A 115,343-nucleotide genomic window follows, 5' to 3' on the forward strand; every position below is an offset into this window, starting at 1 on the left:
CTCGTCCATACCGGACTTCTTCGTCGCCGCGATGATCGCCTTCACATTCGCGGTCTGCTCATCGTTCAGCTCGATGCGCGACTGCTCGCCCTGCACACCGTGCGGGATCAGCTTCGCCTTGTCCACACCCGGCTTGTCGGCCTGCACGGTCACGGCGACCGGCTTGACCGCCTCAACCGGAGCAGCGTCGGCGGCGGCGGGGCCGGCGACGACGCCACCGGCGAACGCCAGACCAGCAACACCCAGAACGCTCTTACGCATGATCGTGTTCATCACAAAAGCTCCTTCGGGGGTCAACGCCACCAGCCCAAACGGGGGGACGGGCACGGTGGCGCAAGCACCACCAGGGCGCTCAGAAAGACTTCGGGGGATCCGGCACGCGCGGGGCGGGGGATGCCCTGGTACCGGGATGCCCGGCAGACCCGCGAGACGTGTCCTTCGCGGTGCCGGACCGTGTGTAACGACCACCAGGCCACCATCATTCCGGGGCCCGGGGCCCTCAAACCCTCACCGGCGTGTGCTGGGCAAGGGCTGCCGCGATCGTTCGGGGGGATGCAACGACCACCGGGCCGCCGTCATTCCGGGGCCACGATCCTCAACCGGCGGGTGCCGGCGGGACCGGTCCTGCGATCGTCAGGGAGATGCAACGACCGGCCGCCCGCGATCATTCCGCCAGGCCCGGGGTCTCACGCCGGCCATACCAGCGAGCCCTTGCTCGATCGTCCGCGAGATATAACGCCCCCGACCCGGGCCCGATTCCACCACCCGGATGCCACCGATCACACCCACGAACCCGACAAACACCCCAGGCGGCACGGCGGCTCATACGGCCGGCCCTCGGTCGCCGGGAAGATCGACTCCATGTCGCCGATATGGGGCCATCCCGACCCAGTTGACACCGCCACATCGGCGAAACAGCGCAGCGCCTCACGCACCCCGACAACCCCATGCGGAGGAATGTCCGGATAGCCCGACCGCCCGGGGTTCCGCGACGGGGTGAACCCGGTTCGCGCCGCTCAGCCCGCCGGCACGGAGCAGCCGGGCGAACCTGGACCACCACAACGTGGCCCCGCCGCACCGACACGGGCGGACCGGGACCACGACGCGGGTGTGGCCCGCCGTGACCGGCGCAGGGATCAAGCCTGACCGCCCGGAGCCGGTCACGGCGGGCCACACCCCAACCGCAACCACCCACGCACCGCAAGTGAACCCCGGCCCAGGAACCAAGCCCAACCGCCCCGAAGCCGGGCACGGAGGGCCCACCCCCAACCACCCACGACACCACAAGCGAACCCCGGCCAGACAGCCCGAAGCCGGTCACTCCGGGCCGCACCCACCGCAACCAACCAGGCCCCCAGGCGAACCCGGAACACGGACCCAAGCCGTCCGGAAAATTCTTCCCGGACCCCGTCGATTTCGCCGTGACCCGATCGTCGTCATCCTGTACGGCACGGGGCCGCACGACGAGACACCGAGGAGTCGGACATGAAGTACATGCTGCTGATCCACGCCGGAGCAACCGACGGCGCCGACCAGTGCACGGTCGAGGACTGGATGATGTACGACAAGGCGCTCAACGAGGCGGGCGTCGTCGTCTCGGGGCACTCGCTGAAGGACCTGACCACCGCCACCACCGTTCGGGTCGGCCCGAACGGCGAACGGACCGTCACCGACGGGCCGTACGCGGAGACCCGCGAGGTGCTCGGCGGCTACTACGTGATCGACGTACCGAACCTCGACGTCGCCCTGGACTGGGCCGCGCGCTGCCCCGGGGCGCGTGGCGGCGGGTCGGTGGTCGTCCGGCCGGTCGCCGAGTTCGACCAGTGACCGCGGCGGACGAGCGGAACACCGGCGTCGGGGCGTCCGTCGAGTTGATGTTCCGGGAGGAACGCGGCCGCCTGCTCGCCTCCCTCGTCCGCCGGTTCGGCGACCTCGACCTGGCCGAGGAGGTCACCTCCGAGGCCATCGAGGCGGCTCTGGTGCACTGGCCGGCCGACGGCGTACCGGCCAGGCCCGGGGCCTGGTTGCTGACCACCGCCCGGCGCCGGGCGGTGGACCGGCTGCGGCGCGACCGGGCGTACGCGGCGCGGCTGGCGATCCTGCAGGTGGAGGCGGAACGGGCCGACCCGGCCCCGCCGGCGGACGCGGACACGGACCTGCCCGACGAACGGCTGGAACTCTTCTTCACCTGCGCCCACCCGGCGTTGCCCGCGGAGGACCGGACGGCGCTGACCCTGCGGTGCCTCGCCGGCCTGACCACTCCCGAGGTCGCGCGGGCCTTCCTGGTGCCGGCGGCGACGATGGCCCAGCGGATCGTCCGGGCGAAACGGAAGATCCGGGAGGCCCGGATCCCGTTCCGGGTGCCCGGCCCGGACGAGCTGCCCGACCGCCTGCCCGGCGTGCTCCAGGTGCTCTACTCGATCTTCACCGAGGGCTACGCGGCCAGCTCGGGGGCCCGCTTGCAGCGCCTCGACCTCGCCGAGGAGGCGATCCGGCTGGCCCGGATCCTGCGCCGGCTGCTGCCCGCCGAGCGGGAGGTGGCCGGGCTGCTCGGGCTGATGCTGCTGGTGCACGCCCGGCGCGGCGCCCGCACCGGCCCGGACGGCGGGCTGGTGCTCCTCGCCGACCAGGACCGCGGCCGGTGGGACCGGCAGATGATCGACGAGGGGCGTGACCTGGTGCCGGTGGCGCTGACCGGCGGCCCGCCCGGCCCCTACGGGGTGCAGGCCGCGATCGCCGCGCTGCACGACGAGGCGGCCGACCTGGCGGGCACCGACTGGCCGCAGATCGTGGCGCTCTACGACGTGCTGTTCGCCGTCGCGCCGTCCCCGATCGTCGCGCTGAACCGGGCCGTGGCGGTCGCCATGCGGGACGGGCCGGCGGCCGGCCTGGCGCTGCTCGACGAGCTGGCCGACGAGCCGCGGCTGCGCGGGCACCACCCCTACCCGGCCGCCCGCGGCGACCTGCTGCGCCAGCTCGGCCGGTACGCCGAGGCGGCGGCCGCCTACCGGGCGGCGCTCGACCTGGCCGGCACCGAACCCGAGCGCGCCCACCTGCGGCGCAACCTGCGCGAGGTGGAGCACGCCCACGGGCGCCGGGAGACCGGTGCCGCCGACCGCTGAGGTCGGCTGCCGGCGTGCCGCGCGGACGTGGACTCCGCGACCCGACCACGCCGACGGCGGCTGGCTCATGGCGCACCGGACGCACGCGTACGCGCACCCCGGCGGTCGGGGGCGTTACCCTGACACCATGTCGGCCACTCCCACCACCGCACCCCGCGCGGCCCACCTGGCCCGTCCGGGGCGTCCCGCCGTGGTGGCGCGCACCCTGGCCGAGCTCACCGGCCCCACCCGGGGCGAGGTCGAGCTGCCGGTGCGGCTGATGTGGTGCCCCGACCGCCGGTTCGACCTCGGCGACCCGGACCAGCTGCTCTGGATGTACGAGAACGTGCTGCGCGAGACGACCCGGACGGAGGACCTCCGCCGGCTGATCAACGGCCGGACGCTGCGCCGGGTGTGGCGGCTGCTCAACCTGCCACGCGGTGTCCGCGCCGCCTGGGAGGACCGGCACCGGGGCCTGCGGGCGGCGTGAGCGGCGCCCACCCCCACGAGTTCTACCGCGAGGTGGCCCGGGTGGCCCTGTCGGCCGCCGGGCGGTACCGCTTCGTGCTCGGCGGCGGGGTGGCCTGGGCCGCGCACGGCCTGGTCACCCGCCCCACCGAGGACGTCGACCTCTTCGCCGACGTGGAGGGCGCGGCCGCGGCCGCCGCGACCGGGGTACGCGACGCGCTGCGGCGGGCCGGTTTCCAGGTCGACGACGCCGACCCGGACAGCGACCTGGCCGAGCTGTTCGACGGCTTCGACCGGGACCTGCGGGACTTCGTGGTCAGCCGGGGCGACCGGCAGCTCCGGCTGAGCCTGGCCCGGCTCGACCGGCACCGCAGCCCGGTGGTGATGGACCTGGGCCCCGTGATGGACCTGCGCGACCTGGTGGCCAGCAAGACCGCCGCCCTGGTCAACCGCCGGGAGGTACGCGACTACATCGACGTCGCCGCGGCCCGGGCGCACTACCCGGTGACCGAGCTGCTGGCCCTGGCCCACCAGTTCGACCCGGCGCTGGACCCGGAGGACGTCCGCGCCGCCGGCCGCTACCTGGACCGGCTGCCGGACCGCCGGTTCGCCCGCTACGGGCTCGACCCGGCCGAGGTGGCCCGGGTCCGCGAGCGGCTCGCCGACTGGCCGCGCTGACCGCCCGCCGTGCGACCCGCGCCGCACGGCGGGCGGTGCTCACTTCGTCGGCCGGCCGCCGGTCACGCCGAGCACCTCGCCGGTGACGTAGCTCGACTCCTGGCTGGCGAAGAAGACGTACGCCGGCGCCAGCTCGGCCGGCTGCCCCGGGCGCCCCTCGGGAGTGTCCTGGCCGAACTGCTTCACCTTCTCCTCCGGCATGGTGGCCGGGATGAGCGGGGTCCAGATCGGGCCGGGGGCCACCGCGTTCACCCGGATGCCCCGCTCGGCCAGCTCCTGGGCGAGCGCCTTGGTGAAGTTCACGATGCCGGCCTTGGTGGTGGCGTAGTCCAGCAGCTGCGGCGACGGGTCGAACGCCTGGATCGACGAGGTGTTGATGATCGCCGACCCCTCGGACAGGTGCGGCAGGGCCGCCTTGCACAGCCAGAACATCGCGTACAGGTTGGTCTTGAGCACCCGGTCGAACTGCTCGCTGCTGATCCCGGCGATCCCCTTCTCCTGCGCCATCTGGAAGGCGGCGTTGTTCACCAGGATGTCGAGGCCACCGAGGTCGCGTACGGCCCGGTCGACCAGCTCCTGGCAGTGCCGCTCGTCGGTGATGTCGCCGCGCACCGCGACGGCCGTCCGGCCGGCCTCCTCCACCCACCGCACGGTCTCCCGGGCGTCGGCGTCCTCGGACAGGTAGGAGATGAGCACGTCGGCGCCCTCCCGGGCGAACGCGATCGCCACCGCCCGGCCGATCCCGGAGTCACCGCCGGTGATCAGCGCCCGCTTGCCGGCGAGCTTGCCGCTGCCCCGGTACGACTCCTCGCCGTGGTCCGGCTCCGGCGTCATCCGCCCCGTCGAGCCCGGCGGCGCCTGCTGCTGCCCCGGCTGGCCGGACTGCTGGCCGTACTGGGTGGTCGGGTCCTGCTGGGTGTACTGGTCCTCACTCACCGACGTCTCCTCGCGCACCTGTCGATCGGTCCCCGACAGCCCTACCCCGGCTCGGCGGACGGAAACGGCGGCGCGGTACGCGGTGTGACGGCTGGGGCCTCACGGGCCGCTGTGGCAGGTGGGACAGCCGGCCGTTATGGTGCGCTCGGCGCCCACGAGGCGTCTCCACCCCCATGGAAGGGCATCGCATGACCTCTCCCTCCGGCCCGTCCCGCCGCACGGTGCTCGCCGCGGCGGCCGCGGCGGCCTCCGCCCCGCTGATCGCCGCCGGCCCCGCCCGGGCGGCCGGTGCGGCCCGGCCGCGCAGCTGGGACCTCACCCTGCTCGGCACGTCGGACACCCACGGGAACGTCTACAACTGGGACTACTACAAGGACGCCGAGTACGACGACAGCCGGCACAACGACATCGGCGTCGCGAAGCTGGCGACGCTGATCAACCAGATCCGCGCCGAGCGGCGCGGCAAGGCCACGCTGGTGCTCGACGCCGGCGACACCATCCAGGGCACTCCCCTGGCCACCTTCTACGCCAAGCAGGAGCCGATCACCAGCACCGGTGAGAAGCACCCGATGGCCCGGGCGATGAACATCATCGACTACGACGCCGTCACCCTGGGCAACCACGAGTTCAACTACGGCCTGCCGCTGCTCGACCTGTGGATCCGCCAGCTCGGCTTCCCGGCGCTGGCCGCCAACGCCATCAACGTCGCCACCGGCAAGCCGGCCTTCCTGCCGTACGTCATCAAGAAGGTCTCCCTCGGCTTCGCCGCACCCACCCTGCGGGTCGGCATCCTCGGCCTGACCAACCCCGGCGTGGCCATCTGGGACAAGGGCAACGTCGAGGGCCGGCTGCGCTTCGACGACATGATCGCCACCGCCGCCAAGTGGGTCCCGGTCATGCGGGCCCGCGGCGCGGACATCGTGCTGATCTCCGCGCACGGCGGCGACAGCGGCACCTCCAGCTACGGCCCGGAGCTGCCGATCGAGAACCCGACAGCGCTGATCGCGGAGCAGGTGCCCGGCATCGACGCGATCCTCTTCGGCCACGCGCACGCCGAGGTCGCCGAACGGTTCGTGACCAACGCGCGGACCGGCGAGCAGGTGCTGCTCTCCGAGCCGTCGAAGTGGGGCCAGCGGCTGACCAGGATGGACTTCGAGCTGACCCGCGAGCGCGGCCGGTGGAAGATCACCAAGAAGGCCGCGGCGCTGCTCAACACCAACACGGTGGTCGAGGACCCGAAGGTCCTCGCGGCCGTGCGGGCCCAGCACCAGAAGACCGTGGCGTACGTCAACCAGGTGGTCGCCCGCTCGACCGTGGAGCTGTCGGCCGCGGAGTCCCGGTACAAGGACACCCCGATCCTGGACTTCATCAACCACGTGCAGACCGAGGTGGTCACCGGCGCGCTGGCCGGCACCTCGTACGCGAGCCTGCCGGTGCTGTCGATCGCCGCGCCGTTCAGCCGCACCGCCGTCTTCCCGGCCGGGGACGTGAAGATCCGCGACGTCGCGGGGCTCTACGTCTACGACAACACCCTCGAGGCCGTGGTGCTCAGCGGCGCCGAGGTGCGCGCCTACCTGGAGTACTCGGCGAAGTACTTCCGCACGCTCGCCCCGGGCGCGCCGGTGGAGCCGGAGACGATCAGTGACCCGGCCGTTCCGGACTACAACTACGACGTCATCTCCGGCCTGGACTACGACATCGACATCTCCCGGCCGGTCGGCCAGCGGATCACCCGGCTGGTGCTGCCCAACACCGACACGCCGGTGGCCGACAACGCGCAGTTCGTGGTGGCGGTGAACAACTACCGGCGCAGCGGTGGCGGCAACTTCCCCGGCATCGTCAAGACGCAGGTCTACAACGCGCAGCAGGAGATCCGCCAGCTGCTCATCGACTGGGCGCAGGCCCGCGGCACGATCGACCCGGCCGACTTCTTCCAGCCGAACTGGCGGCTGGTGCGCGAGGGCGTTCCGGTCTTCTGACCCGTACCACCCGGCGGGCCGTGGGCGGTGACGCCCGCGGCCCGCCGGCGCGTCTCAGCCGTGCCGCAGGTCCCAGCGTTCCGCATCGTCGAGCGGCTCCGGACGGTCCCGGCGCGGGTCGGTCTCGGTCAGCTCGACCCGCTCCTCGGGACGCACCGCGGGCGGCAGCTCGCCGAAGCGGACGTGCCGCAGGAACGCGTACTCCTCGTCGGTGAACGACACATCGGTGCGGTCCTCGGTCATGCGCTCCTCCCCTCGACGCCGCCATTCTCCGTGCTGGCCACTGTCCTGGCCAGCACGCCGGCGGCGTCACGTCGCGTAAGGCATCCTAGGATCCTGGATTACAAGGTGGACGGTCGATGGGTGCCACGGCGTCGGTGCGGCGAGGTGGTCAGCCGGGCAGCTTGGCACCCGGGCGCCGGGGCGCCGGCAGCCGGTCCAGCAGCGCCAACGCCGCCCGGACCGGCGCCCGGGACAGCGTCTCGTCGAAGCTCGCCCGCCCCTGGCAGAACCGCACGAACATCCGCCATCCCGGCGGGCTGGCCAGCAGCGCGTGGAAGACCTCCGGCCGGCGGGAGAAGACGTCCAGCAGCCGGTGTCCGGCCCGCATCGACGGCACCAGCCGCTCGGTGACCGCGCGCTCGTAGCCGGCCAGGTCGCCGGCCGCGACCGCCGCGCCGGCCAGCTCGCCGGAGCGCAGCGCGTAGCTGATCCCCTCCCGGCTCCACGGTTCCAGCAGCCCGGCGGCGTCCCCGACCACCAGCACCCGGCCCCGCCGCAGCGGCGAATCCTCGGCCCGGCAGCGGGTCAGGTGCCCGGAGTCGTGCGCCGGTGGCACGTCCGTCAAACCCAACCGGTCGACGAACCGGCGCAGGTACTCCCGGGTCCGCTCCCCCTCGCCGCGGGCCGCGATCACCCCGACGGTGAGCCGGTCGCCCTTCGGGAACACCCAGGCGTACGACCCGGCGAGCGGGCCCCAGTCCAGCAGCACCCGGCCCCGCCAGCGGTCCTGCTCCGCGGGCGGCACCGGCAGCTCCACCTCCAGCCCCAGGTCGACCTGCCGGTAGTCCACCCCCACGTGCCGGGCGGTCACCCCCGACGAGCCGTCCGCGCCGATGACCGTCCGGGCGTGCACGGTGTCGCCGTCGGCCAGCCGCAGGCGTACGCCGTCGGGGTCCTGCTCCACGGCGCGGACGGCGACCCGCTCGCGCACCTCGGCCCCGGCGTCGACGGCGGCGGCCCGCAACCGGTCGTCGAACTCCTCCCGGCGGACCATGGTCACCAGCGGCCCGCCGTGCCGGCGGGTGAACCCGCGCCGCCCGTCCCGGGTGAAGGTGACCCGGTCGACCCGGTCGTGCGCCGGCACCTCGATCCGCTCCGTCACCGCCGCGAGCGAGGTGCCGATCAGCCCACCCCCGCAGGTCTTGTACCGCGGGTGCGCGGCGCGTTCCACGACGACGGTGCGGAGGCCGGCGCGGGCGGCGACGTACGCGGCGGAGAGCCCGGCCGGCCCACCGCCCACCACGGCGAGGTCCCAGACGATCACGGATGCAGCCTAGGGCACCCCGGGATCGGTGCCGGCGGGGCCGCGCGAGGCGTCCCGCCGGCACGCGCCGCGACCTCCCGGCGGGGGCCGCGCACCGCCCGATCGGGTGGGCATCTTCGGTCACGCAGGGGGTAACCGCGCAGCGCAGACCGCCCGCGCGGAGGCGGGAGAACGAAGGAGGAGCCATGCGGCAGGTACAGCTGTCGGAGGTCGAGGAACGGGTGTACGAGGCGGTGACCGCGCTCGAGGCGCGCGGGCAGGTGCCCTACCCGGACATGATCGCCGAGGAGTGCGGCCTGACCGAGGAGCAGTTGACCGGACCCCTGCACATGCTCACCGAGAAGAACCTGCTGCACCGGGAGGATTCGCCCATGGCCGGGCTGGACTTCGGCCCCCGGTTCTGCGCCCGCCAGATGGCGTGACGCGACGGCGGCCGGCGCCGGACGACCGGCGGCGCTGGCAGGCCCTCGGGGTCGGGCTGGTCGCCGCCTTCATGACGCTGCTCGACGTGAGCATCGTCAACGTCGCCGTGCCGTCGATGGACCGCGCGCTGCGGGCCTCCCCCAGCGACCTGCAGTGGATCCTCTCCGGCTACGCGCTGACCTTCGGGCTCGCCCTGGTGCCCGCCGGGCGCTTCGGCGACGCCCGCGGCCGGCGCAACGCCTTCGTCGCCGGCATCACCCTGTTCACCCTGACCAGCGCGCTGGCCGGGCTGGCCACCTCCCCCGAGTGGCTGGTCGCCGCGCGACTGCTCCAGGGAGCCGCCGCCGGCGTGGTCAACCCGCAGGTCACCGGCCTGATCCAGGAACTCTTCCAGGGGCCGGAACGGGCCCGCCCGTTCGGCCTGCTCGGCGCCACCATCGGCATCTCCACCGCGATCGGCCCGCTGCTCGGCGGTCTGCTGATCGCCCTCGGCGGCGAGGACCACGGCTGGCGGTGGGTCTTCTTCGTCAACGTGCCGGTCGGCGTCGTCGCGGTGATCCTCGGCTGGCGGCTGCTGCCCAGCCGCCCGCGGAGCCCCGCCGACAACCGGCGCCTCGACCCGGTGGGCGTGCTGCTGCTCGGGGTCGGCGTGCTCCTGGTGCTGCTGCCGCTGGTCCAGCAACAGCAGTGGCGCGGGCCGGAGAAGTGGCTGCTCGTCCCCGCCGGGCTGGTCGCGCTGGTCGCCTTCGGACTCTGGGAGTGGCGGTACGCCCGCAACCAGCAGCCGCTGTTCGACCTGCGGCTGTTCACCGTCCGGTCGTACACCCTGGGCTCGCTGATCGCGTTTGTCTACTTCGGCGGGTTCACCGCCATCTTCTTCATCTTCACGCTCTACCTGCAGAACGGGCTCGGCTACAGCGCCCTCGTCGCCGGCCTGGCGATCACCCCGTTCGCGCTGGGCTCGGCCGCCACCTCCGCGCTCGGCGGGCGGATCGTCAACCGGTACGGACGCCCGCTGGTCGCCAGCGGCCTGGTCACCGTCGTCGTCGGCCTGGTCGGCGTCGTGGCGATCCTGGAGCTGGACCCGGGGCACACCGCCGTACCCTGGCTGACCGCCGGCCCGCTGCTGGTCGCCGGGCTCGGCAGCGGGCTGGTGATCGCGCCCAACCAGACCCTCACCCTCTCCGAGGTACCGGTGCCGCAGGCGGGCAGCGGCGCGGGCATGCTCCAGACCGGCCAGCGCATCGGGGCCGCGGCCGGGATCGCCGCCGTCGGCTCGGTCTTCTTCGCGTCGTTGACGGCGAGCGATGGGGACTGGTCGGTGGCCTTCCGCCACTCGCTGCTGCTGGCGGCCGCGATCATCGCGCTGGCTCTGATCTCCGCGGTCGCCGACATCAGTCGCAGTCGACGGTGATCGGCTTCGCTCGCTTCGCGTGGACTCGCCTTGCCGGGGCTCGGCCTTGTGTGCTGGGCCGGCCTGGGTTGCGGTGGCCCGTCGGGTGCGTCGTGTCGCGGTGGTCGCGTCGGTGGCTGGTGCGTGGGGGTGCTCGCGTCGCGGCCTGCGGGGTGGGGGTGGGGGTGGGGGGTGTGACCCGCCGTGCCCGGCTCCGGGCGGTCAGGCTTGATCCCTGCGCCGGTCACGGCGGGCCACACCCCGGACCTGGTTGAGCCGCCGACGCGTGGTCGCGGTCAACCTGCCGGTGGGTGTCTCGTCTTGTCCGCGTTGCCGTGCGCGGCTCGTCGGGTTCGGATCTTGGACAGGTGCCGTTCGTGGCTGACGGTAACTGTCCAAGATCCCAGTGCGCCGTGCGCCGTGCGCCGTGCGCGGTGACGGGTCGTCGCGCGGCTGAGATCGGCGGCCTCGGCTTGACTGGGGGACAGGACGCCGCAGGGCCGGCACCCGGTCGGTGGGTGTCGGCCCTGTGGTGGTGGATGTGCTGCTGGCCGGCACCCGTCGGGTGCCGGCCAGCAGTCCCCCTAGCGAGGAAAGTCAGTCGGTGTTGGTTGGGTCAGTTGTTCCAGTGCTCGGTGACGAGGTCGGCGGCCTGCTGTTCCCACTGGGCGTAGTGGTCGGGGTAGGCCGACACCTGCACCGTCTGCGCGGCCACGGTCAGGGGCATGTCCTGCCAGCCGTCGACCTGCTTGAGGCCCTTGAGGAACGCCATGGTGGAGTACTCGGGGTCGGTGATCTGCTCGACCGTGCCCCAACCCGAGGACGGGCGCTGCTGGAACAGGCCCTGCGAGTCGTGGTCGTTGCGCTCACCCAGGTGGCCCAGGTTCTCCAGCTTCGACTCCTGCAGCGCGGTGGCGATGGCCACCACGGCGGCCCGCTCGTCCATGCCGGACTTCTTCGTCGCCGCGATGATCGCCTTCACGTTCGCGGTCTGCTCGTCGTTCAGCTCGATGCGCGACTGCTCGCCCTGCACACCATGCGGGATCAGCTTCGCCTTGTCCACACCCGGCTTGTCGGCCTGCACGGTCACGGCCACCGGCTTGACCGCCTCAACCGGAGCAGCGTGGGCGGTGGCGGGGCCGGCGACGACGCCACCGGCGAACGCCAGACCAGCGATACCCAGAACGCTCTTACGCATGATCGTGTTCATCACAAAGGCTCCTTCGGGGGTCAACGCCACCAAGCCCAAAAGGGGGAACGGGCACAGGGGCGCAAGCACCACCAGGGCGCTCAAAAGACTTGGGGGAAAGATCCGGCACGCTCTCGCGGGCGGGGGATGCCCTGGTACCGGGATGCCCGGCCAGACCCGCGAGACGGTGTCCTTCGCGGTGCCGGACTGTGTGTAACGACCACCGGGCCACCATCATTCCGGGGCCCTCAACCCTCACCGGCGGGTGCCAGTGGGGACCGGTGCGGCGATCGTTCGGGGGGATGTAACGACCGCAGGGCCGCCGTCATTCCGGGGCCATGACCCTCAACCGGCGGGCGCCAGGCAAGGACTGCCGCGGTCGTCAGGGGGATGTAACGACCGGCTGCCCGTCATCATTCCGCCAGGCCCGGGGTCTCACGCCGGCCGTGCCAGCGCCGGTGCCCCTTGCTCGATCGTCTGCAAGATATAACGCCCCCGACCCGGGCCCGATTCCGCCACCCGGATGCCACCGATCACACCTACGAACCCGACAAACACCCCACACCGGCACGGCGGCTCATGTGCCAGTCGGCAGTCGCCGGGATGATCGACTCCATGTCGCCGATATGGGGCCATCCCGACCCAGTTGACACCGCCACATCGGCGAAACGGCGCACGCCCTCCGGGTCGATACCGCCGCATCGGCGAAACGGTGCGGGCCCTCGGGGCGGACACCGCCACGTCGGCGAGACAGCGCAGCCCTTCGCGCACCCCGACACCCCCGTGCGCGGAATGTCTGGATGACCCGACCCACTGCCCGGCTCCACGAAGGGGTGAGCCCTCGGTGCGCGCTCGCCGATCAGCCCGCCCGGCACCGAGCCGCCCTCGGGCCCCCATGGCGGGGCGGACCCCAGAGAACGAGCGCCGGGACGTCTGGCCCTGCCAGGCGCGGCAACCAAGCGCATCCGCTGATACCTCTACGGCATATTGATGACACAGAGGCATCACCCTCACCGGACACCATGCCCACCCCAGACGACAACGTCCGCCCCGGCCAACCGCCGGCCGGCCATGGTGACGCACCCGACACAGGGCGAGCGAACGAGGTGGGCACGGCGATCGCCAACGCACCGTGACTACGTCACCGGCAGCCCCAGGACCAGGCGCGCGGACCCGGACCGCGACCAGACCCGGACCGCGACCAGGGCGGGCGCGCCGTAACCTCGCGAACGGACCCGGACCGCGGCACCGGTGGCCCCGTGACGAAGCGAATCTGGACCAGCAAACCGAGCAACCCCGCCGCGACCTCCCGCGCGGACCGGGACCACGACGCGGGTGTGGCCCGCCGTGACCGGCGCAGGGATCAAGCCTGACCGCCCGGAGCCGGTCACGGCGGGCCACACCCCCACCGCAACCACCCACCTCGCCAGGAACGCGTAGACAACGCGGAACGGCCGCACCGGAGAGCCAGAAGCCGGGCGCACCGGACGGCGGCGGACCTCGAGGTCCCAGGCCCTAGGGTGGTGACCGTGGCGACCCTTCTGCTTCTGCGACACGGCCGGACGACCGCGAACGCGGACGGTGGGCTGGCCGGCCGCCAGCCGGTCGAGCTGGACGACACCGGCCGGGCCCAGGCGACAGCGGTCGGTGAGCGGCTCCGGGCGGTGCCGCTGGCGGCGGTGGTGACCAGTCCGTTGATCCGCTGCCGGCAGACCCTCGAATTGGCGTTGCCGGAGGCGACCCCGGTCGTCGAGGAGGGCCTGATCGAGTGCGGTTACGGCAGCTGGGAGGGGCAGCCGTTGAAGAAGCTGGCCAAGGAGCCGCTCTGGCCGGTGGTGCAGCAGCATCCCAGCGCGGCGGTCTTCCCGGAGGGGGAGGCGATGGCGGCGATGGCGGCCCGCGCGGTGGCGGCGGTGCGTTCCTGGGACGCCCGGGTCACCGCCGAGCACGGCGCGGAGGCGGTCTGGCTGGCGTGCAGCCACGGCGACGTGATCAAGGCGATCGTGGCCGACGCGCTGGGCGTACACCTCGATCTGTTTCAGCGGATCGTGGCGGACCCGGCGTCGGTGACCGCGATCCGCTACACGCCGGTGCGCCCGTTCCTGCTGCGGCTCAACGACACCGGCGGTGACCTGGCCGGGCTGGTGCCGCCGCCGCGCAAGCGGCGCCGGCGGGCGGCCCGGGCGGCCGACTCGGACGCCGCGGTCGGCGGGGGCGCGGGGGCGTCGCGGTGAGCGCGGCGGGCGCGGTCCGGCCCGGGTCGGCCCGGCGGTACGGCGGGGTCGCCGGGGCGGGGGCGATTCGGGGTGTCGGTGGGGTGCGCGTTGCCGTTGCGGGCCGGATAGGGTCGTGGGTATGACCCACCAGGTGCACGCCTTCGAGCCGCCGGAGCGGTTCGTCGCCGGGACCGTCGGGCCGCCGGGGGATCGCACGTTCTTCCTCCAGGCGCGCGGCGGTGGCCGGCTGGTCAGCGTCGCGCTGGAGAAGGTCCAGGTGTCGTTGCTGGCCGAGAAGCTGGAGGAGCTGCTCTCCGAGGCGCAGCGCCGGTTCGGCGTCGAGCTGCCCGAGCCGGCCACCAGCGTCGGCGACAACGACCCGCTGGACACGCCGGTCGACGAGGAGTTCCGGGTCGGCACCCTCGGGCTGGCCTTCGACGTGGACACCGCCACCGTGGTGATCGAGGCGATCGCGGCCGGTGAGGCGGAGGCCGAGGTCGAGCTGGGCGAGCCCGACGACGACGAGGACGCCGACGACGACGAGCCCGACGACGACCTCGACCGGCTCCGGGTGCGGTTGACCCCGGAGGCGACGCGGCAGTTCATCGAACGGGCCCGGCGGGTGGTCAACGCCGGCCGGCCGCCCTGCCCGCTCTGCGGTCAGCCGCTGGACCCCGCGGGCCACCTCTGCCCGCGGCACAACGGTTACCACCGGTGACGTCGTCCGGGCTGCAACCCCGCCAGGACGGCGACGCCGCGCTCCGGCTGCTCCGTGACGGCGCGCTCGACCTCGAGGGCCGGCTGGTGGACGCCTCGAACACCACCCTGCGGGGGATCCTCACCCTGGACGGGGTGACCGCCCGCTGCGTCTACAAGCCGGTGCGGGGCGAGCGCCCGCTCTGGGACTTCCCGGACGGTACGCTGGCCGGTCGGGAGGTGGCCGCGTACCTGGTCTCCCGGGCCAGCGGCTGGGACCTGGTGCCGCCGACGGTGCTGCGCGAGGGCCCGTTCGGGCCGGGCTCGTGCCAGCTCTGGATCGACGAGCCGGCCGACGCGCAGCCGCTGGTCGGGTTCGTGCCGGCCGACGCGCTGCCGCCGCGCTGGTTCCCGATCGCCGCCGCCCGCGACGACGACGGCACCCCGTACGCGCTGGCGCACGCGGACGACCCGCGGCTGGCCCGGCTCGCGGTGCTCGACGCCGTGATCAACAACGCCGACCGCAAGGGCGGCCACGTGCTGGTCGGCCCGGACGACCGGATCTACGGCGTGGACCACGGGGTGAGCTTCCACGTCGAGGAGAAGCTGCGCACGGTGCTCTGGGGCTGGGCCGGCCGGCAGTTGCCGGCGGACGCGGTGGAGATGCTCGACGGGCTCGCCGGGCAGGTCGCCGGGGCGCTCGGCGCCGAACTGGCCGACCACCTGACGATCACCGAGATCGCCGAACTGGCCGCCCGGATCGACCGGCTGCGCGACACCGGCCGGTTCCCGCAGCCGCCCGAGGACTGGCCGGCGGTGCCCTGGCCGCCCATGTGAGCCGCTGTCGTGATGATCACCCCGGTGCTCGTCCTGCCCTGTCGTACCGCTGGTTAGGCTGGCAATCATGGAGTCTTGGGCGGGACATGAGGTGCCGCGGCTGCCCGGCAGGGGCGGGCCGCTGGCGTTGTTCGACTCGGCACGGCAGGGGGTCCACCCGAGCACGCCGGACGGCACAGCGACCATGTACGTCTGCGGCATCACCCCGTACGACGCCACCCACCTCGGTCACGCCGCCACCATGATCACGTTCGACCTGGTCCAGCGCGTCTGGCGGGACGCCGGGCTGAACGTGAAGTACGTGCAGAACGTCACCGACATCGACGACCCGCTGCTGGAGCGCGCGGCCCGCGACGGGGAGGACTGGAAAGTCCTCGCGATGCGGGAGACCGCCCTGTTCCGGGAGGACATGGAGGCGCTGCGGATGATCCCGCCGGCGCACTACGTGGGCGCGATCGAGTCGATCCCGGACATCGCCGAGAAGGTGCTGGTGCTGCTCAAGGACGGCGCCGCGTACCGGCTGGAGGACGGCACCGGCGACGTCTACTTCGACATCACCGCGGCGCCCCGGTTCGGCTACGAGTCCAACCTGTCCCGCGAGCAGATGTTGGAGATCTTCCCGGAGCGCGGCGGCGACCCGGAGCGGGCCGGCAAGCGCGACCCGCTCGACCCGCTGCTGTGGCGGGGCGCCCGTGAGGGGGAGCCGTCCTGGCCGGGCGGCGAGCTGGGCCCGGGCCGTCCGGGCTGGCACATCGAGTGCGCGGTCATCGCGCTGGGCCTGCTCGGCGACCGGATCGACGTGCAGGGCGGCGGCAACGACCTGCTCTTCCCGCACCACGAGTGTTCCGCCGCGCACGCCGAGCGGCTCACCGGCGAGGCGCCGTTCGCGACGCACTACACGCACGCCGGCATGATCGGCCTGGACGGCGAGAAGATGTCGAAGTCCCGGGGCAACCTGGTCTTCGTCTCCCGGCTGCGGGCCGACCAGGTGGATCCGATGGCGGTGCGGCTGGCGCTGCTGTCCGGGCACTACCGGGCCGACCGGTCCTGGACCGAGGACCTGCTCACCACCGCCCAGGAGCGGCTGGCCCGCTGGCGGCGGGCCGCCGCCGCGCCGGCCGGGCCGTCCGGGGCTGAGCTGCTGGCCGGCGTACGCGCCCGGCTCGCCGACGACCTGGACACTCCGGGGGCGCTGGCGCTCGCCGACGCCTGGGCCGAGCAGGCCCTCGCCGGCACCGCCGACGACCCGACCGCCCCCGCCCTCTTCGCCGACACCCTCGACGCCCTCCTCGGCATCCGCCTCTAACGACCCCCACCCCCACCCGGCCCCACCCGCTTGATCATGAAGTTGTTGCCGCGACACGCCGAGGCGGCAGGCGACTACTTCATGATCGCCGGACTGGAGCCGGGGAGGGGGAGTCAGGCGAGGGTGAGGCCGGGGTCGGGGTCCGGTTCGGGGGCCGGGGCGGGGATCCGGTACTCCTCGGTGAGCGTGGTGACCGGGCCGGGCCAGGTGGCCTGGGCGACCTCGATCGGCTTGCGGGCGCCGTCGTAGGCGACGTGCAGCAGGTGCAGCACCGGGGTGTCCGGGCGGATTTGCAGGATCTCCGCCTCCTCCCGGCTGGGCTGGCGGGCGCTGATCGTGTCGGTGGCCGAGACGTACCGCCGCCCGATGGCCTCCTCGGCCTCCTGGTAGAGCGGCCGGCCGTACGCCTCGCTGCGTTCCAGCGAGGTGCCGGCGGCGTCGGCGGGCAGGAACCAGGAGGCGCCGACCTCGACCGGGGAGTCCTCGGTGCGGACCAGGTGCCGGCGGCAGACCAGCTCGGTGCCGTCGGGCACGCCGAACGCGTCGGCCACCTCCGGCGGGGCCGGGGCGCGGCCGACCGAGACGAGCTGCTGCTTGTACCGGGCGGCGAGGTCGGTGTGGTAGCCGCGGAAGCCGCCGTACCGCCCCCGGGAGAGCCGGTTGAGCCGCCGCCGGGTGCCCCGGACGTACGTGCCGGAGCCGGGCTTGGTGATCAGGATGCCCTCGACCCGCAGCTGGTCGACGGCGCGTTGGACGGTCTGCTTCGCCACCCCGAACATCTCGGCGATGGCCGGGATGGACGGCAGCCGCTCGCCCGGCCCCCAGTCGCCGCGCCGCACCTGCGCCTTGAGCTGCGCGGCGATCTGCCGGTGCGGGAACTCGGCAGCGCCCGGATTGATCTGCATGCCCGCCTCCTCGATCACAGCTAGGTTCCTAGGATGGCCTAGCGGGTGTGACCGCGCCACCCCCGACACGCCGGAGCACCGCGCTTCGGCCCGGAAACCGCACCCGAGGCAGGCACCGCGGCGGTGAACCGTGGAACGTCGGGCGAGAAAACGACCGGACCCCGGAACGGCTGTCCGGGGCCCGGTTCGCGAAACGGGGGAGAGGGCTACCAGGAGCCGGCGGTCGGGCCGGCCGAGCCGCCGCGGCGGCGCAGGTACTTCTCGAACTCCTGGGCGATCTCGTCACCGGTCAGCGGGGTGATGCCGGCGTCGCCGACGCGCTCCTCCAACTCGCGCACGTACTCGCCCAGCTCGGCGTCCTGCTCGGCGGCGCTGCGCACCCGCTGCTCCCACTCGGCGGCCTCCTCGGCCAGGTCGGCCATCGGCACCGGCAGGTCGAGCACCTCCTCGACCCGGTGCAGCAGCGCGAGGGTGGCCTTCGGGCAGGGCGGGTTGTTGGCGTAGTGCGGCACGTGCACCCAGAACGAGACCGCGTCGACCTCGGCGCGGGTGCAGGCGTCGTGCAGCACCCCGACGATGCCGGTCGGCCCGTCGTAGCGGGTGGGGGTGAGCTGGTAGCGCTCGGCGGCCCGGGAGTCCGAGGCGCTGCCGCTGATCGGCAGCGGCCGGGTGTACGGCACGTCGGCCAGCAGCGCGCCGAGCAGCACCACCCGCTCGACCTCCAGGCTGTGGCAGATCTCCAGCACCTGCTCGCAGAAGGTGCGCCAGCGCATGCTCGGCTCGATGCCGCGGATCAGCACCACGTCGCGTTCGGTGCCCTCCGGGCTGGCCACCATGAACCGGGTGGTGGGCCACTGCACCCGGCGGGTCTCGCCGTCGGCCATCGTGATGGTGGGCCGGCTGACCTGGAAGTCGTAGAAGTCCTCCGGGTCCAGCTCGGTGACCTGCCGGGCGTTCCACACCTGCTCCAGGTGTTCAACTGCGGCGGTGGACGCGTCCGCGGCGTCGTTCCAGCCCTCGAACGCGGCGATGGCCACCGGGGACCGCAGCACCGGCAGTCCGTCGAACTCGGTCACGCCGTCACCTCTCCCTGCTGGTCGCGGACGGTGCCGGGGCCGCGCCCGGTGTCCCGCCGGCCGGGCGCGGGGGCGCTGCTGTAGTCCTTCACGTCCGCCAGCCTACGTCCAGGGGCGGGGCGCGGCCCGGTGGCCGCGCCGGTCGGCAGGCGTGAAGCAACCGGCATAAGCCTACAGACCGGACAGGGTGATCCGGCTGACAGTATCTGGGACGGGGGTATGGGCCGCGACGCGGTCGGGGCCGGCACACTAACCTGAACGGCGTGCGGACTTCGTTGCTCGACGTACTGGCAGAGCGGATCCTGATCGCCGACGGCGCGATGGGGACGATGCTACAGGCGGCCGACCTGACCCTTGACGACTTCGAGGGCCACGAGGGCTGCAACGAGGTCCTCAACGTGACCAGGCCGGACGTGGTCCGCGGCGTGCACGAGGCCTACCTCGCCGCCGGGGCCGACTGCGTCGAGACCAACACCTTCGGCGCCAACCTGGCCAACCTCGGCGAGTACGACATCGCCCACCGGATCCGGGAGTTCTCCGAGGCCGGCGCGCGGATCGCCCGCGAGGCGGCCGACGCGTTCGCCACGCCGGAGCGGCCCCGCTTCGTGCTCGGCTCGATCGGTCCCGGCACCAAGCTGCCCACCCTGGGGCACGCCGACTACGCCACCCTGCGCGACGCGTACCGGGAGAACGCCGCCGGCCTGATCGCCGGCGGCGCGGACGCCCTGATCATCGAGACCTGTCAGGACCTGCTCCAGGTCAAGGCGGCGGTGGTCGGCGCGAAGCGGGCGATGGCCGAGCTCGGGTCGACCGTGCCGATCATCTGCCACGTCACCGTCGAGACCACCGGCACCATGCTGCTGGGCAGCGAGATCGGCGCGGCGCTGACCGCGATCGAGCCGCTCGGGGTGGACCTGATCGGGCTGAACTGCGCCACCGGCCCGGCCGAGATGAGCGAGCACCTGCGCTACCTCTCCCAGCACGCCGGGCTGAGGCTGTCGGTGATGCCGAACGCCGGCCTGCCGCAGCTGACCGCCGACGGGGCGGTCTACCCGCTCACCCCGGTCGAGCTGGCCGACGCGCTGGAGCGGTTCGTCGCCGACTACGGCGTGTCGCTGATCGGCGGCTGCTGCGGCACCACGCCGGAGCACATCCGGGTGGTCGCCGAGCGGTTGCACGGCGCCCGGCCCGGGGCCCGCGAGCCCCGGCACGACGCCGGCGTCTCGTCGATCTACCACCACGTGCCCTTCGCCCAGGACGCCAGCGTGCTGATGGTGGGGGAGCGGACCAACGCCAACGGCTCCAAGGCGTTCCGCGAGGCGATGCTGGCCGCCGACTGGCAGGCCTGTGTGGAGATCGCCCGCAGCCAGGCCCGGGACGGCTCGCACCTGCTGGACCTCTGCGTCGACTACGTCGGCCGGGACGGCACGACGGACATGCGCGAACTGGCCGGCCGGTTCGCCACCGCGTCCACCCTGCCGATCATGCTGGACTCCACCGAGCCGGCCGTGATCGAGGCGGGCCTGGAGATGCTCGGTGGCCGGTGCGTGGTCAACTCGGTGAACTTCGAGGACGGCGACGGCCCCGGGTCCCGCTACGCCCGGGTCATGCCGGTGGTCGCCGAGCACGGCGCCGCGGTGGTCGCGCTGCTCATCGACGAGGAGGGCCAGGCCCGCACCCGGGAGTGGAAGGTACGCGTCGCCGAGCGGCTGATCGAGGACCTGACCGGCCGCTGGGGCCTGCGCCGCTCCGACATCCTCATCGACGCGCTGACCTTCCCGATCGCCACCGGCCAGGAGGAGACCCGGCGGGACGGCATCGAGACCATCGAGGCGATCCGGGAGATCGCCACCCGCTGGCCGGGGGTCAACTTCACCCTGGGCATCTCCAACGTCTCGTTCGGGCTCAACCCGGCCGCCCGGCAGGTGCTCAACTCGGTCTTCCTGCACGAGTGCGTGCAGGCCGGGCTGACCTCGGCGATCGTGCACGCCAGCAAGATCCTGCCGATGTCGAAGATCCCCGACGAGCAGCGCGAGGTCGCCCTCGACCTGGTCTACGACCGCCGGCGCGAGGGCTACGACCCGGTGCAGCGGTTCATCGAGATCTTCGAGGGCGTGGACGCCGCCTCGGCGCGCGCCGGCCGGGCCGAGGAACTGGCCGCGCTGCCGCTGGAGGAGCGGCTCAAGCGGCGGATCATCGACGGCGAGCGCAACGGCCTGGAGGCCGACCTGGACGCCGCCATGGCCGGCGGCCGGACCCCGCTGTCGATCATCAACGACATCCTGCTGGACGGGATGAAGGTGGTCGGCGAGCTGTTCGGCTCCGGGCAGATGCAGCTGCCGTTCGTGCTCCAGTCCGCCGAGGTGATGAAGACCGCGGTGGCGTACCTGGAACCGCACATGGAGAAGGCCGACGACGGCGGCAAGGGCCGCATCGTGCTCGCCACCGTGAAGGGCGACGTGCACGACATCGGCAAGAACCTGGTGGACATCATCCTGTCCAACAACGGCTACGAGGTGGTGAACATCGGCATCAAGCAGCCGATCACCGCGATCCTCGACGCCGCCGAGGAGCACCGGGCCGACGCCATCGGCATGTCCGGGCTGCTGGTCAAGAGCACGGTCATCATGAAGGAGAACCTCGCCGAGATGGCCTCGCGCGGGGTCGCGGAGCGCTGGCCGGTGCTGCTCGGTGGGGCGGCGCTGACCCGGGCGTACGTCGAGGACGACCTGCGGTCGATGTTCCCCGGGCAGGTGCACTACGCGCGGGACGCGTTCGAGGGTCTGTCCCTGATGGACCGGGTGATGGCCGCCAAGCGCGGCGGCGCGCCGGTGATCGACGCGGAGCGGGAGGCGGCGCTGGCGGCCCGGCGGGCGCGCCGGGAGCGGCAGCGGGCCATCGTCAACGAGTCGCTGCCGGAGCTGGACGACGCGTCGGTCCGCTCCGACGTGGCCACCGACGTCGAGGTGCCCACCCCGCCGTTCTTCGGCACCCGGGTGGTCAAGGGCGTGCCGCTGGCCGACTACGCGGCGCTGCTCGACGAGCGGGCCACCTTCCTCGGGCAGTGGGGCCTGCGCGGCGCCCGGGGCGGCAAGGGACCCTCCTACGAGGAGCTGGTGGAGACCGAGGGCCGGCCGCGGCTGCGCTACTGGCTGGACCGGCTGATCGCCGACAAGGTGCTGGAGGCGGCCGTGGTCTACGGCTACTTCCCCGCCTACGCCGAGGGCAACGACCTGGTGGTGCTGGACGAGAACGGGCACGCCGAGCGGGCCCGGTTCTCCTTCCCCCGGCAGCGGCAGGAGCGGCGGCTGTGCCTGGCCGACTTCTTCCGGCCCCGCGGCGACCAGCTGGACGTGGTGGCCCTGCAACTGGTCACCGTCGGCCAACCGGTCAGCGAATACGCGGCGAAGCTGTTCGCCCGTAACGAGTACCGCGACTACCTGGAGGTGCACGGGCTGTCGGTGCAGCTCACCGAGGCCCTGGCCGAGTACTGGCACAAGCGGGTCCGTGCCGAGCTGACGCTGCCGGGTGGCCGTACGGTCGCCGACGACGACCCGGCCGACCTGGCCGGCCTGCTGCGCACCGACTACCGCGGCTGCCGGTACGCGTTCGGCTACCCCGCCTGCCCGGACCTGGAGGACCGGGCGAAGGTGGTGGAGCTGCTCGGCGCCGAGCGGATCGGGGTGCAGCTGTCGGAGGAGTTCCAGCTCATCCCGGAGCAGGCCACCGACGCGATCGTGGTGCACCACCCGGAGGCCAGCTACTTCAACGCCAAGTGACGACCGCGGGCGTTTTGACCTGCGGCGAGAACTCGTCACGGCCCTGATGGGCTCCCCCACGGGGGTGTGGACACCCCGAGACTGGATCTTGAGTCCAGAGGAAGGGGTGTCCCCCCGTTGGGGCGCCCATCGAAGTACCCGCAAGAGTTTCGGCGCGACGCGGTTGACCTGGTGCGCTCGTCCCGGCGGCCGATCATCGGGGTCGCGCGCGTGTCAACCAGGACCGTGAACGCTTGTGGTCAGGGCACTAGATCCTGCGGCGCCGTACCCGCCACACCACCACACCGATCAGGACCGCCGCGACGGCGAGGAACAGGGCCGCCTCGATGAGCTGGAACGTCCAGAACCGGTCGGCCGGGTGGTAGACGTTGAACTGCTGGATGCCCCGCGCGTGCAGGAACTGGTTGAGGTTGGTGCCGGCCCGGTTGGCGGCGGCCTCCAGCTCGTAGTACTCGGTCCAGCTCAGCCTGCGCCCGGTGGCGTCTGCGTAGCCGTGTTCGATCATCCAGGAAGCGTTGCTGGGCACGGGCCCGTGCCCAGCCTGGTCCTTCGAGCCGCCGACGGGGATCGGCTCCATGGTGGTGAGCGGCGTGGCGTACGCGGGACGGGCCAACAGCGCCACCGGCATCCGGACGGCGAGGAACGCCCCGAACGCGACGCCGAACGCGGGCAGGCTGCGCCGCAGGATCGCCCCGGCGGCGGTGGCGACGCCGAACGCGAACAGCGCGTACGCCACCGGAACAAGTCCCTCCAGGTCGAAGGCGTCGTACTGGAACCGCCCTTCCCACGCGTCGAAGGGCTGACGGAACCAGGTGACCACCGCGGTGAACATCCCGGTGAGCGCGACGGTGACGCCGGCCAGTGCCGCGAGCTTGGCCGCCAGCCAGCGCATCCGCGGCACGGCCTGCGTCCAGGCGAGCTGCCAGGTGCCGTCCTCCAGTTCGCGCGCGAGCAGTGGCGCACCGAGGAACGCACCGATGACGACGGGGACCAGATAGAAGCCCGCCAGGAGGTTCTCGACGTACCCGTACTCCTCGTCGAGCCGACGGAAGGAGGCCGCGCAGGCCTCGTTGCTGCCGGCCTCTCCCGCGCACCGGGCGGGACCGCCGGGGAACAGGTCGTGGGCCTGCGTCCCGAGCACGAGCAGGGCGATGCCGAACGTGCCGACAAGCAGACCCAGGACACAGACCTCGGTCCGGTGCTGGCGCCAGATCAACCACGTCATGCCGCCACCCCCGAGGTGACCGCGGCGCTCGGCTCGGACGGCCGGCGCAGGTACGCCAGCACCAGGTCCTCCAGCGCGACCGGCCGCGCCTGCCACCCGGGCGCGGCCGGGATCGCGCCGTCGCGTACCAGCAGGGTCGTGTGCCGGTCGCTGTGGACGGCCTCCACGACGGCGCCGGCCCGGTCGAGGTCGGTGGCCGTGCGCGGGCCGACGAGCAGCCGGTGCTCGGCGAGGAGGGTGTCGATGTCACCGGTGAGCGTGACCCGGCCGTGGTTGAGCACGACCAGGTGGTCGCAGACGCGCTCGAGCTCGTGCACGACGTGGGAGGAGAACAGGACGGTCACCCCGCCTTCGGCCACGGCGCCCATGAGGACCTGCAGGAACTCGTGCCGGGCCAGCGGGTCGAGGCTGGCCACCGGCTCGTCGAGGACAAGCAGGTCCGGCCGCTTCGCCAGGGCCAGAGCCAACGCGACCTGGGCCTGCTGCCCGCCGGAGAGCGTACCGGCCCTGCGGTCGAGCGGGATGCCCAGCTTCGCCAGCCGGCGCTCGGCCAGCCCCTGGTCGAACCGCAGGTTGCAGGCCCGGCCGAAGCGGAGCATCTCGGCGACGGTGAAGCGCTTGTACAGCGGGTGGTCCTGGGCCAGGAACCCGACCCGGGACAGAGTTTGCGGGGTGCTGGCGGTGACGTCGTGGCCGAGGACCTCCACCGTGCCGGTGCTCGGTGCCAGCAACCCGACGACCAGGCGCAGCAGCGTGGTCTTGCCCGCGCCGTTCGGCCCGACCAGGGCGATCACGCCGCCCGCCGGCAGGGCCAGGGTGCAGTCGCGCAGCGCCCAGCCCTTCCGGTACCGCTTGCCCACACCGTCGGTGCGCAGCGCGAACTCGGTCCCTGTCACGCCACGTCCTCATTCCTCGTCTGGTGGTGGACGGAAGTAAAAAGCGCGTTGACCGCCTGCTCGTCGAGGCCGGCCGCGTAGGCGCGGCGCAGCCAGGTCGCCAGGCCGCGGCGCAGCGACGTGTACGTCGATGCCGGCATCACGGCCGACTGCTGTTCATTGACGAACGTGCCCTGGCCGGGACGGCCGGTGACCAGGTTCTCCTGCTCCATCTGCCGGTACGCCTTGGCGACGGTGTTCGGGTTGATCGCCAGGTCCTCGACCACCTCGCGGATGAGCGGGAGGCGGTCCCCGGGTTGGAGAAAGCCCAGCAGCACCGCCTGGCGGACCTGCTGGACGAGTTGCAGGTACGGCGGCACGCCGGAGTGGGTGTCGAGCCGGAAGACGAACACGGTAGCCCCTTACTGCTTTCCTAGTAGCATAGTAAAGCAGTAAGTTGGGCGGTCAAGAGGGTCGACGGGCCCGCACGACCTCGGCACCACATCCGGGCGCACGCCTGCCCCGACCGCCGGCGGGTACCCGCGCGCTCGGGGCGCCGGCGGCCGGCCGGGCCGCGCGGCCACGAGCCCGCGCGGCGTAGGGGAGCGCACGCCGGCCGCGTCGGCGAGCTGCCGGCGGTCGCGGGGTTGCGGCTACTGCGCCTCCGGCGGGGCGCTCCGGCTCGAACTGCGAACGAATCGCCGGTAAAGGCGTGGCATCGGACCTGTGTCGTCGTGCGGGCGGAGGCAGTTGACGGTTGGACCGCCGCCAGCGGATGATCCATCGATGTGTCGCTCGGGTTAGCCGGCCGGGACGCTGGTCCTCATGGACAACATGACCGCCGTCATGCGGTGGCTTCAGGAGAGCGGATTTTGATGAAGTTCCTTCTCACGTCCTCGGGCATCGGTAACCCGAGCATCTCCGACGCGCTCGTCGACCTGCTCGGCAAGCCGATCGCCGAGTCCACGGCCCTGTTCATCCCCACCGGTGTCTACCCCTTTCCCGGCGGCGGTGCGAGGGCATGGAAGGCGATTCACGGCCAGGCTTCGATCCCGCTGTGCCAGCTGGGTTGGAAATCCCTGGGGCTGTTGGAGCTCACCGCGCTGCCGACCATCCGAGAAGAGAACTGGGTCCCGGCGGTCCGGGAGGCCGATGCCCTCCTCGTCTGGGGCGGCGACGTGCTGTACCTGACCTACTGGCTGCGCCGGTCGGGCCTGGCTGACCTCCTGCCGTCGCTGAGTGACACGGTTTATGTGGGCGTCAGCGCCGGGAGCATCGCGGTCACCCCGTACAACTGCGACGCCGAATTCGACCTTGGATTCGTCCCTGACGGCAGCGACATGGCGCAGGGCGCCGACCGGGCGCTGGGGCTGGTGGATTTCACGCTGTACCCCCACCTCAACCATCCGGACATGGAGGACGCCAAGCTGTCCGACATCCAGAAGTGGGCGTCCGGAATCCCGGTCCCGACCTACGCCATCGACGACAACACCGCCATCAAGGTGGTCGATGGCACCGTTGACGTCATCTCCGAAGGCGACTGGAGACTGATCAACCCGTGACCGAGATGTCCCTTCAGCCGAGCCAGCCCTACACAGGGCAGGTCCACAACTCGCGAACACAGCAATCGGCCGAAGAGACGTGGGCCCGATAAAGGCGAGCCCTTCCTTCCTGTCGACGGTGAGGACTTACTTCCCGCGCCACCACACCGCCAGCATTCCCACGAGCCCTACGAGGACGACACATCCCAGCCCGGCGCAGAGCAAGAGCGCCGCGCCGGCAAATGCTCCACTGTCCACGGCCGGACTCTAGCTTGCGGGCAGGGTCGTGCCCGATCCGTGCCCGATGCAGCGGTCAACAGGGGTACGACTCGATGCGGCACAGTCCCGTCAACCACGTGTCCGCCAACTGAGGTGCGACCGGTCAGCGGCCCGGAGGCGGCAGGTTGGCCACCGACGAGACGTGCTGTCCGGCGGAGGCCTGGATGAAGCGTGGGCCAGCTGGTCGGGTCACGCCGGTCTGACGGTGGCGAGGAACGCCCGCACCCGCTCCATGAGCAGCGCGGACGCCTCCGGGTCGTACCCGGCGAGCGAGGAGTCGGCGAAGAGGTGCTGGTCGCCGGGGTAGACGAACAGCTCGGCGTTCGCCGTGGAGCCGGCGAGTTCGCGTGCGGCCGGCAGGTCCTCGTCGAAGAACTCGTCGTCCTCCTTGCCGTGGATCTGCACCGGCACGCCCTCGGGCCACGTCTCGCCGAACTCCGCGACCGGGAGGCAGGAGTCGATGAGGAGTGCCCCGCGGGCGCCGGGCCGGGTCTGCGCGAGCCGCTGGGCGATCGTCACGCCGAAGGAGAATCCGGCGTAGACGAGCCCGGCACCGAGTTCGTCGGCTGCCGCGATGCCGCGCTCCCGGAGCGTGTCGAATCCCACCTCTCGCGCGAATCCGAACCCTTCCTCGATGCTGCCGAACGTGCGGCCGTCGAACAGGTCCGGTGTGTGCACGGTGTGCCCGTCCTGTCGGAGGCTGTCGGCGAAGCTCCGGACCCCGTCGGTCAGGCCCTGGATGTGGTGGTACAGCAGCACGTCGGCCATGGCGTCGCACTCCTCGCGAACGATCGAACTTTTTGGAACGTTCCGCGATGCTAGTCTGTTACGCCATGGCGGACAACCCCCCGGACTACGAGCTTGCCGATCGGATGGCGCTGACCAGACCGGACCAGGTGAAGGCCATCGGCCACCCGCTCCGCACGGTGATCCTGCAGCTCCTCCACGAGCGGGCCGCGACCGTCACCGAGCTCGCGGCCGCGGTCGAGCGCCCCAAGAGCACCGTCGCGCACCACGTGGACGTGCTCGCCCGGAGCGGCCTGCTCCAGGTGGTGCGCACGCGGAAGGTGCGGGCGATCGAGGAGCGCTTCTACGGGCGCACCGCGCGCATGTTCTACGTGGCAGCCGAGCCATCGCCCGCCGGTGGGCAGATGCCGGGCGACTTCAACGACTTCGAGGTGGCTGCACGCGAGTCCGCGAACGCGTTCGAGCAGGGCAAGCTCTGGGGCTTCATCCGGCATGCGCGCATCTCGGAGGACCAGGCCGCCCAGTTCTGGGACCAGATGGCGGAACTGGTCGATGCGTTCGACCGGATGCCGAGGTCCGGCGAGACCATGTACGGGTTCGCGATCGGCATCTACCCCACCGACCACCCGACCCTGCCGGCGGCGGAGTGACCACCGACTCGACGTTGACAGTGCGTGATCGCGCGGATCGCGGCAATTGGGCGGTTGCCTCGGTGCGCGCTGCGGAAAGTCAGTCGCTCGCCGCGGAATCCCAGGGAAAGATCTTGGCATGACCATCCACCAGGACGAGGTCCGGGTCGACGAGGGCGTTGTCAGGTCGCTGCTGGATGAGCAGTGCCCACAGTGGGCCGGGCTGCCGCTGTCGCCAGCGGGTGCCGGCACCGACAACGTCATGTACCGGCTGGGCAGTGACCTGCTCGTGCGGCTCCCGCGAACCGCTGACAAGGCGCGGTCCCTGCGCAAGGAGCAGGAATGGCTGCCCCGGCTGGCGCCGCTGGTGGCATGCTCGGTCCCGGAGCCGGTGCATGCCGGCATGCCCGCCGCCGGCTATCCGCTCCCTTGGTCGATCTACCGGTGGATCGACGGCGACGAGGCCGGGCCGGACACCGTCCAGGACTGGTCGGCCTTCGGCGCTGATCTGGCGGCCGTCGTGCGGGACCTGCACGGTATCGACCTCATGGGGGCGACCCGCACGGGCGACCTGAGTTGGTACCGCGGCGGACATCTGCGGGCCTGCGACGAGTGGATCAGCAGGTGTCTCCGGGACTGCCGAGCCACCGTCGGCGGGGACATCGACGTCGGGACGCTGGAACGGTTGTGGCGCGAAGCGCTCGCCCTGCCCGAACCCTCCGGACCCCAGGTGTGGCTGCACGGCGATCTCAAGCCCACCAACCTCCTGGTGCGGGACGGCAGGTTGCACGCGGTCATCGACTTCGGCGGCCTGTCGATCGGCTTGCCCGACGCCGAGCACTCCACGGTGTGGGACCTACCGTCCGAAGCGCGACACACGTACTGGGACGCCCTGGGCCTCGACGAGCTGACCTGGACGCGCGCCCGCGCCTGGGCCATCGCGGTGGGCGCCAGCGGCATCTCGTACTACTGGCACACCTACCCCGCTTTCGTCGCCGAGTGTCGAAGCCGTCTCCAGGCGATCCTCGCCGACGCAGCCACCCGCTGAGCACGGCCGGACGTACCCGCCCTTCCACCGGCCAGGTGGGGCCGGGGCCGGCCGTACGATGACGGTGTGAATCAAGCCGTTTCGCCCTGCCACTGCATCCTCTGTCACGAGTACGGCGACACGGACGACGGACACCCCATGGAGCTGACGACGATCGGACACGTCCAGCAGCACGGCTGGAGCGTGGTGACGATCCCCGACGATGACAAGGGGCCCGGCTGGCGTACACGATCGGGCTGTGGCACACCGGTTTCACTGGGACCGGGACAGCGAAGACCACCTGCACCAACGGCAGCCTCAGCTCTGGAAGCGGCCTGCGGATCACCCGACCGGCGTCTGGACGCAGGATCTCTGAATCGTCGAGTCGGATGTGCCAGGCACGTCCGAGACGCCCAGCGCAACGATCTCCTGGTGGTGTCAGGCGTGCTCGGCAAGCCATCGCTCGATCACGACGAAGTCCGGGTCGGACAGTCCGGCCCGCGGGTCGACGCGTGCAGGAGTGCCGGTCCGGGATGGTGAGCCGCCCACCGTGCGTCGGGTTGAGCCTGGACAGGAGCGGATTGGACATGTCCTCCGGTGCGGCGGTCGCGGCAACCCTGACTGCACCCCCTTCGGGGTCCTTCGGCGAATCCCCGCCAAACGGAATGAGTGGTCCGTCGACGTCGAGGAAGAGCAAGGGACGCTCGGCACCAGCGGTCACCGTCGCACGATAGCGATCCCTCTCTGCGAGCGTCACCCATCGAGTGAAGCCGGCCTGGCGCCATCACGTGGACCCGCCGGTGGGGTCAGCTCTGTGGCCGTCGTGCCCAGAACAGTGCGTGACCGCTGTCCCCCTCCGGGACGAAGTCCTCGGCGGTGACCTCCAGTCCCGCCCGATGCAGCCAGGAACGGTAGGTCGAGGCGCCAGCTTGGCTCCACCACATGGCGGCCGGACCACCGAGCCAGTTGTCCTCGGTGCCGGTCCAGGCGCTGGTGCCGACGGTGGTCAGCAGCCAGCCCCCGGGCCGTAGCCAGGTGGCGATCCGCCCGATGAGCCGCGGTTGGTCGGTCAGGGGCATGTGGATCAGGGTGTAGAGGCAGACCACGGCGTCGAACGAGGCCGGCGGCAGGTCCAGTCGGGTGGCGTCAGCGCGGCGGAAGGTGCCGGTCGGCACCAGGCGGCGGGCCCGCTCGATCTGCACGTCGCTGATGTCGATGCCGGTGACGCGGTGGCCGGCGCTGGCGAGGGAACGGGCGACCGGCACGCCACAGCCGCATCCGAGGTCGAGGACCGTCGCCGAGGCCGATAGCCGTCCGTGCAGGTCGTCGAGCCAGGGACCGTACTGGCCGTCGGCGGCATCGTCCGCCCGGTAGTGGTAGGAGAGTTCGTCGTATCCGCGTCGGACCAGGTCACGCGGGTCACTGCCGCCCATCCTGGCGAGGCTACGAGTCTCGGGGCCGCTTGCCGATCCGTTTCTGGCGAGCGGAGCAGCCGCACCAGCACCGCGGATCAGGTCAGGCGTCTCGCGTGGACCCGAGCGTGCCGGCCGTGCAACCGAATCCACCTCGGCACGCATCCAGGCGTTGAAGGCCGCACGGATGGGAGTGATCGGTGGACGTTTCGAGTACGGGCTGCGGGCTCGGCGGTGGGGCCGGTTCGGACCGCGCGACGGGCGGGTCGACCCGATGACCCGGCGCATCGAGCACGACGGCGTGATGGTCGTCGCCTGGCGCGTCCTGCTCGGCCTCGCCGCCGCCGGCGTCGTCGGCATCGTCGTCGCCGCCGGGTGGGCCCTGACCTGGCTGGTCAGCCGGGCCGGCGGCGGGTGACAGGTCGGGTGCCGGCCGAGCGGAGGTACGGCCGGCCGCGGCGACGGCGGGGCGGTGCGCCGCGGCGGCCGCCCCTACGATGGCGCGGTGCTGCTCACCGACTGGCTGCCCGACGTCTGGGCGCGGACCCGGGCGGTACGCGTCCTCGACGGCGGTCTGGACGGCGGGCCGCTGGCCGACCGCGCCGTGCTGGCCGAGACGCGCGACCCCGTCCGGCTGGCCCGGATGCGGCAACTCACCACGGTCGGCCGGTTCACCGGGCGACGTCTGCCGCTGCCTGAACGGCCCCACCCTGGCCCTGTACGGCGTCGACGACGAGTTGCTCGGCAGCGCCACCCTGCATGGGCACGGCAGCGTCTCGTGGCAGCGGTCCAGGTTCGCCGACGACCTCGAGGTCGCCGAGCCGCGGGCGTTGACGCTCTTCCTGGCCGAGTGCGGGTTGAGCGGTCTGCTCGTCGACCTGCTCGGTCCGCTCGTGACCACCCTCGGGTTCGACGAGGCGCCGGACGGGCCGCAGTTCCGCCCGGTCGGGGCGCCGGGGGTGCTGGTCGGGCGGGAGGTGCCCCTGGTGCTTCGGGACTTCCTGGTCGGCGTCGCCGGCGACACCGCCGCCCGGCTTCCCCAGGACCGGGTACGCCGACTCGCCGAGCGGCTGGCCGCGGCGGAACCGGATCCGGTGGCCCGGGCGGGTGCGCTGCTGGCGTGGCTGGGCCGGCTGCCGTACCCGACGGAGGCGCTGTGGGGTGAGGGCGTTCTGGTGCGGCGGCTGCTCGCGGCGCTGCCGGTCGCCGACATCGTGGCGGCGACGGCGTCGGGCGGCCCGGTGGTGGTGCTCGGGGCGCTGAACTGGGCGGCCCACCAGCCGGACGATCGCGTGTTGGCCGCCGTGATCGCGCCGGCGCTGCTCGGCTGATCCACTGCGGAATCCGCGGCGCCGCTGGTGGACCGGCCGCCCGCCGTGGTCGACACGCCGGGACCGGTTCGACCGTCGCCGCGCGGGACTCCCGGCGGCCGGGCAGGCTGTGGGGCGTGACGGTTCGTACGGTGGTCATGACCTCGGGTGGTGGTCACATGATCCAGTTTCCTGGCAGGGTTGAGTGATGGCCGCTCAGCTCCGCGCTCGTCTGACCGACTGGACCGTGATCGTGCCGCTGCTGGCGGTGCTGTTGCTGACCCTGACCTGGGGACGCGAGTTGTCGGGCCCGCTCGTGGTGGTGGTGGCCGCCTTCCTGGCCGGCGCGGTGCTGGCCGCCGTGCACCACGCCGAGGTGGTCGCGCACCGGGTGGGGGAGCCGTTCGGCTCGCTGGTGCTCGCGGTGGCGGTCACCGTCATCGAGGTCGCCCTGATCGTCACGCTGATGATCAGCGGCGGGGAGAAGACCCAGTCGCTGGCCCGGGACACCGTCTTCGCCGCCGTGATGATCACCTGTAACGGGATCCTCGGCCTGTCGCTGCTGATCGGCGCGCTGCGCCGGCGGGTGGCGGTGTTCAACTCCGAGGGCACCGGCGGGGCACTGGCCACCGTGGCCACCCTCGCCACGCTCAGCCTGGTGGTGCCGACCTTCACCACGAGCCGCCCCGGCCCGCAGTTCAGCCCGGCTCAGCTGGCCTTCGCCGCGGTGGCCTCGCTGGCGCTGTACGGGCTGTTCGTCCTGGTGCAGACCGGCCGGCACCGGGACTACTTCCTGCCGGTCACCAGCGAGGGCGCGGTGATCGAGAGCGACGGGCACGCCGCACCGCCGTCGACCCGCAAAGCGCTGATCAGCCTCGCCCTGCTGCTCGTCTCGCTGGTAGCGGTGGTCGGCGACGCCAAGTCGGTCTCCCCGACGATCGAGGCCGCCACCGCCAAGGCCAACCTGCCGCACTCGTTCGTCGGCGTGCTCATCGCGCTGCTGGTGCTGCTGCCCGAGACCCTGGCAGCGGTCCGCGCGGCGCGCCGGGACCGGGTGCAGATCAGCCTGAACCTGGCCCTCGGCTCGGCGATGGCCAGCATCGGGCTGACCATCCCGGCAATAGCGCTGGCCATGATCTGGCTGGAGGGCCCGCTGGTGCTCGGCCTCGGCGGCACCCAGATGACCCTGCTCGCCCTCACCGTGGTCAGCGGGGTGCTGACCGTGGTGCCGGGGCGCGCCACCCTGTTGCAGGGCGGCGTCCACCTGGTGCTGCTCGCCGCCTTCGTCTTCCTCGCCGCCAGCCCCTGACCCGGCGCCACCGCACGCGCGGCACCGCGCACGCGCCCCGGCGCCACCGCACACGCCCCGGCGCTGCCGCACGCGCCCAGCACCGCCGCACGCGCCCAGCGCGCCGCGGTGCTGCCGCAGGCGCCCGGTGCCTCACCCGCCGTCGAGGCGGTCGGCCCGGGCGTGCAGGTAGCGCTGCTGGGCCAGGTTGGTCGACCGGGCGGCGGCCGCCCGGTAGGCGTCCCGGGCGGCGGTCCGGTCGCCGAGCAGTTCCAGCAGGTGCGCGCGGACGGCCGGCAGGCGCGCGTCGCCGTCCAGCCGGCCGTCGGCGGCCAGCGCGTCGACCAGGGCGAGTCCGGCCGCGGCGCCCCGGCTCATGGCCACCGCCACCGCGTGGTTGAGCGCCACCACCGGACTGTCGGAGACCTGCCGCAGCACCTCGTACAGCGCGGTGATCTGGGCCCAGTCGGTCGCCTCGGCGCTCGGCGCCTCGTCGTGCACGGCGGCGATCGCCGCCTGCACCTGGTAGGGGCCGACCCGGCCGCGGGGGAGCGCGGCGGTGACCAGGGCGATGCCCTCGGCGATCTGGCCGGCCTTCCACCGGCTGCGGTCCTGCTCGGCCATCGGCACCAGTTCGCCGTGCGGGCCGGTGCGCGCCGGCGCCCGCGCGTCGGTGAGCAGCATCAGCGCGAGCAGCCCGGTGACCTCCGGGTCGTCCGGCAGCAGCCGGTGCAGCAGGCGGGTCAGCCGGATCGCCTCGGCGGCCAGGTCGGCGCGGAGCAGGGCCGGGCCGGCGGTGCTGGCGTACCCCTCGTTGAAGATCAGGTAAAGCACGTGCAGGACGGCGGCGAGGCGCGCGGCACGCTCGGGCCCGACCGGCATCGCGAAGGGCAGTCCACTGTCGCGGATGCGCTGCTTGCCGCGGGTGATCCGGCGGGTCATCGTGGCCTCCGGCACCAGGAACGCCCGGGCCACCTCGGCGGTGCTCAACCCGCCGACGGCGCGCAGCGTGAGCGCGATCTGGGAGGCCGGCGACAGCGCCGGATGGCAGCACAGGAACAGCAGGGTGAGGGTGTCGTCGGTGTCGGCCGGCGGCCGGTCGGCGGCCGGAGCCAGCCGTTGCTCGGGCAGCACCCGGCGGGCCACCGCGTCCTCCCGCCGCTGCCGGGCCTGCTCGCTGCGCAGCAGGTCGGTCAGCCGGCGGGACGCCACGGTGATCAGCCAGGCCCGCGGGTTGTCGGGTACGCCGTCGCGCGGCCAGCCGGTGGCCGCCGCGATCAGCGCCTCCTGGGTGGCGTCCTCGGCGGTGTCGAAGTGGCCGTACCGGCGGACGAGCGCCCCGAGGACCTGCGGCGCCAGCCGGCGCAGCAGGTCCTCGACACGTTCCCCGGGCATCGCCGGCTCAGCCGTCCAGGTCGGCGATGCCCTCGGCGACCGGCCGCACGTCCACGTACTCGCCGGGGGCGTCCGGGTTGACGAAGGTGGCGGCGATCTCGGTGGCCCGGTCGAAGCTGTCGCACTCCACGATGGTGTAGCCGGCCAGCACCTCCTGCGTCTCCGGGTAGGGCCCGTCGGTGACCACCGGCAGCCCGCCGCTGAGCTGCACCCGGCGGGCGTGCACCGGGGCGACCAGCCCGCGCGCGTCCACCAGCTCACCGGACTCGGCCAGCGCCTGGTGGATCTTCTCCATGTGGGCGTGCATGGCGGCGACCTCCTCGGCGGACATGGCCCGCTTGTCGGCCGCGGGCCGGCCGGCCAGCACGTCGTAGTCGCGCTGGGAGCCGTACAGCAGGATCATGTACTTCATCGCGAATCCTCCTCGTCGGCGCCGGTGCGGCGCCCTCACCGGAGACGTCGGCGCCGCCCGCCGGTTCCGGACACCGAGGGGTGGAGCCTACGTCCGCGGCACGGGTGCCGGGGTCGACTACCGTCGACGCATGACGATGTGGATGCTGCTCGGCGGTGTCGCGGTGGTGATCCTCGGGGCGTTCGCCTGGGTGGGCTGGCGGGACCGCCGGCGGCTCAGCGGGCCCGACGACACGCGCGCCGACCGGGACGCGCGCGCCAGCCAGCACGCGCACGAGGTGCGGCGACACGCCTCCCCGGGGCAGGAGTGGTCGGCGCGCAACGAGACGCAGGGATTCTGAACGCTCCGCGTGGGTGAACCGCCGTGGCCGTGGCGCCGTAGATCACGGCGAGGGCATGACGGACGTGCCGTCGGGGTACTGCACGGGCATCGCCGACGCCGGGAGGGCACTGTGACGGCACGTTCGCACCGGCCACCGCGCGGGCCGCTGGCCGGCTTCCTGGTGGCGTTGGTGGCGACCGCCGGCTGTTTCGTCGGCGGCGTCTCCGAACCGGACGGTGGCGAGCCCGCGCCGCAGCGTCCCGGGGCATCCGCCTCGCCCGGGGCGGGGCAGACCCGGGCGGACGGCACCACCAGCGTCGAGGAGTTCCAGCAGGACGTCCGCGACGCGCAGAGCATCGCCGAGCGGTACTGGGCCGAGCAGTTCCGGGCTTCGGGTGAGCGGTTCCGGCCGGTGCGGCGGATCATCCCGTACCAGCGCGGCGGCGAGGTGACCTGCGGCGGGCAGGAGATTCCCCGCAACAACGCCGTCTACTGCTCGGCCGGCGACTTCATCGCCTACGACGTGCGCTGGTCGGTGGGGGCGTTCCGGCAGGTCGGCGACGCGTTCGTGTTCTACCTGCTGGGCCACGAGTACGCGCACGCCATCCAGGTCCGGCTCGGCATCCGCTACAGCTTCACCATCCAGCAGGAGTTGCAGGCCGACTGCATGGCCGGGGCGTACCTGGGGGACTCGGTGCGCGGCGGGGTGCTGACCCTCGACGAGGGCGACCTGGACGAGTTCCGCGAAGGGCTGCTCGCGGTCGGCGACGACCCCGACCAGCCGTGGTTCGCGGAGGGCTCGCACGGCACCGCCGAACAGCGCACCGAGTCCTTCTTCCGCGGCTACGAGCGGTCCCTGGCGGCCTGCGACCTGGGCTGAGCCGGTTCAGCCCTCGCCCCACCACTGGCTCACCAGCACCGACGCGCCGCCGCCGTTGTCGCCCAGGTTCGGGTCGTTGAAGGAGAAGATCACCCGAGGGTTCAGGCCGGCGCTGTAGTAGAGCAGGCAGCCGCTGTCCGTACCGACCGGGAACCACCGGCCGGGGCCGTAGGAGAGGCCGTTCTTCAGCACCAGCACGGACCCCTCGGTGACCTTGGCGATCAGCGCGTACCGGGGCGCGTCCGGCGCGGGCCACCCGGTGCCACCCGCCGGCCACTCGCCGGCGATCGACTTCTGGGTGCCCCAGTGGTCGATGCGGATCCGGCCCTGCGCGGACACCCGGAGGACGTCCCGGTCCAGGATGCCCACCGGGGTCGGCCACACGGTCTGCCGGTTGCCCGGCGCGGACCACGGCTGGTCGTCGGCGTGCTGGGGCGGGGCCAGGTCGTAGCAGCGGTCCAGCGGCAGGCTGGCCGCCGCGGCCGGGGCCGCCGGCCAGAGCGCGGCGGTGGCCGCGAGGACGACCACCGTGCACCGGGACAGCAGGGATCGGACGCGCATCGGCGACCTCCTCGGGCGACGGGCCACCGTGACGGCGGCCGGCTGCGCCCAGTCTGCGACCGGCCCGCAAGCCCGCCGCCCGCGCGGCAGCCGGAGCCCGCCCGCAAGTCCGCCGCCCGCGCGGCAGCCGGAGCCCGGCCCGCCCCGGCCACGGCCTGCCGCCCACGCCACCGCGGCACGCCCGTCGTGCCCGGCCCCGACCGCGCCCTGCCCGCGCTCGCCGGTGCCGGCCGTCGGGTAGGTCACCCGGACGGCACCTCGGGCCGGCAGTCGCGCGGGAAGTTGAGAGGATCGCCGGGTGACCGCTGATCCGCTGCCCAACCGCCATCCCGCCGCCGTGCTCTTCGACATGGACGGCACCCTGGTCGACAGCGAGAAGCTGTGGGACGTCGCGCTCAACGAACTGGCGGCCGAGTACGGCGGCACCCTCTCCGACGCGGCCCGCAAGGCGATGGTCGGCACCAGCATGGCCGCCTCGATGCGGCTGCTGCACGACGACCTGGGCCAGCCGGAACGCGACCCGCTGGTCAGCGCGGCGTGGATCGACGCCCGGATCCTGGAGCTGTTCCGCACCGGGCTGCGCTGGCGCCCCGGCGCGCTGGCCCTGTTGCGGGCGGTCAGGGCGGCGGGCATCCCCACCGCCCTGGTCACCTCCAGCGTCCGGCCGCTGGTCGAGGTGGCACTGGACACCCTGGGCCGGGACAGCTTCGACGCGGTGGTCTGCGGCGACGAGGTGGACGCCACCAAGCCGCACCCGGAGCCGTACCTGACCGCCGCCCGGCTGCTCGACGTGCCGATCGCCCGCTGCGTGGCGATCGAGGACTCGCCGACCGGAGTGGCCAGCGCGCTCGCCGCCGGGGCGGCGGTGCTCGCCGTACCCGCCGAGGTGCCGATCGCCGCGACGGCCGGCGTACACCAGCTGGAGAGCCTGACCGGCGCGGACCTGGAGCTGCTGGCCGCCCTGCTGGGCGAGGCGCCGGCCCGATGACGCGCGGAGGGGCCCGCCGGTCGGCGGGCCCCTCCGTCTGCGACGGCGACCTCAGTCGTGGGCGATGGCGCCCAGCACGTTGATCCGGGCGGCCCGGACCGCCGGCAGCACCGCGGCGATCACGCCGACGATCGCGGCCAGGCCGAGCATGACCCCCATCTGGTCCCAGGGCAGCACCAGGTCGGTGATCCCCTCGTCCTTCAGCGCCTCGACCACCGCGGCGCCGAGCCCGCTGCCGACCGCCACGCCGAGCAGCGCGCCGAACACCGAGATCACCACTGCCTCGACGGTGATCATGCGCATGGTCTGCGCCCGGCGCAGCCCGATCGCCCGCAGCAGGCCCAGCTCCCGGGTGCGCTCCAGCACCGACAGCGCCAGCGTGTTGATGATGCCGAGTACGGCGATCACGATGGCCAGCGCCAGCAGGATCTGGATCATCGTGAGCAGCCCGTCCAGCTGGCCGGCCTGCTGCTCGATGAACGCGTCCCGGTCGGCCACCGACACCTCGGGGGAGTCGGCCAGCAGCGCCTCGACCTGCGGCTGCACCGAGGCCACCGAGGTGCCGGGGGCCAGTTGGATGTAGCCCTGGATCGGCTGCGGGATGCTGAAGTCGCGGGCCGCCGCCGGCGGCAGCACCACCGGGTTGGTCAGCTGCGAGCTGGCGTAGATGCCGCTCACCGTGTAGGTGCGCGCCTCGCCGCGGGCCAGCTGCACCGGCACCTGGGAGCCGACGGAGAGCCCGCGCGACTTCGCGGTGTCCGAGCTGACCAGCATCTGGTCCGGCGCGAGCCGGTCGATGTCACCGGCGGTCGGGGTGGCCCCGAAGATCTGCCGCAGCGAGGCCACCTCGCTGCTGGCCGCCACCCAGGTCCGCTCGCCGCCGACCAGCGCCATGTCGCCGTACTCGCCGTCGACCATGCGTACGCCGGGGATCGCCGCGGCCTTCTCCAGCACCGCCGGGTCGAAGCTCGGCGGCCGCGGGCCGCTCTGCACCCCGGCGATCACCAGTTCGGCCTTGATGGTGTCCTGGGCCAGGCCGCTGATGCTGCTCTTGGCCGAGTCCAGGATCACCGTCACGCCGGTGACCAGCGCGATGCCGACCATCAGCGCGGCGGCGGTGATCGCGGTACGCCGCGGGTTGCGGCCGGAGTTGAGCCGGCCCAGCTTGCCCGGCACCGACCAGGCGAAGATCGCCCCGAGCAGGCTCACCACCGGCCGGCTGATCAGCGGGGTCAGCAGCGCCACGCCGATGAAGGCGAACAGCACCCCACCGAGGATGGTGGCCAGGGTGTTGTCGCCGGCGTTGCCGGTCAGGCCCAGGGCCAGCAGCGTCGCGCCGATCGCGGTGACCACGCCACCGGCGATGGTGATCTTGGTGAGTGGGCGGTCCGGGGTGGCCACGTCCTGCATCGCCGCGATCGGCGGGATCCGGGACGCCCGCAGCGCCGGCAGCAGCGCCGCCACCACGGTGATGATCAGGCCGACCGCGAACGCGCCGATCACCGCGGCCGCCGGCACGCCGAGCCCGGCCAGGGTGAGGCCCCCGGCGAAGGTGCTGAACAGGTACGCCAGCAGCGCGCCGATGCCGATGCCGGCGCCCAGGCCGAGCACCGAGGCGATCAGGCCCACCGCGATGGCCTCCAGCACCACCGAGCCGATGATCTGCTTGCCGCTGGCGCCGATGGCCCGCATCAGCGCCAGCTCCCGGGTGCGCTGGGCCACGATGATCGAGAAGGTGTTCAGGATCAGGAAGGTGCCCACCAGCAGGGCCACCGCGGCGAAGCCGAGCAGGATCCGGTTGAAGAAGGTCAGCGCCTCCTTCAGCCCGGCCGCCGCGTCGGCGGAGAGCTGCTCGCCCGTCTTGACCTCGTAGCCGGCACCCACGGCGGCGGCCACCGCGTCGCGCAGCGACTCGTCGGACACCCCGTCGGCGGCCTTGATCGACACGCTGTTGTAGGTGTCCGGCGCGCCGAGCATCAGCTTCTGCGCTACCGGAGTGGTGAACATGATCTCGTTGGCGCCGCCGATCGAGTCCCGGCCACCGCTGTAGCCGAAGACGCCGACGATGGTGAACTCGCGCTTCGGCTCCAGGGTCAGCACGCCCACCCGGTCGCCGACCTTCACCTTCCCGGCCGTCGCGAGCGCCTTGTTGATCACGATCTCGTCGTCGGCCTGCGGCCCGCGGCCCTCGCGCAGCTGCACCAGGTCGCTCTCCCCGGTCCAGTTCTCACCCAGCTGCGGCGGGCCGAAGGAGGTCACCACCTTGCCGTTGCTGCCGATCATCCGCGCACCGTCGGCGGCCACCACCCCGGTGGCCTCGGCCACCCCGGGCACGGCCTTCACCGTGTCGAGGGTGGCCGCCGGGAACGGCGGACTGACCTGCTCGCCCTCGGTCTCGCCGAGCGCGATCTTCGGCTTGGCGGCGACGTTGACGTCGACCCCCTCGTACGCGTCGGCGAAGATCGCGTCGAAGGAGCGGCCGAGGGTGTCGGTGAGCACGAAGGCGCCGGAGACGAACATGACCCCGAGCACCACCGCCAGGCCGGACAGGATGAGCCGGACCTTGCGGGCCAGCAGGCTCTTCAGTGTCGCCCGGAACATCAGTTGCCCACCTCGGCGGCGTGGGTGTCCAGCTTCTTCATGGTGTCCAGCACCGTCTCGGCGGTCGGCTCGATCAGCTCGGAGACGATCTGCCCGTCGGCGAGGAAGACCACCCGGTCGGCGTACGCGGCGGCGGTCGGGTCGTGGGTGACCATGACGATGGTCTGCCCGTGCTCGCGCACCGAGTTGCGCAGGAAGTTGAGCACCTCGGCGCCGGCCCGGGAGTCCAGGTTGCCGGTCGGCTCGTCGGCGAAGATCACCTCGGGGCGGGAGACCAGCGCCCGGGCGCAGGCCACCCGCTGCTGCTGGCCGCCGGAGAGCTGCGCCGGGCGGTGGTCCAGCCGGTCCCGCAGCCCGACCGTGGCGATCACCGTGTCGTACCAGGCCGGGTCGGGCTTGCGGCCGGCGATCGACAGCGGCAGCAGGATGTTCTCCTTGGCCGTCAGCGTCGGCAGCAGGTTGAACTGCTGGAAGATGAAGCCCACCTTGTCCCGGCGCAGCTTGGTCAGCCCCGAGTCGCCGAGGCCGGTGACCGTGGTGTCGCCGATCGACACGGTGCCCCGGGTCACCGAGTCCAGCCCGGCCAGGCAGTGCATCAGCGTCGACTTGCCCGACCCGGACGGCCCCATGATCGCCGTGAACCGGCCCTGCTCGAACTCCGCGCTCACCCCCCGCAGCGCGACGACCTGCGCCTCGCCGCTGCCGTACACCTTCCACACGTCGTTCGCCCGGGCCGCGGCCTGCGCCTGCCGGCCTACCGTCGCGGTCACGTCATGCACCTCTTCCGTCTGAATTCGATCCGCGCCGCCCCCGCTGGTCCGGCGCGGCAGTCCCCATCATCTGTGCTCCCCGGCGGCGATCCGTCCGACTCCGGGTGGAAGCGGTGCGGATTTCGCGCTGCGGGTGCCCCCCATCGCCGGCTCAGGGTTGCCCCTGAGCCGGCCGCCGGTCGAGCGCTTTACCGCCGGCCGGGACCGATCCTGCACACTGGCGCCGCGTCAGGGTCAACCGCGCCGCGCCGTCTTCCGTCACGGTAGGTGACCGCGACAACCGCGCCGTCGCCCCGCCGGCGCATCCTCGGGTACGCCCCGGGCGGTAGCCGGGCGGGCCCGGCCTACGCCCGGGGACGGACCAGTCCCGACTCGTACGCCAGCACCACCGCCTGCACCCGGTCGCGCAGCCCCAGCTTGGTCAGCACGTGCCCGACGTGGGTCTTGATGGTGGTCTCGCTGACCGACAGCGCCCGGGCGATCTCGGCGTTCGACAGGCCCCGGGCGACGTGCACCAGCACCTCCCGCTCCCGCTCGGTGAGCCCGTCCAGCGCCCGTGGCGGGGTCGCCGCCGGGTCCGGGAGCACGTCGGCGAAGCGGTCCAGCAGCCGCTTGAGGATCCGGGGGGCGACCACCGCGTCCCCGCCGGCCACCGTGCGGATCGCGGCCACCAGGTCGTCGGCCGGCACGTCCTTGGCCAGGAAGCCGCTCGCCCCGGCGCGCAGCGCCCCCACCACGTACTCGTCGAGGTCGAAGGTGGTCAGGATCAGCACCCGCACCGGCAGCCGGGCGTCGACGATGGCCCGGGTGGCGGCGACCCCGTCCATCCGGGGCATCCGGATGTCCATCAGCACCACGTCGGGCAGCAGCCGCCGGGACAGCTCCACCGCCTCCACGCCGTCGCCGGCCTCGGCGACGATGTCCAGGTCGTCCTCGGCGCCGAGCACCATCCGGAACCCGGTACGCAGCAGCGGCTGGTCGTCGGCGAGCAGGATCCGCACCGGCCGCGCCGGCGCCGTCGGGTCGGTCATCCGCTCTCCCTGTCCTGCTGCCGTCGTCCGGCCGCTGTCCCTGGTCCTGCCGCTGGGCCGCCCCGTCGGGTGGTCCGGCGCCGCGCGTGCCGGCCGACGCTCGGGCCGACCGTCGGTGCCGTCCGCCGGGCCGTCACACCCGACGGACCGCCGCGGGCTCCACCGGAATCCTCGCGTACACCCGAAAGCCGCCGCCGGGGCGCGCCCCGATGCGCAGGACCCCACCGTAGAGGCCGACCCGCTCGCGCATCCCCACCAATCCGTGCCCGATCCGGTCGGTGTCGGGCAGCGGCCCGCGCCCGGTGTCGGTCACCTCCACCTCGACCGCGTCCACGCCGAAGCCCAGCCGCACCTGGGCGGTGGCCGTGCCGGCGTGCTTGAGGGCGTTGGTCAGCGCCTCCTGCGCGATCCGGTACAGGGTCAGCGCCACCCCCTGCTCCATCTCGCCGGGGGTGCCCTCGACCCGCAGGGTGACCGGCAGGCCCGCCTCGCGGACCTGGTCGACGAGGGTCTCGATGCCGGTCAGCCCCGGTTGCGGGGCCAGGTCGGCGGCCGGCTCGGCGTCGGTGCGCAGCACGTCCAGCAGCCGGCGCAGCTCCCGCAGGGTGGCCCGGCCGGTCTCCTCGATGGTGGCCACCGCCTCGTCGGCCGCGTCCGGGTCCCGGCGCAGCACCCGACGCGCCCCGGTGGCCAGCACACCCATCACGCTGACGTGGTGGGCGACCACGTCGTGCAGTTCCCGGGCGATGCGCCGGCGCTCGTCGGCGACCGCCTGCTCGGCCAGCGCCCGCTGGTTCTCCTCGGCCACCCGGGCGCGCTCGCGCAACGCCTCCGTCGACATCCGGCGGGCGTGCACGGTCCGCCCGACCGAGAACGCCACCGCCCCGACCAGCAGGTTGTTCAGCACCAGGTAGGCGGGGCCGATCTCCAGGCCGCCGACCGGTGGCGCGACCGTGTTGACCACCGCCACGGGCAGCCACAGCCCGGCCGCGGCGGCCGACGCCGCGCGTACCGGCCGGCGGGCGGCGATGGTGTAGGTGAGCACGATGAAGGTCAGCCCCTGGGTGCCCGGCGCGAGGTGCAGCAGGCCGGGCAGCGCCAACGTCGCCACCGCCGCGCCCACCGCCGGCCACGGCGCCACCCGGCGCAGCGCGGTCGGGGCGGCGCAGAGCGCGCTCCAGCCCAGCGCCGAGGGCAGTGGCCCGGGCCACAGCTCGCGCGGCGTGAGCAGGGTGAAGATCGCCTCGGCCACGATCAGGCCGACGGCGAGCAGCGCGTCGGCGGCCAGCGGGTGCTGGCGCGTCCACTCCCGGGGGTCCGACGTCATACCGCGACGCTAGCCGCCGTGGCGCCGGGCGAAGATCGTCGCCGGTGGTGAGGCGGTCTCCTCCCTGAGGAGGAGACGACCGCCGCCCGCCTCGGGGGCGGGTCGACCGGTGCCGGTCGACCGGTGCGTGCCGGGTCGAGGCGGGCCGACCGTGCGTGCCGGGTCGAGGCGGGCCGACCGTGCGTGCCGGGTCGAGGCGGGCCGACCGTGCGTGCCGGGTCGAGGCGGGCCGACCGGTGCGCACGATCGAGGCGACGCCGGTCCGTCCGGGCCCGGCGCGGGTCGGTGTGGATGCCCGCGGTGGTCGGGTGGTCGGCTACTCGTCGGCGCCGGGCGGCGCCGGGCGGGAGCGGGCGTCGCGCAGCGGATCCGCCGGCTCGGGCACGGGAAAGGGCGGCGGGGTGCCGCCGAAGCTGGGGCAGAGCGCCTGGTGGCTGCACCAGTCGCAGAGCCGGCTCGGCCGGGGGCGGAAATCCCGCTGGGCGGTGGCCTGCTCGATCGCCCGCCACAGCGCCACCACCGTGCGCTCGAAGCGGAGCAGCTCGTCGGCGTCCGGCGCGTAGTCGCAGACCTCGGCGTCCTTGAGGTAGAGCAGCCGGAGCACCCGGGGCACCACGCCGCGGGTGCGCCACAGCACCAGCGCGTAGAACTTCAGCTGGAACAGCGCGCGGGCCTCGAACGCCTCTCGCGGCGCGCCGCCGGTCTTGTAGTCGACCACCCGCAGCGCGCCGTCCGGCGCGACGTCGAGCCGGTCGAGGTAGCCCCGGATGAGCAGCTCGTCGTCGACCACCGCGGAGATCAGGCTCTCCCGCTCGGCCGGCTCCAGCCGGCGCGGATCCTCCACCGCGAAGTAGCCCTCCAGCAGCGCCGCGGCCGAGCGGAGGAACTCGGCCACGGCTGGCTCGTCGCCCTCGGCGAACAGCCCGGCCAGCTCCGGCTGCTCGGTGACCAGCCGGTCCCACTGGGGGGCCACCAGGTCGCCGGCGGCGTCCGGGGTGCGGCCGCCGGCCGGCAGGTCGAACAGCCGCTCCAGCACCGCGTGCACCAGCGTGCCCCGGGCCTGCTCGACGGTGGGGCGCTCGGGCAGCCGGTCGATGCTGCGGAACCGGTAGAGCAGCGGGCAGGTCTTGAAATCCGCCGCCCGCGACGGCGACAGCGAGGCCCGTACCGTCGGCGGCACCTCTGCCGGGGCCGCGGGCTGCTGGGTGGTCACCGGTTCCGCCGTCATGCCCGGAAGGTTAGGGCACCGGTGTGACACCGCCCCGCCCCGCCGCGCCGCGCGCCGCCGCGGGCCCGGTCCGTAGCATCGATCCGGTGGAGGAGCAGAGCAGGCGACCGCGACCCCGGCCCGGCGGGCGCGCCACGCTGACCGTGGGGCGGGTGTTCGGGGTGCCGCTGCACCTCAACGGCTCGATGCTGCTGCTGGCGGCCCTGGTGACCGTGCTGTACGCCGAGTTCGCCCGCCGCCAGCTGGAGCTGCCGCAGATCAGCGGCTACCTGATCGGCTTCGGCTTCGTCGTCTCGCTGCTCGGCTCGGTGCTGCTGCACGAGCTGGGGCACGCGCTGACCGCCCGCCGGTACGGCATCGGTGTGCGCGGCATCACCCTGGAGCTGCTCGGCGGGTACACCGAGATGGACCGGGACGCGCCCACCCCGCGGGTCGACCTGCTGGTGTCGCTGGCCGGGCCGGCGGTCTCCGCGCTGCTCGGGGTGGCCGCGGTCGCCGCGACCCTCGCCCTGCCCGACCGTACGGTGGCCAACCAGCTCGCCTTCCAGCTCGCGGTGAGCAACGTGATCGTCGCGCTGTTCAACATCCTGCCCGGGCTGCCGCTGGACGGCGGGCGGGCGCTGCGCGCCGCGGTCTGGGCGGTCAGCCGGGACCGGCACCTCGGCACCGAGGTGGCCGGCTGGGTCGGGCGGATCGTGGCCGTGGGCACCGCGCTGCTGGTGGCCGCGCTGACCGCCACCCGGCTGCTGGCGCCGCTGGCGCTGCCGCTGATGCTGCTGGTCGCGTTCACCCTGTGGCGGGGCGCCGGCCAGTCGATCCGGGTGGCCCGGGTCAGCCGCCGGTTCCCGCTGATCGACCTGTCCCGGCTGGCCCGACCGGTGCTGACCGTGCCCACCGGCACTCCGCTGGCCGAGGCGCAACGGCGGCGGGCCGCCGGCGCCGCGCCGGGCGCCGCGCTGCTCGTCGCCGACTCGGCCGGCCGGCCGGTGAGCCTGGTCGACCCGGCCGCCGCGGAGGCGGTGCCGGCGGAGCGCCGGCCCTGGCTGGCGGTCGACGCGGTGGCCCGGTCGCTGGCCGAGCTGCCGGCCCTGCCGGCGGGGCTCGACGGGGAGCGGGTGATGGAGGCCGTCCAGGCCCACCCGGGCGCGCAGTACGTGGTGACCGCAGGCGAAGATGTCGTGGGCATCCTGCACATCGCGGATCTGGCTCAGCTCCTGGAACCTCAACGGAAGATGAACACGTGACCGCAACTCCCTCCGCCGCCCAGGCCGACCCGGGCGCCCCGGCGCCCGCCGACACCCCGGCGCTGCCCCCCGTGCACCGCGGGCCGTTCCGGCCCGGCGACCGGGTGCAGCTGACCGACCCGAAGGGGCGGATGCACACGGTCACCCTGGAACCGGGCAAGGCCTTCCACACCCACCGGGGCATCCTGGAGCACGACGCGCTGATCGGGCTGCCCGACGGCAGCGTGGTCACCACCTCCGGGGGCGGCACCGCGTTCCTGGCGCTGCGGCCGCTGCTGTCGGACTACGTGCTGTCCATGCCGCGCGGCGCGCAGGTGATCTATCCGAAGGACTCCGCCCAGATCGTGGCCATGGGCGACATCTTCCCCGGCGCCAAGGTGCTGGAGGCCGGCGCCGGATCGGGTGCGTTGAGCTGCTCGCTGCTGCGCGCCGTCGGCACCGGGGGGGAGCTGCACTCCTACGAACTGCGCGACGACTTCGCCCAGATCGCCCGGCGCAACGTGGAGGCGTTCTTCAACGGGCCGCACCCGGCCTGGCACCTGCACGTGGGCGACGTCGCCGGGTGCACCGAGACCGGCTTCGACCGGATCATCCTGGACATGCTCACCCCGTGGGAGAGCCTCGACATGGTCGAGCGGGCGCTGCTGCCCGGCGGCGTGTTCATCGGCTACGTGGCCACCACCCCGCAGCTGTCCGAGCTGGTGGAGGCGCTGCGCGAGCGCGGCGGCTGGACCGAGCCGCGGGCCTGGGAGTCGCTGGTGCGCGACTGGCACGCCGAGGGGCTCGCGGTCCGCCCGGACCACCGCATGATCGCGCACACCGCGTTCCTGGTGTCCGCGCGTAAGCTCGCCCCCGGCGTGACCGCGCCGCCGCGGCGGCGCAAGCCCAGCAAGGGCACCGAGGCGTACGTGCAGCGCCGGCAGGCACTGCGCGAGGCCGAGGCGGCCCGGCAGGCGGCGGCCGCCCGGGCCGCCGGGGCGCAGCCCGACTCGACGGAGGAGATGGACAGGCCGTGACGGCGGAATGGGGCGGCTGGGAGTGAACGGGTGGATCCGGCCGGTCGCTGCGGGCCGGGTGGTGCGACCCTCGGGCGGCGGCATGAGCGAGCGGAGCGTCGGGCTCTGCGCGGCCGTGCCCCGTGTCGGTACGTGGCGCGGCGGGGTGCCGGCGTGAGCCGGCCCGGCTTCGGCGGCGGTGACCTGCCGGCGGTGTTCCCGGACTGGTCGCCGTACCAGGATCTGGAATCGGCGGCCCGGGCCTACCTGCGGGACCCGGACGTGGCGCTGGAGGCGCTCGGCGGGGTGCTGCGCGGGGCGTCGGTGCTCGGCTTCACCCTGGAACGCTTCGTCAACGAGGTGAACGGGGTGTGGCAGGAGGTCGTGGTCTGCGACGGCAGCCGGCTCATCCTCTGGCACGGCGAGGACGTCCCGCCGGGGGAGGGGCCGCCCGGCTCGATGACCTCCTCGTTGCGGGTGGTGCCGGTCTCCTCGGTCACCGAGGTGGGCTGCCGGCGCCGGCTCACCCGGGGCGACAACGGCGAGATCCGGGTCGACAGCATCGACGTCTACCTGCTGCTGACCTCGCTGGACGAGGCACCGCCGAGCGAGGAGGTGGCGGGCGCGCCCCGGCACGACGCGTTGCGCTTCGGCAAGACGCTCGACGACGGCGGCGCCGGGCAGATCGCCCGGCTGGAGGAGTTCGCCCGGCTGGTCGCCTCGGTGGTCGGGCGTCCGCTGCTCTGAGCGGGGGCGGGGCGGCGGTGGCCGGCACGGCCGCTCCGCTCCGCCGCCTGCGCGCTCAACCGGAGGAGTCGGGGCGGTCAGTCGTCGGCGTCGGGGCCGGCGATCTCGACGCCGTCGCTGTCGCGCACCACGTGGATGCACTCGCCCGGGCATTCCCGGGCCGAGTCGATCACTTCGAGACGCAGGTGGGCGGGGACGTCGACCCGGCTGCCGGGGGCCTGCCGCAGCTCGCCGTCGGGGCCCTTGACGTACGCCAGGCCGTCGATGTCGAACTCGAAGACCTCCGGCGCGTACTGCACGCACAGCCCGTCGCCGGTGCAGAGGTCCTGGTCCACCCAGACCGTCAGCTGGTCGGTAGCGACCCCGGCCACGGGCGCACCCCCCATGTTCTCCCGTCCCACGCCCCGACGGTACCCGAACGCCCGTTCGGCCCCACCGGCCCACCCTTGGCGATCAAGGTTCGGTGACGAGGGCGTTGCGCGGGACCGAATCGGCCTCATAGCGGCTAGTGTTAGGGCAGAACGTTCAAGCCCCCCGGGGAGGTGGGACGTGGCACGCAGCGACGACGCGGACTCGCGCGCCGCACGGTGGGAGAAGGAGGCCCACGATCTCTCCACGCAGGTCGCGTTCCTGCAAGAGGAACTCGCTCTGGTGCGGCGCAAGTTGACCGAAAGCCCCCGACACGTCCGGCAGCTCGAAGAGCGGCTGGCGGCCACCCAGGCACAGTTGGCGCGGCTGACCGAGAACAACGACCGGCTCGTGAGCACTCTCAAGGAGGCTCGCGCGCAGATCGTGACGCTCAAGGAGGAGATCGACCGCCTCGCGCAACCGCCGAGTGGCTACGGCGTCTTCCTGGCGCGGCACGACGACGGCACGGTGGACGTCTTCACCGGTGGGCGCAAGCTCCGGGTGGCCGTCTCGCCCTCGCTCGACGTGGCCGAGCTGCGGCGCGGCCAGGAGGTGCTGCTCAACGACGCGCTCAACATCGTCGACGCGTTCGGCTTCGAGCGGGTCGGCGAGGTGGTGATGCTCAAGGAGGTCCTCGAGGGCCCCGGCGGCGCTCCGGGCGACCGGGCGCTGGTGGTCTCCCACTCCGACGAGGAGCGGATCGTCCACCTGGCCGACTCCCTGATCGGTGCGCCGATCCGGGCCGGCGACTCGCTCATGATCGAACCGCGCTCGGCGTACGCGTACGAGCGGATCCCCAAGAGCGAGGTCGAGGAACTGGTCCTGGAGGAGGTGCCCGACGTCGACTACACCGACATCGGCGGCCTCCACGCGCAGATCGAGCAGATCCGCGACGCGGTGGAACTGCCGTTCCTGCACGCCGACCTGTTCCGCGAGCACCAGCTCCGCCCGCCGAAGGGGATACTGCTCTACGGCCCGCCCGGCTGCGGCAAGACGCTGATCGCCAAGGCGGTGGCCAACTCGCTGGCCAAGAAGATCGCCGAGCGTCGGGGCGAGGAGAAGCACACCAGCTACTTCCTCAACATCAAGGGCCCGGAGCTGCTCAACAAGTACGTCGGCGAGACCGAGCGGCACATCCGGCTGATCTTCCAGCGAGCCCGGGAGAAGGCCGGCGAGGGCACCCCGGTGATCGTGTTCTTCGACGAGATGGACTCGGTCTTCCGCACCCGCGGCTCCGGCGTCTCCTCCGACGTGGAGAACACCATCGTCCCGCAGCTGCTCAGCGAGATCGACGGTGTCGAGGGCCTGGAGAACGTCATCGTCATCGGCGCCTCCAACCGGGAAGACATGATCGACCCGGCGATCCTGCGGCCCGGCCGGCTCGACGTGAAGATCAAGATCGAGCGGCCGGACGCCGAGGCGGCCAAGGACATCTTCTCCAAGTACATCCTCTCCGGGCTGCCGCTGCACCCGGACGACCTGGCCGAGCACGGCGGCGACCCCCAGGCCACGGTCGCGGCCATGATCGACGCGGTGGTGCTGCGGATGTACTCGGAGACCGAGGAGAACCGCTTCCTCGAGGTCACCTACGCCAACGGCGACAAGGAAGTCCTCTACTTCAAGGACTTCAACTCCGGCGCGATGATCCAGAACATCGTCGACCGGGGCAAGAAGATGGCCATCAAGGAGTTCCTCACCTCCGGCCGCAAGGGGCTGCGCCTGCAGCACCTGCTCGACGCCTGCGTCGACGAGTTCCGCGAGAACGAGGACCTGCCCAACACCACCAACCCGGACGACTGGGCCCGCATCTCCGGCAAGAAGGGGGAGCGGATCGTCTACATCCGCACCCTCGTCTCCGGCGGCAAGGGCGCCGAGGCCGGCCGGTCCATCGAGACCGCCAGCAACACCGGCCAGTACCTGTAACAGCCGGGTCGACGGGCCCGCGGCACGCCGCGGGCCCGTCGCCGTGTCACCCGATGTTCACCCCGGCCGGCGCGCGTCCGGCGGGCGGAACGCCGGGCCCGTCGGTAAGCTTCCGGGCACCGCTTCGCCGACTCGCCGAGGAACCGCGTGCCGTCCGAGCTCACCGTCGTCGACCCGCCGGCCACCCCGGCGGCCGAGCCGACCCGACCGGCCACCCGCCGCGGGCGCGGCGCCGCGCTGGCGGGCGCCGCGCTGCTGGCGGCCTGGGTGGTGCCCGTCGGCGCGTACGCCGCAGACCGGACCTGGCTGCTGCCCCCGCTGGTCCTGCTGGTCACCGCCAGCCTGCTGCGCGGCGGCCGCACCCTGCTCGACCGGCTGCTGCTCGCCACCATGCTGCTGCTCGGCGCGACCACCGCGGCGGGCCTGCTCTTCGCGGTCTGGCCCTGGGGGCTGCACCCCGTGCCGGTCAACGGCACCGCCCTCACCGCGCTCGTGCTGGCCGCCGCGGCCACCGGCCGCCGACCGCGGCTGCCCCGGCCGGGCTGGCCCGACCTGTTCCCGGTGCTCGGCACCGCCGCGCTCGTCGGCTACCTCGCCCAGCCGCTGCTGCGCGCCGGAGACCTCGCCACCCAGCTGACCCTGCTCGGTCGCGGCGAGGACAACTACCGCCACCTCGCCCTCTTCGACGTCATCGGCCGCACTGGCGGCTACGTCTTCGTCGACCCGGCCGCCGCCCGGGAACAGATCGTCTCCGCCCTGGTCCACTACCCGCAGGGCTGGCACCTGACCACCGCCCTGCTCGACGGGCACCTCACCCCGATCGGCGCCGCCGCGCGCGGCGCCGGCGGCGTCGAGCCCTACCTGTGGTGGACCATCGCCGGCTTCGGCCTGCTGGCCCTCACCCTGCTCTGGGTCGCCCAGCGGATCCCCGGACCGCTGCACCCCCTGCACCGCACGGTGCTCACCGTCGTCGTCGGCGCCCTGATCCTCGGCACCCAACTGCCCCGGCTGCTCATCGCCGGGTACCCCACCGAGGTGCTCGGGCTGACCCTCACCGTCGCCCTGGCCGGCCTGGTCATCCGACCGCTGGCCGGCACCCGGGAACAGCTGGTGCTGCTGGGGGCCCTGGTGACCGGCATCGGGTTCAGCTACTACCTCTTCCTGCCGGCCGCCGCCGTCCTGGCGCTCTGCTGGTTCGCCGGCCACTGGCGGGAGTCGCTGCGGGCCTGGCCCACCCTGCTCGTCGTCGCCCTCGTCACCGTCCCCCTCGCCGCCACCACGCCCCTGCTGGGTCTGCTCCGCGCCGACCACGCCGAGGCGCTCGCCGCCCCCATCGGCCGGGACGTCACCCAGACCTGGCGCGCCCTGCTCTGGCTCGGCGGCCTCGTCGTCCTCGCCCTGGTCGTCCAGGTCCGCCGCAGCGACCGCGCCTGGCGCCGCACCCTGCTGGTCATGCTCGTCGGCGCCGCCTTCGCCCTCGCCATCGCGCAGGCCAGCATCAACGCCGGCGGGCAACCGGCGTACTACTTCAACAAGGCCGGCCACCTGGCCACGGCGCTGTTCATCGCCGGCACCGCCGGCCTGGTCCGGCTGCTGCCCACCCCGCGCCGCGACCGCGGCCTGCCCCGACGGATCGCCACCACCGCGGCGGCGGCCGTCACCGGCATCGCGCTCGCCGCCGCCGCCGTGACCTACTGCGGCGTCACCGGCTGGCACCGCGGCATCCTGGTCACCGACGAGTGGACCTGGGCGCAGCGCTGGGTGCACCAGGACCTCGAACAGCCGGTCCGCGCCGCGGTGGTCTGCGCCGAGGTCGACCGGGCCTACCCGCCGGTGCCCTGGGCCACCACCTTCATCCTCGACCGCGGTCCCTACCGCTCCTACCTGGAAGGGCTCTGCCTCTCGGCCCTGCAGGGCACCACGGCGCAGAGCGAGCCCGGCGTCTACGGCATGGTCTTCCTCGAACCCGACCGCACCCGGGAGATGCTGCGCCGCGCGCCCGGACCGGTCCGGTTCGTGGTCACCGACCCCGGCGCCCGGCGGCGGGTGGAGAAACTGCTCATCGCCGAACCGGAACTGCACCGCCGGGTCACCGTCGAGGTCATGCTCATACCCGAGCCGTACCGCTGAGCCGCCCGTGGCCGGCGACACCGCGACCGGCTGCACCGCCACGCCCCCATCCGCGGTGGCGCCGACTACGCTCGAAGCGGACGGGGGACCGGTCGGGCGAGCGAAGCGGGTAGGTCGATGAGCGTAAGACGGATCATGGGCACCGAGGTCGAGTACGGCATCTCCGTACCGGGCCAGGCGGGGGCCAACCCGATGGTCACCTCGTCCCAGGTGGTCAACGCCTACGGGGCACGCCCGGAACTCAACCGCGGCGGCCGGGCCCGCTGGGACTACGAGGAGGAGTCGCCGCTGCGCGACGCCCGCGGCTTCACCTACTCCGGGGCCGCCTACGACCCCGCCGAGGCGCTGGCCGACGAGGACCTCGGCCTGGCCAACGTGATACTCACCAACGGCGCCCGGCTCTACGTCGACCACGCCCACCCGGAGTACTCCACTCCGGAGGTGACCAACCCGCTGGACCTGGTCCGCTGGGACAAGGCCGGCGAGCGGGTGATGGCCGAGGCGTCCCGCCGGGCCGCCACCATCCCCGGCACCCAGCCGATCCACCTCTACAAGAACAACACCGACAACAAGGGCGCCAGCTACGGCGCCCACGAGAACTACCTGATGCGTCGGCAGACGCCGTTCGCGGACATCGTCGCGTACCTGACGCCGTTCTTCGTCACCCGCCAGATCGTCTGCGGCGCGGGCCGGGTCGGCATCGGTCAGGACGGCGGGCAGAGCGGCTTCCAGATCTCCCAGCGGGCCGACTTCTTCGAGGTCGAGGTCGGCCTGGAGACCACCCTCAAGCGGCCGATCATCAACACCCGGGACGAGCCGCACGCCGACGCCGACAAGTACCGCCGGCTGCACGTCATCATCGGCGACGCCAACCTGTCGGAGATCTCGACGTACCTCAAGGTCGGCACCACCGCGCTGATCCTCACCATGATCGAGGAGAAGGCGCTCGGCGCCGACCTCGGCATCGCCGACCCGGTCAGCGAGCTGCGCGCGGTCAGCCACGACCCGTCCCTGTCCCACCTGATGCGGCTGCGCGACGGGCGCCGGCTGACCGCCCTGGACGTGCAGTGGGCCTACTACGAGCGGGTGCGGTCCTTTGTCGACGACCGCTACGGCAACGACGCCGACGAGCAGACCCTGGACGTGCTGGCCCGCTGGGAGGGCGTGCTGGACCGGCTCGGCCGGGACGTGATGCTCTGTGCCGACGAGCTGGACTGGGTGGCCAAGCTGCGGCTGCTGGAGGGCTACCGGGAGCGGGAGAAGCTCGGCTGGGGCTCGCACAAGCTCCAGCTGGTGGACCTGCAGTACTCCGACGTGCGCCCGGAGAAGGGCCTCTACCACCGGCTGGTCAGCCGTGGGGCGATGAAGACGCTGCTGACCGACGAGCAGACCCGCACCGCGATGACCGAGCCGCCGGAGGACACCCGGGCCTACTTCCGCGGCCGCTGCCTGGCCCAGTACGCCTCCGAGGTGGTCGCCGCGAGCTGGGACTCGGTCATCTTCGACGTGGGCCGGGAGTCGCTGGTGCGGGTGCCGATGATGGAGCCGGAACGGGGCACCCGCAAGCACGTCGGCGAACTGTTCGACCGCTGCCCCAGCGCCAAGGACCTGCTGGAGACCCTCACCGGCGGCTGACCACGCCGGGCCGGCCCGGCGCGCGCCCGTCCGGCGCGCCGTGACCGGCCGCCGGCTGCCGTCCGCCGTACGACGGCGACCCTGGCCCGGCGCGCGCCCACCCGGCGTGCGGCGGGCCTTTCGTCGCTCCCGCGAGGTAAGTTTCTCGCAAGAGATCGTTGGAGGAGGCACCAGATGGCCACTCGTGACAGCGGCGGGCAGTCGCAGTCGGGCAAGTCCCGCCAGGGCGAAGAGATCGAGGACGTCACCACCGAGGCCAACCCGGAGGTCGCCGAGCGGCACGCGGAGATCACCGAGGACGTCGACGACCTCCTCGACGAGATCGACTCCGTCCTGGAGGAGAACGCAGAGGAATTTGTCCGGGGCTATGTGCAGAAAGGGGGGGAATAGGTCATAAGCGGGCAAGTCGGACATGCCTCGACGTCTCGACGACCGGGATGGCACTCGTCGTTGCCGTGATTGCGGCGAGTGGAAGCCACTTGAGGAGTTCTGCGCCAACAGCAAGCGCCCCGACGGTCGTGGCAGCTACTGCAAGCCCTGCTTCAATCAGCGGTCGAAGGCGAGCTACGCGAAGCGGGTGCAAGAGAAGCACGGCCGGGAGGTTCGCCAGCTTCCGGCCGTGCCCGAGGGGCACCGGCGATGCCCTGCTTGCGGCGCGACGAAGGCCCTAGACGACTTCCCGCGAAACCGTTCTGGGCGGGCTGGTTACGGCCGATACTGCAAGCCTTGCCACAACGTGAAGGGCAAGGAGAGCAGGCTCCGGGTCCACGGCGGCAGTCGTGAGTACCACCTGCGGCGGCGGTACGGCATCGGGCAGCAGGAGTTCGACGAGCTCCTCGCCGAGCAGGGCGGGGTCTGTGCCATCTGCGGCGGCGCGGACCCGCAACATGTGGACCACGATCATCGCACCGGTTGGGTGCGCGGGATACTCTGCTTCAACTGCAACGGTGGTCTTGGTCAGTTCCGTGACGATCAGGCGCGGCTGGCCGGGGCGATCACATACCTGAGAGGAACCACGTGGCAGCGGGTTTTGATCCATCCGGGCGTCTACCAGATGTGTTCACCAACGCGGGGACGTCCTCCTTCACCACGTTCCTGAGCAAGGTGGCTCCCGAGATGCTGCCCGGCCGCCGGCCGCTGCCGCCGGGCATGGCCGCCGACCTGGCGCCGCACGCCACCACCATCGTGGCCATCTCGGCCGCCGGTGGCGTGGTGATGGCCGGCGACCGGCGGGCCACCATGGGCAACCTGATCGCCCAGCGCGACATCGAGAAGGTGCACCCGGCCGACGCGTACTCGCTGGTCGGCATCGCGGGCACCGCCGGCATCGGCATCGAGCTGATGCGACTGTTCCAGGTGGAGCTGGAGCACTACGAGAAGATCGAGGGCGCGATGCTCTCGCTGGACGGCAAGGCCAACCGGCTCGCCTCGATGATCCGGGGCAACCTGGGCGCGGCGATGCAGGGGTTGGCCGTGATCCCGCTCTTCGCCGGCTTCGACCTGGCCTGCGCCGACCCGGCGAGGGCCGGCCGCATCTTCAGCTTCGACGTCACCGGCGGCCCCTACGAGGAGACCGGCTACGACGCGATCGGCTCCGGGTCGCTGTTCGCCAAGTCCGCGCTGAAGAAGCGGTACCGGGCCGGGCTGTCGATGGACGACGCGGTCCGCCTCGCGGTGGAGGCGCTCTACGACGCCGCCGACGACGACACCGCGACCGGTGGGCCGGATCTCACCCGCCGGATCTACCCGGTGGTGATGACCGCGACGGCGGAGGGCACCCACCGGCTCACCGACGCCGAGACGGCGGCGATCGCCGAGAGCGTGGTCTCGGGCCGGATGGAGAACCCGGGCGGCTGATCCGCCCGCACAGTCAGCAGCCGTCAGCACAGCGTCGTAAGGAGAACCGCCGCCGTGGCCATGCAGTTCTACGCCTCGCCCGAGCAGATCATGCGCGACCGCTCCGAGCTGGCCCGCAAGGGCATCGCCCGGGGTCGCAGCGCGGTGGTCCTGAGTTACGAGGGCGGAGTGCTCTTCGTCGCGGAGAACCTCTCCAGCGCCCTGCACAAGGTCAGTGAGATCTACGACCGGATCGGTTTCGCCGCCGTCGGCCGCTACAACGAGTTCGAGAACCTGCGCCGCGCCGGCGTGCGGATGGCCGACCTGAACGGCCTGAGCTACGACCGGCGCGACGTCACCGGCCGGGCCCTGGCCAACGCGTTCGCGCAGACCCTCGGCGCGATCTTCACCGAGCAGTCCAAGCCGTTCGAGGTGGAGATCTGCGTGGCGCAGGTCGGTGCCACCGCCGAGGACGACGAGATCTACCGGCTCACCTACGACGGCTCGGTCAACGACGAGCCGGGCCGGATGGCGATGGGCGGCCAGGCGGAGGCGATCACCAACGTGCTCAAGGCCGACCACTCGGCGGAGATGTCGTTGAGCGACGCGGTGAAGCTGTCGGTGCGGGCGTTGAGCAGCGTCGGCGGCGAGGGTGGCGCGGCTCGGACCATCGCGGCGAACCAGCTGGAGGTGGCGGTGCTGGACCGCCGCCGGGTCGGCCGGACCTTCCGGCGGATCACCGGCGCCGCGCTGACCGCGCTGCTGGACGGCGGCGCGGCCAAGGCGGAGGAGCCGGCCGCCGCGGGTGGACCGACGACGCCGTCCACGCCGACCGAGGAGGCGCACAAGCCGACCAGCTCCGCCGGGTCCGCGGACCTGGAGGACAAGCCGGGTCAGCCGGCCGACGAGTAGTCCCGTCGCGGTGCGCCGGGGTCCGGGCTTCCGGGCCCCGGCGTACGCGTTTCCACGGCATGCGAGTGCCGCCGGGCGGGCGTGCCGCCGGGCAGTCCCGGCTGCGCGGTCGGCGGAGTGGCGGTGGCGCCCGTCAGGCCCGGCGCAGCAGCGGGCGGACCAGCGCCCAGTAGCCGGCGGCGATGACGTTGAAGATGCCCATCCCGGGCGGCGCCTCGACGTTGGACGGGTCGACCTTCGCGGTCATCACGGTCGCGATGACGCCGTCGGGAACGGTCCGCTCCGCCTGGAGACGGCGGCGGCGGGCGCGTACCCAGGCCCGGTTGCTCCACAGCCAGCGCCAGCCGCGGACCTTCTCCCTGGGCCAGCCGCCGAGCAGCGCGGCGACCAGCATGGCGGCCTCGGAGAGCAGCAGCATCGGCGCCAGCAGCGCCAGCGTCCGCCCCTCGTACGCGGTGAGCAGGGAGAGCAGCCGGTTCCGCTCGACCAGGTAGACCTTGAGCGAGTTGCGGGAGAACTCGTAGTGGTGCACGACGACGGCGTCCGGCACGTACTGCGGGCGGAGTCCGCGCTGCCAGAGGCGGAGGCTGAGTTCGGTGTCCTCGTGGTAGGCGAAGTACTCGGCCGGGAAGCCGTCCAGCTCCTGCCAGAGCTGCCGGCCGATGACGAAGCAGCAGCCGCTGAGCGAGGGCACCGTGGTGCGGACCGCGTGGGCGCTGGCCGGCTGGCCGTTGCCGCCGGCCCAGGAGAGCCCGATGAAGTGCAGCGGGTTGCCGGAGGTGTTGATCAGATCCGGGTTCTCGGCGAGCCGGATGGAGGCCATGGCGGCGCCCACGCCGGGCTCCCCGGCGACCGCGACCACCTTGGCGAGCGCGTCGGGGGCGACGATCGCGTCGGAGTTGACGAAGGCGAGCCACTCGCCGGTGGCCTCGGCCGCGCCGACCCGGCAGCCGCCGGCGTACCCGGTGTTGGTCTCCGGGCGGATCACCCGGACGCCGGGGAAGCCCTTGACCACGTCGATGCCGTCGCCGGTGCACCCGTTGTCGACGACGATCAGCTCGATCTCGACGTCGGTGCTGGCCAGCACGGCCCGGGCGGCGTCGACCAGGTACGGCTCGGCGCCGTAGGCGAGCATCACCGCGGAGACCTGGGGGCGGGTCATCGGATGCCTCCGGATACGCCAGTCGCCACGGCGTCGTCGAGCGGCCGGGCCGGGGTGGGGACGGGACGGGTGCCGCCGCGCAGCAGCAGCGCCATGGTGCCGGCGACCACGACGGAGCCGACGGTGTAGGCCAGCTCGACGCGGAGCGCGACCGGCGCCGGGGTCAGGGTCACGGCGAGCAGCGCGGCCACGCCGAGCGTCCAGGCGAGGGCCTGGGCCCGGTGCCGGTTCAGCGCGAGCAGGGCCTGGCCGAGCACCATCGACCAGAGGTAGGCGAGGGTGGCCACGGCGAGCCAGGCGAAGTCGACCTGGTCGAGCACGTCGGGGGCGTCGAAGAGGGCACGGACCAGCCACGGGCCGAGCAGCACGGCGCCGACCGCGCCGATCAGCCCGAGCGCGGTGACCACGCCGAGCGAGCGGCGGAGCAGGCCGTGGAAGGCGGCCCGGTCGCCGGTGGTGGCGGTGGCGGCGAGCCCGGGCAGCAGCGACGCCTGCATGGAGCCGAACACGAAGAGCGGGATCCGCACCAGCACCAGTGCGGAGAGCAGCGCCCCGGCGGTGGCCACGTCGTCGGGGGCGATCAGCCGGACGTTGATCACGCCGACGTTCACCACGACCTGGGAGAGCAGGCTGGAGACGGTGAGCAGCCCGAGGCCGCGCAGCAGCGCGCCCCACGGCACCGGCGCGCCGCCGCCGACGGCGCGCAGCACCGGCGGCAGGGTGAACAGCACGCTGGCCAGCGGGGCGATCACCAGCACCACCCCGTACCACAGCGGGGAGCTGACGCCGGCGAGGCCGAGCAGGGCGACCATCACGATGCGCAGCCCGCCGTCGATGCCGAGCTGGCCGCCGTACCAGGGGAAGAGGGACAGGCCGGAGAGGACGCCGCGGGTGGTGTACGCGATCGCCATGGCGACCAGCGACCCGATCAGCACCAGCACCATGTCGCCGTCGCCGGCGAAGAGCCGGTCGGCGAGCACGCGGTAGCCGGCGGCGGTGGCGAGCACCATCACGGCCAGCACCGCGGCGGCCAGCGCGGCGCCGCGGGCCAGCACCGGGCCGGGCGGCAGCCCCTGCGTACGGCGGGCGGCGACGACCCGGGCGACCTCCTGCTCGACCGGGATGAACACGCCGATGCCGACGGTGAACACGATCGACCAGAGCACCGACAGGGAGCTGTAGTCGGCCTCGGTGAGGCCGTGGCCGGCGACCGCGAGGTGGACGTAGGAGGCCAGCCCGAGCAGGGCCAGCCCGGCACCGACGGCCACGGTGCCGGGCGGGACGAGGGCGAGCAGGCGCCGCATCACTGGCGGATGAGCGCCAGCGTGAGCACCACGAACGCCCGGCCCAGGTAGATCATCGCCTTGGCGGGGGAGTGGCTGGGTGTGCCGGCCATCCGCTTGCGCATGGCCACCGGCACCTGCCGGATCCGGTAGCCGCGGCGGGCGGTGTGCACCAGCGTCTCGACGGTGTCGCCGAGGTACTCGGCCGGGTACCAGCGGGCGAACATCTCGATCACCCGACGGTTGGCGGCGCGGAAGCCGGAGGTGGTGTCGGTGAGCTTGGTGCGGGCCACCCGGGACAGCACGGCGGAGAGCATCACCATCGCCCAGCGGCGCGGGCCGCGGACGGAGTAGTCGCCCTCGCCGGCGAACCGGGCGCCGATCACCAGGTCGTTGTCGTCGAGCAGGTCGACCAGCTTCGGCACGTAGCGGGGGTCGTGCTGGCCGTCGGCGTCGATCTGGATGGCGACGTCGTAGCCGTGGTCGCGGGCGTACCGGTAGCCGAGCCGCATGGCCCCGCCGACGCCGAGGTTGTAGGGCAGTTGGGCGACCCGGGCGCCGGCCGCGGCGGCGACGTCGGCGGTGCGGTCGGTGGAGCCGTCGTCGACCACCAGCACGTCGACGCCGGGCAGTTCGCCGCGCACCTCGCCGACCACGTCGGCGATCGAACCGGACTCGTTGAGCGCCGGGATGATGATCAGGACGCGCTTGCCGTTAACCATCGTTGGACACCAGTTCGTCTCGGGCGGCCCGCTCGGCGGCGATCTCGGCGCGCAGCAGGGCGAAGTCTTCGGCCAGGGTGCGGGTCTCCTCCTCCAGCGCGCTGACCTCCCAGCTCAGGTGCACACAGACCAGGAGCAGGAAGACGATGCCGAGGAAGAGCACGAGGCTGACGCCGGAGGCGACGCCGAGCATCCCGGCGACGCTGTCCAGCAGTCGGGGGAAGAGCGACAGGGGGATGACGACCAGCAGCACGCCGAGCCACAGCATGCCGTACTTCTCCCGGAGCTGCCGGCGGCGCAGCAACTCGACGATGGTGCCGAGCAGCAGCAGGCCGGTCAGGCCGGTGACGAGGGTGAGCTTCATGCGACCTTCCACGGGGCGGGTGGAGTGGCGGAGGCGAACGCGTCGGCCAGGGTGGTGTGCCAGTCCGGAAGCGGTGGCAGACCCGCGGCGGCCCAACGGCCGTGCCCTAGCACACTGTACGCCGGTCTGGGGGCGGGACGGCGAAACCGATCGCTGGTGGTGGGTCGGATCCGGTCCGGGTCGAGCCCGCGCAGCGCGAACACCGCGCGGGCCAGCCCGTACCAGGTGGTCCGGCCGGCGCAGGTGCCGTGGTAGACGCCGGGAGCGGCCCGGCCGGCCAGCGCCGCGTCGCCGAGCGCCACCAGCTGCGCGGCGAGGGCGTACGACCAGGTGGGCTGGCCGTGCTGGTCGTCGACCACGTCGAGCTGCTCGCGCTGCTCGGCCAGCCGGAGCATGGTGGCGACGAAGTTGGGCCCGTGCGCGCCGTAGAGCCACGCGGTGCGCACCACGTAGCCGGTTTCGGGGAGGAATCGGGCGACGGCCCGCTCCCCGGCCAGCTTCGAGCGGCCGTACGCGTTGACCGGCGCGGTCGGCGCGTCCTCGGCGTACGGGCTGTCGCCGTCGCCGGGGAAGACGTAGTCGGTGGAGATGTGCACCAGCCGGGCGCCGGTGTCCGCGCAGGCGCCGGCGAGGTGCCCGACGGCGTCGCCGTTGACGGCGGTGGCGGCCGCCTCGTGCTCCTCCGCCCCGTCCACGTCGGTCCACGCCGCCGTGTTGACCACCAGGTCGTGCCCGGCGACGGCGGCGCGGACCGCGCTGGCGTCGGTGATGTCGAGGTCGGCCCGGGTGGCGGCGGTCACCTTCAGGTCCGGCCGGGTGCCGAGCACCGCGAGCAGGTCCCGGCCGAGCATCCCGCCCGCGCCGGTGACGAGCACCCGGCTCATGCCGGCACTCCGCTGCGCTCCGTGCCGCCCTGAGGGACCGTGGCGCTGCGGTGACGATTCGCTCCCTGACGCTCGCTCATGCGGCCGGGGCGGACTTCAGCGGCTCCCACCAGGCCCGGTTCTCGCGGTACCAGCGCACGGTGTCGGCGAGCCCACGGTCCAGGTCGATGCTGGGGGCGTACCCCAGCTCCTCGCTGATCTTGGTGATGTCCAGCGAGTAGCGGCGGTCGTGGCCCTTGCGGTCGGCGACCGGGACGACCCGGTCCCAGCCGGCCCCGCAGGCCTCCAGCAGCCGGCCGGTGAGCTCCTTGTTGGTCAGCTCGGTGCCGCCGCCGATGTTGTACACCTCACCGGCGCGGCCCTTCTGCTGCACCAGCGCGATGCCCCGGCAGTGGTCGTGCACGTGCAGCCAGTCGCGCACGTTGCCGCCGTCGCCGTAGAGCGGCACGGTCCCGCCGTCGAGCAGGTTGGTGACGAAGAGCGGGATGACCTTCTCCGGGAACTGGTAGGGCCCGTAGTTGTTGGAGCAGCGGGTGACCACCACGTCCATCCCGTGGGTGCGGTGGTAGGCCAGGGCGAGCAGGTCGGAGCCGGCCTTGGAGGCCGAGTACGGCGAGTTCGGCGCCAGCGGCCAGGTCTCCGTCCAGGACCCCTCGTCGATCGAGCCGTACACCTCGTCGGTGGAGACGTGCACGAACCGGCCGGTGCCGTGGCGCAGCGCGGCGTCGAGCAGGGTCTGGGTGCCGAGCACGTTGGTGGTGACGAACGGCGCGGCGCCGGCGATCGAGCGGTCGACGTGCGATTCGGCGGCGAAGTGCACGATCACGTCGTGACCGGGCACGACCTGCTCGACCAGGGCCGGGTCGCAGATGTCGCCCTGCACGAAGCGGAACCGGGGGTCCTCGCGCACCGGCGCCAGGTTGGCCAGGTTGCCCGAGTAGGTCAGCTTGTCGAGCACGGTCACGGCGGCAGGTTCGATCGCGGGCACACCCGTGGCGCTGCCGAGGGGCACGCCCAGCAGCATGCGGACGTACTCCGACCCGATGAATCCGGCTCCGCCGGTGACGAGGATCCTCACGGGTCCGGAAGTGTACGCGACGTGACGGCGGGGCCGGGGGACGCGGACCCGGCTGTCCGGTTCGGCCCGGTCCCGGTAGGCTCCCCCGGTGCGCGGAATCCTACTCGCCGGTGGCACCGGATCCCGGCTCTGGCCGATCACCCGGGCGGTGTCCAAGCAGCTGATGCCGGTCTTCGACAAGCCGATGGTCTACTACCCGCTCTCCACGCTGGTGATGTCCGGCGTCCGGGAGATCCTGGTGATCACCACGCCGGAGGACCAGAGCCAGTTCCAGCGGCTGCTGGGCGACGGCAGCCAGTGGGGGTTGCGGCTGGAGTACGTCGTCCAGGCCCGCCCGGAGGGCATCGCCCAGGCGTTCGTGCTCGGCGCGGACTTCATCGGCGACGAGGCGGTGGCGCTGATCCTGGGCGACAACATCTTCCACGGCGTGGGGCTGGGCCGGCAGCTGGCCGCGCACGGCGACCTGGTCGGCGGGCGGGTCTTCGCCTACCCGGTGGCCAACCCGGAGGCGTACGGGGTGGTCGAGTTCGACGAGGGCGGCACGGTGCTCTCGATCGAGGAGAAGCCGGTCCGGCCCAAGTCCCGGTACGCGGTGCCGGGGCTGTACTTCTACGACAACCGCGTGGTCGACATCGCCCGCAAGCTCACCCCGAGCGCCCGCGGCGAGTTGGAGATCACCGCGGTCAACGAGGCGTACCGGGAGACCGGCGAGCTGTCGGTGACCGTGCTGGACCGGGGCACCGCGTGGCTGGACACCGGCACCTTCACCTCGATGATGCAGGCCGCCGAGTTCGTCCGGGTGATCGAGGAGCGGCAGGGCATGAAGATCGGCTGCGTCGAGGAGGTGGCCTGGCGGGCCGGCCTGATCGACGACGCGCAGCTGCGCGAGCTGGCCGAGCCGCTGACCAAGAGCGGCTACGGCGACTACCTGCTCGGGCTGCTGGCCGAGCGGGACGGCCAGGCGGTGCCCCGGTGAGCGCGAGGAGCGAGCTTGCGAGCCCCGCAGTCGCGAAGGAAAGGCTGGCCCGGTGAAGATCCGGCCGTTGGGCATCGAGGGCGCCTGGGAGATCACCCCGCAGCAGCACGGCGACCCGCGCGGGCTGTTCATGGAGTGGTACCGGTTCGACCGGCTCGCCGAGGCGGTGGGGCATCCGCTGCGGCTGGCCCAGGGCAACCTGTCGGTCTCGGCCCGGGGCGTGGTGCGCGGCATCCACTTCGCCGACGTGCCGCCCGGCCAGGCCAAGTACGTCACCTGCGTACGCGGCGCGGTGCTCGACGTGGTGGTCGACCTGCGGGTCGGCTCGCCCACGTTCGGCCGCTGGGAGGGCGTCCGGCTGGACGAGGTGGACCGCCGCGCGGTCTACCTGAGCGAAGGGCTGGGGCACGGGTTCTGCGCGCTGACCGACGACGCGACGCTGAGCTACCTCTGCTCCACCACCTACAACCCGACCGGGGAGCACGCGGTGCACCCGCTGGACCCGGAGCTGGGCATCGAGTGGCCGGTCGAGGAGCCGCAACTGTCGGCCCGCGACGCCGCCGCGCCCAGCCTGGCGCGGGCGCGCGAGACCGGCCTGCTGCCCGAGCACGCGACCTGCCGGTCGTACGTGGCGAGCCTGGGGCCGGACGGTATGCCGCAATCGGCCGGGAATTGACCGCCCCGCGGATGACGACCTGTGGTGTGACAGTGACGAACGGGCCCTCCGGGCGGCTAATGTCTCATCATGGAGCGGCGAATCTTCGGCCTCGAGACCGAGTACGGCGTCACCTGCACCTATCGGGGGCAGCGGCGGCTCTCCCCTGACGAGGTCGCCCGGTACCTCTTCCGCCGGGTGGTGTCCTGGGGCCGGTCGAGCAACGTGTTCCTGCGCAACGGCGCCCGGCTCTACCTCGACGTCGGCTCGCACCCCGAGTACGCCACCCCGGAGTGCGACTCGGTGGTCGACCTGGTCGCCCACGACCGGGCCGGCGAGCGGATCCTGGAGGGGCTGCTCGTCGACGCGGAGAAGCGGCTGCACGACGAGGGCATCGCGGGTGAGATCTACCTGTTCAAGAACAACACCGACTCGGCCGGCAACTCGTACGGCTGCCACGAGAACTACCTGGTCTCCCGGCACGGCGAGTTCGGCCGGCTGGCCGACGTGCTGATCCCGTTCCTGGTCACCCGGCAGCTGATCTGCGGCGCGGGCAAGGTACTGCAGACCCCGCGCGGCGCGGTCTACTGCCTGTCCCAGCGCGCCGAGCACATCTGGGAGGGCGTCTCCTCGGCGACCACCCGCAGCCGGCCGATCATCAACACCCGGGACGAGCCGCACGCCGACGCGGAGCGCTACCGCCGGCTGCACGTCATCGTCGGCGACTCCAACATGAACGAGGTCACCACGCTGCTGAAGGTCGGCACCGCCGACATCGTGCTGCGGATGATCGAGGCCGGCGTGGTGATGCGCGACCTCACCCTGGAGAACCCGATCCGGGCGATCCGCGAGGTGTCGCACGACATCACCGGCCGGCGCAAGGTGCGCCTCGCCTCCGGCAAGGAGGTGAGCGCGCTGGAGATCCAGCAGGAGTACCTGGCCAAGGCGACCGAGTTCGTCGAGCGGCGCGGCGGCGACCAGACCGCCAAGCGGGTGGTGGAGCTGTGGGGCCGGGTGCTGCGCGCGGTGGAGACCGGCGACCTGGAGCCGGTGGCCCGGGAGATCGACTGGGTGACCAAGCTGCGCCTGATCGAGCGCTACCAGCGCAAGCACGACCTGCCGCTGTCGCACCCCCGGGTGGCGCAGATGGACCTCGCCTATCACGACCTGCGCCGTGGCCGCGGCCTCTACGGGCTGCTGGAGCGGCGCGGCGAGGTGGACCGGGTGGCCACCGACCCGGAGATCTTCGAGGCCAAGGAGACCCCGCCGCAGACCACCCGCGCCCGGCTGCGCGGCGAGTTCATCCGGCACGCCCAGGAGAAGCGGCGCGACTTCACCGTCGACTGGGTGCACCTGAAGCTCAACGACCAGGCGCAGCGCACAGTGCTCTGCAAGGACCCGTTCCGGGCGTACGACGAGCGGGTGGAGCGGCTGATCGCCAGCATGTGACGGCGCGCCGCCCGGCCCCCACGGCGGTACCGTCCGGGGCCGGGCGGCCGGGTAGGCTGACCGCGCCATGACGACTTCCGAACCTTCCGGCGGCGACCGGCAGCGGCCGAACTTCATCGAGCGCCGCCGCGAGAAGATCCGCGCCGAGATCGAGCGCAACCGCCGCGGTGAGTACACGGTGCCGACCTGGGTGCTCGCGGTCGCGCTGGTGGTGATCGTCGGCGCCTGGCTCGGCCTGATCTTCCTCGCCTGACCGGCCCGGCCCGCGCCGCTTCCGCTGACCCCGGCGGGCCACTGGTTGGCCCGGCCGGGTCCAGTCGACGGGTACCCGGGGGCCGCCGACGTGGCGGCCCGGGACCGGGGCTGCGGCCACGCGGCCCGCGGCGCCCGCCGGGCGCGGCGCGGACCGGCCGACCCGGGAGAGGCGGACGCATGGGCGAGGAACGGCTGCCACAACCGCAGCGGGGGATACGGGGTGGCGACGACCCCGGGCCGCGGGACGTCCTGCGGGACCGGGAGAACCCGGACCTGCTGACCCCGCCGCCGACCGACGCGGGGACCGTGCCGAACCTGCGCTTCTCCTTCTCCGACGCGCACAACCGGATCGAGCGGGGCGGCTGGACCCGCGAGGTCACCCAGCGTGAGCTGCCGATCGCCACCGAACTCAGCGGCGTGGACATGCGGCTGGAACCGGGCGCCTACCGGGAGCTGCACTGGCACAAGCAGTCCGAGTGGGCGTACGTGCTGCGGGGCAGCTGCCGGATCAGCGCGGTCGACCAGGAGGGCCGTACCTTCCTCGACGACGTCCGCGCCGGGGACCTGTGGTTCTTCCCGCAGGGGGTGCCGCACCACATCCAGGCCCTCGACGAGGGGGTGGAGTTCCTGCTGGTCTTCGACGACGGCGCGTTCTCGGAGAACGGCACCTTCCTGATCAGCGACTTCTTCGCGCACACCCCGCGCGACGTGCTGGCGAAGAACTTCGGCTGGGCGCCGGAGCAGCTGGCGAACCTGCCCGAGCGGGAGAGGTACATCTTCGCCGGCCAGGTGCCGCCGCCGCTGGAGCGGGACCGGGTAATCAGCCCGACCGGGGACGTGCCGAGCACGTTCAGCCACCGGATGCTGGCCCAGCAGCCGCACCGCTTCCCGGGCGGCTCGGTGCGCATCGCCGACGTGTCGAACTTCCCGGCCGCCACCACCATCTGCGCCGCGCTGGTGGAGGTCGATCCGGGCGGGCTGCGGGAGCTGCACTGGCATCCCACCGACGACGAGTGGCAGTACTACATCTCCGGGCGGGGCCGGATGGGGGTGTTCGCCGGCACCGGCGCGGCCCGCACCTTCGACTTCCGGGCCGGCGACGTGGGCTACGTGCCGTTCGCCTACGGGCACTACATCGAGAACCGGGGCAGCGAGCCGCTGGTGTTCCTGGAGATGTTCCGCAAGCCGCGGTTCGCCGACATCTCGCTGGCCCAGTGGATGGCGAACACCCCGCACCAGGTGGTCGCGGACACCCTGAACCTGCCCCGGGAGCTGATCGAGGCGCTGCCCCGGGACAAGCGGCCGGTCGTCCGGTAGCGGCACCGCCGGACGGCGCGGCGGAGCGGCTCAGCCCGCGAGGCGGGCGGCGTGCCGGCCGGCCGCGGCGGCGGCCAGGAAGTAGGCGTGGTCGGCGTCCAGGCCACGGCCCATGGTGGACAGTGGCACAGCGGTGGCGCGCAGCGCGGCGTCCAGCCCGTCGGTGGGCACCCGGACGATCCGGTGCCGCGCCGCCAGCGGGTCCAGGGTCGCGTCGACCTCGGCGGCCAGCGCCGGGTCGAGGCCGTCGGGCACCACCAGCTCGGCGGCGGCCAGCGCCACCCGGCCGTACGCGGTGAGGCTGTGGTGCGACACGCCGCGGTGCCGGGGACGCGGGTCGGCGGCGGAGATGCGCAGCGACCCGACGGGCCGCCCGCCCAGCGCGGCGATCGCGTTGACCGCCTCGCCGACGGCCACCCCGGAGAAGCCCCAGCGGGTGCCGGTGCCCAGGTTGCCCGGCCCCTGGGCGACGATCGCCAGGTCGGCGTGGAGCACGTGCCGGGCGGCGAGCAGTCCGCTGTGCAGGGTGGCCGCCTCCAGGTCGCCGCCGAACGCCTGCCCGACGGTGATCGTGCCGACCAGTTCGTCGCGCAGCCCGGCGAGGGTGCGGGAGAACCAGGCGGGCAGCGCCCCGCCGTCGGTGAGCAGGTAGGCCACCCGCGCGCCGGGGACGTCGGCGCGGATCCCGGCCAGGATCGCCGGCAGCGCCGAGTGCAGGTCGGCGGTGACCACGGGCAGGCCGGCGACGTCCTCGGCGGCCGCGAGCACCGCCCGGTGCGGTGACGCCTCCTCGTCCACGCCGAGCAGGATCGGCTGCAACGGGGTGTAGCGGGCCTTGACCAGGTGGCCGGCGTCGCGGCTGTCCAGCGCCTGCGGCGGGTCCGGCGGTAGCCGGTCCGGCAGCGCCACCACCAGGGCGTAACCGCCGGTGCCGAGCCCCATCAGCAGCGCGCCGGCGTTGAGCAGCACCCGGTCGCCGGGTTCCGGCCGGCCGACGAGCTCGGGGTAGGCCAGCGCCCGCATGGTGCCGCCGTCCGGCAGGGCGACGTCGAGTTCGACCGCCCCGGCCCACTGCCGCCGCAGCGCCGTCACCGTTCCGGACCGCCATCGCACCATGCCCGGCACCGTATCGGGGGCGGGTGGCGGCGACCGGGGCGGGGGACCGCCGGCGTGACGCCCGGTGGGTCGGCGCGGGGCGGGCAGCCGTTCCGCCGGCGTCCGGGCGCCGGCGGTCGTGCCGGCCGCCGCCACCCCGATGCCGCCAGGCGGGCCCGGTGCCGTCCGCTGCCGTCAGGCTGGCCGGTGCGGCCCGCTGCCCCCAGGGCCGTCGCCGGACGGTGGCGTCAGTCGGGCCCGGTGCCGGCCGGTGGCCGGCCGGGGTCGTACCGGTCGGGTCGGTTGCCGCGCGCGGCGGCCGGGGTCGGGTCGAGGAAGACGTACCGGATCTCCGGCCAGCGGCCGGTCAGCCGGCGCTCCGCGGCGTCGGCGGCGGCCTCGATCTGCCCGCCGGTGGCCACGTCGTCGAAGTCGACCTTGGCGGCGACCAGGATGTCGGCCGGGCCGATCTGCATGGTCAGCAGGGTGTCGATCCGCCGCACCGCGGGCAGGTCGGCCAGCTCGCGTTCGATCTCCCGGCGCAGCCGGTCCGGCACCGACCGCCCCACCAGCAGCGACAGGTTGCGCAGCGCCAGCGTCACGGCGACCACCAGGAGCAGCACGCCGATCAGGATCGAGGCGATCCCGTCGTAGAGTTCGTCGCCGGTCAGCTCGGACAGCGCCACCCCGGCGGCGGCCAGCACCAGCCCGATCAGGGCGGCGCTGTCCTCCAGGAAGACCGCCTTCACCGTGGTGTCCGCGGTCAGCCGCAGGTAGCGCCGCGGGGTGGTGCGCCAGCGCCGGGACTCGCCGCGGACCTGGCGGGCGGCCCGGGCCAGGGAGACCGACTCGATCACGAACGAGACCGCCAGCACCACGTACGAGACCAGGTAGTCGCCGCTGTGCTCGTGCACGAGGATGGTGGTGACGCCGTGGGTGACGGCGAAGCCGGCCCCGGCGACGAACGTGAACAGCGCGGCCAGGAACGCCCAGACGTAGCTCTCCTTGCCGTAGCCGAACGGGCGCCGGGCGTCCGCCGGCCGCGCGCCCCGGCGCAGCGCCAGGTAGAGCAGCACCTCGGTGGTGGTGTCGGCGACCGAGTGGACCGCCTCGGAGAGCATCGCCGCCGAACCGGAGATCAGCCCGGCGACCAGCTTCGCCACCGCGATGGCGAGGTTGGCGGCCCCGGCGACGACCACCGTGCCGACGCTCTCGGTCCGGACGGTCGGCGCGGTCACCAGGTCACCCTATGGCCGCCGGCGACCTCCCGCCGGGCGACGCGGCGGGTGCCGCCGCCGTCCCCGGCGCGTGGGTGCGCGTTCCCGGCACGCGGGCTGCTAGCGTTACCGCGTGTCGCGGACCCGCACCGAGCGCCTGGTCAACCTGGTGATCTGCCTGCTGTCCACGCGACGGTTCCTGACCGCCGCGCAGATCGCCGCGACCGTGCCCGGCTACGAGCACGACCCGGACGACGCCCGCGACCACGAGGCGTTCCAGCGCAAGTTCGAGCGGGACAAGGCCGAACTGCGGGAGCTGGGCGTGCCGCTGGAGACCGGGACGGCGAGCGTCTTCGACGCCGAGCCCGGCTACCGGATCGCCCGCCGGGAGTACGCCCTGCCCGACATCCCCCTCGAACCGGACGAGGCCGCCGCGGTGGGCATCGCCGCCCGGCTCTGGCAGCACGCCGGCCTGGCCGCCGCCGCCTCCTCCGGGCTGGCCAAGCTGCGCGCCGCCGGCGTCGACGTGGACCCGCAGGCCACCCTGGGCCTGGAGCCGATGGTCACGGTCGATCCGGCGTTCGCGCCGCTCACCGCCGCCGCCCGGGACCGCCGCGAGGTCAGCTTCGACTACCGGGTGCCCGATCGGGACGCGCCGAGCCGGCGCCGCCTCCAGCCGTGGGGCGTGGTCTGCTGGCGCGGCCGGTGGTACGTGGTCGGGCACGACCTGGACCGGGCGGCCACCCGCTGCTTCCGGCTCTCCCGGGTGGTCGGCGCGGTCCGGGTCACCGGCCAGCCGGGCGGCTACCAGCCGCCGGCCGGGGTCGACCTGATCAGCCACGTGGCCCGCTGGTCGGGCCCGGTGGAGCGGGCCGGCCGGGCCACCGTGCTGGTCACCCCCGGCCGCGCCGCGGGGCTGCGCCGCTGGGCGGTGAGCGTCACCCCGGGCGGCGCCGCCGACCGGCTGGTGCTGCCGTACGCCGACCCGGACTCGCTCGCCGGCCAGCTGGTCGGCTACGGCCCGGACGTGCGGGTGCTCGACCCGCCGGAGGTGCGCGAGGCGGTCATCCAGCGGCTCAAGGAGATCGCCACCCGGCACGAGGACCTGGCCGCCACCGGAGGGGCCCGATGACCCGCCCGGCGGCCAAGGGCGGCCGGGCCTCCGCCGACCGGCTCGCCCGGCTGCTCAACCTGGTGCCCTACCTGCTGGCCCGCCCCGGCATCGAGATCGCCGAGGCGGCCGGCGACCTGGGCGTCACCGAGCGGCAGCTGCGCGAGGACCTGGAACTGCTCTGGGTGTGCGGGCTGCCCGGCTACGGGCCCGGCGACCTGATCGACATGGCCTTCGACGGCGACCGGGTCACCATCACCTACGACGCCGGCATCGACCGGCCGCTGCGGCTCACCCCGGACGAGGCGCTCGCCCTGGTGGTGGCGCTGCGGATGCTCGCCGAGACGCCGGGGGTGGCCAACCGGGAGGCGGTGGAACGGGCGCTGGCCAAGATCGAGGACGCGGCGGGTGACCTGGTGACCGCGCCGGTCGAGGTCCGGCTGCCCGCCGACACCCGCCGGGTGCAGGAGCTGCGGGCCGCCGTGGAGAGCGGCCGGGCGCTGCGGATCACCTACTACACGGCCGCCCGGGACGAGACCACCGAACGGGTGGTCGACCCGCTGCGGATGCTGATGGTCGGCGGGCGGGCGTACGTGGAGGCGTGGTGCCGCCGGGCCGAGGCGGTGCGGCTGTTCCGCTCCGACCGGATCGACGCGGTCACCGAGCTGGACGAGCCGGCCGTGGTGCCGCCGCAGGCCCGCCCGCACGACCTCAGCGACGGGGTGTTCCGCCCCTCGCCGGACCTGCCGCTGATCACCCTGCGGGTCGGCCGGAGCGAGCGGTGGATCACCGAGTACTACCCGTGCGAGTCGGTGGCGGCCGGCGACGGCGACCAGTGGCTGGTCTCGTTGCGGGTGACCGACCTGGCCTGGGCCCGCCGGTTCGTGCTCGGCCTCGGCCCGGAGGTGACCGTGGTCGCCCCGGTCGAGCTGGCCGAACAGGTGCGCGCGGCGGCCGCGGCGGCGCTCGACGCGTACGCCTCGCCGGTCCCCGGCCCCGCGCCCGCGCAACCGGCGGGCGGACCCGACACGGCTGCGGCGCCGTCCACCGATCCGGCGATGACGGCGGGCGCCCAGTAGGCTGACCGCCGTGGTGACGTGGATCGTGCTCGCGGTGGTGCTGGTCGCGCTCGTCGGGTTCGCCCTGGCCGTCCGGACGGTGCTGGCCCGGCTGCCCCGGTTGCGCCGTGCGGCGCTGGCCCTGCAACGGCGGGCGACCGAGGCGGAGGCGCTGCGGGACAGCGCGGAGAGCCTCCAGCAGCGCGCCGAGACGCTACAGGAGCAGCTCGACACCGCCCAGCGGCGGCTGGAACTGATCAAGGCGAAGCGCGGCGACTGATCGACCGTCGTTGTCGTCCCTGCGCGGTCCGGCCGGATTGCGCGCAGGAACGATCGGGCGCGGGCGGTTGACGGGACACTCGGGGTTGGTCAAGACTTCACCGGCCGGGCCGAACCACCACCGCCCGGCGGGTGGCAACGGCCTTCGGCGCACGTACGATGGGCTGCGACACACCCCTTGCCAGACACACAGAGCGACTGGAGCTTCCCATGGGTGCCCTCAAGCCGTGGCACATCGCCGTACTCGTGGTCGTGCTGATCCTGCTCTTCGGCGCGAAGCGGCTCCCCGACGCGGCCCGTTCGCTGGGCCGCTCGCTGCGGATCATCAAGGCCGAGACGAAGAGCCTGCACGACGACGACCGCGACCTGGCCGAGAAGGCCGACGCGCAGGCCGGCTACCAGCCGCTGCCGCCGCACGCCGGGCAGCAGGCCCCGCAGCAGGCGCCCTACCAGGCCCCGCCGCAGCAGCCGGTCGTTGACCCGGTGCACCGCGTCCGCGACAACTGACCGAAGGGCCCGCCACCGTGGCCTTCGGTCTCCGTAAGCGCGGTCCGAGCAACTTCCAGCGGGCCGCCGACGGCTCGATGACCCTGATCGAGCACGTCCGCGAGCTGCGCAACCGCCTGTTCAAGGCGTCGCTGGCGATCCTGGTCGGCTTCGGCTTCGGCATCTGGCTCGCCGGCCCGGTGCTGAACGTGCTCAAGCGGCCGTACTGCGACCTGCCGCAGGCGCAGACGACCAACGGCGCCTGCGACTTCGTCCAGCTCGGGCCGGCCGACCTGTTCCTGCTCAACCTGAAGATCGGGCTCTGGGTCGGGCTGATCCTCGCCGCGCCGATCTGGCTCTACCAGCTCTGGGCCTTCATCGCGCCGGGCCTGCACCGGCACGAGCGGCGCTACGCGTACGTCTTCACCGGGCTGGCGGCGCCGCTGTTCGCCGCCGGCGCGGTGCTGGCCTACTTCGTCACCTCGAAGGGCCTGGAGTTCCTGCTGGACATCTCCGGCAGCGAGATCAACACCACCCTGGACATCACCCGCTACGTCTCGTTCATCACCAACCTCATCCTGCTCTTCGGGGTGGCGTTCGAGTTCCCGCTGCTGGTGCTGATGCTCAACTTCGTCGGCATCGCCAGCGCGAAGCGGCTGCTGGGCTGGTGGCGGGTGGCGGTCTTCGTCTTCTTCGCCTTCTCCGCGGTGGTCACCCCCACCCCGGACCCGTTCGGGATGACCGCCCTGGCGATCTGCCTCTGCGCGCTCTACTTCGCCGCCGTCGGCGTCGCGTTCCTCAACGACCGGCGCCGGGGACGCGGCAAGGAGGTCTACGCCGGCCTCGCCGACGACGAGGTGTCGCCGCTGGAGTTCGACCGGGAGCCGGTGGAGGCGGGGGAGCGGGTCGACGCCGCCGCGCCGATCGCCGCCCCGGAGCCGATCGCCGCGCCGACCCCGATCGACCGCCGCTACGACGACATGACGTGACGCCGCGTCGCGACCCCGACGGAAGCCGCCCCCGGTGGGCGGCTTCCGCCGTCTCAGCCCGCGGTCACCGGGGGCGGGCCCGCTCCCGCGCCAACCGGTGCGACACCCGGGGCATCCGCAGGAACGCGACCAGGCCCACCCCGCCCACCATGTTGCCGAACGCCGACCAGGCGAGCGCGCCGAGCCAGTCCAGGTAGCCGAAGGGCGCCCCGCCCGTGGTGAGCGCGGCGAACATGAAGATCGAGTCGAGCACGCTGTGGAAGAGCCGCCCCCCGGCGAGCAGGGCGCCGAACAGCAGTGCCGCGACCAGCCGGACGCCGAGGTTCTCCGTGGCGTGCTGCATCCGGGTCATCAGGGTGATCACCATGCCGGCCAGCACCGCGAGCGCGAACGAGCGCAGGTTGACGCCGAGCTGCGCGTAGTGGGTGCCGGTGGCGATCGCGGTCTCCCGCAGCTCCGGGTAGGCGTGGGTGATCAGCCAGGCGATCAGCCAGCCGCCGAGCAGGTTGCCGGCGAGCGCGACGGACCAGAGCCGGAGCAGGGCGCGCGGGCGCCCGTGCCGGGCGGCCACCGCGGTCACCGGCACCAGGAAGTTCTCGGTGAACAGTTCGCTGCGGGCCAGCAGCAGTGCGGCGAAGCCGACGCTGAACGCCACGCCGGCCAGCAGCGGCTCCCCGGTGGCCCGCTCGACCAGCAGGTACGCCAGCACGCCGGTGCCCACGTCCACGCCACCGAGCAGGCCCGTGACGACCAGGGACGGCCACGGCCGGGCCAGCCGTACGGTCCCCTCCTCGACGATCCGGCCGAAGGCCTCCTCGACCTCCGGCTCCGGCCGCGCGGGCGCCGGGAACCGGCCGGGACGCTCGTCGGGCATGCCGGCGTGTCCCCGGTGGCCGGACCGTTAAGCGTGGCGCGGTGACGCCGTCCGGACAGCCGGTGACGGCCTGCCGGCCGAGGTCGGTGGCGTTGCCGGTGGCGGTACGGTGCTCGCCGTGACCGCTGACGATCACCCCTCCGTCGCCCCCGACGGTCCCGTCGCCGTACTGGCCAACCCGACCGCCGGCCGGGGGCGGCACCGGGCACTGCTGCCCGGGCTGCTGGACCGGCTCGCCGCCGCCGGCCGGCCGCTGCGGCTGCTCGAGGCGCGCAGCGCCGACCAGGCCGAGGCGGCCTGCCACGCCGCCGTCGCCGACGGGGTGGCCGCCCTGGTCGCGGTGGGCGGCGACGGCACCGTGCACCGGGCGGTGCAGGCGGTCGCCGGGACGGCCATCCCGTTCGGTGCGGTGCCGGCCGGCACCGGCAACGACTTCGCGGTGGACACCGGCTTCCCGGCCGACCCGCTCGCCGCCGCCGAGGTGATCGCCGAGGCGCTGCGCGCCGGCCGCACCCGCCCGGTCGACCTGGCCCGGCTGACCGGCGCCGACGGCACCCGGCGCTGGTACGGAGCGGTGCTGGCGGCCGGCTTCGACGCGATCGTCAACGAGCGGGCCAACCGGATGCGCTGGCCGCGCGGCCCGCGCCGGTACGACCTGGCGATCCTGGTGGAACTGGCCCGGCTGCGGCCGCGCCGCTACACGCTGCGCCTCGACGGCGAGCCGCAGGAGGTCGACGCGGTGCTGGTGGCGGTCGGCAACGCGCCCAGCTACGGCGGCGGCATGCGGATCTGCCCGGACGCGGACCTCACCGACGGGCTGCTCGACGTGGTGGTCGGCGGGCGGTTCGACCGGCCCACCCTGATGCGCGTGAAGCCGAGCATCTACCAGGGCACCCACGTGCGGCATCCGCTGGTGCGCAGCTACCGGGTGCGGGAGGTGGAACTGGCCGCCGAGGGCATCACCACGTACGCCGACGGCGAGCGGCTGCTGGACCTGCCGGTCACCGTCACGGCTGCGCCGGCGGCGCTGCGGCTGCTGCGCTGACCCGCACCGCGCCGATGCTGGCCGCGATCACCAGCCCGATCGCCAGCACCTCGGGCAGGCTGAGCGCCTGGTCCAGCACCAGCCAGCCGGCGAGCGCGGCGATGGCCGGCCCGAGGCTCATCAGCACGGCGAAGGTGTGCGTGGGCAGCCGGCGCAGGGCGAGCAGTTCGAGGGTGTACGGCAGCACCGAGGAGAGCACGGCCACCGTCGCGCCCAGCGCCAGCACCGTCGGGTCCAGCAGCGCCGTCCCCGACCCGAGCAGCCCGGCCGGCAGGGTGAGCAGCGCGGCGACGGCGAGCGCCAGGGCCAGGCCGTCGGCGCCCGGGAAGCGCTGCCCGACCCGGGCGCTGAAGACGATGTACGCCGCCCACATCGCGCCGGCGGCGAGCGCCAAACCGGCGCCGACCGGGTTGAGCCGGTCGAAGCCGCCCTGCCCGAGCAGGGCCACCCCGGCCGCGGCGAGCCCCGCCCAGCACCAACTGGCCAGCCGGCGGGCGGCCAGCACGGACAGGGTCAGCGGGCCGAGCACCTCCAGGGTCACCGCCGGGCCCAGCGGGATGCGCTCGATGGCCTGGTAGAACAGCGAGTTCATGCCGGCCAGCGCCACCCCGAACGCGGCGGCGGCCGCCCAGTCGCCGGGCCGGTAGCCGCGCAGCCGGGGCCGGCACACCGCCAGCAGCAGCACCGCGCCCACGGTCAGCCGCAGCGTCACCGCGCCGGCCACCCCGGAGCGCGGGAAGAGCAGGGCGGCCACCGCCGAGCCGAACTGCACCGACAGCGCCCCGCCGAGCACCAGCCCCACCGCCCGCAGGTCGCCGCGCGGGGGCGCCGCCCCGGCGGCGGGAGCGGGCGGGCCGGAGCGCAGCGTGTCGGTCACGTCTGTCCACGCTAGGAGGCCGCCGCGCCGCGCGGAAATGCCGGTTCGCCCGCGCTTATGCTTGGCGGTCATGACCGTGGAGCTGCGCCACCTGCGGGCCTTCCTGGCCATCGCCGAGGAGGGCAGCATCACCCGGGCGGCCGCCCGGCTGCGGCTCACCCAGCCCGCGCTCTCCCGCACGCTGCGGCAGTTGGAGACCCATCTCGGGGTACGCCTCGCCGACCGGTCCACGCACCACCTGGCGCTCACCCCCGCCGGCCGGGCGCTGCGCGACCGCGCCGCGGCGGCGGTGGCCGCTGTCGACGACGTGCTCGACCCCGCCCACCTGGGCGGCCGGCCGATCCGGCTGGGCCACGCCTGGTCGGCGCTGGGCGGGCACACGGTGACCCTGCTGCGCCGCTGGCGGCGGCAGCACCCGCACACCCCGCTGGAGCTGCTGCGCATCGACGAGCGCACCGCCGGGCTGGCCCGGGGCCGGGTCGACGTGGCCGTGCTGCGCCAGCCGGTGGAGCTGCCCGGGATCCGCACCGAGCGGCTGCTCGACGAGCCGCGGCTGGCCACCGTGCCGGCGGACAGCCCGCTCGCCGGCCGGGCCGCGCTCACCCTGGCCGACCTGGTCGACCAGCCGATCGCGGTGAACGCCGCGACCGGCACCACCACCCTGGAGCTGTGGCCGGCCGGCCGGGCGCCGGCCACGGTGGTGCCGGTGGCCAACACCGACGACTGGCTGGCGGCGATCAGCGCCGGCCGGGCCGTCGGGGTCACCACCGCCGCGACCGCGGCGATGTATCCCAACCCGGCGGTGGCGTACCTGCCGTTGACCGACGCGCCCCCGGTCACCGTGCTGCTGGCCTGGCGCGAACCGCCCGGCCACCCGGCCGTCGCCGACCTGGTCGCGCTGGCCCGCGACACGGTCCGCGGCTGAGCTGGCGTGCGAGCAACCGCCGGAGGGTGAGCGGCGCGCCGGCCGCTGCCGGGGGCTGAGCCGGCCTCCGGCCTGCGGGCGCGGGTTGAGCCGGCGTGCGGAGCGTTGCCGTGGGCCGACCCGGGTGGGGGCGCTGGCGGGGGCCGCGACGGCGTCCGCGGCCGCCGGGGTGGGTCAGCCGGGCAGGGCCAGGTCGAGCACGGCGCCCAGGCCGTTGTCCCGGCCGGCCTCGGCGGCCGGGAGCACCAGCACGGCGCAGCCGGCCGCCACCGCACCCGCGTCGGCCGGGGTGTCGCCGACCATCAGCGTCTGCTCCGGGTCGACACCGAGCATCCCGCAGGCGCGCCAGAAGATCGCCGGGTCGGGCTTGCAGCGCCCCACCTCGTACGACAGCACGAACGCGTCGACCAGGTCGGCCAGCCCCCAGGCGGCGAAGTGCGGCCGGATGTCGAAGCCGATGTTGCTCACCACGGCGACCCGTACCCCCGCCTCGCGCAGCGCGCTGAGCGTGGGCCGGGCGTCCGGGTAGGGCACCCAGCCGTCGGGCACCAGCAGCCGCTCGTAGAGCGCCTCGGCGAAGCCGTCGATGCCGGCGTCCACCGTCTCGGCGAGCCCGGTGTACGCGCCCCGGTGGGCGTGCGGGTAGAGGTCGCGGTCGGCCCAGAGCTCGGCCAGCCGGGGCGGCACCCGGGCCGGCAGTGGGCCACCCGCCCGGCCGGCGGTGAGCAGCCGGTCGGCCAGCGCGGTGGCCCGGGCCCGGTCCAGGGTCACCCCGCAGGTCGCGGCGGCGGCCAGCACCCACGCGCGGGCCTCCTCGACCTGGGCCAGGGTGCCGTGGAAGTCGAACAGGACCGCCTTCACGGGCCGGCGGGACGCCCTGGGACCGGCGGCGGCGCTGCCCGGGGCGGGTGTCTGGGGCGGTTCGGCATGGTCCGGCACGTGCTGCACCCTACCGACCGGCTCCGGCGGCCCCGATCGGGCGGCCTTGTCCGGTGTCGGCCGCCGGCACGCATTAATCTTGGTGCCATGTCGAGCCCCGCCGAGCGGTACGCCGCGGCGCGCCGCCGGGCCGCGCAGGCCTCCCAATTCCCGGCGCTGGACGAGTTCGCCCTTGACCTGGGGTTCGATCTCGACGACTTCCAGCGCGAGGCGTGTCAGGCGTTGGAGCGGGGCAGCGGGGTGCTGGTCTGCGCGCCCACCGGCGCCGGCAAGACGGTGGTGGGGGAGTTCGCCGTGCACCTGGCGCTGCGCGGCACCCCCGGGCAGCCCGCCGAGGGGACCCGGCGCAAGTGCTTCTACACCACGCCGATCAAGGCGTTGTCCAACCAGAAGTACCACGACCTGGTGGACCGCTACGGCGCCGAGCAGGTCGGCCTGCTCACCGGGGACAACGCGATCAACGGCGACGCGCCGGTGGTGGTGATGACCACCGAGGTGCTGCGCAACATGCTCTACGCCGGCTCGGCCACCCTGGAGGGGCTGGCGTACGTGGTGATGGACGAGGTGCACTACCTCGCCGACCGGTTCCGCGGCGGCGTCTGGGAAGAGGTGATCATCCACCTGCCCGCCTCGGTGACCCTGGTCTCGCTCTCGGCGACCGTCTCCAACGCCGAGGAGTTCGCCGACTGGCTGGTCACCGTACGCGGCGAGACGGCGGTGGTGGTCAGCGAGCACCGGCCGGTGCCGCTGTGGCAGCACATGCTGGTCGGCAAGCGGATGTTCGACCTGTTCCACGACGCCGACGCGGCCCGCAAGCACGACGTGCACCCGGAGCTGCTGCGCTACACCCGGGACACCATGCGCCGGCTGGAACTGGGCGAGGGGCGCAGCGCCGGCCCCGGCGGCGGGCGGCGCGGGCCGCGCTGGCGCGGCCCGATGCGCCCGGACATCGTCGACCGGCTGGACCGGGAGGGCCTGCTGCCGGCGATCCTGTTCATCTTCAGCCGGGCCGGCTGCGACGCCGCGGTGCAGCAGTGCCTCGCCGCCGGGCTGCGGCTCACCTCGCCCGAGGAGCGGGCGGAGATCCGCCGGGTGGTGGAGTCCCGCGTCACCGCGATCCCCGGCGAGGACCTGTCGGTGCTGGGCTACTGGGAGTGGCTCGACGGCCTGGAGCGCGGGCTGGCCGCGCACCACGCGGGCATGCTGCCGGCGTTCAAGGAGGTCGTCGAGGAGCTGTTCGTCCGCGGCCTGGTCAAGGCGGTCTTCGCCACCGAGACGCTGGCGCTGGGCATCAACATGCCGGCCCGCTGCGTGGTGCTGGAGCGGCTGGTCAAGTACAACGGCGAGGCGCACGTCGACCTGACCCCGGGCGAGTACACCCAGCTCACCGGCCGGGCCGGCCGGCGCGGCATCGACGTCGAGGGGCACGCCGTGGTGGTGTGGTCCCCGGAGACCGACCCGCGGCACGTGGCCGGCCTCGCCTCCACCCGCACCTACCCGCTGCGGTCCAGCTTCCGGCCCTCGTACAACATGGCGGTCAACCTGGTCGGCACGGTCGGCGCGGAGCCGGCCCGGGCGCTGCTGGAGTCGTCGTTCGCCCAGTTCCAGGCCGACCGGTCGGTGGTCGGCCTGGCCCGGCAGGTGCAGCGCAACACCGAGACCATCGAGGCGTACGGCGCCGACGCCGCCTGCCACCACGGCGACTTCGACGAGTACTTCGCGCTGCGGGTGGCCATCGCCGACCGGGAGCGGGCGCTCGCCCGGCAGGGGCAGAGCCAGCGCAAGGCGGCCGCGGTGGCGTCGCTGGAGCGGCTGCGGGTGGGTGACGTGATCCGGGTGCCGTCGGGCCGGCGGGCCGGGTTGGCGGTGGTGCTGGACCCGGCGACCGGCGGGTTCGGCGAGCCCCGCCCGCTGGTGCTCACCCAGGACCGGTGGGCCGGCCGGGTCAGCCCCGGCGACTTCACCACCCCGGCCGAGGTGCTGGCCCGGATCCGGGTGCCGAAGCACTTCAACCACCGTTCCCCGGCCGCCCGGCGGGATCTCGCCGCCGAGGTCAGCGGCACCGGGCTGGACCGGCACGGCGGCCGCCGCGGCCGGTCCCGGCAGGCGGTCGGCGAGGACCACCGGCTCAGCCAGCTCCGCGCCGAGCTGCGCCGCCACCCCTGCCACGCCTGCCCGGACCGGGAGGAGCACGCCCGCTGGGCGGAGCGGCGGCGCCGGCTGGAGCGCGACACCGAGGAGCTGCGGCAGCGGGTGGCCGGGCGGACCGGCTCGCTGGCGCGGACCTTCGACCGGATCGTCGCGCTGCTGACCGCGCGCGGCTACCTGGCGCCGGACGGCGCGGTCACCGACGCCGGGCGGATGCTCGGCCGGATCTGGACCGAGGCGGACCTGCTGGTCGCGGAGTGCCTGCGGCGCGGGGTGTGGGACGGGCTCTCCCCGGCCGAGCTGGCCGCCGCGGTTTCCGTGGTGGTCTTCGAGGCGCGCCGCGACGTGGACGAGCGGGCCTCGCTGCCGCGCGGCGGGGTGTCCGAGGCGGTGGACGCGACCCTGAAGCTGTGGAGCGAGATCGAGGCCGACGAGGCGTCCCGGGGGCTGGCGGTGACCCGCGAGCCCGACCTGGGCTTCGCCTGGCCGATCTACCGCTGGGCCCGGGGCGAGGCGCTGGCCAAGGTGCTGGCCAGCGGCCACGAGATCGACGGGGAGATGCCGGCCGGCGACTTCGTCCGGTGGGCCCGGCAGGTGGTCGACCTGCTCGGCCAGCTCGCCGACTCCGGCGGCGCCTCGGCCGAGCTGCGGTCCACCGCCCGGCAGGCGATCGGCGCGGTCAACCGGGGTGTGCTGGCGTACCACGCCGCCGCCTGACCGGCGGGGGCGTTCGAGTCGGGAGGCCGGCCTCGGTCAACACCAGGCCGCCGGCACGGCGGTCTCCGGCCCGCCCGACACCCATGTCCCCGAGGGGCGGTGACCGGGCCGCCGGGGGTCAGGAACGGCCGGCGAGGGCGTCGACCAGCCGGCGGGCGGAGCCGGCGAGGTTCCACCGCTGGGCCAGCTCCAGCAGGCGGTCCGGGTCGGCCGGCGCGCTCGGCAGCTCGGTGGGCAGGTCGGGCAGCGGCACGTCGAGGGCGACCTTGACCACCTTCGGCGCCACGGCCAGGTAGTCCCGGGCGGCGGCGAGCTTGCCGCGCAGGCCGGGGGCGAACCCGGAATCCGGGTCGTCCAGGGCGGCCAGGATGCCGGCGATGTCGCCGTAGCGGGTGACCAGCCGGGCGGCGGTCTTCTCGCCGACGCCGGGCACACCGGGCAGCCCGTCGCTGGGGTCGCCACGCAGCGCGGCGAAGTCGGCGTACCGGTCGGCCGGCACCCCGTAGCGGGTCCGCACCGCGGCGTCGTCGCAGTCCTCCAGCTTGGCCACCCCGCGCCCGACGTAGAGCAGCCGCACCGGGCGGGCGTCGTCGACCAGCTGGAACAGGTCGCGGTCGCCGGAGACCACCTCGACCGGGGCGGGCTGGGTGACCGAGAGCGTGCCGAGCACGTCGTCGGCCTCGTAGCCGGCCGCGCCGACCGTGGTGATGCCGATGGCGTCGAGCACGTCGAGGATCACCGGCACCTGCGGGGTGAGGGTGTCCGGCACCACCTCGCCGCCCTCCGGGGCGAGCCGGTGCGCCTTGTACGACGGCAGGAGCGCCACCCGCCAGTCGGGCCGCCAGTCGTGGTCGAGCGCGCAAACCATCCGGTCGGGGCGGCGGGTGCGGATCAGGGTCGCCAGCATGTCGAGGAAGCCGCGCACCGCGTTGACCGGGCTGCCGTCCTCGGCGCGGGCGGCGGACTCGGGGATGCCGAAGTAGGCCCGGAAGTAGAGGCTGGGCGAGTCGACGAGCAGGATCGGGGGTTGCTGTGCCACGCCGACAGCCTGGCACAGCCCACCGACGATCGGGGGGACGGCCCGCCCGGGTCAGCGCCGGTCGTCGGCGCGGTAGACGGTCTCCCGGCGGGCCACGTGCTGCAGGGCGTAGCTGACCAGCAGCAGCAGGATCGCGGCGGTCACCTCGATCCAGGCGGTGGCGCCGTCGGCGATGGTCAGGCCGACCACCAGCAGCAGCAGGCCGACCAGTGCGAGGACCCCGGACCAGAGCAGCCGGCGGCGGCGCGCCGCGGCGCGGTCCGCGTCCCTGGCTGCCACCGGCATCGATCCTTCCGTCCGTCGGCGCCCGCTCCGGGCGCCCGACCCCAGGCTATCGGGGCTCCGGCGCCGGTACGCCGGAACCGGGATGCCGGCTGAACGCGTGACCCCGGGTTGATGTCGCGCCGCCGGTGGGTCAGCGGCCGGCCGGCACCGCGACGGCGGGTTGGTCGCCGGTCTCCCGGTCGTGGTCGGTGAGGTCGCGCAGCCGGCGGACGGGGGAGAGCAGCAGGGCGAGCGGGGCCCAGGCCGCCGCGGCCGCGAAGACCAGCAGCGTGGCCCGCGCGCCGACCAGGCCGGCCAGCGCGCCGGCGAGCAGCCCGCCGACCGGGATGGCGCCCCAGGAGACGAACCGGACCGTGGCCATCACCCGGGCCAGCAGCTCGGGCGGGCTGGCGATCTGCCGGTAGGTCCGGGTGGTCACGCTGAGCACCACCGTCCCGACCGAGAAGACCACGTTGCCCGCCGCGAAGGCCGCGTACGCCGGCCAGCCGCTGCCCAGCGGGACCAGGACCGCCCCGCCGACGGTGACCAGGGCGGCGGCGACCAGTGCCCGGGCGGTGCCGAGCCGGGCGGTGATCCACGGGGTGAGCGTCGCCCCGACCAGCGCGCCGGCGCCCTCGACGGCGAGCAGCACGCCGACCAGGGCGGCCGGGGCGTGCAGGTCGCGCACCAGGTAGAGCGGGTAGAGCGCGAACTGCGCGCCGCAGACCAGGTTCATCGCGGTGGCGGCCCACATGCTCGGGCCCATCACCGGGTGGTGCGCGACGAAGCGCCAGCCCTGCCGGATCAGTTCGCCCATCGGCGGCCACCGGTCCGGCGCCTCCGCCCGGCGCGCGGGCAGGGTGCGCAGCAGCGCGGCCGAGCAGAGGTAGCTCGCGGCGTCCACCAGCAGGGTCGGCACCGCGCCCAGCGCCTGCACCGCGAGCCCGCCCAGCGACGGCCCGCTGAGCTGGGTGGCCGCGTGGGTGGCCGAGGTCAGGCTGTTGCGGCCGTGCAACTGCTCCCGGTCGACGATGCTGGGCAGGAAGGTCATGTTGGCCACGTCGAAGAGCACGTTGGCGAAGCTGATCACCAGCGCGGTGACCACCAGGTGGGCGACCGTCAGGTGGCCCCACCACCAGGCGAGCGGGATGGACGCGACGGCCGCGGCGCGGGCCAGGTCGGCGCCGATCTGCGCGCCGCGCAGCGGCAGCCGCTGCACGACGACCCCGGCCGGCAGGCCGATCACCAGCCAGGCCACGTAGCTGGCCGCCGCGATCAGGCCCATCTCGAACGCGCTGGCGTCCAGCACGGTGAGCGCGGTCAGCGGCAGCGCCACGGCGCCGACCGCCGACCCGACCTGGCTGGTCGTGCCGGCGGTCCACCAGCGCCAGAACACCCCGGCCCGCTGCCCGACGCCCATGTCGTCCGCCCCCGTTCCACCGAGCCAGTCAGTTCCAAACTGAAACGGACTATAGTCGGAGCAACGGCGACCGGTGAAGGGGTGGGGTGTGCGGCGGGCCGACCTGGCGGACGCGGACTGCGGCATCGCGCAGGCGCTGGGCGTGCTGGGCGACTGGTGGACGTTCCTGATCGTGCGCGACGTCGCCGGCGGGACCACCCGCTTCGACCCGCTCCAGCGCGCGCTCGGGGTGAGCCGGCGGGCCCTGTCGGAACGGCTGGCCGGGCTGGTCGAGCACGGGGTGCTGCGGCGGCGGGCGTACTCCCAGCACCCGCCGCGCTTCGACTACCTGCTCACCGCCAAGGGCGAGGCGCTGCTGCCGGTGCTGATCGCGCTGCAGGACTGGGGCACCCACCACGTGCTGGGCGACGGCGGCCTCACCGCCACCGCCGGGGCGGACTCCGCCGAGGCGCGGCGGGTGCACGAGCTGGTCGGCCGGCGGCTGCCCGAGGTGCTGCTGCCCGGCCCGGACGGGCGGCCGGTGGCCCCGGCCGGGGGCGAGCGCTGGAGCGTCCTCTACTTCTTCCCCGGCGCGTTCCGGCCCGGCGTGCCGGGGCTGCCGCCGGGCTGGGGGGAGATCCCGGGGGCGCCCGGCTGCACCCTGGAGTCGACCACGTACGCCGCCCGGGCCGCCGACTTCGCCGCCGCCGGCGCCCGGATCGTCGGGGTCAGCACCCAGCGTCCCGACCAGTTGGCCGACTTCACGGCGTACGCCGAGCTGCCCTTCCCGCTCCTGTCCGACCAGGACGGCCGGCTGGCGGCCGGGCTGCTGCTGCCCACCTTCCGGGCCGGCGGGGTCGAGCGGTTCAAACGGCTGACCCTGCTGGTCGATCCGGCGGCCGTGGTTCGCGCCGTGCAGTTCCCGGTGACCGACCCGGCCGGCTCGGTGGACGAGATGCTCGACCTGCTCCGCGACCGTGCCGGCGGCGAGCCGGCGGCGGCGGTGGGCTGACCGGCCGGCGGTGTCCGTCGGTCGGGGGCCGGCCGGGGCGGCGACCGGGCGGGGCCCCGCCGGCCGGCGGGGCCCCGGGGAGCGGTCAGGCGGGCAGCCGCCAGACCTGGTTGGCGCCGCCGAAGCAGTCCCAGATCTGCAGCCGGGTGCCGTCGGCGGAACTGTTGCCGGTGGCGTCGAGGCACTTGTTGGCCTGCGGGTTGCGCAGCGTGCCGTTGGCCTGGGCCTGCCAGACCTGGGCGCCGGTGCCGTTGCAGTCCCACAGCTGCACCTTCGCGCCGTTGGCGGTGGAGCCGCTCGCCACGTCGGCGCACTTGCCGAGGGCGCGCAGGGTGCCGTCGGTGCCCACGGTCCAGCGCTGCGCGTTGGTGCCGTTGCAGGTCCAGAGCTGGATCGCGGTGCCGTTGGCGGTGCTGGCGGCCGCCACGTCGACGCACTTGCCGGCGATGCCGGTGATCGGGCCGGTGCGCCCGGTCGGCGGCGGGGTGCCGCCCATGACGGTGTCGTAGATGGCACCGACCAGCGAGGTCGAGTCGGTGCGGTCCTGGGACAGCTCCCAGTTCATCATCCCGCCGGCGTTGGCCAGCGCCCACTGGGTCTTCCGCTTGACCGTCGGTACGCCGTTGTAGCACTGCTGGACGCCGCCGACAGTGGTGCAGTCCCGGTTGGCGTTGGCCGGATCCATGCCCACCAGGGCCGAGTAGGTGTGGTAGCCGGGCCGGCTGTAGAACGGCACCCCGAGCACCGCCTTGGCGGCCGGCAGGCCGCGCGCCTTCCACCCGTTGACGGCGTTGACCGACCAGTCGTAGTTGGCGTGCGGGCTGCCCCCGTCGTACGCCATGATGTTGAGCCAGTCGACGTGGCCGAACACGGCGGTCGGCACGCCCTGCACGTAGTAGCCCTCGGCGACCACGGCCGCGGTGAGCAGCTTGCCCCGGGGGCGCAGGGCGCCGCTGAGCTGTTGCATCAGCAGGCTGTAGTTGGTCGCCGAGGTGCCCGGGTCGGGGTACTCCCAGTCCATGTCGACGCCGTCCAGGTTGTACTGGTCGACGAAGGCGACCACGTTGTTGACGAACGTGGTGCGGGTGCCGGCGTTGGCGGCGAGCGCCTCGAAGGCGGAGTCGTCGCCGTCGTTCCAGCCGCCGATGGCGATCGACACCTTGACGTTGTTGCTGTGCCCGACCGAGACCAGCTGGGACAGCTTGCCCGGGTTCTCCATCGGGCGCAGGCTGCCGTCGGCGTTGGGCAGCAGGAAGGCGTAGTTGACGTGGGTGAGCTTGCCGTACTGGACGCCGGTGACGCTGCCGCTCCACGACGGCAGGTAGCCGACGCTCTTGAAGTTGTTCGGCAGCACCGCGGCGGCGGCCGGGGACGGTGCGGCGAGGGTCAGGCCGGCGCCGGCGGTGACCAGCGCGAGCAGGCCGGCGGCGAGGGCCGACCGGGGACGGTGACGTGGTGAGGACATCGCGGGCCTTCCCGTGGGCGGGCGGTGGCGGCCGTGCCGCCGGGCGGGCACCCGGTGAGCGGGCGCCGGGCGCGGCGGACGGAGGGGGACGGGAGGGTGCGCAACCTCGGCGGAGCCCAAATCCTAAAGAGTGTTAACGGATTGCGTCAATGACGCATCTCGATGGATGAGAGAGCGCTTTCCCGAGCGCGAGGCGGGTAGGGTGTGGCCCGAACGAGCGTTAAGCTGACCGGGTGGGAATCGACGAGCTGTACCCGCCGGACCGGCTGGCCGCCGCGCAGCGCGTCACCGCCGCCGCCGGCCTGGACGCGCTGCTGCTCACCCCCGGCTCCGACCTGCGCTACCTCACCGGGTACGACGCGCACGCGGGGGAGCGGCTGACCTGTCTGGTGCTGCCGGCCGAGGGCGAGCCGACGCTGATCGTCCCCACCCTGGAGCGGCCCGCCGCCGAGGCGTCGCCGGCCCCGGCCACCGGGGTCCGGATCGTCGACCACGCCGACGGCACCGACCCGTACCCGCTGGTCACCGCCGCCCTGGACGGGCCGGTGGTGGCGGTCGGGCTGGCCGACCGGATGTGGGCCGAGCAGGTGCTCGGGCTGCGCGCCGCGCTGCCCGGCGCCACCCAACGGCTCGCCGGCGAGGTGCTGCGCGAGCTGCGCATCCGCAAGTCGCCGGCGGAGGTGGCCGCGCTGGCCGAGGCCGGCGCGGCGATCGACGCGGTGCACCGGCGGATGGGGCAGTGGCTGCGCCCGGGGCGCACCGAGGCCGAGGTGGCCACCGACATCGCCGCGGCGATCCGCGCCGCCGGGCACGTCACCGTCGACTTCGTCATCGTCGCCGCCGGGCCGAACGGTGCCAGCCCGCACCACGGCACCTCGGACCGGCCGATCGGGGCCGGTGAGCCGGTGGTGGTCGACATCGGCGGCACCATGCCGTCGGGCTACCGCTCCGACTGCACCCGCACCTACGTCGCCGGGGGCCCGGCCCCGGCGGAGTTCACCGAGTACTACGCGGTGCTGCACGCCGCCCAGCGCGCCGCGGTGGCCGCGGTGCGCCCCGGGACCACCGCCGAGGCGGTGGACGCCGCCGCCCGCGAGCCGATCGCCGCCGCCGGCTTCGGTGCTGCGTTCCTGCACCGGACCGGGCACGGCATCGGTCTGGACGGGCACGAGGAGCCGTACGTGGTGGCGGGCAACCCCCGGCCGCTGGAGCCCGGCATGGCGTTCTCGATCGAACCCGGCATCTACCTCGCGCGCCGACACGGCGCCCGGATCGAGGACATCGTCGTCTGCACGACGGACGGCGTCCAACGGCTCAACACCACCCCCACGGAGCTCATCGCGCTATGACAGTCGACCGGATCCTCCCCACCGACGAGGCCCACGACCTGCTGGACCTCGCCACCGAACTCGCCGACCGGGAGCTCGCGCCGCGGGCCGCCGGGTTCGAGGAGCGCGCCGAGTTCCCCCGCGAGGTGCTGCGCACCCTCGGCCGGGCCGGCCTGCTCGGACTGCCCTACCCCGAGGAGCACGGCGGCGCCGCGCAGCCGTACGAGGTCTACCTCCAGGTGCTGGAGATCCTGGCCAGCCGCTGGCTCGCGGTGGCCGAGGCGGTCAGCGTGCACACCCTGTCCTGCTACCCGGTGGCCACCTTCGGCACCGCCGAGCAGCGCAAGCTGCTGCCCGACATGATCGGTGGCGAGCTGCTCGGCGCGTACTGCCTCTCCGAGCCGCAGGGTGGCTCGGACGCCGCCGCGCTGAGCACCCGGGCGGTCCGCGACGGCGACGCCTACGTGGTCTCCGGCACCAAGGCGTGGATCACCCACGCCCGGGTGGCCGACTTCTACAACATCTTCTGCCGTACCGGCGGGCCCGGCCCGAAGGGCATCTCCTGCCTGCTCGCCGACCGCGGCACGCCCGGCATCCACCCGCAGGCGGCCGAGCGGACGATGGGGCTGCACGCCTCCCCGGTGGCGCAGATCGCCTTCGACGACGCCCGGGTCCCGGCCGACCGGCTGATCGGTGGGGAGGGGATGGGCTTCACCATCGCGATGTCCGCCCTCGACTCCGGGCGGCTGGGCATCGCCGCGTGCGCGGTGGGGCTGGCCCAGGCGGCGCTGGACTACGCCGTGGGGTACGCCAAGGAACGGCGGCAGTTCGGCCGGGCCATCATCGACTTCCAGGGGCTGGGCTTCAACCTGGCCGACCTGGCCACCCAGATCTCCGCCGCCCGGGCGCTGACGCTGGCCGCGGCCCGGCTGCGGGACGCCGGCCGGCCGTACTCGATCGAGGCGGCCAAGGCGAAGCTGTTCGCCACCGACGTGGCGATGCGGGTGACCACCGACGCGGTGCAGGTGCTCGGCGGCGCCGGCTACGTGAGCGACCACCCGGTGGAGCGGTACATGCGGGAGGCGAAGGTGCTCCAGATCGTCGAGGGCACCAACCAGATCCAGCGGCTGGTGATCTCCCGCGCGCTGGCCAAGGGCTGACCCGGTCGACCGTGGGTGGCGACGCCGGTGCGGTCGGTCGACCGTACCGGCGCCATCGTGGCCGGCCGGGGGCCGCGTCGTCGCCGTCGGGCGGTTTTCCCGGTAGGTTGCACGCCGTGGAGGAGATCGACCGCGCCATCGTCGCAGCGTTGACCGCTGACGGCCGGCTGTCGTACACGGATCTGGCGGAGAAGGTGGGCCTGTCGGTCTCCGCCGTGCACCAGCGGGTGCGCCGGCTGGAGCAGCGCGGCGTGATCAAGGGGTACGCCGCGCGGGTCTCCTTCGAGGCGCTGGACCTGCCGCTGACCGCGTTCGTGGCGATCCGGCCGTTCGACCCGTCGCAGCCGGACGACGCGCCGGAGCGGCTGGCCCACCTGCCGGAGATCGACTCCTGCTACTCGGTGGCGGGGGAGGACTTCTACCTGCTGCTGGTGCGGGTGGCCAGCCCGGCGGACCTGGAGCGGGTGCTCCAGGAGATCCGTACCGCCGCGAACGTCACCACCCGGACCACTGTGGTGCTCTCCACCCCGTACGAGGGGCGGCCGCCGAAGGTCAGTGCCGAACTCCCGACGCGGGCACGGTCCCGGGTGCCGGGAGAGGTGGCTGGTTCCAACGCCGGATGACCTGCCGGCCGTGCTCGTGGCCGAGGGTGCTCACCGTGGCGGTGTCCAGCCGCAGCCGGCCGCCGGCGGCCGGTGGCAGGCCGATCCAGCGGGCGCCGGCGACCCGGAGGCTGTGCCCGTGGGCGACCAGCGCCACGTGGCCCTGGTCGAGCAGGGGAGTGGCCCGGGCCAGCACCCGGTCGAGCCGGGCGCCCACCTGGTCGGGTGACTCGCCGCCGGGGCAGCCGTCGGTCCACAGGTACCAGTGCGGGTGGTCGGCGCGGATCTCGGCGCTGGTGCGGCCCTCGTACTCGCCGTAGTTCCACTCGGCTAGGTCGTCGTCGGTCGCGGTGACGGTGAGGCCGGCCAGCTGGGCGGTGCGCACCGCCCGCTGCCGCGGGCTGCTCAGCACCGCCACGAACCGCCGCCCGGCCAGGAACGCCCCGACCATCCGGGCCTGCCGTTCGCCGTCCGGGGTGAGCTCCAGATCGGTGTACGAGGTGTGCCGGTGACTGGCGCTCCAGGTGGTCTCACCGTGCCGGATCAGCAGGATCTCGCCCATTCGTCCAGTTAACCAGCCGCCGCCCCGCCGTGTTCACCTAGTGTCCTAGGATGCCATAGCGGGTGTGCGGTGCCCGACCCACGTTTCCGCTCACCCGGCGGGGGCATGCACCGGGTCGAGGGGCCGGTTCGGCCCCGGTTCGGCCGGAGCAGAGGAGGCGACATGAGCTTCACCGACAAGGCGAAGAGCAAGGTCGAGCAGCTGACCGGCGCCGCCAAGGAGCGGATCGGCGACGTGACCGACAACGAGCGGATGCGCGGGGAGGGCGGCTCGCAGCAGCGCGGGGCGCAGACCCGTCAGGCCGGTGAGCAGGCCAAGGAGGCCGGCCGGAAGCTGCGGGACGCCTTCACCAGGTGACCTCGCCCGTCGTGGTGGCCCCCGGCGTCACGCCGGGGGCCACCGGGCGTCCAGGTGGGCCGGCGGCAGGGCGGGGCCGCCCGGTCCGTGGTTGATCCACACCGCTTCCGGGATGTCGGGGTATCGGAGCCCCACCGACATCCCGATGTACGGAAACGAAGTGGATCTCGCCACCCGGGGGCGTGGTCGCACAGCCCGCGCGGTGGGCGACGGCCGGGTGAAACGGCGCACCCCCGCCGGCGGGTGGTGACGGCGGGGGTGGCGGGTCGCGGGTCGGTCAGTCGTCGCGGTGGTCGGCCCACCACTGCTGGCCGGACTCGGGCAGGGTGTCGATCGGGTCGTAGTAGGCGTAGCGCTTGTTGAGCGCCTCCAGGTCCGCCGACTCGATGCTGGTGCGGTAGTTCTTGGTCCAGTACGAGATGCCGCGCTCGCGGTCGTACTCGGTGAGCATGTGCACCCAGCGCTTGCCGACGAAGGGGACGTCGCAGACGATCCGCGGGGTGGCGTAGCCGGGCAGGTAGCCCATGATGTCGTGCTGGAGCTGCTGGGCGTGCCAGACCGGGACCCGCCAGTGCTCGGCGTTGGGGATCATGTCGCACATGTAGAAGTAGTACGGCAGGATGCCCGCCTCGCCCTGCAGGGCGAAGCAGAGGTCGAGCAGGTCCTTGCTGGTGGCGTTGACGCCGCGCATGAGCACGCCCTGGTTGCGCACGTCGCGGACGCCGACGTCGAGGGCGGTCTGGGCCGCCTTGGCGACCAGCGGGGTGAGCGACTGGGCGTGGTTGACGTGGGTGTGGATGGCGAGGTTGACGCCGCGGCGGGCGGCGGTGCGGGCGACGCGTTCGAGGCCCTCGACGACGTCGGCCTGGAGCCAGTGCTGCGGCAGGCCCATGAGGGCCTTGGTGGCGAGCCGGATGTCGCGGATGGTCTCGATGTCGAGCAGCCGCATCAGGTAGGACTCGAGGTTGCGCCAGGGCACGTTGGCCACGTCGCCGCCGGAGACGACGACGTCGCGGACGCCGGGGTGGGCCTTGAGGTAGGTGATGTGGGCGTCGTAGCGGTCGACGGGCTTGAGGGTGAGCTTGAGCTTGTCGACGGCGGGGGTGGAGTTGCCGACCAGGTCCATCCGGGTGCAGTGGCCGCAGTACTGCGGGCAGGTGGAGAGCAGTTCGGCGAGGACCTTGGTGGGGTAGCGGTGGGTGAGGCCCTCGGCGACCCACATGTCGTGCTCGTGCAGGGAGTCGCGGCTGGCGTAGGGGTGTGAGGGCCAGTCGGTGCGCCGGTCGGAGGCGACCGGGATCATGTAGCGCCGGACCGGGTCGGCGAGGAACGCCTCGGTGCTCATCGGCGCGAACGGGACCATGGTGTTGAGCATCTGGGGCGGCACCAGCATCGACATGGTGGCCAGGGCGGCCTGGTCGGCGGCGAGGTCCTCGTAGAAGGTCTCGTCGACGAGGTCACCGAGGACGGCGCGCAGCTGCTTGATGTTCTTGACGCAGTTGACGCGCTGCCACTGGGCGGACTCCCACTGCTCGCGGGTGACGTGGCGCCAGCCGGGGAAGCGGGTCCAGTCGGGTTCGACCAGGGGCGCGCGGCGGTATTCGTAGGGCTGTCCGGCGGCGGGGACCGTGGCCGGCGCGGGGCGGGGCGCTGGGATGGTCTGCACCGGTTGGGTCTGGGTCACGGCCCCTCCTCGTACGTGCGATGATCGGCGGCCCGAAGGCTACTGGAAAATATCCGGCGAAGAAATTAGTCTGCCGGAAGTTTTCCCGCTACGCGAGCCCTGACCGGGGGTTCGGGCGGTTGGACAGGGGAGGTCGGCGTGACGTCACCGGTGGGTCTGCACCGCGTTGTGGAACCGGCGGGGGTGCTGCCGCAGGCGGCGTGGCGGCTGGACGCGTCGCCCGCGATCGCGCCGAACGAGGTGCGGATCCGGGTGGAGCGGCTGAACCTGGACGCGGCGAGCTTCCGGCAGTTGTGGGAGAAGCACGGCGGCGACGGTGAGGCGGTGCGCGCCGAGGTGCTGGAGATCATCTCGACCCGGGGGAAGATGCAGAACCCCGTGACCGGGTCGGGCGGGATGCTGATCGGCACTGTCGACGAGGCCGGGCGGCGTTCGCCGCTGGGACTGAAGCCGGGGGAGCGGGTGGCGACGCTGGTGTCGCTGACGCTGACCCCGCTGGTGGTCACCGACGGGCTGGCCCGGTGGGACGGGCGCAGCGAGCAGGTGCCGTGCGACGGGTACGCGGTGCTGTTCGCCCGGTCGATCGCCGCGGTGCTGCCCGACGACCTGGACCCGCAGCTGTCGCTGGCGGTGCTGGACGTGTGCGGGGCGCCGGCGCTGACCGCGCGGGTGGTGGCGCGGCACGTGGCCGACCGGGCGCGCGAGGGGGACGCCCGGCCGGTCAGCGTGGCGGTGATAGGCGGGGCGGGCAAGAGCGGGTCGCTGTCGTTGGCGGCGGCGCGGCGGGCGGGCGCCGCCCGTACGGTCGGGGTGGTGCCGGTGGCGGCGGAGCGGGACGCGCTGGCGGCGGCCGGGCTGGCCGACGCGGTGGCGCTGGCCGACGCCCGGGATCCGGTGGCCCTGTCGCAGGCGGTCACGTCGGCGCTGGGGGTGCCGGCGGACGTGACGGTGGTCTGCGTGGACGTGCCGGGCTGTGAGCACGGGGCGGTGCTGGCGACCGCGGACGGCGGCACGGTGATCTTCTTCTCGATGGCGACGAGCTTCTCGGCGGCGGCGCTGGGCGCGGAGGGCTTGGCGGCGGACGTGACGATGCTGGTGGGCAACGGCTACGTGCCGGGGCACGCGGAGTTGGCGTTGGGTCTGCTGCGGGCCGAGCCGGGGGTCCGGAGGCTGTTCGAGTCGCGGCTGGCGGCAGACTGAGTGCCATGACGAACCCCTCGACCCTGTACCGCGGCGGGCTGCTGCACTGCCCGGCCGACCCGACCGCGACGGCCCTGCTGGTCGCGGACGGCACGATCACCTGGCTGGGGACGGACGCGGACGCGCCCGCCGCGGACCGGGTGGTGGATCTGGACGGGGCGCTGGTGACCCCGGCGTTCGTGGACGCGCACGTGCACGCCACGGACACCGGTCTGGCGCTGTCGGGCCTGGACCTGTCCGGGGTGCGGTCGGCGGGGGAGTTGCTGGACGCGGTGGCCGGGTTCGCGGCGGACCTGCCGGCGGACGCGGTGGTGCTGGGGCACGGCTGGGACGAGTCGTCCTGGCCGGTGCCGCGGTTGCCGGACGCGGGGGAGTTGGACCGGGCGGCCGGTGGCCGGCGGGTGTACCTGTCGCAGGCGTCGATCCATTCGGCGTTGGTGTCGGCGGCGCTGTTGGCGGCGTGTCCGGAGGCGGCGGGCTCGGCCGGGTACGACGCGTCGGGGTGGCTGCGCCGCGACGCGCACCACGTGGTGCGGGCGGCGGCGTTCGCCTCGGTGACCCGGGCGCAGCGGGTGGCCGCGCAGCGGCGGGCGCTGGAGCACGCGGCGTCGTTGGGGATCGCGGCGGTGCACGAGTGCGGTGGGCCGGAGATCTCCGACGAGGAGGACTTCACCGGGTTGCTGGGGATCTCCGGTGCGGGGCTGCCGGAGGTGTACGGCTACTGGGGTGAGCTGGGCGGCGCGGCGCGGGCGCGGGAGCTGGGCGCGGTGGGCGCCGGTGGTGACCTGTTCGCCGACGGGGCGTTGGGGTCGCGGACGGCGCACGTGTCGCGGGACTACCTGGACGGCGACGGTGGCTGCGGGCACGGCTATCTGAGCGCGGAGCAGGTGCGCGACCATCTGGTGGACTGCGCGGCGCACGGGTTGCAGGGCGGGTTCCACGCGATCGGTGACGCGGCGATCGGCACGGTGCTGGCGGGGTTCGCGGCGGCGGCGGAGCGGGTGGGCACGGACCGGTTGCGGGCGGCCCGGCACCGGGTGGAGCACGCGGAGATCATGAACAAGCGGCTGATCGCCGGGTTCGTGGAGTTCGGGATCGTGGCGAGCATGCAGCCGGCGTTCGACCGGTTGTGGGGTGGCGCGGGTCGGATGTACGAGGCGCGGTTGGGCCTGGACCGGTCGTTGGAGTCGAACCCGATGGGGTCGATGCACGCGGTCGGGGTGGCGTTGGCGTTCGGTTCGGATTCGCCGGTGACGCCGCTGGACCCGTGGGGTTCGGTGCGGGCGGCGGCGGCGCACCACAACCCGGCGCAGCGGATGAGTGAGCGGGCGGCGTTCGCGGCGCACACCCGGGGTGGCTGGCGGGCGGTGCACCTGGACAACGAGGGGGTGCTGGCGCTGGGCGCGCCGGCGACGTTCGCGGTGTGGTCGACGCCGGCGGGGGTGGAGCGGGGGTTGCCGGTGTTGCAGGCCGGCGACCCGGAGGCGCGGGGTCCGCAGGATCCGACGCCGTTGCCGGTGTGCCGGCGCACGGTGCTGCGCGGTGAGGTGATCTATGAGGAAGGGTCTGCGTGAGCGAGCGAACCATCGGTGCGGCGCGGGTCGCGCCGGCGCCGGGCGGGGCGGGGTGACGGCGTGACGGGCAAGCTTGACCTGGATCCGGCGCTGGTGGCGCGGGCGCGGGAGTTGGCGCGCCGGGCCGGGCAGCCGGTGGTGGATCTGGCGCGCAGCCACACCACGGTGTCGGTGGAGCGGGCGGTGCTGCGGCTGGCCGGGGTGACCGGCGCGGATCCGGACGGCATTCCGTGGGTGAACCGGCTCGTCGACGCGGTGGTCGCCGACGTCGGGCTGGGGCACGGGGTGGCGGCGCCGGTGTTCGACGCCCTCAACCGGGAGCAGATCAGCGACGTGACGTTGCTGGCGCAGAAGGCCGCGGCCGGGTCGGTGCGGTTCGGGCAGCCGACCGGGAGGGCGGCGACGGCGGCGCGGCGGGCGGCGCGGAAGGCGGTCGCCGCGGGGATCCGGCGGATCGACCGGCGGCGGGCCGAGCGGGAGCGGCTGGTGAAGCGGTACGGGGATCCGCGGCGGCGGCCGTGGATCTACCTGATCGTGGCGACCGGGGATATCTACGAGGACATCCCGCAGGCGCAGGCGGCGGCCCGGGCGGGCGCGGACGTGATCGCGGTGATCCGGTCGACGGGCCAGTCGCTGTTGGACTACGTGCCGGAGGGGGCTACCCGGGAGGGGTTCGCCGGCACGTACGCCACGCAGGAGAACTTCCGGCTGATGCGGGCGGCGCTGGACGTCTCGTCGAAGGAGCTGGGCCGGTACGTGCGGTTGACGAACTACGCGTCGGGGCTGTGCATGCCGGAGATGGCGACCCTGGCCGGCCTGGAGCGGCTGGACATGATGCTCAACGACTCGATGTACGGGATCCTGTTCCGCGACATCAACCCGATCCGCACGTTCGTGGACCAGCGGTTCTCCCGGCAGGTGCACGCGCGGGCGGGCATCATCATCAACACCGGGGAGGACAACTACCTCACCACCGCCGACGCGGTGGAGGAGGCGCACACGGTGACGGTGTCGCAGCTGCTCAACGAGTACTTCGCGCACGAGGCGGGGTTGGCGGACTGGCAGTTGGGGCTGGGGCACGCATTCGAGATCAACCCGGATCTGCCGGAGTCGTTCCGGTTGGAGTTGGCGCACGCGCTGCTGGCGCGGGAGTTGTTCCCGGACGCGCCGTTGAAGTGGATGCCGCCGACGAAGCACATGACCGGTGACGTGTTCCGCGGCAACCTGCTGGACGGGTTCTTCAACCTGGTGGGCACGATGACGGGGCAGGGCATCCTGCTGGTGGGGATGATGACCGAGGCGGTGGTGACGCCGTGGTTGTCGGACCGGGACATCGCCCTGCAGAACGTGCGTTACGTGCTGGGCGCGGCCGGCGGGTTGCACGAGGACTTCGTGCCGGCGCCGGGCGGGTTCATCCAGCAGCGGGCGAACCGGGTGCTGGGCGAGGCGGTGGAGTTGCTGGAGCGCATCGGTGAGCAGTCGCTGCTGTCGGCGATCGCCGAGGGCACGTTCGGGATCATGAAGCGGCCGGCGGACCGGGGCAAGGGTCTGGACGGGGTGGCCCGGCACGAGGCGGACTACTACAACCCGGCCACCGAGATCCTGGAAGGGGACGCGGCGTGAGCGGCGTCGAGGTCGGCGCGGCGGCGCCGGGTGGCGGGGCCGCCGAGAAGCGGATCGTCCGGCCGTACGGGGACACCACCGGTGACGGCATGGTGCAGGTGTCGTTCACGCTGCCGGTGCCGCACGACAAGCGGGCCGAGGGCGCGGCGGTGCAGCTGGCGAACAAGATGGGCATCGACCCGGCGATGCTGGTGCACGCCAAGCAGATGGGCGACGGGTTCACCTTCTTCGTGGTGTACGGGCGGGTGAACCACCTGGTGGACCTGGCCGCGGTGCAGGTGGTGGAGCGGGACTTCCCGCTGCTGAGCGCCAAGGAGGTCAACGCGGTGGTGAAGCAGCGGTTGCGGCGCAAGTTGTCGGTGGTGGGCGCCTGCATCGGCACCGACGCGCACACCGTCGGCATCGACGCGATCCTCAACGTCAAGGGCATCGCCGGGGAGAAGGGCCTGGAGTACTACCGGGAGTTGACGGTCACCAACCTGGGCGCGCAGGTCAGCGTGCCGGAGCTGGTGGAGGCGGCGCGGGCGGCGAAGGCCGACGCGGTGCTGGTGTCGCAGGTGGTCACCCAGCGCGACGCGCACCTGCACAACACCCGGGAGATGTCCGCGGCGTTCCGGGAGGCGATGCCGGCGGGGAAGCGGCCGCTGCTGATCGTGGGTGGGCCGCGGTTCGACGAGACGATGACCGAGGAGCTGGGGGTGGACCGGATCTTCGGCCGGGGCACCACCCCGGGTGAGGTGGCCAGCTACCTGGTGCACGCGTTGATCACCAACCGGAAGGCGGCGAGGGCATGACTGATTCCCGGGTCGGGTTGACCGTGACGCACCGGCGGTACGTGCCGTACTCGCACGCCCACTACGCGGGGAACCTGGTCGACGGGGCGTACGCGCTGGGGTTGTTCGGGGACGTGGCCACGGAGGTGTGCATCCGCACCGACGGCGACGAGGGGCTGTTCGCGTCCTATTCGGACGTGCAGTTCAGGGCGCCGATGAAGGCCGGGGACGTGCTGGAGGTGACCGCGACGGTGACCCGGGTGGGTACCCGCAGCCGCACGGTGGACTTCGTCGCCCGGGTGGTGTGCCGGGGCCGGCCGGACAAGGGCGAGTCGGCCGCGGAGGTGCTCGCCGAGCCGATCGTGGCGGTCACCGCGACCGGCACCGTGGTCGTCCCGCCGCCGGCGTGAGCCTCGCCGTCTGCGCCGACGTCGGGTCCACGTACACGAAGGTGGCGGTGGTGGACCTGGACGCGGCGGTGCTGGTCGCGGCGGCGTCGGCGCCGACCACGGTGGGCACTGACGTGCTGCACGGCCTGGACGCGGCGGTGGCCGCGGCCACCGCCGGGCTCGGGGCGCGCGGCGCGCCGTGGTACGTGTGCTCGTCGGCCGGCGGCGGGCTGCGGCTGGCGGTGGTCGGCTACGAGCAGTTGGTGACGGCGCAGGCCGGCCGGCGGGTGGGGCTGTCGGCGGGCGCGAACGTGGTGCACGTGGCGGCCGGGCGGTTGGGTGTGGCGGAGCTGACCGGGTTGCGGGCGGCCCGCCCGGACGTGGTGCTGCTGGTCGGCGGCACCGACGGCGGGGACGCCGAGACGCTGACCCACAACGCGACCCGGCTGGCCCGGGCCCGGTGGCGGCGGCCGGTGGTGCTGGCCGGCAACGCCGACGTCCGCGACGACCTGCACGCCCTGCTGGCCGGGGCGGGGGTGCCGGTGACGGTGGCGGAGAACGTGCTGCCGCGCATCGGGGTGCTGGCGCCGGCGGGCGCGCGGGCGGCGATCCGGGAGGTGTTCCTGCGCCACGTGATCGGCGGTAAGCGGTTGTCGCGGGGGTCGCGGTTCGCGCGGCTGGTGCGCGCGGCCACCCCGGACGCGGTGCTGACCGGGGTGGAGGTCCTCGCCGACGCGATCGGTGGGGACCTGGCGGTGGTGGACGTTGGTGGGGCGACCACCGACGTGTATTCGGTGCTGACCCCGGACGAGCGGGACAGCGGGCCGGGCCGGGAGGTCGCCGGCACGCTGTGGCGGGCCCGCACCGTCGAGGGGGACCTCGGTATGCGGTGGTCCGCGCCGGGGGTGGTGCGGGCGGCCGCGGAGGAGCGGCTGCTGGCCCCGGGTGAGCAGGAGACGTTGGCGGCGGCCGCGGCGGCGCGGGCCGCCGAGCCGGGCCTGCTGGCCGCGACGGACGCGGAGCGGGCCGCGGACCGGCGGATCGCGGCGCTGGCGGCGACGGTGGCGTTGCGGCGGCACGCCCGCGGTGGCGCCACCGGGGAGCGCGGCGGGCGGGATCTGCGGGACGTGCGGCTGGTGGTGGGTTCCGGTGGGGTGCTGCGGCACGCCCCGGCCGGTGACGCGGCGGGGGTGCTGGAGGCGGCGTTGGGCGACCACGCCGGCGGGTGGCCGCTGCCGCGGGCGGCGCGGCCGGTGGTGGACGTGGATTACGTGTTGGCCGCCGGAGGGTTGCTGGCCGGCGACCATCCGCAGGTGGCGGGGCGGTTGCTGCGCCGGCACCTGGCCGTCGACTGAGGACGCCGGGCGCGACACGCCGAAGCGCGACACACGACAGGCCGGGGGTGGGTTGACAGGGCCCGGGGGGCAGCACGTACCGTCTTTGAGTCCTACCACGGGAAGCGGCTGCTGTTCGCTTCGTCCCTTCGTCCGCTGGCCGAGCGACCCGCTTGGGTCGCGGCGGCCAGGTCCAGCGGGCGGGGGTCGGCGGGGCGGCGCGAACCGGCCGCGGTTACCGGTGTACGGGCAGGGTGGGGTGCACGGCCAGTAGACAACGGCCCGGCGGGGGCAGCCAGTCCGCGTCCGGTCGGTCCGAAGGTCGGCGTGCCGCATCCTCGCCCCACCGGCCGGGAAGGGCCTGGGAGCATCGGGGCGCGGCGCGAGCCGCGCCCCGATTTCGTTTTCCGGTCAGCGCTTCGCGGGGCGGGCGCGCACGTGCAGCCGTTCGCCCTGCGGCCCGAACAGGGTGAGGATCTCGGTGGGCTCCGGGCCGGGGTTGAGCACGCAGTGCGGCACCCGGGTGTCGAACTCGGCCACCTCGCCCGGCTCCAGGATCAGGTCGTGCTCGCCGAGCAGCAGCCGCACCCGGCCGGAGAGCACGTACAGCCACTCGTAGCCCTCGTGGGTCTGCTGTTCCGGCTCGGCGGGGGTGTGCGGGGGCAGGATCTGCTTGAACGCCTGCAGACCGCCCGGGCGGCGGGTCAGCGGCAGGAACGTCACACCGTGGCGGACGATGGGGCGGGCGTGCACCCGCGGGTCGCCGACCTCCGGCGCGCCGACCAGTTCGTCCAGTGGCACCTGGTGGGCGCGGGCCAGCGGCAGCAGCAGTTCCAGGGTGGGCCGGCGCTGCCCCGACTCCAGCCGCGACAGCGTGCTCACCGAGATGCCGGTGGTGGCGGCCAGGTCGGTCAGGGTCGTGCCACGCTGCTTGCGCAGGGCCCGCAGCCGTGGCCCCACCGCCGCCAGCACCGCCGCCTCGTCGTTTGCCATAACAGCAACATTACTTGTCGAATTCGCGACGCCGGTGGAGCGTGGGAACCCGCACGAGGCGACGAGGGGGAGCAGATGGACGACAGGTACGACGTGGTGGTGGTCGGCGGCGGCGCCGCCGGGCTGGCCGGGGCGCTGGCGCTGGGCCGGGCCCGCCGCTCGGTGCTGGTGGTCGACGGCGGCGAGCCGCGCAACGCGCCCGCCGCGCACATGCACAACTACCTGGGCCGCGACGGCACCGCCCCGGGTGAGCTGCTGGCCGCCGGCCGGGCCGAGGTCACCGGGTACGGCGGGCGGATCGTGGCCGGCCAGGTGGTCTCCGCCGCCCGCGACGGGGCGGAGTTCACCGTCACCCTCGACGACGGGCGGACGGTGCGGGCGCGCCGGCTGCTGGTCGCCACCGGGCTGGTCGACGAGCTGCCCGAGGTGCCGGGGCTGGCGCAGCGGTGGGGCCGGGACGTGCTGCACTGCCCGTACTGCCACGGCTGGGAGGTGCGCGACCGGCGGATCGGGGTGCTGGCCACCGGCCCGTTCGGGGTGCACCAGGCGCAGCTGTGGCGGCAGTGGAGCGAGCACGTGCTGCTCGTGCTGCACGGCGCGGCGGCGCCGGGGGCCGAGGAGACCGAGCAGCTCGCCGCGCGGGCCATCCCGGTGGTGGAGGGGCCGGTCGCCGGGCTGGAGGTGACCGGGGACGCGCTGACCGGGGTGCGGCTGGCCTCCGGCGAGGTGGTCGAGCTGGACGCGCTGGTGGTCGCGCCGCGGTTCACCGCCCGCGCCGGGCTGCTGGCGTCGCTGGGCCTGGCGCCGGTCGAGGTGGAGATGGGCGGGCACGTGTTCGGCAGCCAGGTCCCCGCCGACGCCAACGGCGCCACCGCGGTGCCGGGGGTGTGGGTGGCCGGCAACGTGGCCGACGTACGCGCCCAGGTGATCACCTCCGCGGGGGCCGGGTTGACCGCCGGCGCGGCGATCAACGCCGACCTGGTCGCCGAGGACACCCGCGCTGCGGTGGCCGGCTACCGGGACCGCCGGGAGACCATGTTCACCGAGGCCGCCTGGGAGGAGCGCTACCGGTCCCGGCCGGCGGTGTGGAGCGGGCGACCCAACCCGCAGCTGGTCGCCGAGGCCGCGCAGCTGCCGCCGGGGCGGGCGCTGGACGTCGGCGCCGGCGAGGGCGCCGACGCGGTGTGGCTGGCCGGGCGGGGGTGGCAGGTGACCGCGGTGGACATCTCCACCACCGCGCTGGGACGGGCCGCCGCGCACGCCGACACCGCCGGGGCGGCCGTCGCCGGGCGGATCGAGTGGGTGCACGCCGACCTGCTGGCCAAGCCGCCCGCCGCGGACTCCTACGACCTGGTGTCGGCGCAGTTCATGCAGCTGCCGCCGGAGCAGCGGCAGGAGATGTTCGCCCGGCTGGCCGCCGCGGTGGCCCCCGGCGGCACCCTGCTCATCGTCGGGCACCACCCGTCGGACCTGCGGACCAGCGCCCACCGCCTGCACTTCCCGGAGATGATGTTCACCGCCGAGGAGGTGGCGGCGGGACTGGACCCGGGCCGCTGGCAGGTGCTGGCCGCCGAGACACGCCCCCGGGCGATGGTGAACCCGGAGGGGCGGGAGATCACCATCCACGACGCCGTCCTGGTCGCCCGCCGCCGCTGACGGGTCACGGTCGGGTCCGCCGCCCGCGCGCGGCGGACCCGACCGCCGACCAGCCCGCCCCGGGGTGACCGGCGACACCGGGGTGACCGGCGGCCCCGGCGTGGCCCGCGCCCGTGGTCCTGCCGCACCCGGCGCCTCGCCGAGCGCGGCGACGCGGCGCCGGGCGGGTAGCCTTCAGCACCGTGATCGAGATGAGGCGCCGGTGACGACCCTGGACCCCACGCACGCCGAGCCGGCCGCCCGGCCGGCGGACGCGGCGCGCCCGCTGCCGCTGCGGGTGGCCGCGCCGCTGGCGATCGCCGCCGGCGTGGCGCTGCTGCTGGCGTTCCCCCCGTACGGGGTGTGGCCGCTGGCGCCGGCCGGGGTGGCGCTGCTGGCCGCCGCCGCGCACCGGCGGCGGCTGCGCGCCGGCGCCGGCCTGGGCTTCCTCACCGGGGTGGCGCTGTTCGCGCCGCTGCTGTCCTGGACGAACCTGCACACCGGCTACCTGCCGTGGGTGCTGCTGTCCCTGCTGCAGGCCGGCTACCTGGCGCTGCTCGGCGCCGCCACCGCGTGGGTGTCCCCGCTGGCCGACCGGTGGCGCTGGACGTGGCCCGCGCTGACCGGTCTGCTCTGGGTGGGGCAGGAGGCGCTGCGCGACCGCACCCCGTTCGGCGGGTTCCCGTGGGGGCGGCTGGCCTTCAGCCAGGACACCTCGCCGCTGCTGCGGCTGGCCGCGCTGGGCGGGGCGCCGCTGGTGACCTTCGCGGTGGCGGTGGCCGGCGGGCTGCTGGTGACCGCCGCGTGGCGGCGCTACGACGTGCGCCGGTGGTGGGCGCCGGCCGCCGCGCTGACCGCCGGCGCCCTCGCCGTGGTCGCCGCCGGCCTGGCGGTGCCCGTCGGCGCGGCCGGCGGCGGACCCACCGTCACCGTGGCGATCGTGCAGGGCAACGTGCCCCGGCTCGGGCTGGACTTCAACGCCCAGCGGCAGGCGGTGCTGAACAACCACGTCGACGCCACCATCGAGCTGGCCGCCCGGGTGGCCGACGGGCAGCGGCCGCAGCCGGACCTGGTGGTGTGGCCGGAGAACTCCAGCGACATCGACCCGCTGCGCAATTCTGCCGCCGGAGCGCGTATCTCCGCGGCCGCCGACGCGATCCGGGCGCCGATCCTGGTCGGCGCGGTGCTGCTCGGCCCGCAGCCCGGCCAGGTCCGCAACGCCGGCATCCTGTGGCGTCCCGGCGCCGGCCCCGACCTGGAGCAGCTGTACACCAAGCGGCACCCGGTGCCGTTCGCCGAGTACGTGCCGCTGCGCGACCTGGCCCGGATGGTCAGCAAGCAGGTCGACCGGGTCCGCAACGACTTCGTGCCGGGCAGCGAACCGGGCGTGCTGCGCGCCGGACAGACGGTGCTCGGCGACGTGATCTGCTTCGAGGTCGCCTACGACGAGGTGGTCCGCGACACCGTCACCGGCGGGGCGCAGCTGCTGGTGGTGCAGACCAACAACGCCACCTTCGACGTCGCCGAGGCCCGCCAGCAGCTGGCCATGGTGCGGCTGCGCGCCGTGGAGCACGGCCGGCCGGCGTTGATGGCCTCCACGGTCGGAGTGTCCGGGTTCGTCTCCCCGCACGGGCGGGTAAGCGACGCCACCGGGTTCAACACCCGTGCGGTCGTGGTCCGGCAGGTGGCGCTCTCCGACGGGCGAACCCTGGCCACCCGGGTCGGGCTGTGGCCGGAGGTGGCGCTGACCGCCCTCGCGGTGGCGGCCCTGGCCGCCGCGGGGGTGCTGCGCCGCCGGCAGCGCGCCGGGTAGCGACAGCCGACCCCGGGCGGCGGAGGGGGTAATCGACGTGGTGGGCGAGGCGACCGACGTCCGGCGGCCGGGCCCGGACCGGCCCGGCCCCGGTCGGGTGCTGGTGGTGATCCCGACCTTCAACGAGGCCGACAACGTCACCCGGATCGTGGCGCGGGTGCGCCGGGCCGCGCCCGAGGTGGAGATCCTCGTCGCCGACGACAACAGCCCCGACGGCACCGGGGCCATCGCCGACGCCCTCGCCGGCGCCGACCCGCGGGTGCACGTGCTGCACCGGGAGGGCAAGCAGGGCCTCGGCGCGGCCTACCTGGCCGGTTTCGAATGGGCCCGCCAGCGCGGCTACGACGCGGTGGTGGAGATGGACGCCGACGGGTCGCACGCCCCGGAGGACCTGCCCGCGTTGCTGGCGGCGGCCCGGGACGCGGACGTGGTGATCGGGTCGCGGTGGACCCGTGGGGCGCGGGTGGTGAACTGGCCGCTGCGGCGGCTGCTGCTGTCGCGCTGCGGCAACCTGTACGCGCGGCTGGCGCTGGGCATGCCGGTCTCCGACGCCACCGGCGGCTACCGGGTGTACCGGCTCGACGCGCTGCGCCGGCTGGACCTGGCGTCGATCTGCTCCCAGGGGTACTCGTTCCAGGTGGAGCTGTCCCGGCTGGCGCACCGGGCCGGCGTGCGGATCGTCGAGGTACCGATCACCTTCGCCGAGCGGGAACGCGGCAGCAGCAAGATGAGCCCGCTGATCGTGGCCGAGGCGCTGTGGCGGATCACCGGCTGGGCGGTGCAGGACCGCCGGCTGGCGGTGCGGCGCGGCCTGCACGGCACCCCCACCGGTCAGGTGCGGTGGCCCTGAGCGGGGGCGTGTCATGCTGGACGGGCGGGACGTGCGGACGGGATGGGGTGACATGCGCCGGGGACTGAGGTTCGTACCGTTGGCCCTGCTGCTGGCAGTGGCGCTGGAGCTGGCGGTTTTCGTGCTGCTCGGGCGGGCCGTCGGGTTCGGGACCGCGGTGCTGGTGGTGTTCGCGGTGTCGCTGCTGGGGCTGGTGTTGCTGCGCCGGGAGGGGATGCGGGCGTGGCGGGGCTTCCGGGCCTCCGCGCAGGCCGGGCAGCCGCCGGGGCGGCAGGTGACCGACGGCCTGGTCGGGCTCGCCGGCGCCCTGCTGCTGGCCACCCCCGGCCTGGTCAGCGGGGCGGTCGGGCTGCTGCTGCTGGTGCCGCCGGTGCGGCGGCTGGCCCGTTCCGGGGTGCAACGTGCCGCCGAGCGCCGGGTGTCGTCGATGGTCGCCGGTGACCTGTTCGGGCCCCGCCGGGTGCGGGTGCGCCGGGGCGCGCCGCAGCCGGCCCCGCGTCCGGCCGAGCAGCCGACGGTGGTCGACGGTGGCCGCGCCATAGAAGGGGAGATCGTCGAGCCGGGCCGCTGAGACGGCCCGGAACGGACGACGGCGCCCCGGGAGGGTTTCCTCCCGGGGCGCCGTGGTGTCGGTGCGGTCAGGCGCGACCGCGGCGGGTGCGGACCTCCTGCAGCCGCTCGGCGAGGATGTCCTCCAGCTCGGCGATGGACCGCCGCTCCAGCAGCATGTCCCAGTGGGTACGCGGCGGCTTGGCCTTCTTCTGCTCCGGCTCGCTGCCGTCGACCAGCCGGGCGACGCTGCCGTCGAACTTGCACTCCCAGGTCGTGGGGACCTCGGCGTCGACGGCGAACGGCACCTCGAACTGGTGACCCTTGGCGCAGAGGTACTCGCGGGTCTGCCGCGGCGCGAGCTCCGTGTTGCGGTCGGACTCGTAGCTGACCGCGCCCAGCCGGCTACCGCGCAGCATACGCTCGCCCATGATCGACTTCCCCTCGTTCGTGGTGCTGGTCTTCAGGTGTAACGGTCCGTCTCCGCCGGGCCATTCCCGCCCCGGGCGCTGCCGCCGCACGGGTCGAGCCTGACCAAGGGTAGCCGGCCATGCCAGTCGCCCGGCGGGGTCGTCCCGGCCGGGCGGAATCGGTGGAGTGTTTTCGCTGCCAACGGGGATGTTAGCCGCCCGAGCAGAGCGGAGGCTGCGATGGCTGGTGACGCGCCGGTGGCGAACCGACCGCCCGCCGGGCGGACCTTCTTCGGCCATCCGCGGGCCCTGGCCACCCTATTCCTCACCGAGATGTGGGAGCGGTTCAGCTTCTACGGCATGCGGGCGATCCTGGTGCTCTACCTCACCGCGGAACTCGCCGACGACGGGCTGGGCCTGGCCGAGTCCACCGCGAACGCGGTGTACGGCTCGTACAACGCGATGGTCTACCTGATGGCGCTGCCCGGCGGCTGGGTCGCCGACCGGCTGATCGGCGCCCGCCGCAGCGTGCTCTGGGGCGGTGTGGTCATCGCGGCCGGCCACTACGTGATGGCGGTGCCGGCGCGGTGGAGCGTGTTCGCCGGGATGACGCTGATCGTGCTCGGCACCGGGCTGCTCAAACCCAACATCTCCACCATGGTCGGCGACCTGTACGACCGGGACTCCCCGCGCCGCGACGCCGGCTTCTCGATCTTCTACATGGGCATCAACCTCGGCGCGTTCATCGCGCCGCTGATCACCGGTTTCCTCGGCGAGAAGATCAACTGGCATCTGGGTTTCGGCGCGGCGGCGGTCGGCATGACCTTCGGCGTGGTGCAGTACGTGCTGGGCGGGCGCAACCTCGGCGAGGCCGGCGCCCGGCCCGCCGACCCGCTGCTCGGCGCGGACCGCCGCCGCGCGCTGACCCGGGTCGGGCTCGCCACCGCCGCGATCCTGGTGGCGGTGGTCGTGCTGGCCGTGGCCGGGCTGTTCACCGTCGACACCGTGGTCAACCTGCTCGCCGCGGTCACCGTGGTGGTCACCATCGGCTACTTCGCCCGGATCATGGTGGACCGGGAACTCAGCGCCACCGAACGCAGCCGGATGAAGGCGTACGTGTGGCTGTTCGTCTTCGCCGCCGCGTTCTGGCTGATCTACGACCAGGCCGGGTCGGTGCTGAACCTCTTCGCCGCCGAGCGCACCGACCGGGACGTCGCCGGGTTCACCTTCCCCGCGTCCTGGTTGCAGTCGGTCAACCCGATCCTGATCATCATCGGGGCGCCGCTGTTCGCGCTGCTCTGGCTGCGGCTGGGGCACCGGGTCTCCACCCCGACGAAGTTCGCCGTCGGCCTGGTGCTCAACGGCCTGTCGTTCGTGCTGATGGCCGCCGCCGCGCAGGCCGCCGTCGGCGGCGACCTGGTCTCCCCGTGGTGGCTGGTGGCGGTGTACGCCATCCAGGTCGCCGGCGAGCTGTCGCTGAGCCCGGTCGGGCTGTCCGCCACCACCAAGCTGGCGCCGGTGAAGTACGCCAGCCAGATGATGGGGCTGTGGTTCCTGGCCACCGCCGTCGGCGACGCGATCGGCGGGCAGGTGGCCCGCCTCGCCGACACCTGGTCCGAGCCGGTGTACTTCCTGACCTTCGGGCTGGCGTCGGTGGCGCTCGGGCTGGGCGCGGTGATGTTCGCCCGGCAGATCCGCGCCCTGATGGCCGGCATCCACTGATCCATGACCGCAAAGGTGCGCCCGGGACTGCGACCGCTGTCCGAGCGGACCCCCGTCACCACCGCGGAACTCTTCTTCGACGTGGTGTTCGTGTTCGCCTTCATCCAGGTCACCACGCTGATGACGGCGGAGGACGACGCGCTCGGCGTGATCCACGGACTGCTGGTGCTGACCCTGCTGTGGTGGTCCTGGTCGCTGTTCGCGTGGCTCGGCAACCGGGTCCGGGCGAACTACGGACTGTCCCGGCTGGTGGTCCTGGCCGTGACACCGGTGCTGTTCGTGCTGGCCGTCAACATCCGCGAGGCGTTCGACGACGCCCCGGGCGGGGTCAACACGGCGCTGTGGTTCGTCGGGTGCTTCGCCGTCGTGCGCATCCTCTACCTCGGCCTGCGGCTGTACGCCACGCCGGGCCTGACCGGCCGGGAGATCGCCGCGCTCACCGTGCCGGTGACCGTCGCCACCGGCCTGCTGCTGGCCGCGGCGCTGCTGCCCGAAACCTTCCTCCCACCCGAGCGGGTACGCCTCGGCGAGGTGGTGCTCTGGGCGCTGGCGGTCGCCGTCGACTACGGCTGCGGGATGGCGATGCCCGTCCCGGAGCGGACCATCTTCTCCGCCCGGCACTGGGCCGAACGACACAACCTGATCATCATCGTGGCGCTCGGCGAGGTGCTGGTGTCGGTCGGCCTCGCCGGCAGCGACATCCCCAACTCACCGGGCCTGCTGATCGCCTCGGCGCTCACCGTCGTCGTCGCCGGGGCACTGGAGTGGATCTACTTCGACCTGTCGACGCTGGCCGGGGAGCACGCGCTGCGCCAGGCCGACCAGAAACGCCGGGTGGTGCTCGCCCGGGACGGCTACACCTACCTGCACCTGCCGATGATCGCCGGCATCATCCTGCTGGCCGTCGGGCTCAAGCACACCCCCGCGCTGATGGGGGACGTGCGCGGTCAGGGCCGCGGCGACCCGCTCGACGACCTCGGCCGCTTCGCCATGTACGGCGGGGTCGCGCTGTTCCTGCTGGCACACGCGGCGTTCCAGCGGCGGGTGAGCAGGGCGGCCGGGATGGTCGTCTGGCCACGGATCGCCGCGGCGGTGCTGCTGCTCGCCCTCCTGCCGCTCACCGCCCGGATCGCCGCCGCGCAGTCGCTGGCGCTGCTCGCCGCGATCTGCCTGGTCACCGCGGTGACCGAGTTCTTCGTCAGCCGCCCGACGCGACGCCACCTGCGTCAGGCGTTGATCGAGGAGACCGACGGGCACCTGCCGGGGGCCGAGACGGACAACGGAAGCCGTTCGGCCTGACCGGGGCGCCGGCGACGCGGCCGCCGGAGCGGCGGGTGCGGTCAGGGCGTGGCCGGGCGGGGTCCGGGCGTCGGCGGCAGGGGCAGCGGCAGCCCGGGCAGCCCGTCGATGCTGCGCGCGACGTGCTCCTTCCTGGTGAAGTAGTCGCTCAGCGAGGCGTCGTCCTCGCGGGCGAAGCGACGGGCGTGCAGGTCCCGGTCGGCGTCGTAGGACATGAACGGCACCGCGTAGCCGCAGGTGTCCCGGATCAGCTCGGCGCGCACCACGATGATCGCGCGCAGCCCGTGCACGCTGGTGTCGATGTCCGGGAAGTACCCGGCCAGCTCCGTCCAGCGCGGGTCGTCGCGGAACACCGGCTCCCCGCGCCCGTGCACCCGCACGATGTTCGGCGGCCCCTGGAAGGCGCACCACATCAGCGTGATCCGGCCGTTCTCCCGCAGGTGCGCGATGGTCTCCGCGTTGGAACCGGCGAAGTCCAGGTAGGCCACGGTGTGCGGGTCGAGGACCGCCCAGGAGCCGCGCAGTCCCTTCGGCGACAGGTTGATGGTGCCGTCACCGGCCAGCGGTGCGGTCGCGGTGAAGAAGAGCGGCTGCTCCTCGATGAAGGTCCGCAGGCGGCCGTCGATGCGCTCGTACGTCTTTCCCACCCCGGCATCCTCTCCCCGGCGGCACCGGATGCGGTGCCCCGCCCGGCGCCGTCCCACACCCTGGCCGTGGTCCCGGCCCGCCGCGCCGGCCCGGCCGGTCAGCCCAGCCGGGCCGGGCGGGGATCGCACCAGCCGGTCAGGTGGGCGTCCCGGCCGGCCACGCCGTCCAGGACCCGGCGCGCCCACACCGCCGCCATCGGCAGGTAGTCGAACTCGTAGCCGGGCCCGGTGCGGTCCATCAGGTCGACGAACTTGGCCAGCTCCACCAGCGCGGCGACCGGCTTGGCGACCCGCCACGCCTCCCGCAGCTCACTCGGGGAGGCCAGCTCGCGCCAACCGTCCAGATAGGCGCCGACCTGCCGGCGCGCCTCCGGCTCGGGCACCTGGTGCAACCAGCCGGCCAGGTCGAACAGCGGATGCGAGACCCGGGCGAAGCTCCAGTCGAACAGCAGCGGCCCGTCCGGGCGGTCCGCCGCGTTGTCCGGGTGCAGGTCGCCGTGGGTCAGGGCCGCCGGCAGGTCGAGGTCGGCGAGTTCGGCGCAGCGGTCCTGCAACCACATCGCCACCCCGGTCAGCCCACCCGGACCGGTGCCGGCCCGATCCCACACCTCGGCCCGGCGGGTCAGCGCCGGCACCCGGTCGGCCAGGTCGTCCAGCGTCAGCACCGGACAGCCGGCCGCCTCCAGCGGGCCGGTCCGGCCCGCCGTGGCGGCCTGGACGCGGGCCAGCAGGCGCAGCGCGGCCGCGCCGTCGCGGGCCGGCGGCTGGACGCCGAAGTCGGCGCTGAGCCACCAGCCGTGCTCGGCCGAGTGGGCCAGCACCTCCGGCACCGCCCGCGGCCACGTCCGGGCCAGTTCGGCGATCACCCGGGGTTCGGCGACCAGGTGCGGCAGCGCCGCCTTGAGGAACACCGCCCCCTCGGTGGTGGGTGCCCGCAGCACCGTCGAGGTCGTCCAGTGCCGGATCTGGCTGACCGGGCCGGTGCGGCGGGCCCCCCGCCCGGCCAGCACCGCGTCCAGCCAGCCGGTGGCGGCGGCGAACCAGCCGGGCCGGTACCAGGCCGGGCGGCCGCCCGGCGCGGACCGTTCCCGCCAGCGCCGCACCGACGCCGCACCGAACGCGGCCGCGTCGTGCCAGCCGTAGCCGGCGGCCGGTTCGCCGTCGACCGGCTCGGCCACGAACAGGGTGGTGTCCAGCGGTTCGAGCAGCGCCACCCGCAGCCCCGTCTCGGCGGCGACAGCACCGGGCAGTTGGCTGCTCGGCGGCGGCCACGACGCGGTCAGCCGCAGCCGGGGCAGGACCACCTCGCCGTCGCGCCGGCGGCCCAGCACCCGGCCCGGCCCGGCGGCGATGATCACGTCCACGTCGACCGCCGCGACCGGGGCACTCATGCCGGCACTCCGCTGCGCTCCGTGCCGCCATGAGGCACCACCGCACTGCACTGCTGATTCGCTCGCTGGCGCTCGCTCATGACGGCACTCCGCTGCGCTCCGTGCCGCCATGAGGCACCACCGGACTGCGTTGACGATTCGCTCGCTGGCGCTCGCTCATGCCGGCACTCCGCTGCGCTCCGTGCCGCCATGAGGCACCACCGCACTGCGTTGACGATTCGCTCGCTGGCGCTCGCTCATGCGGCGCTCCCGGCCCGCGGCCGCGACGGCACCACCGGCCGCGTCCCGGCCGGCTCGCGCCGGTGCCGCAACGACTCCACGCCGACCAGGTCGTCGGCGACCGCGTCCGGGGCGTCGGTGTCGAACCGGGCGATCGCCCGGATCCGCGCGGCCACGGCCACCAGCACGGCGATGACCAGGCCGCAGAGCAGGAAGACGAAAGCGATGCCGCGCCCCTCGCCCACCCCGATCAGCCGCCCGACGGTGCCGGCCAGCCGGCCGTCCGGCATCAGCATCGGCTCGAACAGCGCGGTCGCGGCGGGCGCCACCACCGCGAAACCCAGCGGCAGCGTGGACCAGGAGATCATCTGGTTCAGCGCGGCGGCCCGGCCGTGGTAACGCTGCGGGATCTTCACCTGCACGATCGCCCGGTAGATGCCGGTGGTCAGGGTCAGCCCGGCGGTCAGCCCGAACGCGCCCGCCGCGACCAGCAGCGGGTCCGGCCGCAACGCGATCACCACGCAGGCCACCGCCATGGCCAGGATGGACAGCAGCACCCCGCGCATCGGCCGGCGGGCCGGACCGCCCCACAGGGCGACGGTCAGCCCGGCCACGGTGGCGCCCAGCCCGGAGACGAACGACACCTGGGCCGCGTCGGCGAGCGTGCCGAACGACAACACCAGCGGGCTCACCAGGATCAGCGGCGGCGCCAGGAAGATGTTGAGCACCAGGAAGAACAGCAGCATCGCCCGGAAGTGCCGGTGCCCCCACGAGTAGCGGAAGCCGTTGGCGATCTCGGCGGTCAGCGTCTCCCGCCGGTGCCAGCCCATCCGCGCCGGCCACCGCACCAGCGCCACGACCAGCACCGCCGCCGCGTAACTGACGATGTCGATCACCAGGATGCCGTCCAGGCCGACCGTCGCCAGCAGGCCGGCGGCGAACAGCGGCACGAACAGCGTGCCGACGCCGTTGACCATCTCCACCACGCCGATGGCGTGCCGCAGGTACCGCTTCGGCACCAGTTGCGGCACCGACGCGACGTACGCCAGGCGTTGGAACGCGGTGGCCACCGACAACCCGACCAGCAGCGTGTAGATGTGCCAGATCTGCAGGGCGTCGGTCCACAGCAGCACGCCGAGCGCTATCTGCACCGCCCAGGCGGCGACGTCGCCGGCGAGCAGCACGGCCCGGCGGCTGGACCGGTCCACCACCGCGCCGGCCAGCGGCGCGACCACCAGGCCGGGCACCAGCGCCAGGGTCACGAACAGCGCCAGCTGGGCCACCGACCCGGTGGTCAGGTAGATCCAGATCGGGATGGCCCACTGGGTGAACGCCGAGCCGATCAGCGACACCAGCTGGCCGGCCGCGACGCCGAGGAACCGGCCCATGCTCGGCTCGGCCGGCCGGCGGCTCGGGCCCGCGTCCACCGGCGGACCGCCGTCACCCGGTCCGCCCGCGCCGCGGCGGTGCACGCCGTGCAGCCACCAGTCGCTGTCCGCGCCGCGGGCCGGCCGGGTCAGCTCGGCGCCGTCGTCGGCGTCCAGCACCAGGTGGGTACGGGTGACGATCTCGGCCAGCTCGGCGGCCCGGTACCGGTTGAAGTAGTGCCCGCCCTCGTCGAGCACGACCAGCGCGCAGGTGTCGGAGAGGAAGTCCCACTCCCGAAACCGTTCGCCGTAGTAGTCGGTGGCCGGGTCCTGCTCGCCGACCACCGAGATGACCGGCGCGGCGATCCGGTCGATCCGGCTGTCCAGCAGGCCGCTGTAGTAGTCCTCGGCGCTGCGGGTGTCGTGCCGCATGTTGTGGATCACCCGGTCCGCCTCGTCCAGACCCAGCTCCTCGATGTCCACGCCGCGCCCCACCAGGCGGTTGATGAACGTGCGGTTGCTGCGGAAGCGTTCCAACTCGGCCAGCCGGGACAGCCGGCTCAGCAGCCCGCGGGGGCGGGCGAACGGGAAGATGCCGCCCACGTACACCGCCTCGACCGGCCGGTCGGCGGCCTCCAGCCGGCGGGCCACCTCGACCACCAGGGCGCTGCCGATGCCGCAGTGGCCGTAGAGCACCAGCGGACCGCCGACGTCGCGGAGGATCTCGGCCACGGCCCGGTCGACCAGCTCGGCGAAGGGCAGGGTGTCCTGCTCGCCGCCGGCCTCCTGCCCGTGGATGGCCGCCGAGTAGAGCCGGTGCCCGGGCGGCATCGCGTCGGCCAGCGCCTGGTACACCGCCGCGCTGCCGCCGCCGTAGGGGACGCAGACCAGCGACCGGACGTGTGCGGCGTCGGGTACCGGCCGGGTCAGCTCGTGCAGCAGCCGGGCCGGCCGGTCCGCGGTGGCCGGCTCGTCGAGCAGCTGGGCCAGTTCCCGCACGGTGCGGCAGCGGAACAGGTCCATCAGCGAGATGGTGCCGGTGGCGCCGGCGGCCTCCAGGCCGCGGCGGATCCGGGTGACCGCCTGCGCGGCCAGCAGCGAGTGCCCGCCGACGAGGAAGAAGTCGTCGTCGATGCTGACCCGGTCCACCGGCAGCAGGTCGGTCCAGACGTCGGCGATCAGCCGCTCGGTCGGGGTGCCCGGGGCGGCGAACTCCTGCTCGGCCTGCCCGGCCAGGTCGGGGTCGGGCAGCGCGCGGTGGTCCAGCTTGCCGTTCGGGGTCAGCGGCAGCGCGTCGAGCACCACGAACGCCGCCGGCACCAGGTAGTCGGCGAGGCTGCGGGCCAGGTGCTCGCGCAGCTGCCCGGCGGTCGGGCGGCGGGCGCCGTCGGCCGGCACCACGTACGCGACCAGCCGCCGGTCGCCGGTGCCGTCGGGCTGCGCGAGCACCGCGCAGCCGCGCAGGTCGGGGTGGCGTTGCAGGGTGGCCTCGATCTCGCCCAGCTCGATGCGGTAGCCGCGGACCTTCACCTGCCGGTCGACCCGGCCCAGGTATTCCAGGGTGCCGTCGGGGCACCAGCGCACCCGGTCGCCGGTGCGGTACATCCGGGCGCCCGGCTCGCCGCTGAACGGCTCGGGCAGGAACCGCTGCGCGGTCAGCGCGGGCCGGTTCAGGTAGCCGCGGGCCAGCCCCTCACCGGCGACGAACAGCTCACCGGGCACCCCCACCGGCACCGGGTTGAGGTGCCGGTCGAGCACGTAGGCGCGCAGGTCGGCCAGGGGCCGGCCGATCGGCGAGGCGACCGGGCGGCGCACGTCGGCGCGGCGCAGCCGCTGCGCGGTGACGTGCACGGTGGTCTCGGTGATGCCGTACATGTTGACCAGCGCGGGGCGCTGCTCGCCGTAGCGGCTCAGCCAGTGCCGCAGCTCCCGGACGTAGAGCGCGTCGCCGCCGAAGACGATGGTGCGCACCGACAGGTCGGCGAAGGACCGGTCGGTCTCGGTGAGGGTGGCCCGCAGGCCGCGGAACGCCGCCGGGGTCTGGTTGAGCACGGTCACCCGCTCCTCGGCCAGCACGTCCAGCAGCCGTTCGGTGTCCCGGATCACCTCCGGCGGCACCACGACCAGCCGGCCGCCGTAGGCCAGCGCCCCCCACATCTCCCAGACGGAGAAGTCGAACGCGTACGAGTGCAGCAGGGCCCACACGTCGTCCGGGCCGAAGTCGAAGTGCTCCTCGGCGGCGGTGAACAGCCGGACCACCTGCCGGTGCTCCACCAGCACACCCTTGGGCTGCCCGGTGGAGCCGGAGGTGTAGATGACGTAGGCCAGGTCGCCGGGGCCGGCGGCGCGGGCGGCCACCGGGGCGGCGGGCGCGGGCGGGTCGTCGTCCCGGGCGTCCAGCCGCAGCACCCGCCCGGAGTGGGTGGGCAGGTCGTCGCCGGGGGCCGCGTCGGTGACCAGCACCGGAGCGCCGGTGTCGGCGAGGATGAACTCCAGCCGTTCCCGCGGGTAGGCCAGGTTCAGTGGCACGTACGCACCGCCGGCCTTGAGCACGCCGAGGATCGCCGTGACGGTGCCCGTCCCGGGTCGCAGGTGCAGCGCCACCAGGGTGTCCGGGCCGACCCCGTGGCGGCGCAGCCGCTCGGCCAGCCGGTCCGCCCGGCGGTTCAGCTCGGCGTAGCTGACCTGCTGGCCGTCGAACGTGAGGGCGACCGCGTCGGGGTGGCGGGCCACCTGCTCCTCGAACAGCGAGTGCAGCGTCCGCTCGACCGGGAACCGGGCCACCCGGGCGCCCCAGGTGTCCAGCACCTCGGCGCGTTCGGCGTCGGTGAGCAGGTCCACGGTGCGCAGCGGGGCGTCCGCCCGGTCGACCACGCTCCGCAGCAGCCGGGTGAACCGCTCGCCGAACCGGGCCACCGTCGGCGCGTCGAACAGCGCCGTGTTGTAGGTGAACTCGCACCACAGCTCGCCGGTGCGGGTCTGCACCACCAGCAGTTCCAGGTCGAACCGGGTGGTCGCCAGGTCGAGCAGCTCCCAGCTGACCGCCGGCCCGTCGCCGGCGGCGCCGTGGTCGCGGAACTGGTAGTTCTGCACCGCGAAGGTGACCTGGAACAGCGGGGATCGGCTGACGTCGCGGGGCACGTCCAGTTCGGACACCAGGTGCTCGAACTGGACATCCTGGTGGGTGAGGCCGTCGAGGACCAGCTGCCGGGTGCGGGTGAGCAGCGCGCTGAACGACTCGTCCGGGTCCAGCCGGGCCCGCAACGCCAGCATGTTGACGAACATCCCGACCAGCGGCTCCAGCTCCGGGCGGGTACGCCCGGCGACCGGCGAGCCGACGGCGAAGTCACGCTGGTCGCTGTGCCCGGCGAGGAGCACCTGGTAGGCGGCGAGCAGGGTCATGTAGACGGTGGCGTCGTGCCGGCGGGCCAGCGCGGTGACGGCGGCGGCGAGCGGGGCGTCCACCTCGAAGCGGTGGGTGGCCCCGTCGAAGCGCTGCGTCGGCGGGCGCGGGCGGTCGGTGGGCAGGTCCAGCGCGGGCACCCCGGCCAGTTGCCCGGTCCAGTACGCCAGGCCCCGGTCGGTGCCGGGGCGGTGCCGCTGCCAGTGGGCGTAGTCGCCGTAGCCGACCGGCAGCGCCGGCCAGTCCGGCGCCGTCCCGCCGCGGCGGGCCCGGTACGCGGTGAGCACGTCGGCCACCAGCACGTCGATGGACCAGCCGTCGCTGACGATGTGGTGCGCCTGCACCGACAGCAGCCAGCGGTGCCGGCCGTACGCGACGAGCAGGGCCCGCAACAGCGGCCCGGTGCCGAGGTCGAAGGGGTCGGCGGCGTGCTCGCGGGCCAGCTCGGCGGCCTGCCGGCGGGCGTCGCCGGGGTCGTCGGCGGTGACCGTGGCCCGGGACAGCGGCACCGGGCCCGGCGGGTCGACGACCACCGTCGGCTGGCCGTCGTCGCCGGCCGGGAACCGCATCCGCAGGCTCTCGTGCCGGGCCGCCACGTCGCCGAGGGCGTCGCCCAGCGCGGCCGGGTCCACCTCGCCGTCCAGCCACACCGCCACCGGCACGTGGTAGGCGGTCGAGCCGGTGGCGAACTGGTCGGCGAACCAGAGCCGCTCCTGCGCGTACGACAGGGTCCGCGGCGCGTCCGCGGGGGCGCGGCCGATCCGGCCGGCGCCGGTGTCGCCGGGTTGGCGCAGGAGCCGCTCCAGCAGGGCCTGCTTGGTGGCGGACAGCGGTGCCTCCCGGGCCGCCGACTCCGGGGCTGCGGACATGCGGGGCTACCTTTCGTAGGTGGCGAGGAGCGCGGCGGCCTCGTCCTCGGAGATCTCGTCGAGCCGGGCGACCAGCAGCCGTTCGACCTGCGCGGCCAGCTCGGCGACGGTGGGGTGGGCGAAGAGCATGTAGACCGGGACGTCCACGTCCAGGACCGCGCCGATGCGGGCGACGGCCCGGCTGGCCAGCAGCGAGTGCCCGCCCCGGTCGAAGAAGTTGTCGTGCACGCCGAGCGAGGCGACGCCGAGCACCTCGGCCCACGCCGCGGCGACCAGTTCCTCGGCGCCGGTGCGCGGGGCG

Annotated in this window: 104 protein-coding genes and 1 pseudogene (1 of these 105 running past the window's edge); 61 read left to right on the plus strand and 44 right to left on the minus strand. The window is 73.9% G+C overall.

All coding sequences use genetic code 11. From position 1 onward, the window contains the following. Positions 1-273, minus strand: a pseudogene (locus tag SM577_RS22975) (hypothetical protein); the annotation flags it as partial. A gap of 1,212 nt (positions 274-1,485) precedes the next feature. Between SM577_RS22975 and SM577_RS22980 the strand changes: the two are divergent. From SM577_RS22980 to SM577_RS22995, 4 genes are all read left to right on the plus strand, one after another. Next, positions 1,486-1,827 (plus strand): YciI family protein, encoded by a 342-nt coding sequence (locus SM577_RS22980; protein WP_302922995.1) that lies wholly within the window; start codon positions 1,486-1,488, stop codon positions 1,825-1,827. 47 nt (positions 1,828-1,874) lie between these two features. Then, entirely contained in the window at positions 1,875-3,122 is a 1,248-nt protein-coding gene (locus SM577_RS22985; RefSeq protein WP_474582963.1) for an RNA polymerase sigma factor, read from the plus strand. A gap of 127 nt (positions 3,123-3,249) precedes the next feature. Beyond that, positions 3,250-3,591: a hypothetical protein gene (locus SM577_RS22990; RefSeq protein WP_302922996.1), complete on the plus strand. Its 342-nt coding sequence runs from the start codon at positions 3,250-3,252 to the stop codon at positions 3,589-3,591. Next, entirely contained in the window at positions 3,588-4,247 is a 660-nt protein-coding gene (locus SM577_RS22995; protein ID WP_302922997.1) for a nucleotidyl transferase AbiEii/AbiGii toxin family protein, read from the plus strand. Before SM577_RS22990 ends, SM577_RS22995 begins: the two co-directional genes overlap by 4 nt. A 39-nt stretch (positions 4,248-4,286) precedes the next feature. Here the strand turns inward: SM577_RS22995 and SM577_RS23000 are convergent, their stop codons facing one another. Then, entirely contained in the window at positions 4,287-5,183 is an 897-nt protein-coding gene (locus tag SM577_RS23000) for an SDR family oxidoreductase (RefSeq protein ID WP_302922998.1), read from the minus strand. Between the two features lie 188 nt (positions 5,184-5,371). On the opposite strand from SM577_RS23000, the gene SM577_RS23005 reads away from it, so the two are divergent. After that, positions 5,372-7,162: a bifunctional metallophosphatase/5'-nucleotidase gene (locus tag SM577_RS23005; protein ID WP_474587946.1), complete on the plus strand. Its 1,791-nt coding sequence runs from the start codon at positions 5,372-5,374 to the stop codon at positions 7,160-7,162. Between the two features lie 54 nt (positions 7,163-7,216). Here SM577_RS23005 and SM577_RS23010 read toward each other — a convergent pair whose 3' ends face one another. Next, on the minus strand, positions 7,217-7,405 hold the full coding sequence (locus SM577_RS23010; protein ID WP_302923000.1) for a hypothetical protein: 189 nt from the start codon (positions 7,403-7,405) through the stop codon (positions 7,217-7,219). A 148-nt stretch (positions 7,406-7,553) separates the two neighbouring features. After that, the gene (locus SM577_RS23015; RefSeq protein ID WP_302923001.1) at positions 7,554-8,708 is read right to left on the minus strand and encodes a geranylgeranyl reductase family protein; all 1,155 of its coding nucleotides are present in this window, start codon (positions 8,706-8,708) and stop codon (positions 7,554-7,556) included. A 185-nt stretch (positions 8,709-8,893) separates the two neighbouring features. Between SM577_RS23015 and SM577_RS23020 the strand changes: the two genes are divergently transcribed. Beyond that, the gene (locus SM577_RS23020; protein ID WP_302923002.1) at positions 8,894-9,130 is read left to right on the plus strand and encodes a hypothetical protein; all 237 of its coding nucleotides are present in this window, start codon (positions 8,894-8,896) and stop codon (positions 9,128-9,130) included. Then, positions 9,127-10,545, plus strand: coding sequence for an MFS transporter (locus SM577_RS23025; RefSeq protein ID WP_474587947.1), 1,419 nt, complete (start codon positions 9,127-9,129; stop codon positions 10,543-10,545). The genes SM577_RS23020 and SM577_RS23025 overlap by 4 nt, the downstream gene beginning before the upstream one ends. Before the next feature lie 595 nt (positions 10,546-11,140). Here SM577_RS23025 and SM577_RS23030 read toward each other — a convergent pair. After that, a complete protein-coding gene (locus SM577_RS23030) occupies positions 11,141-11,734 on the minus strand; it encodes a hypothetical protein (protein ID WP_474587948.1) in 594 nt (197 codons plus the stop codon). 1,499 nt (positions 11,735-13,233) lie between these two features. On the opposite strand from SM577_RS23030, the gene SM577_RS23035 reads away from it, so the two are divergent. The 4 genes from SM577_RS23035 to mshC all read left to right on the plus strand — a co-directional run bounded on the left by SM577_RS23035 (position 13,234) and on the right by mshC (position 16,768). After that, positions 13,234-13,947: an MSMEG_4193 family putative phosphomutase gene (locus SM577_RS23035; protein ID WP_474579842.1), complete on the plus strand. Its 714-nt coding sequence runs from the start codon at positions 13,234-13,236 to the stop codon at positions 13,945-13,947. 121 nt (positions 13,948-14,068) lie between these two features. Next, entirely contained in the window at positions 14,069-14,647 is a 579-nt protein-coding gene (locus tag SM577_RS23040) for a DUF3090 domain-containing protein (protein ID WP_302922761.1), read from the plus strand. Further along, positions 14,644-15,462, plus strand: a complete 819-nt coding sequence (locus SM577_RS23045; protein ID WP_474579841.1) for an SCO1664 family protein — start codon at positions 14,644-14,646, stop codon at positions 15,460-15,462. Before SM577_RS23040 ends, SM577_RS23045 begins: the two co-directional genes overlap by 4 nt. A 67-nt stretch (positions 15,463-15,529) precedes the next feature. Then, positions 15,530-16,768 (plus strand): cysteine--1-D-myo-inosityl 2-amino-2-deoxy-alpha-D-glucopyranoside ligase, encoded by a 1,239-nt coding sequence (gene mshC, locus SM577_RS23050; protein ID WP_474579840.1) that lies wholly within the window; start codon positions 15,530-15,532, stop codon positions 16,766-16,768. A 113-nt stretch (positions 16,769-16,881) separates the two neighbouring features. Here mshC and SM577_RS23055 read toward each other — a convergent pair whose 3' ends face one another. Both SM577_RS23055 and SM577_RS23060 read right to left on the minus strand, forming a co-directional pair. Next, positions 16,882-17,673 carry a GntR family transcriptional regulator gene (locus tag SM577_RS23055; RefSeq protein WP_474587949.1) on the minus strand — a complete coding sequence of 264 codons (792 nt, stop codon included), beginning with the start codon at positions 17,671-17,673 and terminating at the stop codon, positions 16,882-16,884. Between the two features lie 206 nt (positions 17,674-17,879). Continuing rightward, positions 17,880-18,749, minus strand: coding sequence for a PAC2 family protein (locus SM577_RS23060; protein WP_302922757.1), 870 nt, complete (start codon positions 18,747-18,749; stop codon positions 17,880-17,882). 263 nt (positions 18,750-19,012) lie between these two features. Between SM577_RS23060 and metH the strand changes: the two genes are divergently transcribed. Beyond that, a complete protein-coding gene (gene metH, locus SM577_RS23065) occupies positions 19,013-22,528 on the plus strand; it encodes a methionine synthase (RefSeq protein ID WP_474587950.1) in 3,516 nt (1,171 codons plus the stop codon). 247 nt (positions 22,529-22,775) lie between these two features. Here metH and SM577_RS23070 read toward each other — a convergent pair whose 3' ends face one another. From SM577_RS23070 to SM577_RS23080, 3 genes are read right to left on the minus strand one after another with little or no spacing between them, the layout of a single operon-like run. Continuing rightward, the gene (locus SM577_RS23070; RefSeq protein ID WP_474579838.1) at positions 22,776-23,753 is read right to left on the minus strand and encodes an ABC transporter permease subunit; all 978 of its coding nucleotides are present in this window, start codon (positions 23,751-23,753) and stop codon (positions 22,776-22,778) included. Beyond that, complete coding sequence (locus tag SM577_RS23075) at positions 23,750-24,649, minus strand: ABC transporter ATP-binding protein (RefSeq protein WP_302922754.1); 900 nt, start codon at positions 24,647-24,649, stop codon at positions 23,750-23,752. Before SM577_RS23075 ends, SM577_RS23070 begins: the two co-directional genes overlap by 4 nt. Then, positions 24,646-25,041: a GntR family transcriptional regulator gene (locus SM577_RS23080; RefSeq protein WP_474579836.1), complete on the minus strand. Its 396-nt coding sequence runs from the start codon at positions 25,039-25,041 to the stop codon at positions 24,646-24,648. Before SM577_RS23080 ends, SM577_RS23075 begins: the two co-directional genes overlap by 4 nt. Positions 25,042-25,503: 462 nt before the next feature. Between SM577_RS23080 and SM577_RS23085 the strand changes: the two genes are divergently transcribed. Continuing rightward, positions 25,504-26,190 carry a Type 1 glutamine amidotransferase-like domain-containing protein gene (locus SM577_RS23085; RefSeq protein WP_474587951.1) on the plus strand — a complete coding sequence of 229 codons (687 nt, stop codon included), beginning with the start codon at positions 25,504-25,506 and terminating at the stop codon, positions 26,188-26,190. 447 nt (positions 26,191-26,637) lie between these two features. Here SM577_RS23085 and SM577_RS23090 read toward each other — a convergent pair whose 3' ends face one another. Further along, a complete protein-coding gene (locus tag SM577_RS23090) occupies positions 26,638-27,216 on the minus strand; it encodes a dienelactone hydrolase family protein (protein WP_474579834.1) in 579 nt (192 codons plus the stop codon). Positions 27,217-27,281: 65 nt separating this feature from the next. Between SM577_RS23090 and SM577_RS23095 the strand changes: the two genes are divergently transcribed. Both SM577_RS23095 and SM577_RS23100 read left to right on the plus strand, forming a co-directional pair. Next, the gene (locus SM577_RS23095) at positions 27,282-27,845 is read left to right on the plus strand and encodes an ArsR/SmtB family transcription factor (protein ID WP_302922750.1); all 564 of its coding nucleotides are present in this window, start codon (positions 27,282-27,284) and stop codon (positions 27,843-27,845) included. Between the two features lie 118 nt (positions 27,846-27,963). Beyond that, a complete protein-coding gene (locus tag SM577_RS23100) occupies positions 27,964-28,872 on the plus strand; it encodes an aminoglycoside phosphotransferase family protein (protein WP_474579833.1) in 909 nt (302 codons plus the stop codon). A 785-nt stretch (positions 28,873-29,657) separates the two neighbouring features. Here the strand turns inward: SM577_RS23100 and SM577_RS23105 are convergent. After that, positions 29,658-30,284, minus strand: a complete 627-nt coding sequence (locus SM577_RS23105; RefSeq protein ID WP_474579832.1) for a class I SAM-dependent methyltransferase — start codon at positions 30,282-30,284, stop codon at positions 29,658-29,660. 172 nt (positions 30,285-30,456) lie between these two features. Between SM577_RS23105 and SM577_RS23110 the strand changes: the two genes are divergently transcribed. The 3 genes from SM577_RS23110 to SM577_RS23120 all read left to right on the plus strand — a co-directional run bounded on the left by SM577_RS23110 (position 30,457) and on the right by SM577_RS23120 (position 32,882). Further along, positions 30,457-30,681: a hypothetical protein gene (locus tag SM577_RS23110; protein ID WP_302922747.1), complete on the plus strand. Its 225-nt coding sequence runs from the start codon at positions 30,457-30,459 to the stop codon at positions 30,679-30,681. Between the two features lie 319 nt (positions 30,682-31,000). Next, a complete protein-coding gene (locus tag SM577_RS23115; RefSeq protein ID WP_474587952.1) occupies positions 31,001-31,594 on the plus strand; it encodes a hypothetical protein in 594 nt (197 codons plus the stop codon). Between the two features lie 187 nt (positions 31,595-31,781). After that, on the plus strand, positions 31,782-32,882 hold the full coding sequence (locus tag SM577_RS23120) for a calcium:cation antiporter (protein ID WP_474587953.1): 1,101 nt from the start codon (positions 31,782-31,784) through the stop codon (positions 32,880-32,882). Positions 32,883-33,014: 132 nt separating this feature from the next. Here the strand turns inward: SM577_RS23120 and SM577_RS23125 are convergent, their stop codons facing one another. Together SM577_RS23125 and SM577_RS23130 are read right to left on the minus strand one after the other, a co-directional pair. Next, a complete protein-coding gene (locus SM577_RS23125; protein ID WP_474587954.1) occupies positions 33,015-34,256 on the minus strand; it encodes an RNA polymerase sigma factor in 1,242 nt (413 codons plus the stop codon). Between the two features lie 7 nt (positions 34,257-34,263). After that, positions 34,264-34,668, minus strand: a complete 405-nt coding sequence (locus tag SM577_RS23130) for a YciI family protein (protein ID WP_474587955.1) — start codon at positions 34,666-34,668, stop codon at positions 34,264-34,266. Between the two features lie 130 nt (positions 34,669-34,798). On the opposite strand from SM577_RS23130, the gene SM577_RS23135 reads away from it, so the two are divergent. Beyond that, entirely contained in the window at positions 34,799-35,008 is a 210-nt protein-coding gene (locus SM577_RS23135; protein WP_302922742.1) for a hypothetical protein, read from the plus strand. Between the two features lie 111 nt (positions 35,009-35,119). Then, positions 35,120-35,869: a neutral zinc metallopeptidase gene (locus tag SM577_RS23140; RefSeq protein ID WP_474579829.1), complete on the plus strand. Its 750-nt coding sequence runs from the start codon at positions 35,120-35,122 to the stop codon at positions 35,867-35,869. Positions 35,870-35,875: 6 nt separating this feature from the next. On the opposite strand, the gene SM577_RS23145 is transcribed toward SM577_RS23140, so the two are convergent. Beyond that, entirely contained in the window at positions 35,876-36,430 is a 555-nt protein-coding gene (locus SM577_RS23145; RefSeq protein WP_474579828.1) for a hypothetical protein, read from the minus strand. A 337-nt stretch (positions 36,431-36,767) separates the two neighbouring features. Here SM577_RS23145 and SM577_RS23150 point away from each other — a divergent pair, with 337 nt between their 5' ends. Then, entirely contained in the window at positions 36,768-37,418 is a 651-nt protein-coding gene (locus SM577_RS23150; protein WP_302922813.1) for an HAD family hydrolase, read from the plus strand. Between the two features lie 51 nt (positions 37,419-37,469). Here SM577_RS23150 and SM577_RS23155 read toward each other — a convergent pair whose 3' ends face one another. From SM577_RS23155 to SM577_RS23175, 5 genes are all read right to left on the minus strand, one after another. Beyond that, complete coding sequence (locus SM577_RS23155) at positions 37,470-40,019, minus strand: ABC transporter permease (RefSeq protein WP_302922739.1); 2,550 nt, start codon at positions 40,017-40,019, stop codon at positions 37,470-37,472. Beyond that, the gene (locus SM577_RS23160; protein ID WP_302922738.1) at positions 40,019-40,789 is read right to left on the minus strand and encodes an ABC transporter ATP-binding protein; all 771 of its coding nucleotides are present in this window, start codon (positions 40,787-40,789) and stop codon (positions 40,019-40,021) included. Before SM577_RS23160 ends, SM577_RS23155 begins: the two co-directional genes overlap by 1 nt. Before the next feature lie 344 nt (positions 40,790-41,133). Next, the gene (locus SM577_RS23165) at positions 41,134-41,820 is read right to left on the minus strand and encodes a response regulator (RefSeq protein WP_302922737.1); all 687 of its coding nucleotides are present in this window, start codon (positions 41,818-41,820) and stop codon (positions 41,134-41,136) included. Between the two features lie 133 nt (positions 41,821-41,953). Continuing rightward, positions 41,954-43,147: a sensor histidine kinase gene (locus SM577_RS23170; RefSeq protein ID WP_474587956.1), complete on the minus strand. Its 1,194-nt coding sequence runs from the start codon at positions 43,145-43,147 to the stop codon at positions 41,954-41,956. Between the two features lie 316 nt (positions 43,148-43,463). After that, positions 43,464-44,375 (minus strand): RecB family exonuclease, encoded by a 912-nt coding sequence (locus SM577_RS23175; protein WP_474587957.1) that lies wholly within the window; start codon positions 44,373-44,375, stop codon positions 43,464-43,466. Between the two features lie 152 nt (positions 44,376-44,527). On the opposite strand from SM577_RS23175, the gene SM577_RS23180 reads away from it, so the two are divergent. From SM577_RS23180 to SM577_RS23190, 3 genes are all read left to right on the plus strand, one after another. Beyond that, on the plus strand, positions 44,528-45,619 hold the full coding sequence (locus tag SM577_RS23180) for a M50 family metallopeptidase (protein ID WP_302922812.1): 1,092 nt from the start codon (positions 44,528-44,530) through the stop codon (positions 45,617-45,619). Beyond that, the gene (locus SM577_RS23185; protein ID WP_474579824.1) at positions 45,616-46,635 is read left to right on the plus strand and encodes a tRNA (adenine-N1)-methyltransferase; all 1,020 of its coding nucleotides are present in this window, start codon (positions 45,616-45,618) and stop codon (positions 46,633-46,635) included. Before SM577_RS23180 ends, SM577_RS23185 begins: the two co-directional genes overlap by 4 nt. 153 nt (positions 46,636-46,788) lie before the next feature. Beyond that, the gene (locus tag SM577_RS23190; RefSeq protein ID WP_302922734.1) at positions 46,789-47,361 is read left to right on the plus strand and encodes a hypothetical protein; all 573 of its coding nucleotides are present in this window, start codon (positions 46,789-46,791) and stop codon (positions 47,359-47,361) included. 77 nt (positions 47,362-47,438) lie between these two features. On the opposite strand, the gene SM577_RS23195 is transcribed toward SM577_RS23190, so the two are convergent. After that, positions 47,439-47,732, minus strand: coding sequence for a ferredoxin (locus SM577_RS23195; RefSeq protein WP_302922733.1), 294 nt, complete (start codon positions 47,730-47,732; stop codon positions 47,439-47,441). 178 nt (positions 47,733-47,910) lie between these two features. Between SM577_RS23195 and arc the strand changes: the two genes are divergently transcribed. From arc to prcA, 7 genes are all read left to right on the plus strand, one after another. Further along, positions 47,911-49,692: a proteasome ATPase gene (arc, locus tag SM577_RS23200; protein WP_302922732.1), complete on the plus strand. Its 1,782-nt coding sequence runs from the start codon at positions 47,911-47,913 to the stop codon at positions 49,690-49,692. A gap of 147 nt (positions 49,693-49,839) precedes the next feature. Further along, positions 49,840-51,822 carry a hypothetical protein gene (locus tag SM577_RS23205; protein ID WP_474587958.1) on the plus strand — a complete coding sequence of 661 codons (1,983 nt, stop codon included), beginning with the start codon at positions 49,840-49,842 and terminating at the stop codon, positions 51,820-51,822. Between the two features lie 117 nt (positions 51,823-51,939). Further along, the gene (gene dop, locus SM577_RS23210) at positions 51,940-53,457 is read left to right on the plus strand and encodes a depupylase/deamidase Dop (RefSeq protein ID WP_368051341.1); all 1,518 of its coding nucleotides are present in this window, start codon (positions 51,940-51,942) and stop codon (positions 53,455-53,457) included. 174 nt (positions 53,458-53,631) lie between these two features. After that, entirely contained in the window at positions 53,632-53,847 is a 216-nt protein-coding gene (locus SM577_RS23215; protein WP_088993750.1) for a ubiquitin-like protein Pup, read from the plus strand. 22 nt (positions 53,848-53,869) lie between these two features. Next, positions 53,870-54,556 carry an endonuclease VII domain-containing protein gene (locus SM577_RS23220; protein WP_474587959.1) on the plus strand — a complete coding sequence of 229 codons (687 nt, stop codon included), beginning with the start codon at positions 53,870-53,872 and terminating at the stop codon, positions 54,554-54,556. Further along, on the plus strand, positions 54,475-55,314 hold the full coding sequence (gene prcB, locus SM577_RS23225; protein WP_474579821.1) for a proteasome subunit beta: 840 nt from the start codon (positions 54,475-54,477) through the stop codon (positions 55,312-55,314). The genes SM577_RS23220 and prcB overlap by 82 nt, the downstream gene beginning before the upstream one ends. Positions 55,315-55,368: 54 nt before the next feature. Then, positions 55,369-56,205 (plus strand): proteasome subunit alpha, encoded by an 837-nt coding sequence (gene prcA, locus SM577_RS23230; RefSeq protein ID WP_302922727.1) that lies wholly within the window; start codon positions 55,369-55,371, stop codon positions 56,203-56,205. Positions 56,206-56,338: 133 nt separating this feature from the next. On the opposite strand, the gene SM577_RS23235 is transcribed toward prcA, so the two are convergent. The 6 genes from SM577_RS23235 to rfbB all read right to left on the minus strand — a co-directional run bounded on the left by SM577_RS23235 (position 56,339) and on the right by rfbB (position 61,698). Next, positions 56,339-57,367: a glycosyltransferase family 2 protein gene (locus SM577_RS23235; RefSeq protein WP_474587960.1), complete on the minus strand. Its 1,029-nt coding sequence runs from the start codon at positions 57,365-57,367 to the stop codon at positions 56,339-56,341. Next, on the minus strand, positions 57,364-58,671 hold the full coding sequence (locus tag SM577_RS23240; protein WP_302922725.1) for a lipopolysaccharide biosynthesis protein: 1,308 nt from the start codon (positions 58,669-58,671) through the stop codon (positions 57,364-57,366). The genes SM577_RS23235 and SM577_RS23240 overlap by 4 nt, the downstream gene beginning before the upstream one ends. Next, the gene (locus SM577_RS23245; RefSeq protein ID WP_302922724.1) at positions 58,671-59,372 is read right to left on the minus strand and encodes a glycosyltransferase family 2 protein; all 702 of its coding nucleotides are present in this window, start codon (positions 59,370-59,372) and stop codon (positions 58,671-58,673) included. The genes SM577_RS23240 and SM577_RS23245 overlap by 1 nt, the downstream gene beginning before the upstream one ends. After that, positions 59,365-59,736: a DUF2304 domain-containing protein gene (locus tag SM577_RS23250; protein WP_088993756.1), complete on the minus strand. Its 372-nt coding sequence runs from the start codon at positions 59,734-59,736 to the stop codon at positions 59,365-59,367. Before SM577_RS23250 ends, SM577_RS23245 begins: the two co-directional genes overlap by 8 nt. Then, a complete protein-coding gene (rfbD, locus tag SM577_RS23255) occupies positions 59,733-60,620 on the minus strand; it encodes a dTDP-4-dehydrorhamnose reductase (RefSeq protein WP_302922723.1) in 888 nt (295 codons plus the stop codon). The genes SM577_RS23250 and rfbD overlap by 4 nt, the downstream gene beginning before the upstream one ends. Before the next feature lie 76 nt (positions 60,621-60,696). Beyond that, entirely contained in the window at positions 60,697-61,698 is a 1,002-nt protein-coding gene (gene rfbB / locus SM577_RS23260; protein ID WP_302922722.1) for a dTDP-glucose 4,6-dehydratase, read from the minus strand. An 88-nt stretch (positions 61,699-61,786) separates the two neighbouring features. On the opposite strand from rfbB, the gene rfbA reads away from it, so the two are divergent. The 5 genes from rfbA (at position 61,787) to SM577_RS23285 (ending at position 66,350) form a co-directional block, all read left to right on the plus strand. Further along, on the plus strand, positions 61,787-62,674 hold the full coding sequence (rfbA, locus tag SM577_RS23265; protein WP_474587961.1) for a glucose-1-phosphate thymidylyltransferase RfbA: 888 nt from the start codon (positions 61,787-61,789) through the stop codon (positions 62,672-62,674). A 52-nt stretch (positions 62,675-62,726) separates the two neighbouring features. Next, positions 62,727-63,350: a dTDP-4-dehydrorhamnose 3,5-epimerase family protein gene (locus SM577_RS23270; RefSeq protein WP_302922720.1), complete on the plus strand. Its 624-nt coding sequence runs from the start codon at positions 62,727-62,729 to the stop codon at positions 63,348-63,350. Between the two features lie 69 nt (positions 63,351-63,419). Further along, positions 63,420-64,778, plus strand: a complete 1,359-nt coding sequence (gene pafA / locus SM577_RS23275) for a Pup--protein ligase (protein ID WP_088993761.1) — start codon at positions 63,420-63,422, stop codon at positions 64,776-64,778. Positions 64,779-64,845: 67 nt separating this feature from the next. Further along, entirely contained in the window at positions 64,846-65,031 is a 186-nt protein-coding gene (locus tag SM577_RS23280) for a hypothetical protein (protein WP_302922719.1), read from the plus strand. A 179-nt stretch (positions 65,032-65,210) separates the two neighbouring features. Next, on the plus strand, positions 65,211-66,350 hold the full coding sequence (locus tag SM577_RS23285) for an oxalate decarboxylase family bicupin (RefSeq protein WP_302922718.1): 1,140 nt from the start codon (positions 65,211-65,213) through the stop codon (positions 66,348-66,350). 30 nt (positions 66,351-66,380) lie between these two features. Here SM577_RS23285 and SM577_RS23290 read toward each other — a convergent pair whose 3' ends face one another. Next, positions 66,381-67,466, minus strand: a complete 1,086-nt coding sequence (locus SM577_RS23290; protein ID WP_302922717.1) for a DUF3866 family protein — start codon at positions 67,464-67,466, stop codon at positions 66,381-66,383. Between the two features lie 227 nt (positions 67,467-67,693). Further along, complete coding sequence (locus SM577_RS23295) at positions 67,694-68,683, minus strand: cation diffusion facilitator family transporter (protein ID WP_302922716.1); 990 nt, start codon at positions 68,681-68,683, stop codon at positions 67,694-67,696. A gap of 112 nt (positions 68,684-68,795) precedes the next feature. On the opposite strand from SM577_RS23295, the gene SM577_RS23300 reads away from it, so the two are divergent. The 5 genes from SM577_RS23300 (at position 68,796) to tatC (ending at position 72,585) form a co-directional block, all read left to right on the plus strand. Continuing rightward, positions 68,796-69,794: a helix-turn-helix transcriptional regulator gene (locus SM577_RS23300; RefSeq protein WP_302922715.1), complete on the plus strand. Its 999-nt coding sequence runs from the start codon at positions 68,796-68,798 to the stop codon at positions 69,792-69,794. After that, positions 69,791-70,852 carry a helix-turn-helix transcriptional regulator gene (locus tag SM577_RS23305; protein ID WP_302922714.1) on the plus strand — a complete coding sequence of 354 codons (1,062 nt, stop codon included), beginning with the start codon at positions 69,791-69,793 and terminating at the stop codon, positions 70,850-70,852. Before SM577_RS23300 ends, SM577_RS23305 begins: the two co-directional genes overlap by 4 nt. A 10-nt stretch (positions 70,853-70,862) precedes the next feature. After that, positions 70,863-71,111 carry a DUF5320 domain-containing protein gene (locus SM577_RS23310; RefSeq protein WP_302922713.1) on the plus strand — a complete coding sequence of 83 codons (249 nt, stop codon included), beginning with the start codon at positions 70,863-70,865 and terminating at the stop codon, positions 71,109-71,111. A 209-nt stretch (positions 71,112-71,320) separates the two neighbouring features. Continuing rightward, positions 71,321-71,617 (plus strand): Sec-independent protein translocase subunit TatA, encoded by a 297-nt coding sequence (gene tatA / locus SM577_RS23315; RefSeq protein ID WP_302922712.1) that lies wholly within the window; start codon positions 71,321-71,323, stop codon positions 71,615-71,617. 17 nt (positions 71,618-71,634) lie between these two features. Further along, a complete protein-coding gene (gene tatC, locus SM577_RS23320; protein WP_302922711.1) occupies positions 71,635-72,585 on the plus strand; it encodes a twin-arginine translocase subunit TatC in 951 nt (316 codons plus the stop codon). A 64-nt stretch (positions 72,586-72,649) separates the two neighbouring features. On the opposite strand, the gene SM577_RS23325 is transcribed toward tatC, so the two are convergent. Continuing rightward, positions 72,650-73,459 carry a formate/nitrite transporter family protein gene (locus tag SM577_RS23325; protein WP_474587962.1) on the minus strand — a complete coding sequence of 270 codons (810 nt, stop codon included), beginning with the start codon at positions 73,457-73,459 and terminating at the stop codon, positions 72,650-72,652. 109 nt (positions 73,460-73,568) lie between these two features. Between SM577_RS23325 and SM577_RS23330 the strand changes: the two genes are divergently transcribed. Beyond that, entirely contained in the window at positions 73,569-74,504 is a 936-nt protein-coding gene (locus SM577_RS23330) for a diacylglycerol kinase family protein (protein ID WP_474587963.1), read from the plus strand. Here SM577_RS23330 and SM577_RS23335 read toward each other — a convergent pair. After that, on the minus strand, positions 74,467-75,381 hold the full coding sequence (locus SM577_RS23335) for an EamA family transporter (RefSeq protein ID WP_474579813.1): 915 nt from the start codon (positions 75,379-75,381) through the stop codon (positions 74,467-74,469). The two genes, SM577_RS23330 and SM577_RS23335, sit on opposite strands and share 38 nt — an antisense overlap. 70 nt (positions 75,382-75,451) lie before the next feature. Between SM577_RS23335 and SM577_RS23340 the strand changes: the two genes are divergently transcribed. Then, positions 75,452-76,306, plus strand: a complete 855-nt coding sequence (locus SM577_RS23340) for a LysR family transcriptional regulator (RefSeq protein ID WP_474587964.1) — start codon at positions 75,452-75,454, stop codon at positions 76,304-76,306. 174 nt (positions 76,307-76,480) lie between these two features. Here SM577_RS23340 and SM577_RS23345 read toward each other — a convergent pair whose 3' ends face one another. Next, complete coding sequence (locus tag SM577_RS23345) at positions 76,481-77,245, minus strand: HAD family hydrolase (RefSeq protein ID WP_474587965.1); 765 nt, start codon at positions 77,243-77,245, stop codon at positions 76,481-76,483. 87 nt (positions 77,246-77,332) lie between these two features. Between SM577_RS23345 and SM577_RS23350 the strand changes: the two genes are divergently transcribed. Beyond that, positions 77,333-80,110, plus strand: a complete 2,778-nt coding sequence (locus SM577_RS23350) for a DEAD/DEAH box helicase (protein ID WP_302922706.1) — start codon at positions 77,333-77,335, stop codon at positions 80,108-80,110. A gap of 118 nt (positions 80,111-80,228) precedes the next feature. Here SM577_RS23350 and SM577_RS23355 read toward each other — a convergent pair whose 3' ends face one another. From SM577_RS23355 to SM577_RS23365, 3 genes are all read right to left on the minus strand, one after another. Further along, positions 80,229-81,149: a 5'-3' exonuclease gene (locus SM577_RS23355; protein ID WP_474579810.1), complete on the minus strand. Its 921-nt coding sequence runs from the start codon at positions 81,147-81,149 to the stop codon at positions 80,229-80,231. Positions 81,150-81,200: 51 nt separating this feature from the next. Beyond that, positions 81,201-81,428, minus strand: coding sequence for a hypothetical protein (locus SM577_RS23360; RefSeq protein WP_474587966.1), 228 nt, complete (start codon positions 81,426-81,428; stop codon positions 81,201-81,203). A 136-nt stretch (positions 81,429-81,564) separates the two neighbouring features. Next, positions 81,565-82,833 carry an MFS transporter gene (locus SM577_RS23365; RefSeq protein ID WP_474587967.1) on the minus strand — a complete coding sequence of 423 codons (1,269 nt, stop codon included), beginning with the start codon at positions 82,831-82,833 and terminating at the stop codon, positions 81,565-81,567. 88 nt (positions 82,834-82,921) lie between these two features. Between SM577_RS23365 and SM577_RS23370 the strand changes: the two genes are divergently transcribed. Beyond that, positions 82,922-83,824: a winged helix-turn-helix transcriptional regulator gene (locus SM577_RS23370; protein WP_302922703.1), complete on the plus strand. Its 903-nt coding sequence runs from the start codon at positions 82,922-82,924 to the stop codon at positions 83,822-83,824. A gap of 85 nt (positions 83,825-83,909) precedes the next feature. Here SM577_RS23370 and SM577_RS23375 read toward each other — a convergent pair whose 3' ends face one another. Further along, complete coding sequence (locus tag SM577_RS23375; RefSeq protein ID WP_474587968.1) at positions 83,910-85,289, minus strand: glycosyl hydrolase family 18 protein; 1,380 nt, start codon at positions 85,287-85,289, stop codon at positions 83,910-83,912. Positions 85,290-85,522: 233 nt separating this feature from the next. Here SM577_RS23375 and SM577_RS23380 point away from each other — a divergent pair, with 233 nt between their 5' ends. The 3 genes from SM577_RS23380 to SM577_RS23390 all read left to right on the plus strand — a co-directional run bounded on the left by SM577_RS23380 (position 85,523) and on the right by SM577_RS23390 (position 88,400). Further along, positions 85,523-86,638 carry a M24 family metallopeptidase gene (locus tag SM577_RS23380; RefSeq protein ID WP_474587969.1) on the plus strand — a complete coding sequence of 372 codons (1,116 nt, stop codon included), beginning with the start codon at positions 85,523-85,525 and terminating at the stop codon, positions 86,636-86,638. After that, a complete protein-coding gene (locus SM577_RS23385) occupies positions 86,635-87,777 on the plus strand; it encodes an acyl-CoA dehydrogenase family protein (RefSeq protein WP_474579805.1) in 1,143 nt (380 codons plus the stop codon). Before SM577_RS23380 ends, SM577_RS23385 begins: the two co-directional genes overlap by 4 nt. 116 nt (positions 87,778-87,893) lie before the next feature. Continuing rightward, entirely contained in the window at positions 87,894-88,400 is a 507-nt protein-coding gene (locus SM577_RS23390) for an Lrp/AsnC family transcriptional regulator (protein WP_088993780.1), read from the plus strand. Here SM577_RS23390 and SM577_RS23395 read toward each other — a convergent pair. Continuing rightward, positions 88,330-88,941 carry a histidine phosphatase family protein gene (locus SM577_RS23395; RefSeq protein WP_302922699.1) on the minus strand — a complete coding sequence of 204 codons (612 nt, stop codon included), beginning with the start codon at positions 88,939-88,941 and terminating at the stop codon, positions 88,330-88,332. The genes SM577_RS23390 and SM577_RS23395 overlap by 71 nt on opposite strands. Positions 88,942-89,103: 162 nt before the next feature. Here SM577_RS23395 and SM577_RS23400 point away from each other — a divergent pair, with 162 nt between their 5' ends. Then, positions 89,104-89,298, plus strand: a complete 195-nt coding sequence (locus tag SM577_RS23400; protein WP_302922698.1) for a CsbD family protein — start codon at positions 89,104-89,106, stop codon at positions 89,296-89,298. Between the two features lie 277 nt (positions 89,299-89,575). On the opposite strand, the gene SM577_RS23405 is transcribed toward SM577_RS23400, so the two are convergent. Further along, complete coding sequence (locus SM577_RS23405) at positions 89,576-90,982, minus strand: KamA family radical SAM protein (protein ID WP_474587970.1); 1,407 nt, start codon at positions 90,980-90,982, stop codon at positions 89,576-89,578. 138 nt (positions 90,983-91,120) lie between these two features. Between SM577_RS23405 and kdd the strand changes: the two genes are divergently transcribed. From kdd to SM577_RS23435, 6 genes are read left to right on the plus strand one after another with little or no spacing between them, the layout of a single operon-like run. Further along, a complete protein-coding gene (kdd, locus tag SM577_RS23410) occupies positions 91,121-92,182 on the plus strand; it encodes an L-erythro-3,5-diaminohexanoate dehydrogenase (protein ID WP_474579802.1) in 1,062 nt (353 codons plus the stop codon). 5 nt (positions 92,183-92,187) lie between these two features. Beyond that, positions 92,188-93,756: an amidohydrolase gene (locus tag SM577_RS23415; protein WP_474579801.1), complete on the plus strand. Its 1,569-nt coding sequence runs from the start codon at positions 92,188-92,190 to the stop codon at positions 93,754-93,756. Between the two features lie 60 nt (positions 93,757-93,816). Continuing rightward, positions 93,817-95,379, plus strand: coding sequence for a lysine 5,6-aminomutase subunit alpha (gene kamD / locus SM577_RS23420; protein ID WP_474587971.1), 1,563 nt, complete (start codon positions 93,817-93,819; stop codon positions 95,377-95,379). Then, the gene (gene kamE / locus SM577_RS23425; RefSeq protein ID WP_302922694.1) at positions 95,376-96,173 is read left to right on the plus strand and encodes a lysine 5,6-aminomutase subunit beta; all 798 of its coding nucleotides are present in this window, start codon (positions 95,376-95,378) and stop codon (positions 96,171-96,173) included. The genes kamD and kamE overlap by 4 nt, the downstream gene beginning before the upstream one ends. Further along, entirely contained in the window at positions 96,170-96,562 is a 393-nt protein-coding gene (gene kal / locus SM577_RS23430) for a 3-aminobutyryl-CoA ammonia lyase (RefSeq protein ID WP_474579800.1), read from the plus strand. Before kamE ends, kal begins: the two co-directional genes overlap by 4 nt. Further along, positions 96,559-97,896: a glutamate mutase L gene (locus SM577_RS23435; protein ID WP_474587972.1), complete on the plus strand. Its 1,338-nt coding sequence runs from the start codon at positions 96,559-96,561 to the stop codon at positions 97,894-97,896. Before kal ends, SM577_RS23435 begins: the two co-directional genes overlap by 4 nt. A gap of 390 nt (positions 97,897-98,286) precedes the next feature. On the opposite strand, the gene SM577_RS23440 is transcribed toward SM577_RS23435, so the two are convergent. After that, positions 98,287-98,868, minus strand: coding sequence for a helix-turn-helix domain-containing protein (locus SM577_RS23440; protein WP_302922691.1), 582 nt, complete (start codon positions 98,866-98,868; stop codon positions 98,287-98,289). A 75-nt stretch (positions 98,869-98,943) separates the two neighbouring features. Here SM577_RS23440 and SM577_RS23445 point away from each other — a divergent pair, with 75 nt between their 5' ends. From SM577_RS23445 to SM577_RS23460, 4 genes are all read left to right on the plus strand, one after another. Further along, the gene (locus SM577_RS23445) at positions 98,944-100,524 is read left to right on the plus strand and encodes an FAD-dependent oxidoreductase (RefSeq protein ID WP_474587973.1); all 1,581 of its coding nucleotides are present in this window, start codon (positions 98,944-98,946) and stop codon (positions 100,522-100,524) included. A gap of 202 nt (positions 100,525-100,726) precedes the next feature. Beyond that, entirely contained in the window at positions 100,727-102,316 is a 1,590-nt protein-coding gene (gene lnt, locus SM577_RS23450; RefSeq protein ID WP_474587974.1) for an apolipoprotein N-acyltransferase, read from the plus strand. A gap of 40 nt (positions 102,317-102,356) precedes the next feature. Further along, positions 102,357-103,166 (plus strand): polyprenol monophosphomannose synthase, encoded by an 810-nt coding sequence (locus SM577_RS23455; RefSeq protein ID WP_302922689.1) that lies wholly within the window; start codon positions 102,357-102,359, stop codon positions 103,164-103,166. Between the two features lie 52 nt (positions 103,167-103,218). Continuing rightward, the gene (locus SM577_RS23460; RefSeq protein ID WP_302922688.1) at positions 103,219-103,737 is read left to right on the plus strand and encodes an FxsA family protein; all 519 of its coding nucleotides are present in this window, start codon (positions 103,219-103,221) and stop codon (positions 103,735-103,737) included. 67 nt (positions 103,738-103,804) lie between these two features. Here SM577_RS23460 and SM577_RS23465 read toward each other — a convergent pair whose 3' ends face one another. Beyond that, positions 103,805-104,146, minus strand: coding sequence for an RNA polymerase-binding protein RbpA (locus SM577_RS23465; protein ID WP_046564157.1), 342 nt, complete (start codon positions 104,144-104,146; stop codon positions 103,805-103,807). A 219-nt stretch (positions 104,147-104,365) separates the two neighbouring features. Between SM577_RS23465 and SM577_RS23470 the strand changes: the two genes are divergently transcribed. Next, the gene (locus SM577_RS23470; protein ID WP_474579793.1) at positions 104,366-105,847 is read left to right on the plus strand and encodes a peptide MFS transporter; all 1,482 of its coding nucleotides are present in this window, start codon (positions 104,366-104,368) and stop codon (positions 105,845-105,847) included. Positions 105,848-105,850: 3 nt separating this feature from the next. Further along, entirely contained in the window at positions 105,851-107,146 is a 1,296-nt protein-coding gene (locus SM577_RS23475; protein WP_474587975.1) for a low temperature requirement protein A, read from the plus strand. Between the two features lie 41 nt (positions 107,147-107,187). Here the strand turns inward: SM577_RS23475 and SM577_RS23480 are convergent, their stop codons facing one another. The 4 genes from SM577_RS23480 to SM577_RS23495 all read right to left on the minus strand — a co-directional run. Continuing rightward, positions 107,188-107,793 carry a pyridoxamine 5'-phosphate oxidase family protein gene (locus tag SM577_RS23480; RefSeq protein WP_474587976.1) on the minus strand — a complete coding sequence of 202 codons (606 nt, stop codon included), beginning with the start codon at positions 107,791-107,793 and terminating at the stop codon, positions 107,188-107,190. A gap of 98 nt (positions 107,794-107,891) precedes the next feature. Beyond that, positions 107,892-109,184 (minus strand): phosphotransferase, encoded by a 1,293-nt coding sequence (locus SM577_RS23485; protein ID WP_474587977.1) that lies wholly within the window; start codon positions 109,182-109,184, stop codon positions 107,892-107,894. A gap of 236 nt (positions 109,185-109,420) precedes the next feature. Continuing rightward, positions 109,421-115,042 carry an amino acid adenylation domain-containing protein gene (locus tag SM577_RS23490; RefSeq protein WP_474587978.1) on the minus strand — a complete coding sequence of 1,874 codons (5,622 nt, stop codon included), beginning with the start codon at positions 115,040-115,042 and terminating at the stop codon, positions 109,421-109,423. Between the two features lie 6 nt (positions 115,043-115,048). After that, positions 115,049-115,343, minus strand: the 3' portion of a protein-coding gene (locus tag SM577_RS23495) for a non-ribosomal peptide synthetase (protein ID WP_474587979.1). It continues 2,861 nt past the right edge of the window; 295 of the gene's 3,156 nt are visible here — the last part of the coding sequence; its start codon lies beyond the right edge, outside the window; its stop codon occupies positions 115,049-115,051.

This window comes from Micromonospora desertarenae, assembly GCF_056150265.1.

Bases quoted from the DNA above. Each gene is read 5' to 3' on its own strand.
- SM577_RS23040 (WP_302922761.1), top strand. From the start codon at position 14,069: ATGACCCACCAGGTGCACGCCTTCGAGCCGCCGGAGCGGTTCGTCGCC.
- SM577_RS23220 (WP_474587959.1), top strand. From the start codon at position 53,870: ATGCCTCGACGTCTCGACGACCGGGATGGCACTCGTCGTTGCCGTGAT.
- SM577_RS23155 (WP_302922739.1), bottom strand. From the start codon at position 40,019: ATGTTCCGGGCGACACTGAAGAGCCTGCTGGCCCGCAAGGTCCGGCTC.
- SM577_RS22990 (WP_302922996.1), top strand. From the start codon at position 3,250: ATGTCGGCCACTCCCACCACCGCACCCCGCGCGGCCCACCTGGCCCGT.
- SM577_RS23460 (WP_302922688.1), top strand. From the start codon at position 103,219: ATGCGCCGGGGACTGAGGTTCGTACCGTTGGCCCTGCTGCTGGCAGTG.
- SM577_RS23120 (WP_474587953.1), top strand. From the start codon at position 31,782: ATGGCCGCTCAGCTCCGCGCTCGTCTGACCGACTGGACCGTGATCGTG.
- SM577_RS23305 (WP_302922714.1), top strand. From the start codon at position 69,791: ATGACCCGCCCGGCGGCCAAGGGCGGCCGGGCCTCCGCCGACCGGCTC.
- SM577_RS23145 (WP_474579828.1), bottom strand. From the start codon at position 36,430: ATGCGCGTCCGATCCCTGCTGTCCCGGTGCACGGTGGTCGTCCTCGCG.
- SM577_RS23350 (WP_302922706.1), top strand. From the start codon at position 77,333: ATGTCGAGCCCCGCCGAGCGGTACGCCGCGGCGCGCCGCCGGGCCGCG.
- dop (WP_368051341.1), top strand. From the start codon at position 51,940: ATGAGCGTAAGACGGATCATGGGCACCGAGGTCGAGTACGGCATCTCC.
- SM577_RS23135 (WP_302922742.1), top strand. From the start codon at position 34,799: ATGACGATGTGGATGCTGCTCGGCGGTGTCGCGGTGGTGATCCTCGGG.
- SM577_RS23100 (WP_474579833.1), top strand. From the start codon at position 27,964: ATGACCATCCACCAGGACGAGGTCCGGGTCGACGAGGGCGTTGTCAGG.
- SM577_RS23445 (WP_474587973.1), top strand. From the start codon at position 98,944: ATGGACGACAGGTACGACGTGGTGGTGGTCGGCGGCGGCGCCGCCGGG.
- SM577_RS23285 (WP_302922718.1), top strand. From the start codon at position 65,211: ATGGGCGAGGAACGGCTGCCACAACCGCAGCGGGGGATACGGGGTGGC.
- SM577_RS23395 (WP_302922699.1), bottom strand. From the start codon at position 88,941: ATGGGCGAGATCCTGCTGATCCGGCACGGTGAGACCACCTGGAGCGCC.
- rfbD (WP_302922723.1), bottom strand. From the start codon at position 60,620: ATGAGCCGGGTGCTCGTCACCGGCGCGGGCGGGATGCTCGGCCGGGAC.
- mshC (WP_474579840.1), top strand. From the start codon at position 15,530: ATGGAGTCTTGGGCGGGACATGAGGTGCCGCGGCTGCCCGGCAGGGGC.
- pafA (WP_088993761.1), top strand. From the start codon at position 63,420: ATGGAGCGGCGAATCTTCGGCCTCGAGACCGAGTACGGCGTCACCTGC.
- kal (WP_474579800.1), top strand. From the start codon at position 96,170: ATGACTGATTCCCGGGTCGGGTTGACCGTGACGCACCGGCGGTACGTG.
- SM577_RS23465 (WP_046564157.1), bottom strand. From the start codon at position 104,146: ATGGGCGAGCGTATGCTGCGCGGTAGCCGGCTGGGCGCGGTCAGCTAC.
- SM577_RS23475 (WP_474587975.1), top strand. From the start codon at position 105,851: ATGACCGCAAAGGTGCGCCCGGGACTGCGACCGCTGTCCGAGCGGACC.
- SM577_RS23005 (WP_474587946.1), top strand. From the start codon at position 5,372: ATGACCTCTCCCTCCGGCCCGTCCCGCCGCACGGTGCTCGCCGCGGCG.
- SM577_RS23130 (WP_474587955.1), bottom strand. From the start codon at position 34,668: ATGAAGTACATGATCCTGCTGTACGGCTCCCAGCGCGACTACGACGTG.
- SM577_RS23020 (WP_302923002.1), top strand. From the start codon at position 8,894: ATGCGGCAGGTACAGCTGTCGGAGGTCGAGGAACGGGTGTACGAGGCG.
- SM577_RS23470 (WP_474579793.1), top strand. From the start codon at position 104,366: ATGGCTGGTGACGCGCCGGTGGCGAACCGACCGCCCGCCGGGCGGACC.
- SM577_RS23125 (WP_474587954.1), bottom strand. From the start codon at position 34,256: ATGCCCGGGGAACGTGTCGAGGACCTGCTGCGCCGGCTGGCGCCGCAG.
- SM577_RS23415 (WP_474579801.1), top strand. From the start codon at position 92,188: ATGACGAACCCCTCGACCCTGTACCGCGGCGGGCTGCTGCACTGCCCG.
- SM577_RS23400 (WP_302922698.1), top strand. From the start codon at position 89,104: ATGAGCTTCACCGACAAGGCGAAGAGCAAGGTCGAGCAGCTGACCGGC.
- SM577_RS23215 (WP_088993750.1), top strand. From the start codon at position 53,632: ATGGCCACTCGTGACAGCGGCGGGCAGTCGCAGTCGGGCAAGTCCCGC.
- SM577_RS23090 (WP_474579834.1), bottom strand. From the start codon at position 27,216: ATGGCCGACGTGCTGCTGTACCACCACATCCAGGGCCTGACCGACGGG.
- SM577_RS23290 (WP_302922717.1), bottom strand. From the start codon at position 67,466: ATGGTGCGATGGCGGTCCGGAACGGTGACGGCGCTGCGGCGGCAGTGG.
- SM577_RS23365 (WP_474587967.1), bottom strand. From the start codon at position 82,833: ATGGGCGTCGGGCAGCGGGCCGGGGTGTTCTGGCGCTGGTGGACCGCC.
- SM577_RS23490 (WP_474587978.1), bottom strand. From the start codon at position 115,042: ATGTCCGCAGCCCCGGAGTCGGCGGCCCGGGAGGCACCGCTGTCCGCC.
- SM577_RS23240 (WP_302922725.1), bottom strand. From the start codon at position 58,671: ATGCGGCGCCTGCTCGCCCTCGTCCCGCCCGGCACCGTGGCCGTCGGT.
- SM577_RS23375 (WP_474587968.1), bottom strand. From the start codon at position 85,289: ATGTCCTCACCACGTCACCGTCCCCGGTCGGCCCTCGCCGCCGGCCTG.
- SM577_RS23055 (WP_474587949.1), bottom strand. From the start codon at position 17,673: ATGCAGATCAATCCGGGCGCTGCCGAGTTCCCGCACCGGCAGATCGCC.
- SM577_RS23440 (WP_302922691.1), bottom strand. From the start codon at position 98,868: ATGGCAAACGACGAGGCGGCGGTGCTGGCGGCGGTGGGGCCACGGCTG.
- SM577_RS23030 (WP_474587948.1), bottom strand. From the start codon at position 11,734: ATGAACACGATCATGCGTAAGAGCGTTCTGGGTATCGCTGGTCTGGCG.
- SM577_RS23385 (WP_474579805.1), top strand. From the start codon at position 86,635: ATGACAGTCGACCGGATCCTCCCCACCGACGAGGCCCACGACCTGCTG.
- SM577_RS23095 (WP_302922750.1), top strand. From the start codon at position 27,282: ATGGCGGACAACCCCCCGGACTACGAGCTTGCCGATCGGATGGCGCTG.
- SM577_RS23175 (WP_474587957.1), bottom strand. From the start codon at position 44,375: ATGACGGCGGAACCGGTGACCACCCAGCAGCCCGCGGCCCCGGCAGAG.
- SM577_RS23485 (WP_474587977.1), bottom strand. From the start codon at position 109,184: ATGAGTGCCCCGGTCGCGGCGGTCGACGTGGACGTGATCATCGCCGCC.
- SM577_RS23165 (WP_302922737.1), bottom strand. From the start codon at position 41,820: ATGACCGACCCGACGGCGCCGGCGCGGCCGGTGCGGATCCTGCTCGCC.
- SM577_RS23010 (WP_302923000.1), bottom strand. From the start codon at position 7,405: ATGACCGAGGACCGCACCGATGTGTCGTTCACCGACGAGGAGTACGCG.
- SM577_RS23235 (WP_474587960.1), bottom strand. From the start codon at position 57,367: ATGACCCGCCCCCAGGTCTCCGCGGTGATGCTCGCCTACGGCGCCGAG.
- SM577_RS23070 (WP_474579838.1), bottom strand. From the start codon at position 23,753: ATGACGTGGTTGATCTGGCGCCAGCACCGGACCGAGGTCTGTGTCCTG.
- SM577_RS23280 (WP_302922719.1), top strand. From the start codon at position 64,846: ATGACGACTTCCGAACCTTCCGGCGGCGACCGGCAGCGGCCGAACTTC.
- SM577_RS22980 (WP_302922995.1), top strand. From the start codon at position 1,486: ATGAAGTACATGCTGCTGATCCACGCCGGAGCAACCGACGGCGCCGAC.
- SM577_RS23245 (WP_302922724.1), bottom strand. From the start codon at position 59,372: ATGGTTAACGGCAAGCGCGTCCTGATCATCATCCCGGCGCTCAACGAG.
- SM577_RS23170 (WP_474587956.1), bottom strand. From the start codon at position 43,147: ATGACGTCGGACCCCCGGGAGTGGACGCGCCAGCACCCGCTGGCCGCC.
- SM577_RS23340 (WP_474587964.1), top strand. From the start codon at position 75,452: ATGACCGTGGAGCTGCGCCACCTGCGGGCCTTCCTGGCCATCGCCGAG.
- SM577_RS23325 (WP_474587962.1), bottom strand. From the start codon at position 73,459: ATGCCCGACGAGCGTCCCGGCCGGTTCCCGGCGCCCGCGCGGCCGGAG.
- SM577_RS23250 (WP_088993756.1), bottom strand. From the start codon at position 59,736: ATGAAGCTCACCCTCGTCACCGGCCTGACCGGCCTGCTGCTGCTCGGC.
- SM577_RS22985 (WP_474582963.1), top strand. From the start codon at position 1,875: ATGTTCCGGGAGGAACGCGGCCGCCTGCTCGCCTCCCTCGTCCGCCGG.
- tatA (WP_302922712.1), top strand. From the start codon at position 71,321: ATGGGTGCCCTCAAGCCGTGGCACATCGCCGTACTCGTGGTCGTGCTG.
- SM577_RS23085 (WP_474587951.1), top strand. From the start codon at position 25,504: ATGAAGTTCCTTCTCACGTCCTCGGGCATCGGTAACCCGAGCATCTCC.
- SM577_RS23105 (WP_474579832.1), bottom strand. From the start codon at position 30,284: ATGGGCGGCAGTGACCCGCGTGACCTGGTCCGACGCGGATACGACGAA.